At 65.4% G+C, this 110,134-nt stretch carries 112 protein-coding genes, 1 tRNA gene and 1 other RNA gene (2 of these 114 cut by a window edge); 54 read left to right on the top strand and 60 right to left on the bottom strand.

Annotation, left to right across the window (positions count from 1 at the left end; genetic code table 11):
- Positions 1 to 614: the 5' portion of a flavin reductase family protein gene (locus tag D6B98_RS28265; protein ID WP_126260308.1), read on the bottom strand. It extends 4 nt beyond the left edge of the window; only the first 614 of its 618 coding nucleotides appear in the window; its start codon is at positions 612 to 614; its stop codon lies beyond the left edge, outside the window.
- A gap of 3 nt (positions 615 to 617) precedes the next feature.
- Positions 618 to 1,583 carry a Bug family tripartite tricarboxylate transporter substrate binding protein gene (locus D6B98_RS28260; protein WP_126260307.1) on the bottom strand — a complete coding sequence of 322 codons (966 nt, stop codon included), beginning with the start codon at positions 1,581 to 1,583 and terminating at the stop codon, positions 618 to 620.
- A 121-nt stretch (positions 1,584 to 1,704) separates the two neighbouring features.
- On the opposite strand from D6B98_RS28260, the gene D6B98_RS28255 reads away from it, so the two are divergent.
- From D6B98_RS28255 to D6B98_RS28240, 4 genes are all read left to right on the top strand, one after another.
- A complete protein-coding gene (locus tag D6B98_RS28255; RefSeq protein ID WP_164718911.1) occupies positions 1,705 to 2,496 on the top strand; it encodes an IclR family transcriptional regulator in 792 nt (263 codons plus the stop codon).
- A 268-nt stretch (positions 2,497 to 2,764) separates the two neighbouring features.
- A complete protein-coding gene (locus tag D6B98_RS28250) occupies positions 2,765 to 4,060 on the top strand; it encodes an O-acetylhomoserine aminocarboxypropyltransferase (RefSeq protein WP_126260305.1) in 1,296 nt (431 codons plus the stop codon).
- A gap of 4 nt (positions 4,061 to 4,064) precedes the next feature.
- Positions 4,065 to 4,847 carry an alpha/beta fold hydrolase gene (locus D6B98_RS28245; protein WP_126260304.1) on the top strand — a complete coding sequence of 261 codons (783 nt, stop codon included), beginning with the start codon at positions 4,065 to 4,067 and terminating at the stop codon, positions 4,845 to 4,847.
- 67 nt (positions 4,848 to 4,914) lie between these two features.
- Positions 4,915 to 5,418 (top strand): DUF6496 domain-containing protein, encoded by a 504-nt coding sequence (locus D6B98_RS28240; RefSeq protein ID WP_126260303.1) that lies wholly within the window; start codon positions 4,915 to 4,917, stop codon positions 5,416 to 5,418.
- Between the two features lie 455 nt (positions 5,419 to 5,873).
- On the opposite strand, the gene D6B98_RS28235 is transcribed toward D6B98_RS28240, so the two are convergent.
- Genes D6B98_RS28235 through phnG form a run of 9 tightly spaced genes read right to left on the bottom strand, consistent with a single transcriptional unit; the run spans position 5,874 to position 12,860 of the window.
- A complete protein-coding gene (locus tag D6B98_RS28235; protein ID WP_126260302.1) occupies positions 5,874 to 6,485 on the bottom strand; it encodes a pyridoxamine 5'-phosphate oxidase family protein in 612 nt (203 codons plus the stop codon).
- Positions 6,486 to 6,509: 24 nt separating this feature from the next.
- Positions 6,510 to 7,106, bottom strand: coding sequence for a phosphonate metabolism protein/1,5-bisphosphokinase (PRPP-forming) PhnN (gene phnN / locus D6B98_RS28230; RefSeq protein WP_126260301.1), 597 nt, complete (start codon positions 7,104 to 7,106; stop codon positions 6,510 to 6,512).
- Positions 7,103 to 8,260, bottom strand: coding sequence for an alpha-D-ribose 1-methylphosphonate 5-triphosphate diphosphatase (locus D6B98_RS28225; RefSeq protein ID WP_126260300.1), 1,158 nt, complete (start codon positions 8,258 to 8,260; stop codon positions 7,103 to 7,105). The genes phnN and D6B98_RS28225 overlap by 4 nt, the downstream gene beginning before the upstream one ends.
- A gap of 11 nt (positions 8,261 to 8,271) precedes the next feature.
- Entirely contained in the window at positions 8,272 to 8,970 is a 699-nt protein-coding gene (gene phnL / locus D6B98_RS28220; protein WP_164718910.1) for a phosphonate C-P lyase system protein PhnL, read from the bottom strand.
- Between the two features lie 22 nt (positions 8,971 to 8,992).
- Positions 8,993 to 9,790, bottom strand: coding sequence for a phosphonate C-P lyase system protein PhnK (gene phnK / locus D6B98_RS28215; RefSeq protein WP_126260298.1), 798 nt, complete (start codon positions 9,788 to 9,790; stop codon positions 8,993 to 8,995).
- Positions 9,783 to 10,679: an alpha-D-ribose 1-methylphosphonate 5-phosphate C-P-lyase PhnJ gene (locus tag D6B98_RS28210; RefSeq protein WP_126260297.1), complete on the bottom strand. Its 897-nt coding sequence runs from the start codon at positions 10,677 to 10,679 to the stop codon at positions 9,783 to 9,785. Before D6B98_RS28210 ends, phnK begins: the two co-directional genes overlap by 8 nt.
- Entirely contained in the window at positions 10,676 to 11,779 is a 1,104-nt protein-coding gene (locus D6B98_RS28205; protein ID WP_126260296.1) for a carbon-phosphorus lyase complex subunit, read from the bottom strand. The genes D6B98_RS28210 and D6B98_RS28205 overlap by 4 nt, the downstream gene beginning before the upstream one ends.
- Positions 11,780 to 11,782: 3 nt before the next feature.
- Positions 11,783 to 12,391 carry a phosphonate C-P lyase system protein PhnH gene (gene phnH, locus D6B98_RS28200; RefSeq protein WP_164718909.1) on the bottom strand — a complete coding sequence of 203 codons (609 nt, stop codon included), beginning with the start codon at positions 12,389 to 12,391 and terminating at the stop codon, positions 11,783 to 11,785.
- Between the two features lie 4 nt (positions 12,392 to 12,395).
- Positions 12,396 to 12,860 (bottom strand): phosphonate C-P lyase system protein PhnG, encoded by a 465-nt coding sequence (gene phnG / locus D6B98_RS28195; protein WP_126260383.1) that lies wholly within the window; start codon positions 12,858 to 12,860, stop codon positions 12,396 to 12,398.
- Between the two features lie 121 nt (positions 12,861 to 12,981).
- Here phnG and phnF point away from each other — a divergent pair, with 121 nt between their 5' ends.
- On the top strand, positions 12,982 to 13,710 hold the full coding sequence (phnF, locus tag D6B98_RS28190; RefSeq protein ID WP_126260294.1) for a phosphonate metabolism transcriptional regulator PhnF: 729 nt from the start codon (positions 12,982 to 12,984) through the stop codon (positions 13,708 to 13,710).
- A 135-nt stretch (positions 13,711 to 13,845) separates the two neighbouring features.
- Here the strand turns inward: phnF and phnE (D6B98_RS28185) are convergent, their stop codons facing one another.
- The 4 genes from phnE (D6B98_RS28185) to phnC form a co-directional block, all read right to left on the bottom strand.
- Entirely contained in the window at positions 13,846 to 14,691 is an 846-nt protein-coding gene (gene phnE, locus D6B98_RS28185) for a phosphonate ABC transporter, permease protein PhnE (RefSeq protein ID WP_126260293.1), read from the bottom strand.
- On the bottom strand, positions 14,688 to 15,572 hold the full coding sequence (gene phnE, locus D6B98_RS28180; RefSeq protein ID WP_126260292.1) for a phosphonate ABC transporter, permease protein PhnE: 885 nt from the start codon (positions 15,570 to 15,572) through the stop codon (positions 14,688 to 14,690). The genes phnE (D6B98_RS28185) and phnE (D6B98_RS28180) overlap by 4 nt, the downstream gene beginning before the upstream one ends.
- A 73-nt stretch (positions 15,573 to 15,645) precedes the next feature.
- Positions 15,646 to 16,581 (bottom strand): phosphonate ABC transporter substrate-binding protein, encoded by a 936-nt coding sequence (phnD, locus tag D6B98_RS28175; protein ID WP_126260291.1) that lies wholly within the window; start codon positions 16,579 to 16,581, stop codon positions 15,646 to 15,648.
- 74 nt (positions 16,582 to 16,655) lie between these two features.
- On the bottom strand, positions 16,656 to 17,465 hold the full coding sequence (phnC, locus tag D6B98_RS28170) for a phosphonate ABC transporter ATP-binding protein (RefSeq protein ID WP_126260290.1): 810 nt from the start codon (positions 17,463 to 17,465) through the stop codon (positions 16,656 to 16,658).
- A 173-nt stretch (positions 17,466 to 17,638) separates the two neighbouring features.
- On the opposite strand from phnC, the gene D6B98_RS28165 reads away from it, so the two are divergent.
- The 3 genes from D6B98_RS28165 to D6B98_RS28155 are packed head-to-tail and all read left to right on the top strand — an operon-like array spanning position 17,639 to position 20,241.
- On the top strand, positions 17,639 to 18,307 hold the full coding sequence (locus D6B98_RS28165) for a transferase hexapeptide repeat family protein (RefSeq protein ID WP_164718908.1): 669 nt from the start codon (positions 17,639 to 17,641) through the stop codon (positions 18,305 to 18,307).
- Positions 18,304 to 19,497 (top strand): alpha-D-ribose 1-methylphosphonate 5-triphosphate diphosphatase, encoded by a 1,194-nt coding sequence (locus D6B98_RS28160; RefSeq protein ID WP_126260288.1) that lies wholly within the window; start codon positions 18,304 to 18,306, stop codon positions 19,495 to 19,497. The genes D6B98_RS28165 and D6B98_RS28160 overlap by 4 nt, the downstream gene beginning before the upstream one ends.
- A gap of 18 nt (positions 19,498 to 19,515) precedes the next feature.
- Positions 19,516 to 20,241, top strand: coding sequence for a DUF1045 domain-containing protein (locus D6B98_RS28155; RefSeq protein ID WP_126260287.1), 726 nt, complete (start codon positions 19,516 to 19,518; stop codon positions 20,239 to 20,241).
- Here the strand turns inward: D6B98_RS28155 and D6B98_RS28150 are convergent.
- From D6B98_RS28150 to D6B98_RS28090, 13 genes are all read right to left on the bottom strand, one after another.
- Complete coding sequence (locus D6B98_RS28150; RefSeq protein ID WP_126260286.1) at positions 20,219 to 20,812, bottom strand: hypothetical protein; 594 nt, start codon at positions 20,810 to 20,812, stop codon at positions 20,219 to 20,221. The genes D6B98_RS28155 and D6B98_RS28150 overlap by 23 nt on opposite strands.
- An 83-nt stretch (positions 20,813 to 20,895) precedes the next feature.
- Positions 20,896 to 22,296 (bottom strand): selenium-binding protein SBP56-related protein, encoded by a 1,401-nt coding sequence (locus D6B98_RS28145; protein WP_126260285.1) that lies wholly within the window; start codon positions 22,294 to 22,296, stop codon positions 20,896 to 20,898.
- A 488-nt stretch (positions 22,297 to 22,784) separates the two neighbouring features.
- A complete protein-coding gene (locus D6B98_RS28140; protein WP_126260284.1) occupies positions 22,785 to 23,723 on the bottom strand; it encodes a dihydrodipicolinate synthase family protein in 939 nt (312 codons plus the stop codon).
- A gap of 276 nt (positions 23,724 to 23,999) precedes the next feature.
- Entirely contained in the window at positions 24,000 to 26,081 is a 2,082-nt protein-coding gene (locus D6B98_RS28135; RefSeq protein ID WP_126260283.1) for a methyl-accepting chemotaxis protein, read from the bottom strand.
- Between the two features lie 123 nt (positions 26,082 to 26,204).
- The gene (locus tag D6B98_RS28130; RefSeq protein WP_126260282.1) at positions 26,205 to 26,975 is read right to left on the bottom strand and encodes an enoyl-CoA hydratase; all 771 of its coding nucleotides are present in this window, start codon (positions 26,973 to 26,975) and stop codon (positions 26,205 to 26,207) included.
- A complete protein-coding gene (locus D6B98_RS28125) occupies positions 26,972 to 27,454 on the bottom strand; it encodes a MarR family winged helix-turn-helix transcriptional regulator (protein WP_126260281.1) in 483 nt (160 codons plus the stop codon). Before D6B98_RS28125 ends, D6B98_RS28130 begins: the two co-directional genes overlap by 4 nt.
- Before the next feature lie 48 nt (positions 27,455 to 27,502).
- The gene (locus D6B98_RS28120; RefSeq protein WP_164718906.1) at positions 27,503 to 29,164 is read right to left on the bottom strand and encodes a tannase/feruloyl esterase family alpha/beta hydrolase; all 1,662 of its coding nucleotides are present in this window, start codon (positions 29,162 to 29,164) and stop codon (positions 27,503 to 27,505) included.
- Positions 29,165 to 29,329: 165 nt separating this feature from the next.
- Positions 29,330 to 30,574, bottom strand: a complete 1,245-nt coding sequence (gene serA, locus D6B98_RS28115; RefSeq protein WP_126260279.1) for a phosphoglycerate dehydrogenase — start codon at positions 30,572 to 30,574, stop codon at positions 29,330 to 29,332.
- 345 nt (positions 30,575 to 30,919) lie between these two features.
- Positions 30,920 to 32,152, bottom strand: a complete 1,233-nt coding sequence (locus D6B98_RS28110) for a rhodanese-like domain-containing protein (protein WP_126260278.1) — start codon at positions 32,150 to 32,152, stop codon at positions 30,920 to 30,922.
- An 89-nt stretch (positions 32,153 to 32,241) separates the two neighbouring features.
- Complete coding sequence (locus D6B98_RS28105; protein ID WP_126260277.1) at positions 32,242 to 33,525, bottom strand: DUF1963 domain-containing protein; 1,284 nt, start codon at positions 33,523 to 33,525, stop codon at positions 32,242 to 32,244.
- A gap of 164 nt (positions 33,526 to 33,689) precedes the next feature.
- Complete coding sequence (locus D6B98_RS28100; RefSeq protein WP_126260276.1) at positions 33,690 to 34,871, bottom strand: PepSY-associated TM helix domain-containing protein; 1,182 nt, start codon at positions 34,869 to 34,871, stop codon at positions 33,690 to 33,692.
- Between the two features lie 2 nt (positions 34,872 to 34,873).
- Complete coding sequence (locus D6B98_RS28095) at positions 34,874 to 37,201, bottom strand: TonB-dependent siderophore receptor (RefSeq protein ID WP_126260275.1); 2,328 nt, start codon at positions 37,199 to 37,201, stop codon at positions 34,874 to 34,876.
- Between the two features lie 211 nt (positions 37,202 to 37,412).
- Entirely contained in the window at positions 37,413 to 38,297 is an 885-nt protein-coding gene (locus D6B98_RS28090) for a dihydrodipicolinate synthase family protein (RefSeq protein ID WP_164718905.1), read from the bottom strand.
- 179 nt (positions 38,298 to 38,476) lie between these two features.
- Here D6B98_RS28090 and D6B98_RS28085 point away from each other — a divergent pair, with 179 nt between their 5' ends.
- The 3 genes from D6B98_RS28085 (at position 38,477) to D6B98_RS28075 (ending at position 42,942) form a co-directional block, all read left to right on the top strand.
- Positions 38,477 to 39,889, top strand: coding sequence for an FAD-binding oxidoreductase (locus D6B98_RS28085; protein ID WP_126260273.1), 1,413 nt, complete (start codon positions 38,477 to 38,479; stop codon positions 39,887 to 39,889).
- Between the two features lie 9 nt (positions 39,890 to 39,898).
- Positions 39,899 to 40,579, top strand: a complete 681-nt coding sequence (locus D6B98_RS28080; protein ID WP_126260272.1) for a GntR family transcriptional regulator — start codon at positions 39,899 to 39,901, stop codon at positions 40,577 to 40,579.
- A gap of 341 nt (positions 40,580 to 40,920) precedes the next feature.
- Complete coding sequence (locus tag D6B98_RS28075; RefSeq protein WP_126260271.1) at positions 40,921 to 42,942, top strand: YgiQ family radical SAM protein; 2,022 nt, start codon at positions 40,921 to 40,923, stop codon at positions 42,940 to 42,942.
- A 116-nt stretch (positions 42,943 to 43,058) separates the two neighbouring features.
- Here D6B98_RS28075 and D6B98_RS28070 read toward each other — a convergent pair whose 3' ends face one another.
- On the bottom strand, positions 43,059 to 43,352 hold the full coding sequence (locus tag D6B98_RS28070; RefSeq protein WP_126260270.1) for a DUF718 domain-containing protein: 294 nt from the start codon (positions 43,350 to 43,352) through the stop codon (positions 43,059 to 43,061).
- Positions 43,353 to 43,700: 348 nt separating this feature from the next.
- Between D6B98_RS28070 and D6B98_RS28065 the strand changes: the two genes are divergently transcribed.
- The 3 genes from D6B98_RS28065 (at position 43,701) to D6B98_RS28055 (ending at position 46,440) form a co-directional block, all read left to right on the top strand.
- Positions 43,701 to 44,159 (top strand): Rrf2 family transcriptional regulator, encoded by a 459-nt coding sequence (locus D6B98_RS28065; RefSeq protein ID WP_126260269.1) that lies wholly within the window; start codon positions 43,701 to 43,703, stop codon positions 44,157 to 44,159.
- Between the two features lie 28 nt (positions 44,160 to 44,187).
- On the top strand, positions 44,188 to 44,871 hold the full coding sequence (locus tag D6B98_RS28060; protein ID WP_126260268.1) for a class I SAM-dependent methyltransferase: 684 nt from the start codon (positions 44,188 to 44,190) through the stop codon (positions 44,869 to 44,871).
- 1,257 nt (positions 44,872 to 46,128) lie between these two features.
- Complete coding sequence (locus D6B98_RS28055) at positions 46,129 to 46,440, top strand: hypothetical protein (RefSeq protein WP_126260267.1); 312 nt, start codon at positions 46,129 to 46,131, stop codon at positions 46,438 to 46,440.
- A 583-nt stretch (positions 46,441 to 47,023) separates the two neighbouring features.
- Here D6B98_RS28055 and D6B98_RS28045 read toward each other — a convergent pair.
- Together D6B98_RS28045 and D6B98_RS41730 are read right to left on the bottom strand one after the other, a co-directional pair.
- Positions 47,024 to 48,208, bottom strand: coding sequence for an HWE histidine kinase domain-containing protein (locus D6B98_RS28045; protein WP_126260382.1), 1,185 nt, complete (start codon positions 48,206 to 48,208; stop codon positions 47,024 to 47,026).
- A 244-nt stretch (positions 48,209 to 48,452) separates the two neighbouring features.
- Positions 48,453 to 48,845, bottom strand: coding sequence for a hypothetical protein (locus tag D6B98_RS41730; RefSeq protein WP_349644827.1), 393 nt, complete (start codon positions 48,843 to 48,845; stop codon positions 48,453 to 48,455).
- Between D6B98_RS41730 and D6B98_RS40155 the strand changes: the two genes are divergently transcribed.
- From D6B98_RS40155 to D6B98_RS28020, 5 genes are all read left to right on the top strand, one after another.
- The gene (locus D6B98_RS40155) at positions 48,844 to 49,002 is read left to right on the top strand and encodes a hypothetical protein (protein ID WP_164718904.1); all 159 of its coding nucleotides are present in this window, start codon (positions 48,844 to 48,846) and stop codon (positions 49,000 to 49,002) included. The two genes, D6B98_RS41730 and D6B98_RS40155, sit on opposite strands and share 2 nt — an antisense overlap.
- 153 nt (positions 49,003 to 49,155) lie before the next feature.
- Positions 49,156 to 49,620: a hypothetical protein gene (locus D6B98_RS28035; protein ID WP_126260265.1), complete on the top strand. Its 465-nt coding sequence runs from the start codon at positions 49,156 to 49,158 to the stop codon at positions 49,618 to 49,620.
- 68 nt (positions 49,621 to 49,688) lie between these two features.
- Positions 49,689 to 50,711, top strand: a complete 1,023-nt coding sequence (locus D6B98_RS28030; protein ID WP_126260264.1) for an LLM class flavin-dependent oxidoreductase — start codon at positions 49,689 to 49,691, stop codon at positions 50,709 to 50,711.
- A gap of 100 nt (positions 50,712 to 50,811) precedes the next feature.
- A complete protein-coding gene (locus D6B98_RS28025) occupies positions 50,812 to 51,273 on the top strand; it encodes a DUF2846 domain-containing protein (RefSeq protein WP_126260263.1) in 462 nt (153 codons plus the stop codon).
- 188 nt (positions 51,274 to 51,461) lie between these two features.
- The gene (locus tag D6B98_RS28020) at positions 51,462 to 52,370 is read left to right on the top strand and encodes a M48 family metallopeptidase (protein WP_245481479.1); all 909 of its coding nucleotides are present in this window, start codon (positions 51,462 to 51,464) and stop codon (positions 52,368 to 52,370) included.
- A gap of 43 nt (positions 52,371 to 52,413) precedes the next feature.
- Here D6B98_RS28020 and D6B98_RS28015 read toward each other — a convergent pair whose 3' ends face one another.
- Positions 52,414 to 53,256 (bottom strand): hypothetical protein, encoded by an 843-nt coding sequence (locus D6B98_RS28015; protein WP_126260262.1) that lies wholly within the window; start codon positions 53,254 to 53,256, stop codon positions 52,414 to 52,416.
- Positions 53,257 to 53,480: 224 nt separating this feature from the next.
- Between D6B98_RS28015 and D6B98_RS28010 the strand changes: the two genes are divergently transcribed.
- Positions 53,481 to 53,879 (top strand): VOC family protein, encoded by a 399-nt coding sequence (locus D6B98_RS28010; RefSeq protein ID WP_126260261.1) that lies wholly within the window; start codon positions 53,481 to 53,483, stop codon positions 53,877 to 53,879.
- A 107-nt stretch (positions 53,880 to 53,986) separates the two neighbouring features.
- On the opposite strand, the gene D6B98_RS28005 is transcribed toward D6B98_RS28010, so the two are convergent.
- Entirely contained in the window at positions 53,987 to 54,211 is a 225-nt protein-coding gene (locus tag D6B98_RS28005; RefSeq protein ID WP_126260260.1) for a hypothetical protein, read from the bottom strand.
- Here D6B98_RS28005 and D6B98_RS28000 point away from each other — a divergent pair.
- From D6B98_RS28000 to D6B98_RS27980, 5 genes are all read left to right on the top strand, one after another.
- The gene (locus D6B98_RS28000) at positions 54,198 to 54,542 is read left to right on the top strand and encodes a DUF1236 domain-containing protein (protein WP_126260259.1); all 345 of its coding nucleotides are present in this window, start codon (positions 54,198 to 54,200) and stop codon (positions 54,540 to 54,542) included. The genes D6B98_RS28005 and D6B98_RS28000 overlap by 14 nt on opposite strands.
- 72 nt (positions 54,543 to 54,614) lie before the next feature.
- Entirely contained in the window at positions 54,615 to 55,019 is a 405-nt protein-coding gene (locus D6B98_RS27995) for a hypothetical protein (protein ID WP_126260258.1), read from the top strand.
- A 225-nt stretch (positions 55,020 to 55,244) separates the two neighbouring features.
- Positions 55,245 to 55,748: a hypothetical protein gene (locus D6B98_RS27990; protein ID WP_126260257.1), complete on the top strand. Its 504-nt coding sequence runs from the start codon at positions 55,245 to 55,247 to the stop codon at positions 55,746 to 55,748.
- A gap of 58 nt (positions 55,749 to 55,806) precedes the next feature.
- Positions 55,807 to 56,160 carry a hypothetical protein gene (locus D6B98_RS27985; protein ID WP_126260256.1) on the top strand — a complete coding sequence of 118 codons (354 nt, stop codon included), beginning with the start codon at positions 55,807 to 55,809 and terminating at the stop codon, positions 56,158 to 56,160.
- Positions 56,161 to 56,182: 22 nt separating this feature from the next.
- A complete protein-coding gene (locus D6B98_RS27980) occupies positions 56,183 to 56,611 on the top strand; it encodes a hypothetical protein (RefSeq protein WP_126260255.1) in 429 nt (142 codons plus the stop codon).
- Positions 56,612 to 56,668: 57 nt separating this feature from the next.
- On the opposite strand, the gene D6B98_RS27975 is transcribed toward D6B98_RS27980, so the two are convergent.
- The 7 genes from D6B98_RS27975 to D6B98_RS27945 all read right to left on the bottom strand — a co-directional run bounded on the left by D6B98_RS27975 (position 56,669) and on the right by D6B98_RS27945 (position 64,344).
- Positions 56,669 to 57,127, bottom strand: a complete 459-nt coding sequence (locus D6B98_RS27975; RefSeq protein ID WP_126260254.1) for a hypothetical protein — start codon at positions 57,125 to 57,127, stop codon at positions 56,669 to 56,671.
- A 10-nt stretch (positions 57,128 to 57,137) separates the two neighbouring features.
- The gene (locus D6B98_RS27970; RefSeq protein ID WP_478269493.1) at positions 57,138 to 57,308 is read right to left on the bottom strand and encodes a hypothetical protein; all 171 of its coding nucleotides are present in this window, start codon (positions 57,306 to 57,308) and stop codon (positions 57,138 to 57,140) included.
- Between the two features lie 158 nt (positions 57,309 to 57,466).
- Positions 57,467 to 59,026 carry a hypothetical protein gene (locus D6B98_RS27965; RefSeq protein ID WP_126260252.1) on the bottom strand — a complete coding sequence of 520 codons (1,560 nt, stop codon included), beginning with the start codon at positions 59,024 to 59,026 and terminating at the stop codon, positions 57,467 to 57,469.
- Between the two features lie 80 nt (positions 59,027 to 59,106).
- Positions 59,107 to 60,249: a glycoside hydrolase family 5 protein gene (locus tag D6B98_RS27960; RefSeq protein WP_126260380.1), complete on the bottom strand. Its 1,143-nt coding sequence runs from the start codon at positions 60,247 to 60,249 to the stop codon at positions 59,107 to 59,109.
- A gap of 2 nt (positions 60,250 to 60,251) precedes the next feature.
- The gene (locus D6B98_RS27955; protein WP_126260251.1) at positions 60,252 to 62,420 is read right to left on the bottom strand and encodes a GumC family protein; all 2,169 of its coding nucleotides are present in this window, start codon (positions 62,418 to 62,420) and stop codon (positions 60,252 to 60,254) included.
- 201 nt (positions 62,421 to 62,621) lie between these two features.
- Complete coding sequence (locus D6B98_RS27950; RefSeq protein WP_126260250.1) at positions 62,622 to 63,665, bottom strand: zinc-binding dehydrogenase; 1,044 nt, start codon at positions 63,663 to 63,665, stop codon at positions 62,622 to 62,624.
- 13 nt (positions 63,666 to 63,678) lie between these two features.
- Positions 63,679 to 64,344, bottom strand: a complete 666-nt coding sequence (locus D6B98_RS27945; protein ID WP_126260249.1) for a class I SAM-dependent methyltransferase — start codon at positions 64,342 to 64,344, stop codon at positions 63,679 to 63,681.
- Positions 64,345 to 64,572: 228 nt separating this feature from the next.
- Here D6B98_RS27945 and D6B98_RS27940 point away from each other — a divergent pair, with 228 nt between their 5' ends.
- Positions 64,573 to 64,899: a hypothetical protein gene (locus D6B98_RS27940; RefSeq protein ID WP_126260248.1), complete on the top strand. Its 327-nt coding sequence runs from the start codon at positions 64,573 to 64,575 to the stop codon at positions 64,897 to 64,899.
- A gap of 348 nt (positions 64,900 to 65,247) precedes the next feature.
- Positions 65,248 to 65,511: a hypothetical protein gene (locus D6B98_RS27935; RefSeq protein ID WP_126260247.1), complete on the top strand. Its 264-nt coding sequence runs from the start codon at positions 65,248 to 65,250 to the stop codon at positions 65,509 to 65,511.
- A 133-nt stretch (positions 65,512 to 65,644) separates the two neighbouring features.
- On the opposite strand, the gene D6B98_RS27930 is transcribed toward D6B98_RS27935, so the two are convergent.
- The 5 genes from D6B98_RS27930 to D6B98_RS27910 all read right to left on the bottom strand — a co-directional run bounded on the left by D6B98_RS27930 (position 65,645) and on the right by D6B98_RS27910 (position 71,139).
- Positions 65,645 to 66,547 (bottom strand): hypothetical protein, encoded by a 903-nt coding sequence (locus tag D6B98_RS27930; protein WP_126260246.1) that lies wholly within the window; start codon positions 66,545 to 66,547, stop codon positions 65,645 to 65,647.
- A gap of 66 nt (positions 66,548 to 66,613) precedes the next feature.
- Positions 66,614 to 68,479, bottom strand: a complete 1,866-nt coding sequence (locus tag D6B98_RS27925; protein ID WP_126260245.1) for an adenylate/guanylate cyclase domain-containing protein — start codon at positions 68,477 to 68,479, stop codon at positions 66,614 to 66,616.
- 360 nt (positions 68,480 to 68,839) lie between these two features.
- Positions 68,840 to 69,196 carry a 6-carboxytetrahydropterin synthase QueD gene (gene queD, locus D6B98_RS27920; RefSeq protein WP_126260244.1) on the bottom strand — a complete coding sequence of 119 codons (357 nt, stop codon included), beginning with the start codon at positions 69,194 to 69,196 and terminating at the stop codon, positions 68,840 to 68,842.
- Positions 69,197 to 69,278: 82 nt separating this feature from the next.
- Positions 69,279 to 69,355 (bottom strand) — tRNA-Arg (locus D6B98_RS27915).
- A gap of 290 nt (positions 69,356 to 69,645) precedes the next feature.
- Entirely contained in the window at positions 69,646 to 71,139 is a 1,494-nt protein-coding gene (locus D6B98_RS27910; protein ID WP_126260243.1) for a sensor histidine kinase, read from the bottom strand.
- A 363-nt stretch (positions 71,140 to 71,502) separates the two neighbouring features.
- Here D6B98_RS27910 and rpmH point away from each other — a divergent pair, with 363 nt between their 5' ends.
- From rpmH to dapE, 11 genes are all read left to right on the top strand, one after another.
- Positions 71,503 to 71,637 (top strand): 50S ribosomal protein L34, encoded by a 135-nt coding sequence (gene rpmH, locus D6B98_RS27905; RefSeq protein ID WP_008542748.1) that lies wholly within the window; start codon positions 71,503 to 71,505, stop codon positions 71,635 to 71,637.
- Between the two features lie 26 nt (positions 71,638 to 71,663).
- Complete coding sequence (rnpA, locus tag D6B98_RS27900; RefSeq protein ID WP_126260242.1) at positions 71,664 to 72,050, top strand: ribonuclease P protein component; 387 nt, start codon at positions 71,664 to 71,666, stop codon at positions 72,048 to 72,050.
- Positions 72,051 to 72,066: 16 nt separating this feature from the next.
- Positions 72,067 to 73,941, top strand: a complete 1,875-nt coding sequence (yidC, locus tag D6B98_RS27895; RefSeq protein WP_126260241.1) for a membrane protein insertase YidC — start codon at positions 72,067 to 72,069, stop codon at positions 73,939 to 73,941.
- Between the two features lie 109 nt (positions 73,942 to 74,050).
- Positions 74,051 to 74,704 carry a ribosome biogenesis GTP-binding protein YihA/YsxC gene (yihA, locus tag D6B98_RS27890; protein ID WP_126260240.1) on the top strand — a complete coding sequence of 218 codons (654 nt, stop codon included), beginning with the start codon at positions 74,051 to 74,053 and terminating at the stop codon, positions 74,702 to 74,704.
- Positions 74,704 to 75,069 carry a DUF423 domain-containing protein gene (locus D6B98_RS27885; RefSeq protein WP_126260239.1) on the top strand — a complete coding sequence of 122 codons (366 nt, stop codon included), beginning with the start codon at positions 74,704 to 74,706 and terminating at the stop codon, positions 75,067 to 75,069. Before yihA ends, D6B98_RS27885 begins: the two co-directional genes overlap by 1 nt.
- A gap of 248 nt (positions 75,070 to 75,317) precedes the next feature.
- Entirely contained in the window at positions 75,318 to 76,205 is an 888-nt protein-coding gene (gene argB, locus D6B98_RS27880) for an acetylglutamate kinase (protein ID WP_126260238.1), read from the top strand.
- 146 nt (positions 76,206 to 76,351) lie between these two features.
- A complete protein-coding gene (locus D6B98_RS27875) occupies positions 76,352 to 77,338 on the top strand; it encodes a DUF1036 domain-containing protein (RefSeq protein WP_164718926.1) in 987 nt (328 codons plus the stop codon).
- 14 nt (positions 77,339 to 77,352) lie between these two features.
- Positions 77,353 to 78,048 carry a pyrimidine 5'-nucleotidase gene (locus D6B98_RS27870; protein ID WP_126260236.1) on the top strand — a complete coding sequence of 232 codons (696 nt, stop codon included), beginning with the start codon at positions 77,353 to 77,355 and terminating at the stop codon, positions 78,046 to 78,048.
- Positions 78,049 to 78,236: 188 nt separating this feature from the next.
- Positions 78,237 to 79,082 carry a 2,3,4,5-tetrahydropyridine-2,6-dicarboxylate N-succinyltransferase gene (dapD, locus tag D6B98_RS27865; protein WP_126260235.1) on the top strand — a complete coding sequence of 282 codons (846 nt, stop codon included), beginning with the start codon at positions 78,237 to 78,239 and terminating at the stop codon, positions 79,080 to 79,082.
- A 367-nt stretch (positions 79,083 to 79,449) separates the two neighbouring features.
- Positions 79,450 to 80,076 (top strand): DUF805 domain-containing protein, encoded by a 627-nt coding sequence (locus D6B98_RS27860; RefSeq protein WP_126260234.1) that lies wholly within the window; start codon positions 79,450 to 79,452, stop codon positions 80,074 to 80,076.
- Positions 80,073 to 81,251 (top strand): succinyl-diaminopimelate desuccinylase, encoded by a 1,179-nt coding sequence (gene dapE / locus D6B98_RS27855; RefSeq protein ID WP_126260233.1) that lies wholly within the window; start codon positions 80,073 to 80,075, stop codon positions 81,249 to 81,251. The genes D6B98_RS27860 and dapE overlap by 4 nt, the downstream gene beginning before the upstream one ends.
- Before the next feature lie 132 nt (positions 81,252 to 81,383).
- On the opposite strand, the gene truA is transcribed toward dapE, so the two are convergent.
- The 3 genes from truA to def form a co-directional block, all read right to left on the bottom strand.
- The gene (gene truA / locus D6B98_RS27850) at positions 81,384 to 82,121 is read right to left on the bottom strand and encodes a tRNA pseudouridine(38-40) synthase TruA (protein WP_164718903.1); all 738 of its coding nucleotides are present in this window, start codon (positions 82,119 to 82,121) and stop codon (positions 81,384 to 81,386) included.
- A 120-nt stretch (positions 82,122 to 82,241) separates the two neighbouring features.
- Positions 82,242 to 83,165 carry a methionyl-tRNA formyltransferase gene (fmt, locus tag D6B98_RS27845; RefSeq protein ID WP_126260231.1) on the bottom strand — a complete coding sequence of 308 codons (924 nt, stop codon included), beginning with the start codon at positions 83,163 to 83,165 and terminating at the stop codon, positions 82,242 to 82,244.
- 140 nt (positions 83,166 to 83,305) lie between these two features.
- A complete protein-coding gene (gene def, locus D6B98_RS27835) occupies positions 83,306 to 83,833 on the bottom strand; it encodes a peptide deformylase (RefSeq protein WP_126260229.1) in 528 nt (175 codons plus the stop codon).
- A 171-nt stretch (positions 83,834 to 84,004) separates the two neighbouring features.
- On the opposite strand from def, the gene D6B98_RS27830 reads away from it, so the two are divergent.
- Entirely contained in the window at positions 84,005 to 85,204 is a 1,200-nt protein-coding gene (locus D6B98_RS27830) for a DNA recombination protein RmuC (RefSeq protein WP_126260228.1), read from the top strand.
- A 201-nt stretch (positions 85,205 to 85,405) separates the two neighbouring features.
- Positions 85,406 to 86,764 carry an AmpG family muropeptide MFS transporter gene (locus D6B98_RS27825; RefSeq protein ID WP_126260227.1) on the top strand — a complete coding sequence of 453 codons (1,359 nt, stop codon included), beginning with the start codon at positions 85,406 to 85,408 and terminating at the stop codon, positions 86,762 to 86,764.
- A 103-nt stretch (positions 86,765 to 86,867) separates the two neighbouring features.
- Here the strand turns inward: D6B98_RS27825 and D6B98_RS27820 are convergent, their stop codons facing one another.
- The 6 genes from D6B98_RS27820 to ffs all read right to left on the bottom strand — a co-directional run bounded on the left by D6B98_RS27820 (position 86,868) and on the right by ffs (position 90,768).
- Positions 86,868 to 87,245 (bottom strand): hypothetical protein, encoded by a 378-nt coding sequence (locus D6B98_RS27820; RefSeq protein ID WP_205680528.1) that lies wholly within the window; start codon positions 87,243 to 87,245, stop codon positions 86,868 to 86,870.
- 98 nt (positions 87,246 to 87,343) lie between these two features.
- The gene (locus D6B98_RS27815; RefSeq protein ID WP_126260226.1) at positions 87,344 to 87,778 is read right to left on the bottom strand and encodes a hypothetical protein; all 435 of its coding nucleotides are present in this window, start codon (positions 87,776 to 87,778) and stop codon (positions 87,344 to 87,346) included.
- Between the two features lie 27 nt (positions 87,779 to 87,805).
- Positions 87,806 to 88,408, bottom strand: a complete 603-nt coding sequence (recR, locus tag D6B98_RS27810; protein WP_100174939.1) for a recombination mediator RecR — start codon at positions 88,406 to 88,408, stop codon at positions 87,806 to 87,808.
- Between the two features lies 1 nt (position 88,409).
- Positions 88,410 to 88,730, bottom strand: coding sequence for a YbaB/EbfC family nucleoid-associated protein (locus D6B98_RS27805; protein WP_126260225.1), 321 nt, complete (start codon positions 88,728 to 88,730; stop codon positions 88,410 to 88,412).
- A 26-nt stretch (positions 88,731 to 88,756) separates the two neighbouring features.
- Positions 88,757 to 90,577 (bottom strand): DNA polymerase III subunit gamma/tau, encoded by a 1,821-nt coding sequence (locus D6B98_RS27800; RefSeq protein ID WP_126260224.1) that lies wholly within the window; start codon positions 90,575 to 90,577, stop codon positions 88,757 to 88,759.
- Positions 90,578 to 90,671: 94 nt separating this feature from the next.
- Positions 90,672 to 90,768, bottom strand: an RNA gene (gene ffs, locus D6B98_RS27795) — signal recognition particle sRNA small type.
- 183 nt (positions 90,769 to 90,951) lie between these two features.
- On the opposite strand from ffs, the gene D6B98_RS27790 reads away from it, so the two are divergent.
- The 9 genes from D6B98_RS27790 (at position 90,952) to D6B98_RS27750 (ending at position 98,405) form a co-directional block, all read left to right on the top strand.
- Positions 90,952 to 91,797, top strand: coding sequence for a transporter substrate-binding domain-containing protein (locus tag D6B98_RS27790; RefSeq protein ID WP_126260223.1), 846 nt, complete (start codon positions 90,952 to 90,954; stop codon positions 91,795 to 91,797).
- Positions 91,798 to 91,918: 121 nt separating this feature from the next.
- Positions 91,919 to 92,581, top strand: coding sequence for an amino acid ABC transporter permease (locus D6B98_RS27785; RefSeq protein WP_126260222.1), 663 nt, complete (start codon positions 91,919 to 91,921; stop codon positions 92,579 to 92,581).
- Positions 92,578 to 93,384, top strand: a complete 807-nt coding sequence (locus D6B98_RS27780) for an amino acid ABC transporter ATP-binding protein (protein WP_126260221.1) — start codon at positions 92,578 to 92,580, stop codon at positions 93,382 to 93,384. The genes D6B98_RS27785 and D6B98_RS27780 overlap by 4 nt, the downstream gene beginning before the upstream one ends.
- On the top strand, positions 93,384 to 94,139 hold the full coding sequence (locus D6B98_RS27775) for an SDR family NAD(P)-dependent oxidoreductase (protein ID WP_126260220.1): 756 nt from the start codon (positions 93,384 to 93,386) through the stop codon (positions 94,137 to 94,139). Before D6B98_RS27780 ends, D6B98_RS27775 begins: the two co-directional genes overlap by 1 nt.
- Entirely contained in the window at positions 94,136 to 95,263 is a 1,128-nt protein-coding gene (locus tag D6B98_RS27770; RefSeq protein WP_126260219.1) for a muconate cycloisomerase family protein, read from the top strand. Before D6B98_RS27775 ends, D6B98_RS27770 begins: the two co-directional genes overlap by 4 nt.
- Positions 95,264 to 95,499: 236 nt before the next feature.
- Complete coding sequence (locus D6B98_RS27765) at positions 95,500 to 95,919, top strand: HIT domain-containing protein (protein ID WP_126260218.1); 420 nt, start codon at positions 95,500 to 95,502, stop codon at positions 95,917 to 95,919.
- Between the two features lie 10 nt (positions 95,920 to 95,929).
- The gene (gene nudC, locus D6B98_RS27760) at positions 95,930 to 96,868 is read left to right on the top strand and encodes an NAD(+) diphosphatase (RefSeq protein ID WP_126260217.1); all 939 of its coding nucleotides are present in this window, start codon (positions 95,930 to 95,932) and stop codon (positions 96,866 to 96,868) included.
- Positions 96,869 to 96,874: 6 nt separating this feature from the next.
- The gene (locus D6B98_RS27755) at positions 96,875 to 97,792 is read left to right on the top strand and encodes a sugar kinase (RefSeq protein WP_126260216.1); all 918 of its coding nucleotides are present in this window, start codon (positions 96,875 to 96,877) and stop codon (positions 97,790 to 97,792) included.
- A gap of 103 nt (positions 97,793 to 97,895) precedes the next feature.
- Entirely contained in the window at positions 97,896 to 98,405 is a 510-nt protein-coding gene (locus D6B98_RS27750; RefSeq protein ID WP_126260215.1) for an Lrp/AsnC family transcriptional regulator, read from the top strand.
- Positions 98,406 to 98,468: 63 nt separating this feature from the next.
- Here D6B98_RS27750 and D6B98_RS27745 read toward each other — a convergent pair whose 3' ends face one another.
- Together D6B98_RS27745 and D6B98_RS27740 are read right to left on the bottom strand one after the other, a co-directional pair.
- A complete protein-coding gene (locus tag D6B98_RS27745) occupies positions 98,469 to 99,818 on the bottom strand; it encodes a sensor histidine kinase (RefSeq protein ID WP_126260214.1) in 1,350 nt (449 codons plus the stop codon).
- Positions 99,818 to 100,540, bottom strand: a complete 723-nt coding sequence (locus D6B98_RS27740; RefSeq protein WP_126260213.1) for a response regulator — start codon at positions 100,538 to 100,540, stop codon at positions 99,818 to 99,820. The genes D6B98_RS27745 and D6B98_RS27740 overlap by 1 nt, the downstream gene beginning before the upstream one ends.
- Before the next feature lie 182 nt (positions 100,541 to 100,722).
- Here D6B98_RS27740 and D6B98_RS27735 point away from each other — a divergent pair, with 182 nt between their 5' ends.
- From D6B98_RS27735 to D6B98_RS27725, 3 genes are all read left to right on the top strand, one after another.
- Positions 100,723 to 100,944 carry a hypothetical protein gene (locus D6B98_RS27735; RefSeq protein WP_126260212.1) on the top strand — a complete coding sequence of 74 codons (222 nt, stop codon included), beginning with the start codon at positions 100,723 to 100,725 and terminating at the stop codon, positions 100,942 to 100,944.
- A gap of 74 nt (positions 100,945 to 101,018) precedes the next feature.
- Complete coding sequence (locus D6B98_RS27730; RefSeq protein ID WP_126260211.1) at positions 101,019 to 101,348, top strand: cysteine rich repeat-containing protein; 330 nt, start codon at positions 101,019 to 101,021, stop codon at positions 101,346 to 101,348.
- A gap of 9 nt (positions 101,349 to 101,357) precedes the next feature.
- Positions 101,358 to 102,197: a sterol desaturase family protein gene (locus D6B98_RS27725; protein ID WP_126260210.1), complete on the top strand. Its 840-nt coding sequence runs from the start codon at positions 101,358 to 101,360 to the stop codon at positions 102,195 to 102,197.
- 14 nt (positions 102,198 to 102,211) lie between these two features.
- Here D6B98_RS27725 and D6B98_RS27720 read toward each other — a convergent pair whose 3' ends face one another.
- The 4 genes from D6B98_RS27720 to D6B98_RS27700 form a co-directional block, all read right to left on the bottom strand.
- Positions 102,212 to 103,711 (bottom strand): phosphomannomutase/phosphoglucomutase, encoded by a 1,500-nt coding sequence (locus D6B98_RS27720; protein ID WP_126260209.1) that lies wholly within the window; start codon positions 103,709 to 103,711, stop codon positions 102,212 to 102,214.
- A gap of 189 nt (positions 103,712 to 103,900) precedes the next feature.
- Positions 103,901 to 104,413, bottom strand: a complete 513-nt coding sequence (locus D6B98_RS27715) for a TIGR02281 family clan AA aspartic protease (RefSeq protein WP_126260208.1) — start codon at positions 104,411 to 104,413, stop codon at positions 103,901 to 103,903.
- Between the two features lie 255 nt (positions 104,414 to 104,668).
- Entirely contained in the window at positions 104,669 to 107,143 is a 2,475-nt protein-coding gene (gene hrpB, locus D6B98_RS27710) for an ATP-dependent helicase HrpB (protein WP_164718902.1), read from the bottom strand.
- A 128-nt stretch (positions 107,144 to 107,271) separates the two neighbouring features.
- On the bottom strand, positions 107,272 to 108,588 hold the full coding sequence (locus tag D6B98_RS27700; RefSeq protein ID WP_126260206.1) for a UDP-glucose dehydrogenase family protein: 1,317 nt from the start codon (positions 108,586 to 108,588) through the stop codon (positions 107,272 to 107,274).
- A 200-nt stretch (positions 108,589 to 108,788) separates the two neighbouring features.
- Here D6B98_RS27700 and D6B98_RS27695 point away from each other — a divergent pair, with 200 nt between their 5' ends.
- Both D6B98_RS27695 and polA read left to right on the top strand, forming a co-directional pair.
- The gene (locus tag D6B98_RS27695) at positions 108,789 to 109,856 is read left to right on the top strand and encodes an acyltransferase family protein (RefSeq protein ID WP_126260205.1); all 1,068 of its coding nucleotides are present in this window, start codon (positions 108,789 to 108,791) and stop codon (positions 109,854 to 109,856) included.
- Between the two features lie 194 nt (positions 109,857 to 110,050).
- A protein-coding gene (polA, locus tag D6B98_RS27690; protein ID WP_126260204.1) for a DNA polymerase I crosses the window boundary here: on the top strand, positions 110,051 to 110,134 show its 5' end (the start). Its footprint extends 2,997 nt past the window's final position; only the first 84 of its 3,081 coding nucleotides appear in the window; its start codon is at positions 110,051 to 110,053; its stop codon lies off the right edge, out of view.

Raw genomic sequence — 110,134 nt, 5'->3', positions numbered from 1 at the left:
TCTTTCGATTTGGGCGTCTGGAACACCGTGTTCAGCGTCACGATCTCGCCGAGGCGGGCGTAGCGGGGACCGCCGATGCGCGCGATCGGATCGAGCGCCCTGGTTTCGACCTTGCCGTCGTTCACGAGGCCGTCGCGCAGATGGAACATCACGACTTCGCCGACGATCAGCCGGCTCTTGGCATCGCCGAACTCCAGGCATTGCCGAAAGCGGCATTCCATCGCGACCGGCGCGGCAGCGAGCCGCCGCACCTTGATGCGCTCGCAGGGCAGCGTCTCCAGGCCGAGATGCTCGACCTCGCTGATCTCAGGCGGATGCTCGACCGACGAGTCGTGCACCGCCGACATCAGCGGGGTATCGGCGATGTGGATGACGTATTCCTCGGTGTCGAGGATGTTGTGCGCGGTGTCCTTGTAGTCGGCGCCCTTGCGGCCGACGCTGATGGCGAGCATCGGCGGCTTCTGCGAGACGAAGGTGAAGGCGCTGAACGGGGCGAGGTTGAGCACGCCCTTGCTCGACAGGCTCGTGACCCAGGCGATCGGGCGCGGCACCACGATGCCGGTCATCAGCCGGTAGATGCGTTCGGCGCCGAGCTCGCTGGGATCGATCCGCATCGGTCAATCCGCCCTGATGTTGGCCTTGCGCACGACCGGAATCCACTTGGCATCCTCGCGCTCGAGATAGGCCCTGAACGCATCCGGCGTCATCGGCGTGGCTTCGCCGCCGAGCTTCTCGAACTTGTCGACCACGCCAGGGTCTTTCAGGATCGCAACCAGCGTCTCGTGCAGCTTGTCGATGACGGGCGCGGGCGTGCCCGCGGGCGCGAACAGGCCGGTAAAGGTCTGGCCGTCGAAATCCTTGTAGCCGAGCTCGGCGAAGGTCGGCACGTCGGGCAGCGATTTCAGGCGATGCGGGCTGGTGACGGCCAGGGCGCGGAACAGGCCGGCCTTGATGTGCTGCAGGCTGACCGTGAGCTGGTCGAACGCGAACTGCACCTGGCCGCCGAGCAGGTCGTTGATCGCCGGTGCATTGCCGCGATAATGCGCGGTGACCCATTGCAGCTCGAGGTTCGACTGCATCAGCTCGCTGAGCAGATGGTTGGTGGTGCCGGGGCCGGGCGAGGCCATGGTCAACTTGCCGGGCTCGCGCTTGGCGAGCTCGACGAACTCCTTGAAGGTGTTGGCCTGCACCGACGGATGCACTTCGAGCACCAGCGGCGTCATCGAGATGGTCGAGATCGGCAGGAAGTCCTTCTTCCAATTATAGGCCTCGCGCTTGTTGATCTCGGTCGCGAACAGCACCGGGCCGTTGGCGCCGACGAACAGCGTGTAGCCGTCGGGCGCGGACTTGGCGAAGGCTTCGCCCGCGATCATGCCGCCGGCGCCGGCCTTGTTCTCGATGATGAAGGGCTGGCCGAGCTTTTCCTGCAGCTTGTCGGCGACGATGCGCGCGGCGCTGTCGACATTGCCGCCGGCGGGATAAGGCACGATCAGCTTGACGCTGCGTGCCGGCCATTGCTGGCCCGAGGCGGGCCCCGCCAGCATCGCGGCCGCGGCAGCTATGGCAATCCAGATTAATCTCATGTTAACCTCCCGGCAGCGCTTCAATTCCATGTCGAGTGCCCCGCAGGGCAACTCGATTCGGCGGCAATCTCCAGATGCGCGCTTTACCTGTCGAGTGAATTGTGGCGTTGTTGTCCATATTATGGACAGAACCAAGATCGCTCGCAACGCGGCAACACCGCGGCAGGGCGCGCAGGCGATCCGGCGCGCGCTCGCCGTGCTGCGCATTCTTGCCGCCGGCCGCGAGGCCGGTGTGCCATTGGCCGAGGTCGTGCAGGCGACCGGCCTCACCCGCCCGACCGTGCATCGCATCGTCCACGTGCTGATCGAGGAAGGCATCGTCGAGCGGAGCGCGCGCAGCGGCCGCTACGCGATCGGCAACCAGGTGCCGGAGCTGGCGCTGGCGCGGCCGCGCCCCTCGCGGCTGCTGGTCGCCGCCAATCCGTCGCTGCGGCGTGCCTCCGCCGAGATCGGCGACACGCTGTTCCTGACCGTGCGCACCGGCAACGACACGCTGTGCGTCGACCGCAGGATCGGCGTCTATCCGATCCAGGTGCTGTCGATCGAGGTCGGCGCGCGCCGGCCGCTCGGCGTCTCCAGCGCGGGCGTCGCCATCCTCGCCGCGATGCCGGCGCCGGAGGCGCGAAAGATCGTCGCGGCCAACGAGAAGCGGTTCGAGACTTACCGGACCGATACGGCGACGGTCCTCGGCGAGATCACCGCCGCGCGGCGGCTCGGATACGGCATGAGAGAGATCGGCCTCGTGCAGGGCACGAAGTCGATCTCGACCTGGATCAAGACCCCGGACGGCCGCCCCGCCGCGGCCATGACCGTCTCCGCGGTGCGAACGCGGCTCGGCCCCCGCCGCGAGCAGGAGGTCGCGGAGATTCTGTTGCGGGAGGCGCGGATCATCGAGCAGGCGATCGGGGGTTAGTCTCGCAGAGCACGCAGGCGGCGCTGCTTCGCCTCTCCCCGCTTGCGGGGAGAGGCCGGAATTCGAGCGAAGCTTGAATTCCGGGTGAGGGGGAGCCTCCGCGAGTCCGACTCTCACCGTCCTCGCGGAGACTCCCCCTCGCCCCAACCCTCTCCCCGCAAGCGGGGCGAGGGGGCGCACCGGCGATGCGGCGCTGTCAATGGGCTGACGCGGCGCGCCGTTTTATGGCACAAGAGCCGCCATCGCCGACCGACCAACGAGGCCATGCATGCCCGCGCCCAAACCGCCTGCCTTCGAGACCCTGAGCCTGCATGCGGGCCAGCATCCGGATCCCGTGACCGGCGCCCGCGCGGTGCCGATCTATCAGACCACGTCCTATGTGTTCCAGGATTCCGACCACGCCGCTGCACTGTTCAATCTGGAGCGCGCCGGCCACATCTATACGCGCATCTCCAATCCGACCACCGGCGTGCTGGAGGAGCGGCTCGCCGCGCTCGAAGGCGGCGTCGGTGCGATCTGCACCGCGAGCGGCATGGCCGCGCTGCATCTGGCGATCGCGACGCTGCTCAATGCCGGCGACCACATCGTGGCGTCGAGCTCGCTCTATGGCGGCACCATCAACCTGCTGGCGCATACGCTGCCGCGCTTCGGCATCACGACCACGTTCGTCAAGCCGCGCGACCTCGACGCGTTCCGCAGCGCCATCAAGCCGAACACGAAACTCGTGATCGGCGAGACCATCGGCAATCCCGGGCTGGAAGTGCTCGACATCCCCAAGGTCGCGCAGATCGCGCATGACGCGAAGATTCCGCTGCTGATCGACAACACCTTCGCCACGCCCTATCTCAGCCGGCCGATCGAGCTCGGCGCCGACATCGTCATGCATTCGGCGACCAAATGGATCGGCGGCCACGGCATCGCGATCGGCGGCGCGATCATCGACGGCGGCCGCTTCGACTGGCGCTCTTCCGGAAAGTTCGGCGTGCTGACCGAGCCCTATGGCGGCTATCACGGCATCGTTTTCGACGAGCAATTCGGCACGGCGGCCTTCATCATGCGCGCGCGCACCGAAGGCCTGCGCGATTTCGGCGCCTGCCTGTCGCCGACCAACGCATTCCAGCTGCTGCAGGGCGTCGAGACACTGGGCGTGCGCATGGACCGCCACATGCAGAACACCCACCTCGTGCTGGAAGCATTGAAGTCCAACAAGGCGGTCGACTGGGTGCTGCATCCCTCTCTGGAGACGCACACGGATTATCAGCTCGCCAAGCAGCTCCTGCCGCGCGGCGCCGGCTCGATCATCTCCTTCGGCATCAAGGGCGGACGGCCCGCCGGGCGCAAATTCATCGAGAGCCTGCGCATGATCAGCCATCTCGCCAATGTCGGCGACGCCAAGACGCTGGTGATCCACCCGGCCTCGACCACGCATCAGCAGATGGACGCCGAGCAGCTCAGGGACGCCGGCATCGGCGAGGAGCTGGTGCGGCTCTCGGTCGGCATCGAGACCGCGAGCGACATCATCGACGATCTGGCGCAGGCGCTGCGCATCTCGCAAAAGGTCTGACACCATGAAGCTCTCCATCAACGGCGCTGATGTGTTCGTCGCAACCGGCGGCCGCGACTTCGACAAGTCGCTACCTGCGGTCGTGTTCATCCATGGCGCCGGCTTCGATCATTCGACCTGGGCGCTGCATACGCGCTGGTTCGCTCATCACGGCTTTGGCGTGCTGGCGCCTGATCTGCCCGGTCACGGCCGCTCGGCTGGGCCTTCGCTGTCGAGCATCGCCGAGATGGCGGACTGGACCGCGGCGCTGCTCGATGCGGCAGGAAGCGTAAAGGCGCATCTGATCGGCCATTCCATGGGATCGCTGATCTCGCTGGAGACCGCGGCCCGGCATCCCGACAAGGTCTCGGCGCTGAGCCTGATCGGCACCGCCGCGACCATGACGGTCGGCCCGGATCTGCTGAAGGCCGCCGAGGCCAACTCGCAGGATGCCAACGACATGGTCTCGATCTGGGGCCTCGGCTTCAACGCCGAGCTCGGCGGCAGCCTGGCGCCGGGCCTGTGGATGCATGGCGGCGCGCAGGCGGTGCTGAAGGCGTGCGAGCCTGGCGTGCTGTTCAAGGATCTGTCGGCCTGCAATTCCTATACGAATGCGCTTCAGGCCGCGGCGAGCGTCAAGGTGCCGACAACGCTGATCCTGGGCGAGCGGGACATGATGACGCCGGCGAAAGCCGGCAAGGCGCTCGCCGCGGCAATCCCGCATGCAAAGACCGTGGTGGTGCCGGGCGCGGGACACATGATCATGGCAGAACGTCCGGATGAGCTGCTGGCGGCGCTGAGGAACTGACTGGATCGATCTTCTGCCTTGCGCGTTGCGGTGAGATATCCCTCTCAATCAAGAAGGGAACTCGACCATGCCAAGACAAGAGATCATTCGTAAAGCGAGGCAGGACAAGCGCGCCGGAAAGTCGCCGAGCACGCAGGCCGGCGAATTCGTCAAGGACGAGATCGACAGGATCCGCAAAGGCAAGCACGGCGCCCGCTCGACGAAACAGGCCATCGCGATCGGCCTCTCCGAGGCACGCCGCGCCGGCGTCGACCTGCCGCCACCGCGCAAGGGACGCACCAAAAAGGCGACGCGCCGCAGCGCCCAATATGCCTATGAGGTCGGTCAGGGCAAGCGCACCGCGAAGCGGCGCCCGAAGGTGTCACGCGCGGTCGCAGGCGTGTTGAAGAAGGAGCCGCGCTCAACCGCATCGCGCAGCGCGCTGTCGAAGCAGGGCAAGCGCGCCGCGAGCAGGCGATCCGCAGCATCGCGTTCCGCCGCGGCGCGCAAGGCCAGCCGGACCAAGGGCGCCAAGGTTCGCTCCACTGCGGCAAAGAAGGCGGCACGCACCAGGGCGCGCCGCCGCAGTTGATCAGCTCGGCGGTTCCGCTCCGACAATACCGCGCGTTCGTCCTCGCGCGCGGGGCGGAACCGGCGGCCTTCGAGACTGTCGAACAGACTTCGACGCTCCTGTCTTTGGGATTCTCGGTGCCGTAGGGTGGGCAAAGCGACTTGTCCGCCGTAGCTCGGAGAGCGAAGGCGGAAGCGTGCCCACCATTTGCGTGTAACCGGTGAGAGTTCGTGGGCACGGCGCAAGTGCGCCTTTGCCCACCCTACGATTCCTGAGGGCGGGATGGCGTTTAATTGGATGGGAGCGAAAGCGGCAATCTCCACTTTCCTTCTCCCTTTGTGGGAGAAGGTGGCGCGAAGCGCCGGATGAGGGGTATCTCTCCGCGCTCAGCGCTCCTCGTGAGGATGGATACCCCTCACCCGTCTCGCCGCTAGCGCGGCGAGCCACCCTCTCCCACAAGGGGAGAGGGAAAAAGATCACCACATCGTCGCTGCCGCACGCGCCGGCCACGCGTGATCGTATTCCGCGCCGCCGACCTTGTTGTCGCTCATCTCGGCGAGGATCTGGCCGGGGGTCGGCAGCATCTTGGGGTCGATGCGCTTGTCGGGATTCCAGAGATCGGAGCGGACGATGGCGCGGGCGCATTGGAAGTAGATCTCGTCGACATGCATCACCATGACGCTGCGTGGCGCCTTGCCTTCGACCTCGAACGAGGCCAGGAGCTCGGGATCGACCGAGAGATGAGCGCGGCCGTTGGCACGGACCGCGTTGCCGGAGCCGGGAATCAGGAACATCAGCGACACCCTGGGATCGCGCACGATGTTGCGCAGCGAATCGACACGGTTGTTGCCGCGACGGTCCGGCAGCATCAGCGTCCTGGGATCGTGAACACGGACGAAGCCGGGCAGGTCGCCGCGCGGCGAGCAGTCGATGCCCTCGGGGCCGATGGTGGCGAGCGCGGCGAACGGGGCCTTCTCGACGAAGACGCGATAGAGCGGCGTGACGTGGTCGGCGACTTTCACGGTCGAGGCGTCGTTGGTGACGCCGTAGATGGCCTCTAGCTGCTCGACCGTTTCGATCACCGACATTCCGTTCTCTCCGTGGTGGACCGGCTATTCTCGCCGGCCTTCGTTCCTGACGACGCGCACGAGCTCGCGGCTGTGATCCTCCGCGCTGCCGGCGTTGAGGATGGTGACATCGGCCTGCGCTGTCGCGTCGTCGATGCTGCGGGTGAGACGTTGTGCGATGTTGCCATCGCTCTGCCGCGCCCGCGCGGCAAGTCGCCGTGCCAGCACCTCCGGCGGCGCCGTGATCGCGACCACTAAGACATTTGCGTAAGCTTGGCGCAACGCGCCGATCACCGTGCGCGAGACGTTGGCGACGACCGTTCGTCCGGCGCGGATATGGTCGTTGATCTCGCGCGGCAGCGCATAGGAATGTCCGTGCGCGTCCCAGTGCACGGCGAAGTCACCATGATCCCGCGCACGGTCGAATTCGTCGGGACTTATCGCGATATTGTCTTCATCGGGCGATGACGCACGCGTCACGATACGGCGCGGAAACAAAACGCTGGGATCATCGGCGCAGGCCGCCTGCGCCAGGCGCAGCAGCGTGTCCTTGCCGGCGCCGCTGGGGCCGACCACGAGCACGAGCCGGCCGGGGCCGATCGCGCCCGCCTCGCCCTCGGCCGTGGTCGCCGTCTCGCTCATGCGACGCGGTGTCCCTCGCGCCAGACGCTGCGGACGACGGGAATGTGGCCTGCAACATGCACGCGGATCAGATCGGCGCGCTTGCCGGTCGCGACCTCGCCGCGATCGGTGAGGCCGACCGCCTCGGCGGGCGCCTTCGTCACCGTGCGGATCGCCGCCGGAAGGCTGATGCCGGGCACATGCTCGGGCAATTGCAGCGCGCCCATCAGGAGGCTCGACGGGATGTAGTCCGACGACAGGATGTCGAGCAGGCCTTCCCGGGCGAGATCGACCGCGGCGATGTTGCCGGAATGCGAGCCGCCGCGCACGACGTTCGGCGCGCCCATCAGGATGTCGATACCGGCCTGATGCAGGGCACGCGCGGCTTCCAGCGTGGTCGGGAATTCCGCGACCGAGATGCGGTCGCGCACGGCATCCGCGACGTTCTCCTCGGTGGTGTCGTCGTGGCTCGCGAGCGGGATGTTGTACCGATGCGCCAGCGCCACGATCTCGCGCATATTGGTTGCGGCGTATTGCTTCTGGTACTCGAAGCGCTTGGCGAACAGCTCGTCGAGCTCGGCATCGGTCTTGCCGCCGCCCTTGCCGCGATAATAATCGCGCAGCTTGACCTCGTCGCGGAACTGGCGCTGGCCGGGGGTGTGATCCATCAGCGACATCAGCTTGACGTCGGGGCGGTCGATCAGCTCCCTGGCCTCCTCCACCACGCTCGGCATCGGGATCTCGCAGCGCAGGTGCAGGAAGTGGTCGGCGCGCAGCAGGCTGGCATCGCGCGCGGTCGTGATCGCGGCGGCCAGCACGCCGGCGCGGCCGTCGACCTCCTCGGCGCCGTCCTCGCGCCAGACCCGGAGCGAGTCGAACACGGTGGTGATGCCTGATGTGGCGAGCTGACCGTCATAGGAGACCACGGCGGCGACCGGATTCCAGAACACCTTTGGCCGCGGCACGTAATGGGCTTCGAGATGGTCGGTGTGAAGCTCGATCAGGCCCGGCATGATGAGGTCGCCGCCGACATCCTCGGCCCCTGCGGGCGCCCGGCCCTCGCCGATCTCGGCAATGCGGCCATCGGCAAGAGCAAGCCAGCCCTGCTCGATCACCCGGTCGGCCAGCACGATCCTGGCGTTGGCGATCACAATGTCCTTCGGCTTGGCGTTCATTTCCATGTCCCTCAGGCCGCCGCGGCAAAGCTGGTGACGTCGACGATGCGGTCGGCAATCAGATGACGGATTTCGTCGTCATGGACAATGGCAACCATGGCGACGCCCCGGCGCTTCTTCTCGGCGATCAGCTCGACCACCACGGTGCGGTTGGCGGCGTCGAGCGAGGCGGTCGGCTCGTCCAGCAGCAGGATCGGCAGATCCGAGATGAAGCCGCGCGCGATGTTGACGCGCTGCTGCTCGCCGCCGGAGAAGGTCGCGGGCGGCAGCCGCCACAGCCGCTCGGGGATGTTGAGGCGATGCAGCAACTCGCCGGCGCGAGCCTGCGCGTCGGCGCGGGCCGTGCCGTTCACGATCAGCGGCTCGGCGACGACGTCGATGGTGGCAACGCGCGGCACCGCCCGCAGGAACTGGCTGACATAGCCGATGGTGGCGCGGCGGACGTTGAGCACCTGGCGCGGCTCGGCGCTGGCGAGATCGATCAGCGCGCCGCGATGGCGGATGCCGATCCGGCCGCTGTCGCAGCGGTAATTGCCGAAGATCATCTTCAGGATCGACGACTTGCCGGCGCCCGACGGACCCGACAGCACGACGCACTCGCCCGGATTGACCTTGAAGGTCACGCCGCGCACGACCGGCAGCTCGATGCCGCCCTGCAGGTGCATCGTGAAGGTCTTGTTGGCGTCGGCGATATCGATCATGGCGGTCATTGCAGAACTCATATCGAAAGGCTCATGGCGGCAGAATCGAGGAGACGAGGAGTTGTGTATAGGGCTCGCGGGGGTCGTCGAGCACCTGGTCGGTGAGACCGGTCTCGATAACCCTGCCGCCCTTCATCACCATCACCCTGTGAGACAGGAGCCGCGCGACCGCAAGATCGTGGGTGACGATGATGACGGCCAAGTGGAGCTCGGCGACGAGGCTACGCAGGAGATCAAGCAGGCGGGCCTGCACGGAGACATCGAGGCCGCCGGTCGGCTCGTCCATGAACACCAGCCGCGGCTCGGTGACGAGGTTGCGTGCGATCTGGAGGCGCTGGCGCATGCCGCCGGAATAGGTGCGCGGCGCATCGTCGATGCGTGCGACGTCGATCTCGACGCGGGTCAGCCAGTCCGACGCGGTATCGCGGATGCGGCCATAATGGTTCCAACCCACCGCCATCAGGCGCTCGCCGACATTGGCGCCGGCCGAGACCGCCATGCGCAGGCCCTGCGCGGGATCCTGGTGCACGAAGCCCCAATCGGTGCGGAACAGGAAGCGGCGCTCGGCCTCGCCCAGCGTGGCGAGATCGCGCGTGACACCGTCGCGCATGCGGTAGGAGACGTGGCCGCCGCTGGCCGCGAGCTGGCCCGACAGGAGCTGAAGCAGCGTCGACTTGCCCGAGCCGGATTCGCCGACGATCGCCAGCACCTCGCCGGGATAGAGCGCGAACGAGACGTCGCGGCACGCGGCGATGCGGCCGAAGGACTTGCTGAGGGACGTCGCGACCAGCAGCGGCTCGTCGTTCTCGTGCAGGTCTGGATCAGCCATTCGCGCCTCCTTGCGCCTTGTCCTTGTACGGCGCGGCGCTGAGGCTGCCGTGGTGGCCCGCGGCCTGCCGGCCCTCGCAATAATCGGTGTCCGAGCAGACGAACATGCGGCTGCCCTTGTCGTCGGTGACGATCTCGTCGAGATAGGAATTCTCTGCGCCGCACAGCGCGCAGGGCGCGTTGAAGCGATAGGGCTCGAACGGGTGATCCTCGAAATCGAGCGACACCACCTGCGTATAAGGCGGAATCGCATAGATGCGCTTCTCGCGGCCGGCCCCGAACAATTGCAGCGCCGGGCAATTGTCCATCTTGGGATTGTCGAATTTCGGCGTCGGCGACGGGTCCATTACGTAGCGCGCGTTCACCTTCACCGGATAGGCATAGGCGGTCGCGATGTGGCCGAAGCGGGCGATGTCCTCATAGAGCTTCACATGCATCAGGCCGTATTCGGCCAGCGCGTGCATGCGCCGCGTCTCGGTCTCGCGCGGCTCGAGGAAGCGCAGCGGCTCCGGAATCGGCACCTGATAGACCAGCACCTGGTTCTCGCTCAGCGCCGCCTCCGGGATGCGGTGACGGGTCTGGATCACGGTCGCCTCCTCCGTCGCGGTCGTGGTGGCGACGCCCGCGGTCTTGGCGAAGAATTTGCGGATCGAGATCGCGTTGGTGGTGTCGTCGGAACCCTGGTCGATCACCTTCAGCACGTCGGCAGGACCGAGGATCGCGGCGGTGACCTGCACGCCGCCGGTGCCCCAGCCATAGGGCATCGGCATTTCGCGGCTGGCGAACGGCACCTGATAGCCGGGGATCGCGATCGCCTTGAGGATGGCGCGGCGGATCATCCGCTTGGTCTGCTCGTCGAGATAGGCGAAATTGTAGGCCGGCGCGTTCATTCCGCGGCCTCCTTCATGGCTTCGGGCGCTTGGGCATCCGCGAACTCCCGACGCAGCTTGCGCAGCAGGCCGAGCTCGGACTGGAAGTCGACATAATGCGGCAGCTTGAGGTGCTCGACGAAGCCCGTCGCCTGGACGTTGTCCGAATGCGACATCACGAACTCCTCGTCCTGCGCCGGGGCACGCACCTCCTCACCGAGCTCGCGGGCGCGCAATGCGCGATCGACCAGGGCCATCGACATGGTCTTGCGCTCGCTCTGGCCGAAGGCGAGGCCATAGCCGCGGGTGAAGCACGGCGCTTCGGTCGCGGAGCCCTTGAACTGGTTGACCATCTGGCATTCGGTGAGCTCGATCGCGCCCAGCGGCACGGCGAAGCCGGCGTCCTCCGCGAAGAACTCCACCTCGACCTCGCCGAAGCGGATTTCGCCGGCGAACGGATGGTTGCGGCCATAGCCGCGCTGGGTGGAATAGCCCATCGCCAACAGAAACCCTTCGTCGCCGCGCGCCAGATTCTGCAGCCGCAGGTCGCGGTTCGCCGGAAAATTCAGCGGCTCGCGGGTGAGATCGCCGACGCTGGCGCCGTCCTCGGCCTGGGGCGAGGATTCGATCAAGCCGTCGCGGCCGAGAATGTCCGTCACGCGCGGCGTCGGCGCCGTGGAGGCATCGGCCGTGGCCGGCGCCTCCGGCGCAAAGCCTTGCGCGAGCGAGGGATCGAGCAGGCGGTGGGTATAGTCGAAGGTCGGCCCGAGAATTTGGCCACCGGGAATGTCCTTGAAGGTCGAGGACACCCGCCGCTGCACCCGCATGGCGCCGGTGTCGACCGGCTCGCTGGCGCCGAAACGCGGCAGCGTGGCGCGGAAGGCGCGGACCAGGAAGATCGCCTCGATCAGATCGCCGCGCGCCTGCTTGATCGCAAGCGCCGCGAGCTCGCGATCGTACAGCGAGCCTTCGCTCATGACGCGGTCCACGGCGAGGCCGAGCTGTTCCGAGATCTGGTCGAGCGTGACCTCCGGAACGCCGTGGTCGCCGCGCCGCTTGTGGGCGAGCAGGCGATGGGCGTTCTCGATGGCGCGTTCGCCGCCCTTGACTGCGACATACATGCTTCAGCTTCCCTTGCTCACGACACGCGTGGTGCGGGGGATCGCGACCACGGCGTCATCGGCGACCAGCACGACATCGATGCCGCGCGGAAACAGCGGCTCGTTGAACCGCAGGCGCTCGAACAGGTCGAACGGCTTGATCGACGCCTGGAGCGTCGCGGCACCGTCGATGCCGGGCCCGCGCAGCTCGAAGCTGCGACCCGCGTCGAGGCTCTCCACCTGGAGGATGATAGTGGTGGAGCGATCCGGATATTCGCTGGTGCCGAGCGCGAAGCGTTCGAGCGGCGGAAGCGCGGCGCCGTCGCCAATCAGCGCAAAGCTCGCGATCGAGCTATCCTGCACCACCGGCGCGCCGGTGTGGAATTTCAGCCATTTGACCACGTCCGGGCTCGCCGCCATCCGCGCATCGAGCCAGAGCGGCGTGTCGTGGTCGAACAGCGTCAGCGCGATCGCGGCGGTGCCGCGCATCATCGGACCGGGCGCCCCCGCGCCCGGCACGATGGGCCGGACCGAGCCCGGCCGCGCCATCGCGTCCATCACCGAGCGAAAGGTCGATTGCGCCGACAGCACCTTGTCGGCGAACCCCGGCGGCAATTCCGCAATCGTGGTCATGATCTCACCCCTCACCGCGCACCATGGTGTAGAAATCAACCTTAGTCGCGGCGGTCTCGGCCGCGGCCTGCTGGCGGCGAATCATAAGCTGCTCGCGCAACGGCGCGATTACATCCCGCTCCACCGCGCCGCCGAAATCACGGGACTGCACCAGCGCATCGCACAGCGCGATCAGCCGCGCCTTCTCACTGTTCCGCCCGAGCGTATAGCCGAACCCGACCTCGCCGCTCGCAAGCCGCACGGCCGCGCGCGACACCGTGGCCTCGCCGAGATTGAACGGCGCACCGTCGCCGCCGACCCGGCCGCGCAGCATGACGAGGCCGTTCTCCGGCGCGCGCAGATCCTGATGCTCCGGAAGAGCGAAGTCGCGGAGGCGGGCGGCGATCTCGCCCGCCTCCGCGTGCGCCAGCACGGCCATGGCGGCCTTGCGCTGGGCTTGCTGGTTGTCGTGCTGGGTCACCCGATTCACCGAACCTTTGGACAGAACTTGCCCGCGCCGAAGTTGTCTATGATAATAGACAACTTCATACGGGAGCGCCATGACTGTTTCGTGACAAAGCCGTGATTTCTGGGCTAGGCTGACCGGCGATATGAGCATGCAAGACACTGCATCGTCCGGCGTCGCGCTGTGGCGCCTCGTTGCCGACGGCATCGAGCGCGGCATCGCCGACGGCCGCTTCGCGGCCGGCGACAAATTGCCGGGCGAGATGGAGATCGCCGAAACCTATCGCGTCAACCGCCACACCGTGCGGCGCGCGCTGGCAGCCCTCGCCGAGCGCGGCCTGGTGCGCGCCGAGCGCGGCAGCGGCACCTATGTCGAAGCGCAGAAGCTCGCCTACCCCCTACGCTCGCGCACCCGTTTCTCGGAGATCGTCGGGGCCGGCGGCCGCGAGCCGCGCGGCCAGTTGATCGAGGCTTCCGAGGATGTCGCCACCCGCGAGCTGGCGCGCGAGCTGGGCTTGAAAGCCGGCGCGCCCCTGGTGCGGATCGAGGCGATCCGCCTTGCCGACCGCACCCCGATCTGCGTCTCCACCACCTGGCTGTCGGCCGAGCTGTTTCCGGATGCGGGCGCCGTGTTCGCGGCGACGCGCTCGATGACGAAGCTGCTCGCGCATTACGGCGTGCGCGACTATCGCCGCGGCGCGACCCGGATCACCGCCGGCATCGTGGACGCAACCGACGCGGCACGGCTGGATCTCGCGCTGGGACGCCCGATCCTGGTGGTGGACGCCACCGACCACGATCTCCAGGGCCAGCCGCTGATGACCAAGCACTCGCGCTTCGCGGCGGAGCGGGTGGAGTTTCTGGTGGAGTCGTAGGGGCCCTCTCCGAGAAACGGGACTCGTAGGGTGGGCAAAGCGCAGCGTGCCCACGACTTTGATCATGTCGGAGAAAGTTCGTGGGCACGGCGCTGACGCGCCTTTGCCCACCAGACGGCGCTACGGCACCGACGGTCAGGCGACAGCTCGCTTGCCAATGATCGCAAAGCGCAGCTTGCCCGAGATGAAATCGATCGCGGCGACCGCGACCAGGATCATCAGGATCAGGAACGACACTCTCTGCCATTCCAGCACGCGGATCTGCTCGGCGAGCTGGAGGCCGATGCCGCCGGCGCCGACGATGCCGATGATGGTGGCCGAACGCGTGTTGGATTCGATGAAATAGAGCACCTGGCCGGCGATGACGGGCAGCACCTGCGGCAACAGGCCGAAGCGGATCTCGTGCAGCGCGCTGCCGCCGGAGGCGCGGATGCCCTCGACCTGCTTCTGGTCAGCGCCTTCGATCGCTTCCGAGAACAGCTTGCCGAAGGCGCCGAAATCCGACACCGCGATGGCGAGCACGCCGGCGAACGGGCCGAGCCCGACCACGTTGATCCACACCAGCGCCCAGATCAGGGTGTCGACGCCGCGGATCGAATCCAGCACGCGGCGAATGGGAAAACGCAGGATGCTCGACGGCACCACGTTGCGCGCGGCGAGCAGGCTGACCGGAAGCGCGAACAGTGCGGCGAGGGTCGTGCCCAGCAGCGCGATCGACAGCGTCTCGCCGAGCGCCTTGAGATAGACCGGCAGCGAGGAGCCGGGATCGGGCGGGATCATCATCAATGTGATCCAGCCCAGCTGGCTGAGGCCGGCCAAGAACCGCGACGGCGAGAAGTCGAGATCGACGAGGCCGTAGATCAGGATCGCGAACGCTGCGACGATCATCGCCGGCATCGCGAGCCGCGCTGAGGCCGGCCGGTCGAACACGTCGGGGTAGCGCGCGCGAAGCTCTCGCGGATCGACCTCGTGCGGCGTCACGTCCGCGCCTCCTTGCCGAACAGGCGGCCGCGCAGCCAGCCCGTGGTGATGTCGATGATGAAGACGGTGATTATGATGGTGAGCAGGATGGCGCTGACGTCCGAATAGTAGAATTTGCGAATGGCGACGACGAGCTCCTGGCCGATGCCGCCGGCGCCGACGAATCCCATCACCGAGGCTTCGCGCACATTGATCTCGAAGCGCAGCAGCGCGTAGCTGGCATAGCCCGCGGTCACCTGCGGCACGACGGCGAAGCGCATGCAGGCGAGCCAGCTTGCGCCGGTCGATCGGATGCCCTCGACCGGCTTCATGTCGGCGTTCTCGACGATCTCCGAGAACAGCTTGCCGAGCGCGCCGGTGGAATGGATCGCGATCGCGAGCACGCCGGCCATCGGACCCAGCCCGAACGCGATCACGAACACCAGCGCGAACACGATGCCGGGAACGGTGCGTGCGAATTCAAGCAGGCGCCGGACGACGAAGCGCAGCCAGGGTGCGGGCGAGGTATTCTCGGCGGCGAAGAAGTTCAGGCCAAATGCGAGCGTCGCGCCGATCAGCGTGCCGACGTAGCTGATTAGCAGGGTCTCTCCCAGCATCTTCAGCCATTTGCGCCAGCCCCACATCCACTCGCCGACATCGGTCCAGACCCGCTGGCCGCTGTCGAGCGTGAAAATGCGGTCGAAATAGCTGACGAAATTGCCGAAATAGCTGAACAGCGTGCGCAGATTCACTTCGGCGCCGATCGCGGCGAGAACCAGCGCCGCGGCGAAGACCGCGGCTCCGAACAGGAGGCGGAGCCGCCTGCGGGCCACCGCCTGGCGATAGGCGGCGTTGAGCACGGCGAGCTGCTGCTCGGGAAGGATCGAAACCGCTGTTGTCATGGGCTCGAGATCAGGTCCCGTCAAAGAAAGAGCCGGGTCGTTCGACCCGGCTCCAGTGGCATTGTCCTGATACTCAGGACGCCTTCTTCTTACGCAGGGCGTCGACGAACTTGATCAGCTCGATCGTGCCATCCCAATCCTTGGTGGTGGCGGGATGAAAGCCCTTCTTCTGGCCGTCGGAGAGGCGATCGAACGCGGCCTTGTCCTTGGCCGGCGCGTCGAAGAAAGCTTTCACAATGGCGGCCTTGGCGTCTTCCGGCAGGTCGGAGTTGAAAGCATAAGGGCCGTTGATGATCGGCGCCGATTTGTGGACGATGCGGAAGTCGTCCTTCTTCATCGCCGAGCCGTCGGCATTCTTCAGCATGCCCTTCGTCAGCATCTGCGCCAGCGTGGAATCGTCGTCGCTGGTCCACTGGTTGGCGGCGACGTCGACCGTGCCCTGCGACAACGCCAGCATCGCGTTCTCGTGGCTGCCGGTGAAGACGACCTTGCTGAAATAGGTGTCGGCATCGTGGATGCCCATCTTGTCGAGCTCGAAGCGCGGCACGTTGTTGCCGGAGGTCGAGTTCGGATCGACCAGGCCAAGGTTCTTGCCCTTGAGCTGATCGAGGGTCTTGTAGGGGCTGCTCGCCTTGACGAAGAACACCGAATAATAGCCGGTCGAGCCGTCGGCGTTGACGTCGTTGGCGAAGGCCTCGGACTTGACGCCGGTCAGGCGGGCGCGGGCGAACGCAGCCGAGCCGTAGCTGGCAATGTGGATGTTGCCGGCGCGCTGGCCTTCGATCACGGCGGCGTAGTCATTGGCGATGCGCAGCGTCACCTTCACGCCCAGCTCCTTGGAGAGATAGCTCATGAACGGCGCCCAGCGCTCGGTGACGCCGGAGGCGTTCTCGGCCGGCACGACCGCGAAGGTCAGCTCGGGATATTTCGCTTTCCAGTCGGCGGCCAGGGCTGAAGTCGTGAACGCGAGCGCGGCGGCGCCGGCAAGGACCAGTCTGCGAGTAATCATGATACCCTCTTCATCGGTTGGGGTCGGTTGACGCAAAGACTTGCAACGAAGACTTGCAACGAAACAGATTTCGCTCAGGCGGCCGCGGCCGTTCCGAGCGCGGGGACGCCCGCGGGCGCCGGCACAGGCATGGCACCCATGACATCGGCGGCTTCGAGATCGTAGAGCTCGCGTGCGACGTGATCTGTCAGCGCGGCCGGCGCGCCGTCGAACACCACGCGGCCCTGCGCCATGCCGATCAGGCGATCGCAATAGCTGCGGGCGAGATCGAGCGAATGCAGGTTACAGAGCACGGTGATGCCGAAATGCTTGTTGATGCGCAAAAGCGCATCCATCACGATCTTGGTGTTGCGCGGGTCGAGCGAAGCGATCGGCTCGTCGGCGAGGATGATGTCGGGCTGCTGCACCAATGCGCGCGCGATCGCGACGCGCTGCTGCTGACCGCCGGAGAGCTGGTCGGCGCGCTGCGCGGCGAGCGAAGCGATGTCGAACTGTTCGAGCGCCGACATCGCCAGCGCCTTGTCCTGCTCCGGCCACACTTGCGACAGCGAACGCCAGGCCGGCATCGTCGCAAGCCGTCCCATCAGGACGTTGGTGAGGACATCGAGCCGGCCGACCAGGTTGAACTGCTGGAAGATCATCGCCGAGCGCGCCCGCCATTGCCGCAGCTCCTTGCCGCGCAGCGCGGTGACGTCGATCCCGCCGAACAGGATGCGTCCCTCGGTCGGGGTCACCAGGCGGTTGATGCTCCGCAGCAGGGTCGATTTGCCGGCGCCGGACCGTCCGATCACACCGACGAAGCCGCCGGGGGAAATTTGAAACGAGGCACCGTCCACCGCGGCTTTCGCGCCGAAGCGACACGTCAGACCTTCCACAACCAGCATGCAGGGCTCCAGATTAACTGGAGCCAATCGCTAACGCCGGCGCTTAACACTTGTGTGACAGGGACGTTGCGGTGCGGCGATCCTGCACAGCTCATCCCCTGTCATCATGGTGTCATGACATCGTCATCAAGCCGCTCGAAGAGATACGCCCGTCCCCAGACTTCGGATTCGACATGGCCGCCAAAGCTCTTTCAGTTCAGCCGACCATCGATCCCTCGGCCAAGCTGCATGAGGTCAGGCTCGGCGCCTATACCGAGGTCGGCGCGCGCACCATCCTGCACGAAGTGGCGATGGGCGATTACTCCTATGTCGTGAACGATTCGCAGATCACCTACAGTACGATCGGAAAATTCTGCTCGATCGCGGCGATGACGCGCATCAATCCCGGCAACCATCCGATGCACCGCGCGACGCAGGCGCATTTCACCTATCGCTCCAGCGCTTACTTCGAAGGCGAGAGCGACGATACCGAGTTCTTCGACTGGCGGCGCCAGCATCACGTCCATATCGGCCACGACGTCTGGATCGGCCACGGCGCGATCGTGCTGCCGGGCCGCAACATCGGCACCGGCGCGGTGATCGCGGCCGGCGCCATCGTCACCAGGGACGTGCCGGCCTACACCATCGTCGCCGGCAATCCGGCCCGAATCGTGCGGCGACGGTTCTCCGAGGAGATTGCCGGGCGGCTTGCGCGGCTGGCCTGGTGGGACTGGGATCACGACAAATTGCGCGAGGCCCTGCCCGATTTCCGCAAGCTCGGGATTGAAGATTTTCTTGCGGCATATGAAGCACGAGCGAGATCTCTCGCCAATCCTCCCAGTGAACGAAGCGCGGTCGCGTGACAGACATCTTCCTTGAAGGCGGCCGGACCCTGATCGGCGCCGAACTCGTCGAAACGTCATTGGCGGTGTCCGGGCAGGACATCACTGCGATGGACGCTGCGCGCGGCCGGGCGCGGCTGGCGATCGACGCGCGGGGCCTGCTGGTGCTGCCCGGCATCGTCGATCTGCATGGCGATGCGTTCGAGCGGCAGATGATGCCGCGTGCCGGTGTCGACTTCCCGATCGACGTCGCGCTCGCCGACAGCGACCGCCAGGCCATCAGCAACGGCATCACCACGGTGTTCCACGCCACCACCTGCTCCTGGGAGCCGGGCTTGCGCAGCGCCGACAATGCGCGCGGCCTGATGGAGGCGATCGAACGGCAGCGTCCGCAATTCGCCGCCGACACCCGCTTCCATCTGCGGCACGAGACCTACAATCTCGAGGCCGAAGCCGAGATCGCGCAATGGCTCATGGAAGGCCGCGTCGACCTGTTCGCCTTCAACGACCACATGGACGGCACGGTCGCCGACATGGCCAAGCCGCGCAAGCGCAACCGCATGGTGGAGCGCACCGGACTGTCGGGCGAGGAATTCGATCGCCTGGTTGAACGCGTGACGTCGCGCGCCGACGAGGTGCCGGCTTCCGTTGCGCGTCTGGCCGCCGCGGCCCGCGCCGCCGAGGTGCGGATGCTCTCGCACGACGACGCGACGCCGGCGATGCGCCGAGAGTTTCGCGAGCTCGGCGCTGACATCGCGGAGTTTCCGATCAACGAGGAGACGGCGCGGGCGGCGGCAAGCCACGGCGACGCCATCGTCTATGGCGCGCCGAACGTCGTGCGCGGCGGCAGCCACACCGGCTGGACCAAGGCCTCCGACATGATCGCCAAGGGGCTCTGCTCGGTGCTGGCCTCGGATTATTATTATCCCGCGCAGCTGCTCGCCGCGTTCCGGCTCGCCGCCGATGGCGTGCTGCCGCTGACGGAGGCCTGGAATCTGGTCTCCGCCGGCCCTGCGCGCGCGACCGGCCTCACCGATCGCGGCGTGCTCGCGCAAGGCCGCCGCGCCGACATTCTGCTGGTCGACGACACTGCACCGCTGCGGCCGCGGCTGATCGCGGTGATATCAGGCGGCAAGCTCGTCCATCTCACCGATGCCACACGGCTGCTCGCCGCGGCAGCGATGCCGCGCGAAGCTGTCGTCGCGGCCTAAACCGGCTATGCTCGGGCGATGACAGATCTTCCCCGCTACGCGATCTATTTTGCCGCCGGCAGCGACAGCCCCCTCTCCCGCTTCGGCGCCGAGCTGCTCGGCTACGATGCCTATACCGGCAACGAACTGCCGTTTCCGCGCGAGGCGCTGGAGGTCGCGCCCGATTGGCGCGACCTTAGCGCCGATCCCCGCAAATACGGCTTTCATGCCACGCTGAAGGCGCCGATGGCGCTGGCATCGGGCAAGACCGAAGCCGGGCTGATGGAAGCCTGCGCGACCTTCGCCGGCAAGACGCGGCCGCATCCCGTGATCCGGCCTGTCGTCGATGCCATCAGCGGTTTCATCGCCGTCATTCCAGCCGAGCCGGTCGATACGCTTCAAGAGCTCGCCGCCGATTGCGTCCGCGATTTCGATCTGTTTCGCCCCGCCCTGACCGCGGAAGATCGCGCGCGGCGTAAGCCGGAGAAGCTGAGCGAACGGCAGCGCGACTATCTCGACCGCTGGGGCTATCCTTACGTGATGGAAGAATTCCGCTTCCACATGACGCTGACCGGACGGCTGGATGCGGAGCGGCGCGGGCCGATCCTGGAGATGCTGCGCGCGCGGTTTGCGACGCTGAGGATCGAGACACTCGAGATCGACCGCATCGCGCTGTTCAGGCAGGATGACGCAAGGGCCCGGTTTCGCATCATCGGCGAGTGGGGATTGGCGCGGGTGGACTTCAGCGCCAGCTCAAGAGATTGAAGGCGAGCGCCACCGCGCCAACCAGGACGAGGCTGGTCGCCCAGACTGCGTCAAGATTGAACCAGCTTCGCGAGACGAACTTCAACCCCAGATAACGGTAGACCAGCCACGCCAGACACCCGCCGGCGCTGACCATGGCGGCAACGTGCACCACGGACACCAGCACCGCCATCCCGAGACTTGCCTTCATCAGCTCGCCCGCCGCCTCGTGGCCGGCATCGAGCTCGAAAGCCCGGCAGAGCCCGAGATAGATCGGCACGAGCATCAGGGCGGCGCCGTGGGCAATGGCGACGGCAAATGACCAGAGCGCCAATTGCGTCGGCGGAATTCGTGCCAGCGCGCGCGGATGGCGCCGGTCGATCAGCCGATAGACGCCGAAGCCGATGACGAGAAGGCTCGCACCGATCTGGATCGGACGCTGCCACTCGGCCAGCACGAGCAGGAACGCGAATGGCAGCAGCACGAGAAATGTTGCCAGGAGATGCCCGGCCGCCAAGGCCCACAATGCACGGAAGAGCGCGCGCGGGCTCTTGTCCATGAGCCCGGCAGACACGGCGAGCGGCCATCCCATTCCCGGATTGATCCCGTGGTAGAGACCGCTCGCGGCAAGCGCGAGCCACAGCCAGCCGAGCGCCGGGTTCGCATGGGTCCCATCTAGACCGACGGGTAGCAAAAGGAGTCCGTCGAACAGTCGCCGCCCTCGAGCCTGATCTGGTGCGCACGATATCCGTCGGGGAAGCTCACGAAATAATCCTTGTCGAGCTCGAGGCCGCCGTTGCGACCGACATTGGCCATGACTTCCACGCCCGGAACCCCGTCGGGATAGAACTGGTCGTCCCAGGTGGAATAGAGCGAATTGGTCCAATACACGCGCCTGCCGTCACGGCTGATCTCGACCATTTGCGGGCCCGCCGCAAAGGCCTTGCCATTCGGATGGGGGGTGCGGCGCGCGATACCGCCGATATGGACGGAGCCCGCAAGCTTCGGTTTGCGCGGATCACTGACGTCGTACTGGCGCATTTCGCCCGTACCCCAGCACGAGACATAGAGAAACCGGTCGTCCATCGACAGATCGATGTCGGTCACCAGCGGCGGCACAGCACCAAACCCCTGAAGCAGCGGCGGGAGCTGCTCCTTTGGCGCGGGCTCGGGTGGGATCGTCGCCGTCTTCTCCGCATGGAATTTCCCGCCTTCTCGCCACCAGGTCCAGATCGATGCTTCGAGATTCGTGGTGTCGACCACGACGCCGACGAAGCCGTACTCGCGAACCGGATCGTGCGCCGGCCGCACCTCCAGGGCCATCTGATGATTGGCACCGAGGTCGATGGTCTGGACGTTGCGACGGGCGCGAAGATCCCAGAAGTGCAGACGATGGCCATATTTGTTCGCAAGCAGATCTTCCGGAACGATCCCGTTCTCGAACTGCGGCGGCAAGGCCCATTCGCTCGTCACCATGTAGTCGCGCGGCAGATTCCACCAGAAATCATAGTGCAGCGTCTGCGGACCGCGGTCGATCTCCCATCGTCCCAGGACCTCGAAGGTCTCGCAATCCATGATGAAGACACCGGGAGGACCGTTGGTGCCGTCCTTGCCGCCGCCGCCCAGCGTGCTGACGTAAATGCCGTCCGGTCCGCAATGGATCGTGTGTGGCCGCGAGTAGCCGGTCTTCTTGAAGACTTCCTCTGGCTCGATGATCTTGTGGATCTTGGCTTGGGTCGGATCTGGCTTGGTATCGATGACGTAGATGCGCGACGAGCGCAGCCCGGGGATGATGAGATAGCGCCGCTCGATGAAGGCGTGTCCCGCGAGCGGCGACAAGGCGGAGGAGCAGGCATTCCAGCCGAAGTGGTGAAACTCATCGCCCTTGTTGGGCATCGTCACGGTGTGGACGATCCGGCTATAGGTCGGCGATCCCGGCTTGACGTCGATGACCGCGAGAGCATCCGGCTTCGAGAAGTCCGGACTGAGCAGCAACGTGTAGGCAAAGTTCTCCGCAGGTGCTTCCATCGCAAGCTTGGGCGATGCGTGAAAGGTGGGATCGGGCCTCATCGTCATGGCACTGCCTCCCTATTCTGTCGGTTCGCTCCAACCTGGCTCGGGATAACGGCATAATGAAGAGGTGTTACGCGATGTCTTGAGATGCTCCAGACCAGTTGGCGAACGTACAATATGTCATCGCCGTGCCGGGGGAAACTGGTCGAGCCGCGCTAATTCGACGCCCTCGGGTCGAATGCATGCCGGTGGGATCGGGCGGAACGCACGCGTCCTATTCAGTGTCGTCCCGGCGCAGGGACCCATAACCAGAGGGACGAGTGTGCGGCAAAGCCCCACTCCGAGTCGTCGTCAAACCGCTCCCTGGGGGTATGGATCCCGGATCTGCGCGCGCTTTCGGCGCGCTTGTCCGGGACGACAGCGGACAATGTCCCATGAGCTTTCGTAGGGTGGGCAAAGCGGAGCGTGCCCACCGCCTGTCGCTATAGATAACGGTGGTGGGCACGGCGCTTCGCGCCTTTGCCCACCCTACGGCAGCGGAACGTTGCGCACTACTTCCCCCAGCGCAAGGCCAGCGCATCGCGCTCTTTCGCCAGCTCCAGCAATCCCGCCCGCGTCGCCGGATGGAGCGGCTGGAGCGGGTGCCGCACGGCGTCCGACTTGATGACGCCGCCGGCCTGCATCATGACCTTGCACGCGATCAGGCCGCATTGACGGTTCTCGTAGTTGATCAGCGGCAGCCAGCGTTCGTATGCCGCCTTCGCCTTTTCGCGGTCACCGGCGAAATAGGGATCGACGATCTGGCGGATGCCGTCGGGATAGCCGCCGCCGGTCATCGCGCCGGTGGCACCGGCATCGAGATCGGCGAGCAGCGTGATCGCCTCCTCGCCATCCCAGGGGCCTTCAATGTCCTTGCCGCCCGCCTCGATCAGGCCGCGCAGCTTTGAGGCCGCACCCGCGACCTCGATCTTGAAATAGCGGATGTTCGAGAATTCGCGCGCCAGCCGCGCCAGCAGCTCGACCGAGAGCGGCGTGCCGGCCACCGGCGCGTCCTGGATCATGATCGGAATGTCGATCGCGCCCGAGAGCACCTTGAAGAATTCGACGATGCCCTTCTCGGGAACCCGGAAGGTCGCGCCGTGATAGGGCGGCATCACCATCACCATGGCCGCGCCCGCCGCCTCGGCCTGCTTGCTGCGCGCCGCGCAGACGGCCGAGCTGAAATGGGTGGTGGTGACGATCACGGGAACCCGTCCCGCGACTTGTTCCAGCACCGCATGCATCACCGTCTCGCGCTCGGCATCGGTGAGCACGAACTGCTCGGAGAAATTGGCGAGGATGCAGATGCCGTGCGAGCCGGCATCGATCATGAAATCGATGCAGCGGCGCTGTCCCTCGAGGTCGAGCTCACCGCGCTCGTCGAAGATGGTGGGCGCGACCGGGAACACGCCGCGATAGGGGCGCTGGGCCTTGTGTGGGGTGACCGGCATCGAACTCTCCATCCCTGATGTGTCTTGCGTCTGGCGCTGCGCTCAAGGCGCGCGGCGGCACAGATGTAGCCGCCGCGCGGACCGGCGGCAATGGCCGCTCGACATCAGACGGAGAGAACTGAGAGAGAGTTCGCCTGCGGCCGTCCTTCGCGATGCCCGCCTCCGGCGGCCCTCAGAATGAGGTCTCGGTCCGCGGCAAGATATCGGACCCTCATGGCGAGGAGCCCGCCAAAGCGGGCGTCTCGAACCATGCAGGCCGACGATTGCCTCAGGGGATTACGCGGTCTTCACCGCTCCCAAGAAGCCCTCGACCGCGACGCGGAGCCGATCGGCGTCGGCGGACATTTTCTTGACGGATTCCGACAGCACCGTGCCGGCATTGCCGGTCTGCTGGTTGAGCCTGGCGACGCTGCCGATCGTGTCGGTGACCTCGCGGGTGCCTTGCGCCGCCTGCTGGAAGTTGCGGGAGATCTCGGTGGTGGCGGCGCGCTGCTGCTCGACGGCGGCGGCAATCGCCGTCATCTTCTCGTCGATGCCGCTGATGGCGCCGCCGATCGAGCGGATGGCGGCAACCGCCTGGCCCGTCGCGGCCTGGATCTCCTCGACCTGGCGCGAGATCTCTTCGGTCGCGGTCGCCGTCTGGGAGGCGAGACTCTTGACCTCACCGGCGACCACGGCGAAGCCGCGGCCGGCCTCGCCCGCGCGCGCGGCTTCGATGGTGGCGTTCAGCGCCAGAAGGTTGGTCTGGCCGGCGATGGCGTTGATCATCTTGACCACTTCGCCGATGCGGCTTGCGGTCTGGTCGAGGATCTCGACCGTCGCATTGGTCTGCTCGGCCTGCGAGACGGCTTCGCGGGCCTCGCGGGCGCTGGACTGCACCTGCGCCGATATCTCGCCGACGGATGCGGAGAGCTCTTCGGTCGCGGCCGCGATGGTCTCGAGATTGTTGGTGGCCTGTTCGGCGGCGGAAGAGACCGCCGCGGTCTGGCTGCTCGACTGCGACACCAGCGAGCGCACGCCGGTCGCGGTGGCATCGAGCTCACGCGTCGAGGCCGCAACACTCTGGATGACGGCCTGCACGGTGTCGTCAAAGCTGCGGCATGCAGAATCGACAGTGCCGGAGCGCGCGAGCTGGAGCGCCTGCTGCGATTCGCGCTCCTGGCCCAGCCGTTCCGCGGTTGCCGCGCTCTCGCGCAAGCTTTCCAGTGTGGCGGCCATGGTGCCGAACTCGTCGGGATGCCGGGATTGCGGCACCGGCGTCGCATAGTCGCGGGCGCTGATGCGGGCGATGGCATCGAGGATGGCGCGTACCGGCCGCATCAGCCGATTGCGCACCACGAACACGCCGGCCAGCGTCACGGCCAGCGCGAGCAGGAAGGCGAGCGACTGCACGATGAGGTTGGTGAGGGCTTTGGCCTGGACGGCTTCCGCACGCGCGATCGACTGGTCGAGAGCCTTGTTGGCGACCGCGACGATCGGCGCGAAGGGCGACTGACACAGCGCATTCCATTCCGAGGCGGGCATTGCCGGCTTGCCGCTGCCGTCGAGATTCCTGGTGAGATCGCCGATCTGCTTGAGCACACCGTCCGTCTTGGCCCGCGCCTCCTTCGCGGCATTGACAAGGTCCGCCGTCACGTCGGGCGCGGCCAGCAATTCCTCCATGCCGGTCCAGCCGGCGGTGACGATGCCGTTCCATCCGGCCACGGTCTGCTTCTGGGTCTCGTCGAGCGGCTTTGAGGTGTTGACGTTGGGACGGAGGGTCGAGCACTGGATGCCGTAACGGTCGCGCACCTGCCAGGCCAAGCGGCGGGCCTGGATCATGCGCGCGATGAAGGGATCGTTGGTCCAGGCGCGGTTGGACACCGCGGTGGACGCCAGATTCGCGGTCTCGATCACCTTGGTGACGCCATCGTACCAGGGCGCGGTGCGCTCGATCTTGCGCTCGGCACGCGGCAGCTTGGCCTCGTCGTAGAACAGCTGGAACTTCGGAGCAGCCTCGCTCCAGCGCTGCTTCAGCGTGCTGGCGAGCTCGTCGCGGCGGGCGAACTCGACGGAGGAGAGCGCCGCGGCGATGGCATCATAGCCGGCCTGCTCGGCCTTCTCGGCGACGCCGAGCTTGGCGCGCGGATCGTCCTCGCCGAGCAGCGCGCTCTGCGCATCGCCGCGATTGCTGCGCAAGGCCAGCACGCCGTGGAAGATCGCCTTGTCGGCAGCCGCAAGCCGCTCGGTCTCCAGACTTTCGCTGTAGCGGCCGAATGCCCCGAGCATCTGGAACGCGGTGCTGGCCAGCGCGCCGGCGGCGAGCAGCGCCATCAGCGTCAGGAGAAGCGAGCTTACCGATTTGTTAAACATCGTCATGGGTTCGGGGGCCTACTCTTCACGAGAGGCCACCTTGCGTGGCGACATGCCAAGGTTTGGTTAAGACTTTAATCGAATACCTGCGGTTGTGCCCGCCGTTTCCTCCCGCCAGGCCGCGTCCGATCACGCCACCTTGTTGAAGTCAGGCGGCCGGCGCTCGGCGAAAGCAGTGAATGCTTCGCGCGCTTCGGCGGTGCGCAGGCGCTGGGCGAACTGCTCGCCTTCGGCCTGCATCTGCGCGACCAGCGCCTCGCCGTTGCGCATCAAGCGCTTGGTGGCGGTGAGGGCGCCGGCCGGTTGCCGGGCAAGGCGCTGCGCGAGCGCGAGCGCCTCGGCGTCGAGCTTGTCGAGCGGCACCACACGGTTGGCGATGCCCCATTGCAGCGCGGCCTGCGCCGGCACCGTCTCGCCCAGCGCGAACATCTCGTAGGCGCGGGCATGGCCGATGCGCGCCGGCATCAGCAGGCTGGAGGCCGCTTCCGGCACCAGCGCGAGGCTGACGAAGGGCGTCGACAATTGCGCGTTGTCCGCGAGCACCACGAGGTCGCAATGCAGCAGCATCGTGGTGCCGACGCCGACGGCACGGCCCTGCACCGCCGCGACCAGCGGCCGGGTGCAGCGGGCCAGCGACTGGATGAAGCGGATGACATTGCGGCTGCCTTCGGACTTGCCGGCTGCGACCGCGGCGAATTCGCCGACGTCGTTGCCGGCGGTGAACATGTCGCCCTCGCCGCGGATCAGGATCACGCGGACGGACGCATCGTGCTCGGCGGATTCGATGGCGTCGGCAAGCTTGCCGTACATCGCATCGGTGAGCGCGTTCTTCTTGTCGGGACGTGCCAGCGTGAGGGTGAGAATGCCGCCGTTGGTCTCGATGCGGACGTGCTCGGTCATGGGTTCGCTCCTTCTATTCGTCTGAATGCCTTATCGTCCGAAGGCCTTGGAAACTTGTCCTGAATGCTGGTCAGCCAGCGCGCGACGATGTCGATTTCCGCGGCCGTGAATCCGTCCGTCAACGCCGCGTTGATCTCGGCCGCGCCAGCCTTCGCTTGCGCCAGCGCGGTGCGTCCCTTCGGCGTCAGAAAGATGCGCCAGGCACGTCCGTCCTCGCGGTCGGCCCGTCGCTCGATCAACTTCGCAGCCTCGGTGCGGTCGACGAGGCCGGAAATGCCGGCCGGCCCCATGTCGAGAGCCGCGCCCGCCTCGCCCATCAGCACGCCGTCCTGCTTGCCGAGGATGAACAACAACCCCGCCTGCGCCGGCGTCACCTCGCTCTCCGGCCGCGCCGCCATCCAGCGCTGCAAGCGGCGCTGCGCGACGCTGAGCAGGTAGATCAGCCGGTGATGCCGCGCGTCAGCGCCATTATTTCGCATGCGAAATAAATAGCTGAGTGCGGACTCGTTGTCAAACGAGCCGTTTGGCTACGGCGCGCAGGTGAAGCTCGCCGCTTCCGTCACGGGTCCCGATTTGTAATGCGGCCAGGACGGCCAGCGGCACAGCGGCAGGGCGCGCAGCGTCGCGAACGACGGCGCCTCGACTTTCTGCTCGGCCACTTCGAGGTCGCCGGGCGCCTTGCCCTTCTCGACCCAGTCGACCAGCACGCTGAGCATGTCGACATTGGCCGGCGCGCCGGAACCGACATGGTCGACGCCCGGCGCGGTGTAGAGCCGCGCGAACTCGGCCGTTTCAGCCTTGCCGAGCTTGCGCTCGACGCTCTCGAAATAGCGGATGCCGGCATAGGGACTCTGGGCGTAATCGGCCATGTGCTCGAGCATGACGAGACGGCCGCCGCGCGCACGGAAGCGGCTGAGATCGGGATCGGTCGAATCCATCAGCTTCGACACTTCGAGCAGCCGCGCCTTGTGCTCCTCCACCTTGTAGGTGGTGACGTCGAGCTTGGGATCGCGCGCGAACACATATTGAATGCCGCCGGCCCCGTAGATCCAGGCGATGCCGTTGTTCGGCGCAGGCGGCTGCGCAGGCGGCGCGGTGCCGAGCCACCACGAGACCCAGCCGCCGGTCGGGCCAACCGCGGGGATGTCCTCGCCGGAGACGCCCCAACCCGGATAATCGTCGAGACCGTTGGCGAGCGCGAAGGGGAATTTGTAGGTGGCGTGCAGCGTCTCGATCGCCTTGACCTGCGCATCGGTGAGACACTGATCGCCGCTTTGGCCGGCCGCGCAACGCAGCGTGTCGACCTTGAAGGCCGCCTTGCAGGCAACGGGGTTCTGCACCAGCGCATCGTCGGAGCCGTCGGCCTTGTCGCAGGCCGCCCGCACCGCCTCGCCGACGAGCTTCACCTGCGCCGGATTGATCCAGCCCGCCCCCATTGTAACGAGACCCGAACGCGTGCCGGCGTGCTGCAGGCCGACCCAGTTGATGACAGGCACGCGGGCAAAGATTCCGTCGAAATCATCGGGGTAACGCTGCGCCATGGTGAGGCCTTCGCGGCCGCCCTCGGACGAGCCCATGAAGTACATCCTGTCGGGCTTCTTGCCGTAGGCGCGCTCCATCAGCGCAACCGCAACGTCGCGCACTCTCTTGTAGGAGCGGTGGGCGAAATTCTCGAAGGCTTCATCGTTCAGCGCAAAGACCTGCGGCGGCTCGCCCGGCCTGGTCTCGTGGCCGGAATCGGTGCCGTAGGTGACGAAGCCGCGCGCCAGCGGCGACGGCTTGTCGAAGGGATAGGCCGGCGGCAGCGCAAGGCCGGTGATCAGCACGCCGTTGAAACCGCCGCCGCCATATTGCAGCGAGCGCCCGTTCCATTCGACCGGAAGGTTGACCTGGAACCTGATCGGCGGCGCCTTGGGATCGGTGGGGTCGATATGGCCGAGTACCTTGCAGAAAGCCGGGTTGGCCGGCGTGATGCGCCCGGACGGCGTCGGCCCGCGTTCGGCGACAGTGAGCTGTGAGGGCGACTGCAGCGTTGCGGAATCGATCTTCACGGCGTCGGCGCCGCCAATGAGGCCCTTGCAGACCGTCTCTGCATCCGCTGTCAGGGTCGCGGCCAACGCAACGTTCGCGCTCAGGGCCGCCGCCGTACCCACGAGCCACGCGCACAGCTTCGCTCTTGTCAGCGTCATCGTTTCCACCCGGTTTGTGTTCTCGTTCAATCCACCAGAGGCCGCATTGAATGCGACCTTCTGCCGGCCGTCAACCGAGCGCTGCAGCCTGTTTCGATGGAATCGGAACAGGCTGCAATTTGTTGTTCTTTACGCCGACCGGGGTCCACTTCGCTGGAAAACGCTTTAGTGCTCGAACACCAGCCGCGCGCCGATCGTGCCGTCGAGGCTGCGGATCTGCTGCAGCAGCGCGGCGGAATCTTGCCCCGCGAGATCGGCGTCGAGCACGACATAGCCGAGATCGCCGGCGGTCTCCAGATATTGCGCGGCGATGTTGATGTCGCGCTGCAGGAAGACCTCGTTGAGCCGCCGCAGCATGCCGGGCACGTTGCGATGGACGTGGCTGAAGCGCGCGCCGGAGGGACGCAAATGCAGCTGCACTTCCGGAAAATTCACCGCGCCCATGGTCGAGCCCGTGATGAAATAGTCGACCAGCTTGCGCGCGACCTCGCCGCCGATGCGCTCCTGCGCCTCCTCGGTCGAGCCGCCGATATGCGGGGTGAGAATGACGTTCTCGAGGCCCTGCACCGGGCTCTTGAAGCGATCCGCGTTCGACGACGGCTCGACCGGAAACACGTCGATGGCGGCGCCGGCGAGGTGACCGTCGCGCAAGGCGCGCGCCAGCGCATCGAGATCGACCACGGTGCCGCGGCTGTTGTTGATCAGGAACGAGCCCGGCTTCATCGCCCGCAGCTCCTTCTCGCCGATCATGCCTGACGTCTCCGGCGTCTCCGGCACGTGCAGGCTGACGACGTCGCTCTGCGCCAGCAGCTCGTCCAGTCGCTCGACCGGCTCGGTGTTGCCGTGGCGGAGCTTGTCGGTGCGATCGAAATAGATCACGCGCATGCCCATGGCTTCGGCGAGCGTCGAGAGCTGCGAGCCGATATTGCCGTAGCCGACGATGCCGAGCGTGCGGCCGCGCACCTCGCGGCTGCCGGTCGCCGACTTGTCCCAGCCGCCGCCATGGGCCGATACCGAGCGCGGGAAGATCCGCCGCAGCAGCATCACGATCTCGCCGATCACGAGCTCGGCGACGCTGCGCGTGTTGGAGAACGGGGCGTTGAAGACGGGAATGCCGCGCTTGCGCGCCGCCGCGAGATCGACCTGATTGGTGCCGACGCTGAAGCAGCCGACCGCGAGCAGCTGGTCGGTCGCCCCGAGCACCTCATCGGTGATCTGGGTGCGCGAGCGGATGCCGAGCAACGACACGCCGTCGAGCGCCCGGCGCAGATCCCCGCCGTCGAGCGCCTTGGTCAGCCGCTCGACATTGGTGAAGCCCGCGCCCCTGAAAAGGTCGACAGCGCTATCATTGACGCCTTCGAGCAGCAGCGCCTTGGCGCTCCGCTCCGGGCCTTGGCCTGGGGCTGACATGGTGTCTCCGTAGATGATGAGCTTTGCCTGAGCACATAGACCGTGGAGGATGCGCAGCACAATAGGGGGCGGATACGGGAAGAAGATGGCGCTGCCGTGAGATGCGCTTGGCATCCCACAGCGTGCTCACAATAGCAGTCCCGTCATCCTGAGGTGCGAGACGTGGGACGCAACGCGTCCCACGGGGAGCCTCGAAGGATGAACGGCCCCGATGCCGCTAGCAGCCGGGCCGTCGCCCTTCGAGGGCCGCTAAGAAGCGGCCGCCTCCAGCGACAACGGCTTCGCCGTTGCGCAGGGGTGACGGTGATAAAGGAGCGCCAAGTAGGACGTACACCTGTCCATCTCTCAAATCACGTAAAACCCGTGTGTGCCGTCGCGGCGGAGCTGCTCGACGAGGCCGTATTCCCAATCGAGATAGGCCTGCATCGCGGCTTGCGCGACGTCAGTGCCTTCATAGGGCCGGCGGTAGCGGTGTGCCGGATCCGGCTTCGGCAGGATCTGCGGCGGGCCGACCTCGAGCGCACCGTCATAGCCGCCTTCGAGCACATAGACTTCCCAGCCCATCTGCGCCAGCCAGGACGCCGTCATGTCGGCACGAACGCTCCTGTCGTCGGTCAGAAGAATGCGCGCCCCGCGCACCGGCGCGGCCATGTCGGTTTCCTGCACGAGCTGGCCGCCCGGATAATGCCGGAAGCCCGGGAGGTGGCCGGCTGCATATTCCTCGGCATCGCGCACGTCGAAGCGATACAGCGTGCGATCCGTCTGCGCGATAAGCGCCGCCATCTCGCGCGCCCCGATGTGGCGAACGCCGGCGCGATAGGCGACATCGCGCGCATTGGCAGGACCGCCCGCGAACGGCCCGACCTCCCCGCGCCTGTCAGCACCGTGGTCGAGCCTGTGCCGCGCCAGCGTCCAGCCGATGGTGCCGTTGCGCAGCGCGCGCACCTTGTTGGGCACGCCGGCATTGATCAGCGACTGGGTGCCGATGATGGAGCGGGTGCGGCCGGCGCAATTGACGATGATGGTGGTGTCAGGATCGGGCGCGGCCTGCCCTGCGCGCAGCACCAGCTCGGCGCCGGGCACGCTAACCGAGCCCGGAATGTTCATGGTCGCATATTCGTCGAAGCGGCGGACGTCGAGGATGGCAATGTCGGCCTTGTCGGCGATCAGCTTGGCCACCTCGTCGGCGCTGAGCGATGGCGTATGCCTGCGCGATTCGACCAGTTCGCCGAACGCTTTCGAATAGGAATTGACGTCCTCGAACACCTCATAGCCCGCCGCGCGCCACGCCTTCAGCCCGCCATCGAGCGCGCTGATGTTGGTGTAGCCGAGCGCGGCAAGCCGCTCGGCGCCGGTCGGGACCAAGCCGTCGCCGTCATCATAGAGCACGATCGGCACGTCCCTGCGCGGCAGCCGGGTCTCGGCCTCTATCGCAATCCGGTCGACGGCCATGTTGGCCGCGAACAGCGGATGCCCGGTCGCAAAGCCCGCCTCGTACCGGAGATCGAGCAGCGCGATCTCCTCGCGCAGCAGCAGCGCGCGGCGGATGTCGGCGGGGGTGACGGTGGGAAGCTTCATTGTGCGGCCTTGCAAAGTGAACAGGGACCTTTTGAACCATTGCGGTAGCGTTGGCCAGCAATAAGCCAGAAGCACATGCGGAGATCAGTCTAGTCGCATTGGTATGTTGCGACGACCTGCGAGAAATCGCCTTGAGCAAGCGCATCGGGATCGATCCAGAAATGAAGCACGCCGCCGATATCCGAGTGCCAATTGAAAAAGGCAAGATCGCCCTCGATCTGAAGCAGCAAGATATCCTCCAGATGCTCCTCGGTCGCATCCTGCCATGAGCTGCCATACCCCAGCATCTGATGAATCGCCGTGTGGAAATGGCGGCGTTGCCCCTCCTTTGCCGTCGGCGCCATCCAACGATTTTGCCGCACGAGATTTGCAACGTAACTCAATGGAGCGTCATCGACAGTGTCGACATCGTGCGTCGCCATACAACGGATGGTATGGTTGATGGCGTTGCCAAGGTCTTCCGTGATTTGGCCGACACTAGTGGTTACCTGCCCGTCCAAGTTCTCGTAGCCCTGCACGATGTCGAACCACCAAGACCTGAACGCTGCCTTCGCGCCGGCATCGACATCATCCAGTGGAGTCAGATCCCGACACCGTTCGAGCCACCCTATGGCCCCGGTACGAAAACGCTTCAGCTCCACGATTGCTTCTTCGGTGGCCGGCTTGCCGTAATATCCGTCCGTCAGGTCGCGCTGAATATTTGATAAGACCGACCGAACCACGCAAGCGATCAGCAGCCAATTGAACGGCCAATCGTCGTCCTTCCGATAGTTGTCCACGCGTCGGAACTGAAGCAGATCATTCTGTTGCGGCTCGCCTGGACCTAGCGCTTTACATAATTCCTTGATCATGAGTTCGCCTCCGACGGCATCTTCCAGGAAGTAGAAGTCACGGAACTGCCGGAAGGAAACCGGGTATTTGAATTCGACCTTGGAATGGAAATCGACGTCGGGATCGAGCCATCTGACTTGGTAGTCACCGTCGCTGCCAGCCAACGGCATCAGATCCGGCGGTGGCTGGCGGTCGGGATACGCATTGCCGTCGGTTGGGCTGTAGAGGACGCGACAGGGTGGGTGTCCCTCGCCAACGAACACAGAGCTACAGAAGAAATAAAGCGTACCCCGCGTCGGAAGCGGCGACCAACCTCCCCCTGGCACTTCGGCCAAGTCGATCTGGGCCACGAATGTCAGTGCAACGGTCTCTGGTGATTTGTAGGCCGTGACGTCTGCGATCGGCCAATCGAAACGCGGAGGCAATTTGGGAAGCCCCCCGAAGAAACTTCGTGCCGGGTGCGCCAATGGCACGGGCAGATCGCTGCGCCTGACCAGCATGGCAGGCAGGGCCGTCTCCTCAAGTTCGTCTCGTTCAGACATTGCTGAAGGGCTCCAGTACACGACCTCAACGTGTGGAGGGAACCATTCTCTAATGCCCGAGACAAGAATTTCCTTGCTTGGCTGTGATGACGACGCTTGGAGTAACTGGCCTCGGCCCAAGAGACCAAGTTGTCATCAGGCCTCTCGGCGACCGCCTCGTCCGCTCACTCGCCGGGAACGAGCCGCCCGAGCGGCGTCTGTGCCGCGCGCCGCAGCTTGCGGCGTGACAGATAGAGCAGGATGCCGGTGACCGAAAAAAGAGGCATCAGGATTGCCGCCATCATGAAGGCGAGCTTGCCCGGCCATCCCAGGATGGCGCCGCGATGGATGTCGTAGATGGCCGCGATGATCTTCTCGCCGAACGTCTTATCGGTAAAGCGCTCCGCGGAAGCCAGCTGGCCGGTGACGGCATCGATGCGGAATTCATCGCGCGTGGTTTCGAGCAACGAGGCCTTCCCCCACGACCGGATGCGGATCGTCGTACCCGGTCCGCCCGGCAGCGTCAGCAAGGCTCTGGAGAAGCGGCCGCCTTCCTCGCGCTGGAACGTGGTCCATGCCGGATCGAAGCCGATTGACGGCACCGGCCCGGAGTTGGCCAAGCGCGGCGGCTTTGCAGGCATCTTCGCTGCGGTGACGTGAGGACGCGCCAACAGCCAGGTCACGCCGTCCTTGTACCATTCGAAGGAGAAGTACAGCCCGGTGAGCGTCATCGTCAGATAGACCGGAAGCACCCAGGTGCCGATCACAGTGTGCAGCGAGCGATGCAATCCGCGGCCGCTGAGCCCGAGATTGGGCTTCAGCCACATCTTCACGCTGCCTGCCCGACGCGGCCAGCGCAGCACCAGTCCCGACACCAGCATGACGATCAGGCCGAGCGCGATGGTGCCGGTAATGGGGCGTCCCCAGCCCTTGCCGTCGTCGGGGATGAGGAGCCAGCGATGCAGCCGGCGCACCGTCGCGAAGAACGCCTCGCCGCGCGGCGAGCCCAGCACGCGCGCGTCATAGGGGTCGACATAGAGCGAGGTCGGCCGGTCGCCCCGTTCGTCACGCGCAAAGCGGACATGGACCGCCGCCGACGGATCGCTCGACAACGTGACCGCCGAGACCTTGCCGAGATCCTGCGCCGCCTTCAGCCGCGCCACCAGCTCGTCCGGCATCAGCGCCGGCGCCTGACGCGGCGCGACCTGCATGATGCCGGCATTGAGATGATCGACGATCTCGTCCTCGAAGCTCATGATCGCGCCGGTCAGCGCGACCAGAGACAGCAGCAGCGCGAGGACCAGGCCCGCGATGGAATGGACCTGGAACAGGACCGCCTTGATCGTGCGTCCCAGCCGCGCCGCCATGGCTAGAACTTCACCGTCGCCGACAGCGAGAACCGCCGGGCATCGCCGATGGCGACGTTCAAGGCGCTCCCGGTGCTGGACGTATAGTAGAGCTTGTCGAACAGGTTCTTGACGTTGAACTGATAAGTCACGGGCAGATGATCGATCTTCGTGTCGTACGTGGCAAAAATGTCCGCCACGGTATAGGCCGGCATAAAGAACGTGTTGATAGAGTCGCCCGCCCGATCGCCGACATAGTGCGCGCCGCCGCCCAGCCGCAGGCGTCCGGGGAGCCTGTCGCCGAAATCGTAGACGAGATAGAGCGAAGCCGTGTTCATTGGAACATTGAACAGCTTGGCATTGCCGACAACGGGGTCGTCGATCAGGCGTGCGTCGGTATAGCCGTAACTTGCGATCATGCTCCATTCGTCGGTCAGCCTGCCGGTCACGTCCAGTTCGACGCCGCGTGACCTGGCCGCACCGGACGTGCGCGCCGCCGACTTGCCGCCGCCGATGTCGTCCAGCACCAGCACGTTCTTCTTCTGGATGTCGTAGACCGCCAGAGTGCCCGACAGCCGCTTGTTGACGTCGAATTTTAGACCGGTCTCCCACTGCGTTCCCTCTTCGGGCGCAATGGTGGAATCGACGACGAAGCCGGCCGTGAACGGCGGGATGACCGAGGTCGGCTTCAGCGACTGCGTATAGCTCACGTAATAAGAGAGCTGGTCGTTCAGCTTGACGATGACGCCGCCGAGCGGCAGCACCTTGTCGCCCGAAAGATTGGTGGCAGTGACAAAGAGGGGCCGGCCCTTTCCGGCGAGCTGCTCGTATTCCATCCAGCGCACACCGCCGACCAAGGACAGCCAGTTGGTCAGGTGAAACGTGTCCTGGGCGAAGAAGCTGCGGGTGCCGAGCTTGTCGGTCTGCTCGCTGTCGGTTGCCGAAACGGTCGTGCCCGGCGTGATCCGTCCGTAGACGGGGTTATAGAAATTGAAGCTCGGGGTCGCCTGGCGAATCAAATCGTGGCGATCGATCGTGCGATACAGCGCCTCGCCGCCGAACAGGATCTCGTTGCGGAAGGCGCCTACCCAGACGTCGCCTTGCAGATAGGAGGTGCCGTAGCTGGCGTTGCTCAGCGAGTTGCGCGTACCGTCGTTGCTGCGGGTTTCAACGCCGGTCGTGGCGTTGACGCTGGTGATACGAAGCTGGTTCGCGCTGAAAGTCTCGGTGTTGTAGCTGTAGGCCGCCGTGACCTTCCAATTGTCGTCGAGCTTCTGCTCGACGGAAGCCTGCACCAGGTCGGACGTACCCCACATGTTGTTGAAGGGCTCGTCGAGCCGGCGCGTCTTCGGGATCGCCAGCGGAGCGCCTTTGACGAAAGCCGTACCGCGGTCGAACGGAGTGATGAACTCGCGGTGCTCATAGGTGAGCTGCACCGTCGTTGTGTCGCCGTACCAGGCCAGCGACGGATTCACCAGCATTTCGCGGTGGCGGCCGAAGTTGCGCCAATAGTCCTCGCTGACGCCATAACCGATGAAGCGATAGGCGAGACCGCCGTCGCCGATCGGACCGGTGATGTCGAGCGTGCCGTCGGCGCCGCTGCGGTTGTTCGCATAGGTCGAGCCGAGCAGCGTGACCGAACCGTGCTGATAGAGCTCCGGCCGCTTGCTGATGGTGTTGACGATGCCGCCGGGATCCATGATGCCGTAGAGCAGCGAGGCCGGCCCCTTCAGCACCTCGACGCTCTCGACCGCGGCATTGAGGCTGCGGCCCTGCACCAGCGGCATGCCGTTGCGCATGATCGAGCCGTCGCGGTTGTCGCCGAAGCCGCGGCGGATCACGGCGTCCTGAGTGCCTGCAAGCGTGTTGGTCTGCGTGATCCCGCTGATGTTGACCAGCGCATCGTCGATGTTTCGCGGCAACTGGTCTTTCAGCACCTGCGCGGGCACGACGTTGACGGTCTGCGAGGTATCGAGCGGCGAGGCGCCGCTGCGCAGCGTGGTGGCGCTCGGCATCGCACGGTAGCCGAGCTTGGCGGCCTGTTGCGCGGCAGCTTCCGCGGCGGCGCGCTCCGAGGGCGTCGGCGCTGCGGGCGCAGAATTGCGATTCGACTGGCGCCGCGCCGCAGTTTGCGCGCGGCGTGAGGATTGATCCGCGGCGCGCGCCGGCTTCGACCGCGCTGTTGGAGCCTCCACCGTCACAGGCGGCAGGGCCGATTGCGCCTGCGCGGTCGTCGTGTTGGAGTGGCATTCGACGAGCAGCACGGCTGCTCCAATGAGAAGACCTGCACGGCGCTTGCCGGCACGGTGACGATGGCTGCTGACGCGTTGGCCATCCAGATGAGCACGCACGTTCGATTCACTTCCAAGTCAGACACGGCATTGAAGCTCGCGCGTCTAACAGCCACCGTGCGCGAAGAGAACCGTAGCCGGAGTTGAATCGCTCTAGTGTTGAATCATTCTAAGAAGAGAGCGACCGTGAACGGCAATCTCCAATTGCCATCGTGCCACCCACGACACGTCGCACGCGAACTCGCGGCGACGTATCAAGTTTCGTGCGGTCTCACGCGATGGCAGGCGCGGTCAGCTCGTCGAGCTTTCGCTTCAACGCAGCGCCGTCGGACGCGGCGCGGAGCGGCGGGCGCACGCGCAGCCAGGCTGCATCGCCGGTCTGCGCCGCAAGGATCGCCTTCAGCGTCGCGGTGAACGACGGCGTCTTCAGCACGATATCGATCGCGGCCTGCATGCGCGCTTCGACGTCCTTGCCGTCGACCATGCCCTTGACCAGCTCGGGCACGACATTGGCCATGCCGCAGATGGTGCCGGCGCCGCCCGCCGTCATCGCGCGGGCGATATCGGCTTCGTTGCCGACGGTGATGGCGAGTTCGGGAGCTGCGGCACGGAAGGCCTGGAACTGCTTGAAGTCACCGCTGGAGTCCTTCAGGCCCGCCACCACCCTGCCGTAGCGCTTGCGCAAGCTCGCAGCCACGGTGGTGGGGATCGCAACGCCCGAGGTCTGCGGGATATGATAGAGATAGGCGCGCAACCGATCATGGGCGACGCCGTCGACAATCGCGGCAAAGGCATCCTCGATGCCTTCGCTCGTGACGCTGCGATCGAAATAGGGCGGCAGCAACAGCACGTGACGCAGGCCGAGGCCGAGCACGGCGCGCGTGAGCGCGATGCTGTCGGTGATGGCGGGGAAGCCGCCGCCGATGCCGATGCGCTCCGGCGCAATGCCGGCCTTGAGCACGGCTTCGATGGTCGCGACGCGCTCGGCGACATTGAAGGAGGTGCCCTCTCCGGTGGTGCCGAACAACACGACCCCATCGACGCCCTTGCTGAACAGCTGCCTGGCGTGAGCCGTAAGCTTTGCCGAATCCACGCTACCGTCGGCCGCCAGCGGCGTCGCCGATGCCACCCAGAACCCGCGAATTGCCTCGGTCATCACACTGCCCTTTGCTTCAACCCCGAACTAAGCCTCTGATCTTCAACGATCTTCCGCGGCTTCCTCAGGCCTTGTTTTTGCTTTACTTTTCGTCTTGTACCTTACATACAAGACATACGCAAACCCTTTCCACCGCGAAGGCGCGCATGAGGCGCGGCCAGCTTCCGAGGAGGTCTCGCATGAACATGGTGACCCCCATCGGGCGACCCGAGCAATTGCTCGGTGCGCTGCGCGACAAGCTCGGCGCGGCTGCCGTGTTGATCGGCACCGACGTGCCGGCGCGCAATTGCAACGACTGGAGCGCGAGCCTGCCGCAGACGCCGCTCGCGGTGATCCGCCCCGTCGATGCGCAAGGCGTGGCCGACGCGGTTGCCACCTGCCGGCAGGCACATCTGCCGTTCGTGCCGCAGGGCGGACTGACCGGACTGTGCCGCGGCGCCTCGCCCGAAGCCGGCTGGGTCGCGATCTCGCTGGAGCGCATGACCGGCATCGAGGAGATCGATGCGGCCTCCGCAACGATGACGGTGAAAGCGGGAACGCCGCTGGAGACGATCCAGAGGGCCGCGGACGAGGCCGGCTTCTTCTTTCCGCTCGACCTCGGCTCGCGCGGCTCCTGCGCGATCGGCGGCAATCTCTCCACCAATGCCGGCGGCAACCGCGTGATCCGCTACGGCATGACGCGCGAGCTGGTGCTCGGGCTCGAAGTCGTGCTGCCCGACGGCAGCATCATCACCGGCCTCAACAAGCTGATGAAGAACAACGCCGGCTATGACCTCAAGCACCTCTTCATCGGCTCCGAAGGCACGCTCGGCATCATCACCCGCGTGGTGCTAAAACTGTTCCCGAAGCCGCGCTCGACCATGGCCGCGCTCTGCGCTCTGAACGACTATGCCGCGGTGGTCGCGCTGCTCGGCGCGGCGCGCAGCGGGCTCGGCCCGCTGCTGTCGGCTTTCGAGGTGATGTGGCCGAACTATTGGGACGTGATCACAAATCGCGCCGGGGTAAAGCCGCCCGTCACCGCCGGCCACGGTCTCTACGTGCTGGTGGAGGCGCAGGGCACCGACGAGAGCCTGGATGCTCCGCGCTTCCAGGCCTGGCTCGAAGAGCTGATGGAGCGCGGGCTGCTGGCCGATGCCGCCGTGGCGCAGTCGTTGGCGCAGACGCAGGCGTTCTGGCGCGTGCGCGACATCTGCGCCGAGTTCGGCCAGGTGCTGGGGCCGCACATCTCCTACGATATCGGCCTTGCGGTGGCGCGGATGGACGAGTTCGTCACGCGCTGCAAGGCCGCGCTCGCTGACGGTATCAAGGGCTGCGAGAGCGTCTATTACGGCCATATCGGCGACGGCAATCTGCATCTGGTCTCATGGGTCGCCGGCCTTGCCGTCGAGCAGCAGCCGAAGGAAGAGATGGACACGATCATCTATGGTCTCGTCCGCGAGCTCGGCGGCAGCGTCTCCGCAGAGCACGGCATCGGCACGTTGAAGAAGAAATGGCTGGGCCATGCCCGCAGCGAAGCCGAGATCGCGCTGATGCGGACGCTGAAAGCGGCGCTCGATCCCGATCGGCTGCTCAATCCCGGCAAGGTGATCTGAGACACGCAAATGCGCTCGCTCAAGCTCGATACGCCGAAATCGCTGTCGCAGCGGGTGATGCAGCGGCTGCGCCAGGCGATCATCGACGGCGAGTTCGCGCTCGGCGCCGCCATCTCCGAGGAGATGGTGGCCAATTCCTTCGGCGTCAGCCGCACGCCGGTGCGCGAGGCCATGGGCCAGCTGCAGGCGCAAGGCCTCGTGGTAATCCGCCCGCAGGTCGGCAGCTTCGTGTTCACCCCGAGTGCGGACGACATCAACGCGCTCTGCACTTTCCGCATCGCGCTCGAGCCCAAGGCGGCCGAGCTCGCCTATCGTCACGATCGCGACGGTGCAATCGCCTCGATGAGCGAGGCGATCGCGGCGATGGAGCCGGCGGTGACGGCGAAGGACAACATCGCCTATGGGCGCGCCGATGCCGCCTTTCACGAGGCACTGTTTGCCCATTGCGGCAACCGCTATCTCGCCGAATCCTATCAGCTGGTCTCCGGCCGCGTCGCCGCGCTCCGCACCAATCTGACCTCCCCGATCGACGTCAGGACCCGCACCTCGTTCGACGAGCATCGCAGGCTGCTCGATCTGTTCGGGCGCGGCGAGCTCGCCGCCTTCGAGGAATTGATGACCACGCACATCACCAATTCTGGCGTGGTCTATGCCAAGGCCTTGAGGGTCGAGACGCTGAAAGCGGATTGAGCGCGACTATTTCGCGTCCCTCGAGCCCGGCCTGTCCAGGAAATCCAGCGCGGTGTTGATCTGTTCGAGCTGGTGCTCGATCTTGTCGCGATCCTCGACCGACGGCGCCTTTTCGAGCTGTTCCACGAGCTTCTGCTTCCGCAACAGCAAGTTCTCTATGACTGTGCTCACAGCTCCCCCATCGCCACAAACGGACGTCGCGAGCGCGCGCGAGCCGGGCTCGCCGCAACCCTCTCCAGAATGTCCACGAAGACGGATGGTTCCTGGCGGCTCGGGAACCTTCGATCTTTCACGCCTCCGTCGGTTGTATTCGGGAGCCCGGAGTCCTATGCGTATCCGCCATGGACACCCAGATCGCCACCGCCGCAAAGCCCCTGATGGCCCAGGCCCAACCGCGCAAGCCGGCGCCGTTCCTCCCCATGAGCCGCGCCGAGATGGATGCGCTCGGCTGGGACGCCTGCGATATCGTGCTGGTGACGGGCGATGCTTACGTCGACCATCCGAGCTTCGGCATGGCGATCATCGGCCGCCTGCTGGAGGCGCAAGGCTTTCGGGTCGGCATCATCTCGCAGCCCGATTGGCACTCGGCCGAGCCGTTCAAGGCGTTGGGCAAGCCAAAGGTGTTCTTCGGCGTCACCGGCGGCAACATGGATTCCATGGTCAACCGCTACACCGCGGATCGGCGCCTGCGCCATGACGACGCCTATACGGCCGGCGGCGAAGGCGGCAAGCGGCCGGACCGCTGCACCGTCGTCTACGCCCAGCGCTGCCGCGAGGCGTTCAAGGACGTAGCCGTAGTGCTCGGCGGCATCGAGGCTTCGCTGCGCCGGATCGCGCATTACGACTATTGGTCCGACAAGGTGCGCCGCTCGGTGCTGGCCGACGCCAAGGCCGATCTGTTGCTCTACGGCAATGCCGAGCGCGCCGTGGTCGAAGTCGCGCAGCGGCTCGCCGCCGGCGAAGCGCCGCGCGCGCTCGACGACATCAGGGGCGTCGCGCTGTTCCGCAAGGTGCCGGAGGATTACACCGAGCTGCACGCCGACGATCTCGATTCCGCCGACGAGGGCGCGACGCGCCAGAAGGGCGCGACCGTGATCCGGCTGCCGGCGCTGGAGCAGGTCGAGCAGGACCGCGAGGCCTATGCGCGGGCCTCACGCGTGCTGCATCGGGAGAGCAATCCCGGCAATGCGCGGCCGCTGGTGCAGCGTCACGGCGACCGCGATCTCTGGCTCAACCCGCCGCCGATCCCGCTGACCAGCGACGAGATGGATGCGGTCTACGACCTGCCCTACGCGCGCGCGCCGCATCCCTCCTATGGCGATGCCAAGATTCCCGCCTGGGAGATGATCAAGTTCTCGGTCACGATCATGCGTGGCTGCTTCGGCGGCTGCACCTTCTGCTCGATCACCGAGCACGAGGGCCGCATCATCCAGAACCGCTCCGAGGGTTCTATTCTTCGCGAGATCGAGAAGATCCGCGACAAGACGCCCGGCTTCACCGGCGTGATCTCCGACATCGGCGGCCCCACCGCCAACATGTACCGGATGGCGTGCAAGGACCCCAAGGTCGAGGCGGCGTGCCGGCGACCGTCCTGCGTCTTCCCCGAGATCTGCCCGAACCTCAATACCTCGCATGACGACCTCATCCGGCTTTATCGCAAGGTGCGCGAGACCAAGGGCATCAAGAAGGTGATGGTCGCTTCCGGCGTGCGCTACGACCTCGCGGTCGAGAGCCCGGAATACATCAAGGAGCTCGTCACCCATCACGTCGGCGGCTATTTGAAGATCGCGCCTGAGCATACCGAGCGCGGCCCGCTCGACAAGATGATGAAGCCGGGCATCGGTGCCTACAACAAGTTCAAGCGGATGTTCGACGAGGCGGCGGAGCGGGCCGGCAAGAAATATTACCTGATCCCCTATTTCATCGCGGCGCATCCGGGCACGACCGACGAGGACATGATGAACCTCGCGCTCTGGCTCAAGAAGAACCGTTATCGCGCCGATCAGGTGCAGACCTTCCTGCCCTCGCCGATGGCGACGGCGACCGCGATGTACCACACCGGCGTCAATCCCCTGCGTGGCGTGCGCCACGGCGGCAGCGACAAGGTCGAGGCCATCAAGGGCCTGCGCCAGCGCCGCCTGCACAAGGCCTTCCTGCGCTACCACGACCCCGACAATTGGCCGGTGCTGCGCGAGGCCCTGATCGAGATGGGCCGCCGCGATCTGATCGGCTCGCAGCCCCACCAGCTCGTGCCGGCACACCAGCCACCCGGCACCGGCAAGGCCGCCGGCACGCGGCGGCCAGTGCGCCCCGGCGACAAGACGCAGAAGTTCACGACCAAGGGCGTGCGGGTGATGAAGTAGCGGTTGGCTCGCCTCCTAAAGCGCGATGCGATGAGGATGAATCGTCATCGCGCTTTAGGTTATTGTCCAAGCATGATCTTTTCGGAAAACCGCTGCGCACTTTTCCGGATCATGCTTTAAAGAGCCAGCACGACCTCGCCCGACACGGCGTCGGTTACGCCGCGTCCGTTGCCCTGGTCTTCGAGCACCGACCTGAAGCTGTCGAGGGTCTTGATCATCGCGGGACGCGCCGCGGCCATCGCATCCTGACTGGCCCAGGTGCCGATCAGACAGTAGGTCTGCTCGCCGGTCTTGACGATGACGCCATGCTCGAGGCCGGGCCATCTGGCCTTGCCGTTGCGATGCGCGTCGAGGAAGGCGGCCTCCTCGCCCTGCTTCACCTTGAACTTCACCACGTTGTAAACCTGCATGACGCGCCTCCGAAAAATGGACTGATGAAAACGGGCGCCGTGTGAGGGACAGGACGAAAAGTCCATGCCTCGCCCCGACCGAATGTTGCCTCTCGCGCATGGGGCCGTCACCGTGACAAATCAGCATGCCAGGCCGCCGCCGATGCTTGAGGCCCGCCAAGACAACAAATTGCGAAAACAACCCCATGCACTGTAGGCCGAGCCAGCAGGATCAATGACTTAGGGCTCGCCCAACGCGACTGATGTGCCGAACAAGAGCCTGTTGCTTCGTCGGGCAAAACACGGCGCACCGCGCTGCCGCCCCGAGCCTGGTTGACTTCCCCACCATCATGTAACATATGAAGTTACATGAAACGAGACAGCCGATTATCCGGCGTGCTGCATGTCCTCTTGCACATGGCGCAGCAGCCTGGGCCGTTCACGTCCGAGACCCTGGCGAAAGCCATGGACACCAACCCCGTGGTGATCCGACGTATCATGGCGGGCCTGAGGGAGCTTGGTTACGTGCGCTCGGAGAAGGGCCACGGCGGCGGCTGGACGCTTGCCTGCGATCTTTCGAAGGTGACGCTGCGCGACGTCTATGCCGCGCTCGGCAGTCCCTCGCTGCTGGCGATGGGCAACCGGACCGAGGCGCCCGGCTGCCTGGTCGAGCAGGCCGTCAATGCCGCGCTCGATCAGGCCTTTGGCGCTGCCGAGGCGTTGCTGCTGGCGCGCCTCGGCGAGGTGACGCTGAAAATGCTGGGCGAGGATCTGCGCAAGCGCCTCGGCTCCCGCAAGCCTCACGGCATGAGCGCGCATCACGCCTAGCGCGCACGATCCGGCAAGGACACACACCATGACCGACATTCAAGCCATGTTCTCCGATCCGCAAGCCGTGGCGAACTACACCGAAGGGCCGCCGCGCTTCGTGCCCGGCTACAACGCCATGCTGTCGATGGCGGCGATCCTGCTGGCCGAGCGCGCACGTGAGGATGCGCGCATCCTCGTGCTCGGCGCCGGCGGGGGTCTCGAATTGAGAATGTTTGCGCAGGCGCAGCCGCGCTGGAGCTTCGACGGCGTAGACCCCTCCGCTGCGATGTTGGCGCTCGCCGGGCAAACCCTGGGACCGCTCGCATCGCGCGCGCGCCTGCATCAAGGTTACATCGACGATGCGCCGGAAGGACCATTTGACGGCGCCACCTGCCTGCTCACCCTGCACTTCGTCGATATCGCGGAGCGGCGCCGCATTGCTTCGGAAATCCGCCGCCGCCTCAAACCGCGCGCGCCCTTCGTGGTCGCGCATTTGAGCGCGCCCGATGGCGACGAGGAACGCGCGCGATGGCTGTCGCGCTATTCCGCGTTCCTGGCCTTCTCCGGCGTCGAGCCCGACAAGGCGGCAGCCGCGCGAGACGCCGTCACCCATCATCTGGAGATCCTCACGCCGGCCGAGGACGAGGCCATCCTGCGCGAGGCCGGCTTTGCCGAGCCCGCCCTGTTCTATACCGGCTTCACCTTCCGCGGCTGGGTCGCCTACGCGTGAGGCGGCACGGCTTCGTTAACCCGGCCGGGCATCATGAAACTGGTTGCGTCAGGGGCTCGGCCATGACGAAGGGAGACGGACGTTCGTGATGCCAGGGATGTGACCAATCGTGAGACCGCCATGTGTTGGAACGCCGGGGCTGGGCGCCAAGTAACCAAGCGAAGAACTTGGAGAAATAGCCATGCGATTCATTCTGGCCTTGAGTCTTCTGATCACCTTGGGCGGCGTTGCCGACGCGGCACAGCCGCATCACGGGCACCGGCGGAACACCATTGTTCATTCCCATCAGAGCGTGATCGCGCTGGGTCCCACTTCAGGTTTCGCCTACGCAGCACCTCGGCCGACGCACCAAGGCGCCCCGGTCTACCCTGGCGCGACTGAGCCGTATTATGGTGCTTCTCAGGGTTACGCGCCTGGCGAAAAGGAGCGGTTTCTCCGCAGTCTGTTCAGCCCATGATGAGCGGCCGGGAGGCTCATTGCCGCCCGCGTCTGGCGACACCTCGTTGGGAAGCTGCTGAGATGAACCCGCAGCTTCCCCTTCTTCAAATCACAGGGCGAGGATCTTGGTTACCGTCGGGTCGGATCGTTGGACCCGCCAGGACGGATGGTCTGAGGGCCGCCCTGCCCGGCACTACCCGCGCTATTCCCGCTGGTACCCGCGCTGGATCCTGCGGCTGCGCCGCCCGTTGCACCACCGCCCGCCCCCGTTCCGGCCGCGCCGCTCGTTCCGCTACCCGAACCGTCGCCGGTTCCTCCGGCTCCCGCGCTCGCACCCCCGCCGGCCGCTCCTCCTGCGCCCCCTGCACCGCCGGCCTGCGCATGGGCGAAACCGATCGACGCGCCGGCAAGCAACGCACACATGGCCACTGAGAAGATTGTCTTTCGCATGGTTCAAACTCCGGTTGACGATGACATGCCAATCAAAGCCGCGTGCAAACGTTCCTGTGAGATTCGTCGCAGGATTCCGCAAGACATGAGCGCCTTTCTCGCAGCGTAAACAGGCCGGAGCGAGAACGCTTAGGCGATGAATGCAATGCAGGATGCATTGCGCGATCCGATGCACCTGGTGAAGCGAAGCGGCGAGAGCTTGCGTCGGGGCATGAACCGATTGCGAGCGCCTTCTGCGGCGAGAGGCCGCCGAGCGTAGCGAGCACATCCATTCCGCGGAGGAGTTTCTTCCTGCGCTCGCGGAACCATCGTTCCGCGAGTCTATTGGCTCACTGACACAAGCTTCTTTCTTCTTTTGGGAGATACATCATGAGAATTCTCACAGTTCTAGCAGCCGCAGCCAGTACGCTTATCGTGACCGCGGCATCGGCAGCCCCGCTTTCCCTCGGCACACCGCCCACGCCGGAAAACAGCCTTCAGAATGTTCGCATGGTCTGCAACGAGGACGGTCGGTGCTGGCGCCAACGTAGCGAAAGGCGCGTCATCATCCGCGAAGGGCGCGATGCCTACGGATATGCACCACGTGAGCGCTACATCGAGCGGCGTGGCTATGGCTATGAAGACCGCGGCGGCGTCGGCATCCGCGCTCCCGGCGTGAGCGTCGGGATCGGCACCTACTGAGAGACGAAGTGAGCCGATGCACGAGGTCGCGGAGCAATCCGCGGCCTTTTTTGTGGATTCTCGGGCGATCGGCCAGCGATAACGCGCCGAAAAGCCGATGCATGGACAGCATCGCGCACCTAAATCGTCGCGCTGCTCTGGCTATTCCGGGCATGGAACGCCATATCAACGATATCACCGCACGCCCCTCGGCTATTATCGGTGACTGAGAGCGTCAGGCTCCCGCCGCGACCAAGAGGCGGTCAACATGTCACGAATCTCCCCGTCCATCATCAACGAGTGGCTCGTTCCGCCCGTGCTGCGACCGATCTATTTCGTGCTGCCGATCGCCTTTGCGATGCTGCTTCAATGGTAGATCACCTGGACGGACCCGCACCATCTGCTCAGGCCGACAAACGGCGCCGCCGGGCGGCGCCGGCTCAGCCGTCCCTGGCGTGCAAGCTGGACGTCAAGGCATCGGACGCTCGCGACAGAGCCCGGAACATGCCGCTCGGCGAGGAGCGTGCAGAGGCGACGCAACAGGCTATGATCCTCGAGAACGCCGCCTACATGCTCAGGCAATTCGGCACGCGGGCCAGCTGACTCACGCGACCGCGGCGATCGAGCCGAGCGGCACGTCCAGGGCGTAAACGAATCCGCCCCGCTCATATGCAAGGCTCACCTGCCCGGTCAGTTGCTGGCCCAGAGACCCCATCATCCGGGTGCCGAAGCTCCGCCGTGTGGGCGGCTCGACCGGGGGACCGCCCCTTTCAGTCCAGACCAGGCGAAGCCTCTGCTTCGACTCATCGATCGCCCACGAAATCTCGACGCGGCCTGTCGGGACGGACAGCGCGCCGAACTTGGTGGTGTTGGTGCAGAGTTCGTTGAACGTCATCGCAAGCGCAATGACGGCGACGGAGGTAATCCTGATATCCGGTCCATTGAAGTGGAAGCGTCTGCCGCCCTGACTGTCGTAGGGCTCCGTTGCGCTGCTCAGCGTGTGGGTCAGGCTCGCATCGGCCCAACTTACCTGCATCAGCAGATCATGGGCTCGCCCCAATGCGAGCAGCCTGCCCTCCATGGCCTTCTGTCCGTGCTCGATGCTCGGCGCTCCGCGAAAACTCTGGGATGCGATCGCACTCACCATGGCAAGCGTATTCTTGACGCGATGATGAAGCTCGCCGAGGATCAGCTTCTGCAATTTGTCGGCGGCACTTCGCTGCTCGGCATCGATGCCGGCCTGAATGATCAGGGCCCGCGCATCGATCTCGGCCTGTTCGAGCAGCAAGCGAAGGCTGTCGTTCTCGGCAGACAGGGAAGCCTCCTGCTCCGACCGGGAGGGGGAGGCGCGCGCCGCGTCGGACGCGCCATCGAGCGTCCAGTCGCCTGCCGTCGGAACGATCTGCAAAGCACCCGCGCCCACCATGGTCTTGAGCTCGGTGATCATTTGCTCGACACTGAGCGGTTTACCGAAAAATCTGCTGTTCGCCGGCCGTTCCGCCTCGGACGGCTTGACCTGGCCGGACACCAGAATGATCTTGATCGAGGGCCAGCGCTCGTGCACCGCATGGGCGAGCTTGAGGCCATCGATACTTCCCGGCATTTGAATGTCGGTCAGCAGCAGTGAGATGTCCGATCGGGACTCCAGAACCGAGATTGCCTCGTCGGCATTGATCGCCTCGATGGGACAGAGCCCGGCATCCTCCACGATGTCGACCGCACGCATCCGCAGGATCATCTCGTCCTCGACGATGAGAACGTTCGGCACCTGGATTGGCTCTATCGACATGGGGATCTCGCTCTCACTCGGTGGGCCGAGGGAGTCTCGGCACCCGCGAATGCTCGTAAACCGATTGCCCCGGACCGACGCCGCGCCCATTGCTGCGCTTTTCGAGCGAAGAAGGCCAGCCAATTCGCCGCGTCTGCGGTGCCTCGTCTCAGTGCGATTGTCCGATGCCGACCAGGCTGGTTTGGACGGGAAGAGCTGGGGCCTGGGCTGATCCCGCAGGCGAGCGGATTGAACGAGGACCGAACTATCGCCGGGCAGTCACGAGGCGAGCTTCCTGAATCTTCGTTCCAGAGCCGGCGTGTCGCAAACAGGACGTGGAAAAGTCCGGCCAGACCTGTGCCGAGCAATCCGGGAAAGCTGCTCGGATTTCGAGTCGGTCGCCTTTGGCCAGCGCCACGAGCTCGTCCGCCTGCACTTTTGGAGCAAAAGGCGGCAAAGCGATCACCGCCGCTCCGAGAAGCATGAAGATCGCGAGGGATGACAGGGATCTCACCATTTTGCTCTGCTGACTTCTGTCTTCAATCCCGCCACGGTCGAGGATCCGCCAGGACAACAACCATAACGAGATATCGTTCCACGCAATAGATTTGAACCATTGGCCCTGCCAATCGTCTTCCTCCCTGGAGGAAGAACACATGATGGAAGACCAACTCGCCCGCCAAGAGCAGGTCGCTTTTCGTTTGGAGCAATCCAGGCGCCTGCTGCGAGGCGCGAAAGATCCCACGACCACGCAGCGCATTGGCAGGCTGATCGGTGACCTGGAGCGAGAGCAAGCGGAAGAAAACGAAAAGTAAGCCGCCGGCCGCGAACGCGCCCCCAACCGACATCTGATCACCGCCGTTAACCCTGTCGGCAAATGATTCGCCGCAGGGCCGCCAGCCGCCGGCAAAGCTGCCTTATTGGCGCGGAGAATGTTCAGCGGCGCTAACTGAGGTTAGAGGCGCGTTATGCTGAGAATGGCGTTGTTGGGCCTCGTCATCCTGTTGAGCGTGGGAATGCTCTCGGCAATGGAACTGAGCGCCCCACCGCGTCGCGCGGTCGCGATCGTTCAGCCGCCTGCCGAGCAGAGCGCGCGCATCTCTGCTTCGCATGATGCGCTGGCGAAGGCCGATCGCCTCGAAATTGCAGCTACGGGCGGCGCGATGCCGGCGGAGGCAGCTTCGGGCGAAAGCCCCGTTGCTCCCCAAGACGTCCGTGTCGGTTCATCCGCGCCGGCACCGATTGTCCGTCCTCGGCACGATGTTAAGTCGAAGGCGACCGTCGAACGTCCCAAGCCGAAGCCAAAGGTGACCGTCGTCAAGCGAACAGCCAATGTTCAGCGTGCAAGAGCCGCCGGCGATACCGAGCCCTGTCGGCTCAAGGCGTTCGGCGGCTTGCTCAAGGCGCTGAATTTGACCGGGTGCGAGATCTGACGGCTCCACAGGCATTTTCCCTATTCTGGCGTCTCGCAAACTCTTCCGATCATCCCTAAATTGCCCGCATGAAAAAGATCGGATTCCTCTCCTTCGGGCACTGGACGCCCTCGCCGCAATCGCAAACCCGCTCCGCCAGCGACACGCTGCTGCAATCGATCGAGCTTGCCGTCGCGGCCGAGCAGTTAGGGGCCGACGGCGCCTATTTCCGCGTGCATCATTTCGCCCGGCAGCTCGCGTCGCCCTTTCCATTGCTCGCGGCGGTCGGCGCCAAGACGAGCCGCATCGAGATCGGCACGGCCGTGATCGACATGCGCTACGAGAACCCGCTCTACATGGTGGAGGACGCCGGAAGCGCCGACCTCATCGCCGGCGGCCGGCTGCAACTCGGCATCAGCCGCGGCTCACCCGAGCAGGTGATCGACGGTTGGCGCTACTTCGGTTATCGCCCGGCCGAAGGCCAGAGCGATGCCGATATGGGGCGGCGCCATGCCGAGGTGTTCCTCGACCTCTTGCGCGGCGAAGGATTTGCCGAGCCCAATCCGCGGCCGATGTTTCCGAACCCGCCGGGCCTGTTGCGCCTGGAGCCGCATGCGCAGGGCCTGCGCGAGCGGATCTGGTGGGGCGCCGGCTCGAACGCGACGGCGATGTGGGCGGCCAAGCTCGGCATGAACCTGCAGAGCTCGACGCTGAAGAACGACGAGACCGGCGAAGCCTTCCACGTGCAGCAGGCGGCGCAAATCCGCAGCTTTCGCGCGGCGTGGAAGGAAGCCGGCCACGCCCGCGAGCCCCGCGTCTCCGTCAGCCGCAGCATCTTCGCGCTGATGAACGATCGCGACCGCGCCTATTTCGGCGCCGAGCGCGGCGGCGAGGACCAGATCGGCTTCATCGATCCGCAGACCCGCGCGATCTTCGGCCGGAGCTATGCGGCGGAGCCGGACGTGCTGGTCGAGCAGTTGCGGCAGGACGAAGCGATCGCGGAGGCGGACACGCTGCTGTTGACGATCCCGAACCAGCTCGGCGTCGATTACTGCGCGCATGCGATCGAGGCTATCCTGAAGCACGTCGCGCCGGCGCTGGGGTGGCGGTGACATGAGCTGGCGCGGCACGACCAGAAGTCGCGATTGACTTCGCGCACCACCCCCGCCAATGATCCCCCCGGGGACTGTTGGACTGAATCAGGGGGTTGGAATGGGCTTGCGTCCGGGGATCTTCGTTGCGGCTTTCTTGCTTGCGGGGTGTGCGTCAGGGCCGATGGGCAGCACGGCTCTGACAGATAACGTCAAGGCAAATAATGCGCGGCTGGTGGTCTATCGCTCATCCGCCCTGGGTTTCGCGATCCAGCCAAGCTATTCGGTCGACGGACGCTCCGTTGGAGGCAGTCAGGCTGCGGGTTTCCTGGCCTGCGACCTGCCTCCGGGCCGCCACGAGGTTGCGGTCAATAATCTTCCGCTGAGCAGCAATCTGTTCGGGCAGGGAAGCGAGAAGGTGAGCGTCGATCTGCGCGCCGGCAGCACCACCTATCTCTCCGCCCAGCCGCAGATGGGAATCATCACGCCCGGTGCAATCACGTTGATTCAGGTCACGGAAAGCCAGGGCCGTGCCGACGTCGCCAGCTTGCATCAGAGCAACAGCTCGTGCGGCAAGGCATGATCTGAGGCGCTGCGCTGCCGACACGCGGATGAAACGCCTCGTCCTGCAAATCATCCTCCGCCTTGGCCGCTATGCGGTCCTTCCCGTCGTCGCGCTGGCCTGCACGATCCTCGCCAGCTGGCTTATGATCATGGACCGGTACACGATTGCGGCGCTGGCCACGGCACCGATCGTGTTCACAATCCTTCATGGCCGCGATGGCTCTCGCCATCGGGCTCCTGTTCCTGCCTTCGCGCAAGCATCGCAGCTTCGAGGCCGACGAGGAGACTGCCCCGGGGCTATGGGCGGTATGGAAGGAGCTCGATCGCAGCTTTGTCCGATCGAACCGCACTCTGCTGGTCGACACCGATTTCAACGCTTCGATCTCGGAAACGAGCCGGTATGCCGGATTGTTCGGGCAGCACGTCACGATGACCGTTGGTCTGCCATTGTTGATGATCCTGGATCAGCGGGCGGTTCGTGCCGTTATCGCTCATGAAGTGGCGCACGCCCGGCTTCGGCACACTTCGGGAGGCACCAACCTCGCGGATTTCATGACGGCAGCGGAGAACGTTTTCTTCTACGCCGATCCGGAGCAGACCGTTACCGGATATATTGTCCGCATCCTCCTCCATTCCCTGCTCGAAAGGCTCGAGAAGGAATACCGCGCGTTGTCGCGGGAGAACGAGCTTGCCGCCGATCTCGAAGCGGCCGAGCAGGTTGGACGCGGGGAGATGGCACGCGCGCTGGTGATGGTGGAGGTTTTTGGAACACGTCTGACCGATCTCATATTCGCCCCGCTGCAGAAGGAGGTGCTCGGCGCAATCAAGGCGCCATCACCGCCGTTCGCGCGAATCTCGGATCAGATCGCAACCATAAGAGCGCCCGGCCCCATGACCGCCGCCAGTCTGGGCCGCGAGCACGATCCCGACTCCACGCATCCGCCTTTGGGCCAGCGACTGGCGAGCCTCGAATACACCGACATATCCGACGTCGGCGAGGTGCAAGCGTCCGCAATTGACCAGCTTCTCTCACCAAACGCTGCCAACGAACTCGCCTTGCGATTCGATGAGGAATGGCGGAAGAAGGTCCAGGATTGGGTCAGCGTCGGCAGATGAACGTGCGGGCCGGGGGATGCGGCCCGTCGTGATTTCCAGTTGCTCAGACCATAGCTGCAACTTTCGGAAAGAGGTGGCTGAGCACACCGATGTCGATGCCATCCGCGCCGCGCCACCAGATGACCGGATAGGCCCAGTCATTGGTGTGATCGGCAGGCCGGTCCCGAAGCGCGTCCGGCGTAAAGGCCTGCAGAAAGCCGCTGCGGCCCGCCGGTTTGAGGACGCCGCAATAGCCGAGAATCTGGATGAGGACGCATCGCTCGGCGCGGTTCGACTTGATCACCTTGCCGATACGCTTTTCCAGCTCATTCGGCCTCGCGTCCGGAGTGAGGCCGGAGGCAATGTCGATGATCTCTGCCAGAATCGAACAATCCTGCTCTGTCGGCTCGACCAAATCAGCCTTTTCGAACTGTGTCAGGTCGAACCAGCAGTACAGGGGATCGACGTGACGAATGCCGCCCCATTTCCATCTCTCGAAGCTCAGCATGTTGAGATCCTCTTGCTCGGGGTTCGCATAACCGTAGCGGCCGCAGATGCGGCAGTGCAGCCGACCGCTGGGCACTCGACGAGCTGTCTGTTCGAGAAGGCCATGAAGAGGAAACTGCGCGGCACAGGAGAAGCTGCCCAGCGCCGAGCGCAACTCGAGCCGGCGGGTGCTGAGGCTGGCCAGGAAGGCGTCGGCGACTTTTTCCAGATTCATGCGGGCACGAACGGAAACGAGCTGCGCAACGATGTCGTCATGCGTCACGGTGACGGAATCGAACATGAAACCGGCTTGACGGGCATGTTCGAAATCCGCCCGACCGACCGCCTCGTCCCGCTTCCAGCCCCGTGGCGACCAATAGGCATCGAGAAGTATCTGAAGGGCTTTCTTGTCGTAAGGCACGAGCCATCTCCTACCCATGCCGTCGCGGTTCAGGCGCAAATCGGCGACCGTTGGATTGCCTGCTCTTTTAACTCAGTAAGAGCCTAGTCAGAACACAATTGCGACCTCGTGCTTGGGAGGGCCCGGCCGATTGGCGCGACCTTCGGCGATCGCGCGACTGAACTCATGTCGTGCTATCCTGGTCTTCCAGACGGCGAGATTGCCGCCATTCGCAGGGCCGCGCGATGAATCAGCATCTATCCCTCGTCAGTCTCGTGGTCGCGGACTATGACGAAGCGATTGCCTTCTTCACGCATGCTCTGAATTTCGAGCTTTGCGAGGACACGCCGCTCGGTGGCGGCAAGCGCTGGGTGGTCGTGCGGCCGCGGGGCCAACTTGGTTCTGGCCTGCTCCTGGCGCGGGCGGACGGTCCGGCGCAGAAGTCGCGCATCGGCGACCAGACCGGCGGGCGCGTCTTCCTGTTTCTGGAAACGGATGATTTCGAGCGCGACCATGCGCGCATGATCGCCGCCGGCGTGCGTTTCGTCGCGGCGCCACGGCATGAGGCCTATAGCATCGTGGCAGTTTTCGAGGATCTCTGCGGCAACCGCTGGGACCTGATCCAATCAATCAAACGCAGTTGATTGACGAGCGGCCGCTGCCTGCCTCGCCGCTTCGCGCCGGCGCCGCGCACCGACCCATCTTGCAGCCGCCGCGGCTTCCTTCCTCACCGAAGCCGGGGCCTTCGCATTCAGTGCAGGTGGCCGATGAGATAAATGCCGCCGCCGACGATCAGGATGGCGGGCACGGCCCAGAGAATCAATATCGGCATTTTCCTCTCTCCAATCAGCTGCTCCCGAAACGCAACGGGATAAAACGGCAAACGTTCCGCCGCGAACGGAACTGGCTGGCTGATGGCGAGTTCATCGCAGCGCCGCATACAGCGGCGAGGGAGAATGCGTATGAAAAGATTCATGCTGATATCGGCCGCTGCTCTGCTCGTGTCGACCAGCGCGATGGCGCAGACCACAGTGACCACGACGACCGGCGCCGGGCATGGCGCAACCGTGCAGATCGAACCGGAATATCGCACCAAGATCCGGTCCTACATCACCGAACGCAAGATCCGCCCGGTCGAAACGCGCGAGAAGATCGTGGTTGGCTCGCCGGTGCCGCGCGACGTCGAACTCGCGGCCGTTCCGAGCGACTGGGGCCCGTCGCTCACCAAATATCGTTACGTCTATTCGGGCAGCCACGTGATGCTGGTCGATCCCGAGACCCGCATGGTCGTCCAGCAGGTGGACTAACGCCGCCGCGGCGGGCCGTGGAGGAGCGGCCCGCCGTGCATTTCCAATTGCTTCATTGCCCGGTGGCGCCCGATGCCGATCGTTCGATATGTCATGTTTGCGAGCTGCTTCATCCTGGCTTTGCTGTTCGCACTCGATCGCTCTCTGCCACCGCTCGTCGAGCTTTCTACAGGGCCCGATGTCGATCGCAGCATCATTCGCATCCACTCAGCGCGCGCCTTGCCCGAGAAGATCGTCTTCGACACGTCCACTCAGATCGCGACCGCCGTCTCCTCCCCCTTGCTCGCGACCGAGCGGCAAGCCGATCATGCCAGCCAAGCGTTCGCGATGGCGACGCCGGAGAAGCCGGACATGAAAATCATGGCCGTATCTCAGCCCAACGCTGTTCGCGCAACCAGCCTTCGCTCGAAGCGGACAGCGCGTACGGAGTCTTCACACCGGTTCAACGATCGTCAGGTGATGGTCGGGGCGTTCTGACAGAAGCAGGACTCGGTAGAGGGCGCACAACGCGCACACTCGCAGTCACGCACATGAACAATGAATGAATGAAAGCGATGCCTGGCCCTCGCGCCGAGGAACTTCGCATGGCTGCTGATTCATTGCGTCAGCATGTCCGACATGAGGAACGTTTGCGCGATTGCCAATTTATCCCGAGCCTGATTTGGCAATCTGTTTTTGGAAAACACCCTGGAGGAGACAGAGATGAGGATCCTGAAACTTTCTGCGGCTGCGGCCGCGCTGCTCGCCGGAACGGCGCTCGCCGTGGCGCAATCGAGCTCGACGATCGGCACCGGCGGTTCGTCGGCCGGCGGCGGCACCAGCAGCTCGACGGTCGGTACCGGCGGCTCTTCCGCCGGCGGCAGCGGGTCGGGATCTGCCTCGACGCTCGGCACCGGCGGCTCGTCGGCCGGCGGCGGCACCAGCAGCTCGACCGTGGGCACCGGCGGCTCGGCGGCCGGCAGCGGCTCGGGCAGCGGCTCGGCCTCGACGCTCGGCACCGGTGGCTCATCGGCCGGCGGCGGCAAGAGCTCGTCCAGCGTCGGCACCGGCGGCTCGGCCGCAGGCAGTGGCTCGACCGTTGGTCAATCGGGCGCGTCGAAGTCGCCCGGCATGGGCGACGGCAAGTCCGGCAGCCATGCCAGCGACATGGGCATGGAAAAGGGCAAGGGCCACAACAAGGACGAGTGGAAGAAGGACAAGAACTAGTCCGATCCCGGGAGCGGCCACGTGCCGCTCCCTTTGTCCATGTTGAGGAGGAGCCGCAATGAACAAGTCAATCGTTGCGATCATGGCGCTGACCTTGATGGGTAGCGCTGCATTGGCAGAAACTATGGAAAAGACCGGCAAGACGGCATCGGGCGAGACCTGCAAGGTCACGGTGGTGAAGCACGCGGACGGCAGCATCAGCGCGGCCGGCTCGTCGGGTTCGAGCACGACCGGATCGACGGCGTCGAGCGGTTCGCTGTCGAGCTCGAGCTCGGCCGGCGGATCGTCCGTGCATGTGCAGGCGGGCGGCGGCAGCGTCTCGAGCTCCTCGTCGACGTCGGGCGGTCCTGGCACCACCAGCGCCAGCACCATCACCGTCAACGGCTGCACGATCTCGACCTCGTCACCTTAAGATACATCGAGAGGATTGAAACATGAGGACTTTGCTTACGACCTCGGCGGTCGCAGTGCTGCTTGCCGCCGCTTCACCGGCACTCGCCCAGAAAAGTATCACCGGCGGAAGCGCCGGCTCGGCCGCGGCGGACGGCACCTCGGCCTCGACGGTTGGCACCGGTGGTACGTCCACCTCGGCGACGGGCAGCACCGGCTCGTCGATCGCGGCCGGCGGTAGCGCCGCAGCCGTGAACGGCAAGACGCGGACCGGCGTCAGCATGAACAAGGGCAACGGGCCGGTGATGAATTCCAACGCCCGCGCGCAGGCCCATGAGGGCGGCACGTTCAGCCGCTCGCACACGCGGACCAAGGTCAAGGCCGGCGAACAGGTCGGTTCGACCACCAAGACGATGTCGCACGTGCCCGGCTCGAAGCCGACCATGTCGACCACGTCGACGACCGCACGGTAGAACAACCTCACCACCTGCCGCCCGAGCCTGCCCGGGCGGCGCTGGTCCTGCATCCGCTTAGTCGGCGCGCAGGCTGTGGCTGATCCGTGTGACGATGCGATCCCATTGCCGCTTCTCGGCCGCGGGATAATTGATCAGCACGCAGTGCACGTAGCCGCGAGAAAAGTTGCAACGGTTGTACCAGATCTTGTCGCGCTTGATGCTGGAGACCACGAAGAATCTCGGCGTGATCCGCTTGTAGATGATCCCGGACGGCGGATCCTTCCTGGCGAGGAACTCAGCGGGCGGAAGACCCTCCCGGTTGGAAACGGCCTGGACGGTGAGATCGGCCCTGCCGTCGGAAGTGCGAAATTGCTGGCCGTAACCATCGGGCTTGCCGGCTATCTCCGTGAAAACCGAGACGGGAACGTCGACCGAGGTTCTTGTCTCGGGAATCCGATAGCTCGTCCAGCTGTCTGCATTCGCGTCAGAAAGCATCACAGACAGCGCAATGGCGGCAACAGGGATCGTCTTCATGTCGGCCTCGTCATTTGCGCGGCGCCAGTTGCAGCTCCATCAGAGCGATCCGCTGCAAATTCCCGACGTTGCGCTCGCCCGCGCCAGCCGTGCGCAGAATGGATTCCGCGAGCGCGTTGACGTGCGAGGCGTGCACGGGCTCGGGCAGTGTGGCAACCGCGGCTTCCAGGGCGGTCGTCATGATCTCGATCACCTCGGGAGAAAATTCGGCGTTGGAAAAGTTCTTCATCGCGCATCGGCCCTTGCTGCGGGCCGTCGGTCAACGCCGGGAAAAAATGGAAGTTCCTGGATGGGCGCGCGCCCAACAGCCAAGTCGAGCAGGCCGGCCGGCGTGCCGCGCTACGTCGCGGGCTGGTAGCGCGTGAGATGCTCGAATTCCGCGTCCTCGCGCGCGACGCTCTGCATTCTCACATGGCTGCCGATGACGAGACCGGCGAGCGAGAGCATGAGTCCGAGCGCGAGCGGCGCGAACAAGGCCTCTTCCTGGAACAATCCGTTGAGCAGCACGACCATGACGCCGAAGCCGGCGAGACCTTGCGTCAGATAGCCTGACGAGGCGTAGAGACGCCAGGCCTTGAGCGCCACCGCGAAATAGAAGCCTAGCGGCACGAAGGCGGCGATACCCATCTGGTACAGCAGCACCCCGATCGCGCTTTCGACCGCGCCATCGATCGTTCCGGCCGCCTGCGCCGCGCCCCAGTCGATGGAGAAATAGCTGTCCGACAAATTGCCGCCGACGCCGAGGCCGCGGCCGAACGGTTTCTCCAGGAATCCGTTGAGGCCGCCCATCAGGCCAATGACGTGATAGTCGCCGATCTGCAGGCCGACGCGGATCGCCAGAATCGCAAAGGCGATCAGGCCCAGGAAGCCGAGCAGGAGCGTCACCACGGCGCCGAGCAGCCGGGTCGAGATCCATGCCGCGGCCACGAAGACCATCACAATGAGCGCACCCTTCACGCTGCAAAGGACCAGCAGCGGCAACGCCGCGAGCGCCAGCAGCGGCCGTCCCACCGAGAACAGGAACAGGGCCAGAAAGCCGATCCCGTAGGCGAAGCTGATCGGGTGCATGTTCGGGCCGTGGATGCGCAACATCTTCGACAGCCCGAACCCTTCGAGCAGGGGCGTGTTCAGGAAGTCGAACCTGAAGCGATCCTTGAGGTCCACAGGCACGTTTCCGGTGGCCCGCATCTCGGCCTCCCAGACGCCCGAATGGGTCGCCTTGAGCTCGTCGAAACCCCAGAACGTATAGCCGTTGGTGATGGCCAGCCAGAAATCCCGGAATGCGAATTCGACATAGCCGCACGAGATGAGAACGACCGCGACCGTCACCAGGAACGGCGTGATGCGCACCTCGTAGGTCGCGGCCGTCAGCAGCGACAGCTGGAACAGGAACAGCGGAAGCACGATGTTGCGCAGATAGACCGCGGCCGGCTGCCCGTTCTGGCTGAAGCCGACAGCGAAATACAGCGACACCACGGCGAGGGTGATGACACCCCAGCGCATGATCTGGTTCACCTCGGCCGATTGATTCCTCTGACCCAGCACGTAGAGCCCGAACGTCGCCAGCCACATCACGGAGCAGACGAGGAAATTGTAGCCCTTGATGAAGTCGAGATCGGACGGCAGCGGCACCAGCGGCGACAGGATCGAGACGAACAGGTTCTGGAAGAACAGGACGAAGATCGCGACGGCCGGCGCATAGGTCGGGACCACGACGACGATGGCGATGCCGACGAGCACCTCGACGGCAATGGCGAGGATCGGATCGGCGAGGTGCAGGATCGGAGCAGAGCCGATCGTTGCCACGGCCAGGCAGAAAATCAGGACGAGCTCGCGCCAGGCCGGCGGCGATGGGCCGGCCTGCACGGTCTCAACCTGCGGTGAATCCCCGGCGCTCATCGATCGTCCCTTGGCATCGCGCGGCGAGCACGATAGCGGGGCGATGTGTAAGGATTCGTTAACGATAGCGGACCGCGCTTTCAGCGGCGGCCAGGCCGGGTCGCGCCGAGCAATGCCCGCATCACGTCGGGATCGGGCCTGCCGGTGTTGCGGTCGACGAGGCCAAAGCCCTGCGCCAGCTCCCAATGCGTCCAGCCCCAGCAATGGTCGCGGGCGTAAGCGGTGACTTCTGCCAGCCAGCGCAACCGGCTCGCTCTGGGCGCGCCGGCCTTCAGCACGCCGAATTCGTTGATGATGATCGACCGCGCGAATTGCTGCTGCCATTGCAGCGCGGGCGCAAGCCAGCGATCGGCGCCCGGCTTGTCCTTGGCGGCGGCAATGGCGACGTCGAGCATGCCGAGCGCCTTGGTCGCGCCCCTCAGCTGCAGATCCTGGCGCAGGGCCTGAACCTTGGGATCGCCGGCATTGATCGGATAAGGCAGATCGATGATGTCGTGCAGCGGATCCTGCGCGTCCCAATGGGCCTGATGGGTGAACACCATCGGATCATAGAAGTGGATGGCGTAGACGACGTCAGGGTCGGGCAGCGGACGGAATCGCGGCAGCGAATCCGCGCGCTGCCAATTGACCGGACCGACGATGAGGGTGGTGGCGGGAAGCAAGTTGCGGACGAAGGCGGCGAGCGCCTCGACCTCGGTCTGCCATTTGTCGGCGTCGATATCGGGCTCGTTGAGCAGCTCGGCGAAAACGCGATCGGCCGGATAGGATCGAATGACCTCGGCAAGGCCGCGCCAGGCCTCCTGCATCTGACGCAGCGCCGCGTCCTGATCTTCCTTGTGCAGGCGGTTGAAGCGATCGCCGGGATGAAGATCGACGGAGATGGCGTAGCCCAGCGCGGTGAGCTGCTTCAGCGCCTGGTCGAGCACGCGCAGCGTCGCCTCGCGCTCGTCCTTCGCGGCGAAACCAGGCATCACGCGCTCGGCCGGCACCGGCAGCCGGACATGGCTCATTCCCGCCCTGCGCAGCTGCTGCAACAACTCGCGGCTCGGGGCCGCACCGTTGATCCAGCCGTCGGCATTGAAGCCGCGAGACAATGCGGCGAGCCTGAGAGGTGCGACCGTCTGCGGCACCGGAACGCAATCGCTGGCGAAGACCGGGGGGCCGAATGAGATCGACAGCAGCAGCATCGCTCCGGCCAGCAGCCGACGGCGCGAGCCTGCCATCGTCAAACCGCAAGTCCCAATGCGCCGCCCTCGGGGTGCGGCGCCTGCGAGCCGGCAGGCGCATGATTGACGACGAGCCCCGTCGGCACGGTCTCGTACCGCGCCAGCGCCCCGGTCACCCGGCGCATCGCCGCCGAACCGAGCTCGCCGGCGCGCGCCACCAGGACGATCAGGTCGGCATGCGCCGCCAGCGCGATGGCATCGGGCTGCAAGGCGAGATTGCCGGCATGGACGATGATCAGATCGAACTCCGAACGAATATCGTCCTCAGGCCTCGCATCGGCCTTGCGGCCGGCGCTCAGGAGCTCGTCGATCGACTGCAATCCCGCCGTGGTCGAACCGTCGTTCCATTCCGTCACCGGCGGCTGGTGACCTGCGAATTCCGCCTGCAGCCGGATCAAGACGCTCATCATGCCGCGTGTCACCGCGGCCCGATTCAGCGAGCGCGCAACGGTGTTGCCGCCGGCGCTCTTGCCGACCGACAACACCAGGGCGACCTTGCAGCCGCGCACCGGCACGCGATCGATCCGCTCGAGCAGCGGCCGCAGATAGGCACCGAGATCAAGCTCGGGGGAAGCAATCGGTTTTTGCCAGACGGTGCTGGTCGCGGTCGCGGACGAAAGATCGGGGATGCGGGCCCAGACTGGAAGCCGCGGCATCGCTTCGGGCCGGGCAGCAGCCGGAGGCTGAGCTTGCGGCGGGGCTTGTGGCTGGAGCTGAGATTGGACTTGCCGAGCCTGCGTGTCCGCCACGACTGCCTGCATGGGAGCCTCGCTCGGCGCGGACTGATCGGACATGCTCGCCGTCACCGCAACGGCAGCGGTCGACGTCAGCAGCGAGCCGATCGCCAGCGCCGCAAGCAGCAGTGCGAGCGGCGGGCGCGTCGGGCGCAGCGGCGGAATGGCCGCCGAAGCGATCTTGGTCTGCGAGGCCTGCAGCTGACGCTGCTCGTTGGTGGTCTTGAACCGCGACAGGAACTGCTCGTAGATGTTCCGGTTGGCGTCGGCGTCGCGCTGCAGCTCCTGCAGCTTCACCAGCGCCTGCCCGTCGACCAGCATCTGGGTCTCGACCGCCTTGAGCTGCTTTTCCAGCGCTTTCTGCTGCTCCAGCTGGGCCTCATATTCGGACTTCGCCGTTTCGATGTTCTTCTTCCGCTCGGACTCGATCTGCCGGTTGATATCGGCGAGCTGGCTGTACGAGATCGCGAGATCGGGATGGCGCTCGCCATACACCGCCTTCTTCTGCGCGATTTGGTCATTCAAGGTCGAACGCTGCGCCCGCAGCATGCTCAGGAGGTCCTGCTTCACCGGCCCTTCGACATTGGCCTTGAGATCGCGCTGCACCTGATCGTAGCGCGCCTTGGCTTCCTCGGTGCGAAGACGCGCGGCCGAGACCTGCTGATTGAGATCGGTCACCCGCAATTGCTGCGTGGTGGAATCCTTGCCGGCATTGAGGATCTTGTGCTCGAGCCGGAAGGCGGCGACGGCGTCTTCCGACGCGCGCAGGCGCTCGTTCAACGCCTTCAGCCGGTCCTTGAGCCAGTCGGCGGCCTCGTCCGTGGCCGCGGTGCGGACGCGGCCCTGGCTGGCGACGAACGCTTCGGCGATGGCGTTGGCGTAGGAGGCGGCGCGTTCCGGGCGGTTCGAGGTGAAGGAAATCGCAATGACGTAGGTGAGCCCGCGGCGGGTGATCTCGAGGCGGCTGCGGAATTTTTCGAGCAGTCGCGTCATGTCGGTATGGCCGCCCGCGATGTCATCGTCGTCGGCGATCTTGAGCTGCTCGATCAGGGGGCGGAGAAAGCCGTCCGATTTGGCGATCTCGATCTGGCTCTGAAGCGCCGCGGCGTCCTGGCCGATGCCCGGCAGGACGTCCTGCTCCGTGGTGATGCGCAGCTCGCGGGGATCGAGCACGACCAGGGCCGTCGCGGCATAGCGGACCGGCAGGATCATGAGAACGATGACGCCGAGGGCGAACAGTGCCAGCGCCAGCGTCAGAATGCGCCGGCCGTTCGCGCGCAGGAAAGAGAGTGCTCCGGAGACGGTCAGCGATCCCTTGATCAGCGCCGGCGCGGTGCTGTCGGGCCTCGTCCGCGCAGCCTGCGGCGCTTCCCACGAAGCCGCTGGCTCCGTCGGGGCGATGCTTCGCGGAGATGCGCGGCTACCGAACGCCATGGGATTGGACTCGAAATCAACTGACTGTCACAGCTCAGAGGCTTGCTACACCGTAAATATCCATGGTTAACCGGCGGTTACGGCCGGCGGGCCAAAGCGGGCACGGCTACGCCGGCGACCAGTGCCGCCTGCCGTGGAGGAGGCCGCATTTGCGGGGGCATTCGGTGAGCCGGAACCCCTCACCCGGATCGCATCTTGCGCTCAGCTGATGTTCAGCAGGATTCGGCCCGACGTGCCGCTGCGCATCAAATCCAGCGCGTCGTTGACGTCGTCGAGCGCGAACTGATGGGTCACGATGCCGCGGTAGTTCACCTTGCCGGCGTCGCTGAGGCGAACGAGGCGCGGGATGTCGCGCGCTGGCTGGCATTGCCCGCCTTCCGAGCCCTTCAGCACTTTCTCGAAGTGGAGCGGCAGCGTGTAGATCTCGGCCTTCTCGCGGGGCACGCCGACCAGGATGCAGCGGCCCTTCTTGGCGGTGATCTCGTAGGCGAGCTCGATCAGATTCTTGACGCCGGTGGTCTCGACGACCTTGTCGGGTCCATCGGTGCCGGTGATGGACCGAATTTCGGCGGCGACATCCTTGACCGCTTCGGAATTGATGGTGTGGGTGGCGCCGAACTGCTTCGCCATTTCGAGCTTGTTGTCGAGGCGGTCGATCGCAATGACGGGATAGGCGCCCACCATCGCGGCAAATTGCACGATGTTCAATCCGACGCCGCCGACGCCGAACACGACCACGGCTTCGCCGATGGCGATCTGCGCATCGTTGTTGACGACGCCGAGCGCGGTCGTCACGGCGCAGCCGAGCAGCGGCGCGCTGGTGCGGTCGATCGAGGCCGGAACCGGCGTGACGCGATTCTCCGACACGACGGCATATTCGTTGAAGGTGGTGACCCAGCCGGCATTGAGACGCTTGCCGCGCCAGGAATAGACCGGCGTGTTGGACTGGATGCCCTTGCCCGGCCGCCAATGCATGACGACGGTGTCGCCCTGATTGCAGGAGACCACGCCCGGTCCGGTCTCGACGATCGTTGCCAGCGCCTCGTGCCCCAACAGGTGGGGCAGGAATTTGTCGACGCCCTTGACCGCGTCGATCTCGTTGATCTGCGCGCCGCAGATGCTCGACGTGTGCACGTGCGCGAGCACCTGGCCGTGTTCGAGCCTGTCCGGCAAATTGAACTCGTCGACGATCAGCGGCTTGCCCGATTCGACGAGGATGGCCGCCTTGGCAGTCTTGATGTCCATGAGGAGCGCCCGATCACTCGAAATAGATGAATTCGTAATCGCCGGTGTAGCCGAGCTTGCCGTACAGCCAGATCCATTCCGAGGTGTGCAGGATGGACTCCGCCGTCAGCGCCCAGCATTCGAGGTTGTGCAATTCGGCGACGGTCCGGTAGCCCTCGACCATGACGTATTTGTTCTTGCCGACCCGCTCGATCTCCTTGAGCGCCGCCTCGAGCTCGTAGAGCCGCAGATTGTGCAGGGTGCCGAGCGAGATGACGAGGTCGAAACTGTCGTCGCCATAGGGATAGATGTCCTGGGCGCGATAATTGAAGAGGTAGGGCTTCACCTGCTCGTGCGCATTGGCAAGACCGTGCTTGGAGATGTCGAAGCCGGCGACTTTCAAGCCCGGCAGGATCTTCTGCATCTCGTAGAGCAGAAAGCCCTTGCCGCAGCCGACGTCGAGCACGCTGGATCCGTCCTTCAGACCATAGGTCTCGATCAGCGCCTTGGCGACCGGCGCCCAGCGCCCCTCGATGAAGCGGTAACCGCCATAGCCGAAGCGGCGATCGCCGTCCCAATAATCGGCCTCGTATTCCCGCGCCTTCAGCGAGCAGCCGATCTTGTCGTCGTTCATGCGGGCCATGTAGTCGCGCTTGGTCGCCGTATGCAGTGGCGTCACGATATTCAGGAGTCGTCCCATTGAGTCCTCTGATTCCAGGCGCGTTGCGATTGTCGCGACTGGCCGGGAAGGCTCGGGTCGCAACTTGCGAATCCCTTTAGCATCTGCGGACGCGATCATCATTGCTGCAGATCAATGACGTGGAGATCCGGCGACTGCGCAGCCGGCATCGGTTGCTGCCGCCGGCAGCGACACGAAGACGCATGGAACGAGAATGCGGGGCGCGGCGTTCGCCGCAAGGAGCCCATCATGCCGACCAAGCCGACCATCGCTCGCATCTGGCGCGGCCGTACCCGCCGCGATCTCGCCGACGCCTACCAGGCCTATCTGCAGGCCGAGGGCATTCCGCCGCTGCGCAAGACCGCGCTCGGCGTCCAGCAATTGCGCGAGGACCGCGACGAGGAGACGTGGTTCACGACCATTTCCTATTGGGCGGACATCGCGGCCATGACGGCTTTCACCAAGGGCGAGCCCACCAAGGTCCACCATCTCGCGCGCGACGCGGAATTCCTGATCGAACTGCCGCAGCGTATCGAGATCCACCGCATCCTGATCGACGAACAGGGCCTACGGTGAAAGGCTGAGCCACGGAAGCCGAAGCTCGCATCGCCGCCAAATTGCAGCTTGTCGCAAAGATCCGATCGCTCGCGGCAAGTTGCTGCAGCACAACAAGTTCCCTTCCAGGCCAGGCTAAAGCATGACGGGATGAAGCTTGATTGCCGCGATGACGGAGGTGCACTCCCTCGCCCGCTTGCGGGAGAGGTGAACGACCCTGCGGCAATCGGTTCAACCTTAAGTCACGCCGCTCTAGCGTGTCCCGGCAGGCGAACTCACAGGAGCAGCTCGGAGGCCGGCGTCATTCACGGGAACGCCTCGTCGCCCTTCGCAATTGACTCTTCGTCAGGCACGACAACGGAAACAGCCATGAAGAACATCAGTGCCGGCCAGATCGCCCTGCTGGTTGCCCTCGGAGCCATGTTGATCCTCACCGGCGTTTGGGGATTTTCAGTCTGGGAATCCAGCAGCGGCGTCGAGATGGGCAAGCACGGCTGGATCGCGCTTGGCCTCGGCGCTTTCTTCTCGCTCTTGATCGGCTGTGGGCTGATGGCGCTGATGTTCTTCAGCAGCCGCAGCGGTCATGACGATGTCGCCGATCCCTTCCGCCGGCGGGACGGGGAGGACAGCTAGCTGCATCGTCTCGCCTCGCCTTTGTCATTGACGCCGTCGATGACCTTTGCGTCGGACCGCTGCGCAGGCGTCCCATAACGGATACCATTGCGGCTCCCGGGCGTGCGCAGCGAGCCTGCACCCGGACAGCCCCTTACAGCTTTCCGTAGACTCGCCCGGCGACCGCCTTCAGGCGTTCGACCGAGCCGGACTCCGGATGCGGCTTGACCGGTGCGAACAGGATCGAAGCCTGCCTGCCGTTCTTCCAGACGAAGATGTTGACGGCGTTGCCGTTGCCCTTGGTGCAGGAATGCTCCCCGAACGCTTCACCGCCGAGCTCGGGTATCGCCACGTGCTTGCAGGGACCGGCGCGCTTCATCATGCCGATGGCAGTGTCGCGCGAGGTCGCGATCACCGCGACGGTCATGGTGTTGGCCTCGCGATCGAACATCATGCAGCTGCCCGCGCCGGTCCGCTGCACCGTCAGCGTGCTGCTGTCGAGAAAGCCGTCGGCGTCGGCGGCCGTGAGCCACTCGCAATTGCCGAAGCGCTCGCTGCTCTTGCCTACGCTTCCGATGGCAATGCGCGCGGCTTCGCTGAGCGGTCCGAGCAGCGCATCGTCGGCCCGCCGGCCGATCGGATAGACGGTGAGCTGGAGAATGTAATCGCCGGACAGGGCGACGACCGAGGCCTCCTGGCGCTCCGCGCCGGCGGCGCTCGTTCCGCCCTGGCCTTCGTCGCCCATTCCGGACACCGCGCTCAGCGGCATGCGCTCGCCCAGCGCCTTGACGAAGGTCGCGTACAATTCCCTGGCGCGGTCCTTGTCGGGATTGCGGAACACGGACAGCATCATCGTGTCGCCGCGCCCGGCCTGGTAGATGCAGCCGCGGCCGTCCTGATTGGAGATCAGCGACCATTTCAGCGCCGGCATCGCGCGGGCGAGCTCCTGGGCGCTGATGAACGGGCAGGTTTCCGCCGCGCGCGCGGGGAGCAGCGGGGCGGCTACGATTCCAAGGAACAAGACGAGGCGGGAGAACAGATAATCGGTAGTGCGCATCGGACGAACTTACTATCGAATCGGCGCGCCCGACGAGATGAAACTGAGAAGCTACACAAAATCCTATTACGCAGCCCCCGGTGCCTTCGCCACCGTCAGGTCCTTTAGGAACTGCTCCATGAGCGGCTTGTTGCCAAACCGGCGATAAGAACGCTCTGCCTCCAACGAAAATGTCGGTTGGGCCGCTACCAGGTTTGCCATCGTCAGCTGCGCCACTTCTATGTCGCCGCGCCGCCCTTGTAGCGCAGCCTGGATTAGCAGGCAGTTGGCATCGCGCGGCGCCCTTACAAGGCATTCGGAGATCACGGCAGCCGACTCGTCGCGACGATCAGCGGCGTAAAGAGCCTGTCCATGCACATAGGCGTAATATTCCGGCGCCATGGGATGAAGGCGACGTGCCCGCTCGGCATTGGCAACGGCGTCCGCGTAGTCCCCGAAACGGACTTGCGCTTTTGCCAATGCCATCATGCTATCCGGGTCATTGGGATTCAGTTCGACGGCGCGCTTGGCGGCCTGCAAGCCGCCCGCATAGTCGCCCTGCACCGCCAGCCCGAAGCTGATCACCTGATAGCCGAGCGAGAGATTGGGATCGAGGCGCACAGCCTGGCGCGCTTCGCTAAGACCTAGTTCCAGCTCATGCGCTGTCGCCCGGCCATTCGACCTCCTGGCCACATCCGCGATGTAAGTGAGAGCCAAGCCCGCACGGGCGGCGGCATAGGCCGGGTCCATTTCCAGCGCGCGCTGATACATGCCGCGTGCCTCCATAAGTGCTTCCGCATCCTGGACGCCATGCCGGTATCGATGACGAGCCCGCAGGAGAAGATCGTAAGCCTGAAGGTTGTCGGTCGGACGTTGCGCGGCAGCAATGGCTTCACTTCGGCCGATATACGGCGCGAGCTGGGCGACGATTTCCGTGGTCAGCTCGCTTTGTACCGTGAAGACGTCGGCAACCTGCCTGTCGAAGCTGCGCGACCAAAGGTGCGCGCCCGATTTCACGTCGATCAGCTGCGCAGAGACGCGAAGCCGGTCCCCCTCGCGGCGCGCGCTGCCTTCTACCACGTAGGAAACGCCCAGCTTTGCCCCGAGCTTGCGCATATCGCTTTCTTGCCCGCGCACGGCATATGTGGAATCGCGCGCGATAATCTGAAGCTCGGAATTCCTTGCAAGCGCCGTGGTCACATCCTCGGTCAGCCCGTCTGCAAAGTACGACTGGTCGCCGCCCATGGCCGCAAAGGGCATGACCGCAACTGACGGCCGCGGGTCGGCGCGGGTCTGGTCGAACAACAGCGCGGCCGGGAGCCGGCTGACCATCGCCGCCAGGGAAAGCGGTTGGATTTGGGTGCCGATGAGGACAAGGGCTACGGCGGCGACGCCATACGACCAGCGCGCAGCGGTACCGTATAGAACGCGCGGGATTTTTCGCCAGCGAGACCACGAGGATTGCGCGCGCCGTACCCGGTAGACATTAAGACGCTCGGGAATGTTTTTGGCGCGCCTGCGGCCCACACGCGCGAACACCTCGCCGCGATTGCGGTCTGCGGCCATGACGACAGCGCCGCTAACAAAGATGCTACCGGGATCGGCCATCGCCTCAAGCCGTGTGGCGACATTAACGCCGTCGCCGTACATATCGCCATTATCCTCGATGACATCACCGAGGTTGATGCCTATGCGCAGCTCAAACGGGGCGTTGTCGAACCCTTGCTGGATAGCAGTGCCCGCATCAACGGCTTCGTTGACGCTGGGAAACATCGCCAGAAAGCCGTCCCCGGTCATCTTGAAGATGCGTCCGCCATGCTGCGCGACCGTGGGCTCGATCAAATTGTCGAAGACCGTGCGCAGCTCTTTATAGGTGGAGGCCTCGTTTTCGGCCATCATCAGGCTGTAGCTGACGATGTCGGCAGCCATGATCGCGGCGAGCTTGCGTTCCATCAACGGTTTCCCTGTACAGGGGCCAGGCACAAACTGGCATTGCGGACATTCGACGCCAGCTTGAAACTAAACCTTCCAACCCGCATGCGGGTATCAACACAGCTCATATGTACGTGAGTAATGAGCCCCCTCCGGCGGCGTGCAGGCAGCGGCACTCCGCCATACGGCTGATCCTGAGTTTCCCTGCGGGTTCCCAGGGGGTAGAAACGGCGGCTGCTGGCGTTCGCAGTTCCATACCGACGCGGCGCAGGGAACGCTTCGAACTCCCCCCGACGATTCGCAGGCTGATGCTCCATCCACACGATGAGCGGCTGCAGCTCATGGTGGTGAGGCCGGCGCCGGGTCAGCGCCGGGCCGACGTCACTGCCCCTGATATTCGGCCCAGCAATCCGCCGTCTCATAGACGCGAACGGCCGACAGCTGCCGAAGGCTCGGCTTCAACCGGTCCCAGATCCAGATCGCGATATTCTCGGCGGTCGGGTTCTCAAGGCCTTTGACCTCGTTCAGGCAGCGATGGTCCAGCGCCTCCAGGATGTCGGCGAAGCATTTTTCGATATCGAAGAAGTCTGCGACGAAGCCGGTGTGCGGATCGACCGGCCCGTCCAGCTGGACCTCGACCCGGTAGGAATGTCCATGCAGCCGGCGGCATCGATGGGTCTCGGGCACGTTCGGCAGCCGATGCGCCGCCTCGAACTTGAACGCCTGCGATATCTTCATTCCGCTCCTCACACGGCGAAGCCATCCGGTCTCGGCCCGTCTGGCGACCAGATGCTGCTTTGTCCTGACCTTCGTCGAAGAATGGCGCGCCCGGAACGATTCGAACGTCCGACCCTCAGATTCGTAGTCTGATGCTCTATCCAGCTGAGCTACGGGCGCGTGTTTCGCAAACAGCGCGGGCATAGCCCGCGACGCAGCCCCCGGCGGAGCCGGAGGGGGTGCGAAAGAGCGCTCTGACTAACCGCTCTCGTCCCGATTGGCAAGATCCGGAATGGGGGTATTTTCGCGCATTTCCGCATCTCAGCTCGTCATTCCGGGGCGCGACGAAGTCGCGAGCCCGGAATCCATAACCACCAGCTGGGATTATGGATTCCGGGCCTGGCCCTTCGGGCCATCCCGGAATGACGGACATCATGGGAATCGCCCCGTCACACTCGGCCGCTGGCTGACTAGGCCCTCGCCCGCTCGTTGCGGATGGAGAGCAGCTCCACCGGGCGGTCGGGGATGACGATGCGGAAGGTGGCGCCGATGGTGCCTTCGACCAGGTGGATATCGCCGCCATGGGCGCGGACCAGCTCGGCGGCGATGGCGAGGCCCAGCCCGCTGCCGCCGGGACGCCCGGAGGTCTGGAACGCCTCGAACAGGTGCTCCCTAGTCTTCTGGGGCACGCCGGGACCGGTGTCGGAGACCTCGATGATCGCGACGGCGCCTTCGCGCTTTCCGGTGATCCGGATCTGCTGCGGGCCGCCGTCGCCGGAGGCATGACTCTCCAGCGCCTGGGCGGCGTTGCGAACGAGGTTGAGCAGCACCCGGAACAGCTGATCGGGATCCGCATCGACCGCCAGCCCGCGCTCGATCGCGGCGACCCAGGCTATCGAGGCATCGGAGGCAAGGCCTGCGGTCTCGCGCACCTCCAGCACGACCGGCTCGATCAGGATCATGCGGCGGTCGGGCGCAGCCTCCTGGGCGCGGCCGTAGGACAGCGTGGACTGGCAGAAGGCGATGGCGCGTTCGAGCGAGCGCACCAGCTTGGGCGCAAAGCGCTGCACCCGCGGATCCGGCACGCTGGCGAGCTGGTCCGACAGCAGCTGGGCCGAAGCCAGCAGATTGCGCAGATCGTGGTTGATCTTGGACACGGCGAGACCGAGAGCGGCGAGCCGGCTCTTCTGATGCAGCATCGACATCAGATCGCGCTGCATATCCGACAATTCCCGCTCGGCGACCCCGATCTCGTCGCTGCGTTGGCTCGGCACGATGATTCCCGCCGAGCTTTCGGGATTCTCGTGGAAGCCGACCAGGCTCGCGGTCAGCCGCCGCATCGGGCGCACGAAGAGATAGTGAAGCGCGAGATAGACGAGGCCGGCGGTCAGCGCCGCGATGATCAGCGCGACCACCACGAGGTTGCGGGAGAAACGGTACATCTGTTGCCGCAGCGGCAGCTCGTCGGTGACGATCTCCATGAACTGGGCCGTGCCGACGCCGGGCCCGACGATCCGGATGGCCTGGTTGCCGGTCTCCAGCATCATCCGGAACGAGCCGGTGATCGCCTCCCACGCCGTCATGTCGCGCAGGTCGATGTCATGCTCGATGGTGGCTGGAATGTTGTCGCTGGCGAGCAGCCGGCGCTGCTGGCCCATCTTGATGGCAACCGCGCGGGCATTGATGCTCTTCAGAATCTGGCGCGACAGCGAATCGGGAACCATGCCGAGCGGCGCCGCATCCAGCACCAGCGCCGCCGTGTTCGCCGCCGCGACACGGTCGTTCAGCCGGTTGACCCAGAAGTTGGCAATGGCGGGCACATAGAGCAGGACGGCCGCGATCATCACCAATGGCACGGTCAGCAGCAGCAGCTTGCCCGATAGCCCGAGCCCGCCGCGGGAGCGCATCACCGGCTGCTCCGGCTGATCCTGATCCTGGATCGGCTGGCGGTCTGTCGCTGCCACGAAATTCGCCCTCGCTGCCTGGCGGGTGAAGGATTGGCGGAATGAAGATGCGACCCGGCCCCGGTCCGGTCAAATTACAGATCGCTAATCTGCCGAGGTGGGATGTAAGCGCTGATATCGCGAGTCGCCACCTCAAGGGTTAAAAACCCCGCACAAACAGCGATATTCACCAGAATCGCGCGCTTGTGCGGCGTTGACGAAAACAAGGCGCTCGCTTATAAGCCGCGCAAATTGTCCGCGATGACCCGGTGCGACGCCGGGAGCGGCTCTCTTGGGGCCGGAAAAGGGCCCGTTTTGGGCCGCATCTTCCGGACTTTACCATCAATTCTACAGGCAAATTGCCCGGTCAGCGGAGAAAAACCCGTGAAGCGGACTTATCAACCCAGCAAACTGGTGCGCAAGCGCCGTCACGGCTTCCGTGCCCGTCTCGCCACTGCCGGCGGCCGCAAGGTTCTCGCCGCCCGCCGCGCGCGCGGTCGCAAGCGTCTGAGCGCCTGAGCCAGACCCCCTTTTGGGATTTCATCATGGATCGGCTGAGGCAGCGGGCGGATTTCCTCGCCGTTGCCAATGGCGCGCGGGTGAACAGTCCTGCGTTCGTCCTGCAAAGCCGTCCCCGCGATGACGGCGGCCCGATCCGGATCGGCTTCACCGTCACCAAAAAGAACGGCAACGCCCCCGAGCGCAATCGCATCCGGCGCCGGCTTCGCGAATTGGTGAAGCGGCTCGATCCGGTATCGATCCCGCCCCATCATGATTATGTGCTGGTTGGCCGAAAGGACGCGCTCTCGCGCCCCTTCGCCACCATGCTCGACGATCTGCGCATAGCGTTCACGAAGCCCGCGCGGCATACGGCCAAGGCGCGCGGCCACAGGCCTGGTCCCGCCGCAGCGACCAGCCGCAAACCAGATTGATGACGAGACAATCGAGATGACCGACAATCGTAATACCATCCTCGCCGTCATTCTGTCCGGCCTGGTGCTGATCGCGTGGCAATATTTCTACAACGTGCCGCAGATGGAGAAGCAGCGCGCCCAGCAGCAGACGCAGGCCGAGCTGCAGAAGGGCAGCACGCCCCAGCCGAGCGCGTCCGCGACGCCAGGCGGCGCGCCGGCGACGCCAGGCAGCGCGCCGCAGCCCGGCGCGGCCCAGCCGTCGACGCCGGCGGTGAACCAGGTCCAGCCGGTCGTCGCCCGCGAGACCGCCATTGCAGCCAGCCCGCGCGTGAAGATCGAGACGCCGCGGATCGTCGGCAGCATCTCGCTGAAGGGCGGCCGCATCGACGACATCGCGCTGGTGCAATATCGCGAGACGGTCGATCCCAGATCGCCGCCGATCGTCCTCTATTCGCCCTCGGGCACGGCGGAGCCCTATTACGCCGAATTCGGCTGGGTTGCGGCGACGGGCGTGACGGCAAAGATGCCGGATGCCCAGACCGTCTGGCAGCAGGAGGGCAGCGGCAGCCTGACGCCGTCGACGCCCGTGATCCTGAAATGGGACAATGGCGACGGCCTCACCTTCCGCCGCACCATCGCCGTCGACGACCATTATCTTTTCACGGTCAAGGACGAGGTGAGCAACGTCGGCAATGCGCCTGTCACGCTCTATCCGTTCGCGCTGATCTCGCGCCATGGCGCGCCGCAAGTTTCCGGCTATTACATCCTGCATGAAGGCCTGATCGGCTATCTCGGCGACGAGAAGCTGAAGGAATATGCCTACAAGCAGGTCGACGAAGCCAAGCAGGTGAATTTCAACAACGTCACCAATGGCTGGCTCGGCATCACCGACAAGTATTGGGCCTCGGCGCTGCTGCCCGACACCAATGCGCGGCTGCAGGCGCGGTTCTCGTCGAACCCCGTCGGCAAGGTTCACACCTATCAGACCGATTATCTGCTCGACCCCGTCACGGTCGCGATCGGCGGCACCGCGACGGCGAACGCGCGGCTGTTCGCGGGCGCCAAGGAAGCCGGCGTGGTCGGCATCAACTTCCCGCTCGCCGGCCATGGCGGCTACAACAAGGAGCTCGGCCTCAACCATTTCGATCTGCTGATCGACTGGGGCTGGTTCCACTTCCTCACCAAGCCGATGTTCCTCGGCCTCGACTTCTTCTTCCGCTTCTTCGGCAATTTCGGCATCTCGATCCTGCTCGTGACCGTGATCGTGAAGCTGTTGTTCTTCCCGCTGGCGAACAAGTCCTACGCCTCGATGGCGAAGATGAAGTCGGTCCAGCCGCAGCTCCAGGCGCTGAAAGAACGCTTCCCCGACGACAAGGTGAAGCAGCAGCAGGAGATGATGGAGATCTACCGCAAGGAGAAGATCAATCCGGTCGCCGGCTGTCTTCCCGTGCTGATCCAGATCCCGGTATTCTTCGCGCTCTACAAGGTGCTGTTCGTCACCATCGAGATGCGGCACGCGCCGTTCTACGGCTGGATCAAGGACCTCTCGGCGCCGGACCCGACCAACCTGTTCAACCTGTTCGGGCTGATCCCGTTCGATCCGACCACGATTCCGGTGTTCGGCTATTACCTCGCGCTCGGCATCTGGCCGATCATCATGGGCATCACGATGTGGTTCCAGATGAAGCTGAACCCGACGCCGCCGGATCCGACGCAGCAGATCATCTTCAACTGGATGCCGCTGATCTTCACCTTCATGCTGGCGGGCTTCCCCGCGGGCCTCGTGATCTACTGGGCCTGGAACAATTTGCTCTCGGTGATCCAGCAGAGCTACATCATGCGCCGCAACGGCGTGAAGGTGGAGCTGTTCGACAATCTCAAGGCGACGTTCGCGCGGAAGGCGACGTAATCGTCATTGCGAGGAGCGAAGCGACGAAGCAATCCAGACTGTTTCCGCTGAGAAAGTCTGGATTGCTTCGCTTCGCTCGCAATGACGCGGGGAAGCAGCGAGGCTTCGCATGACCGACGACAAAGATGCGAAGCTGATCGAGGCCGGGCGCAAGCTATTCGCCCGCGACTGGCAGTTCATCTGGGCCTCGCCCTCGATCCAGACGCTGCCGCCGATGGCGGGGCTGGAGGTCGCCTTTGCCGGCCGCTCCAATGTCGGCAAGTCGAGCCTGATCAACGCGCTCACGGGGCGCAACGCGCTGGCGCGCACCTCGCACACGCCGGGCCGCACCCAGGAGCTGATCTTCTTCGAGGTCCCGGGGAAGTCCGACCTGCGTCTCGTCGACATGCCCGGCTACGGCTATGCCAAGGCGCCGAAGAGCCAGGTCGCGTCCTGGACCGAGCTGATCCACAAATTCCTGCTCGGACGCGCCTCGCTCGCCCGCGTCTACGTGCTGATCGACGCACGCCATGGACTCAAGGACGTCGATCTCGAAGTCCTGGGCACGCTCGACCGCTCCGCCGTCAGCTACCAGGTCGTGCTGACCAAGGCCGATCAGGTGAAGGCGTCCGAGTTGCAGGCGCGCATCGCCGAGACCGAGGCCGCGCTGGCCAAACATCCGGCCGCGTTCCCGAACGTGCTCGCGACATCGTCGCGCAGCTCGACCGGCATGGCGAGCCTGCGCGCCGCGATGGCGAAGCTGCTGGAAGAGCGGAGCAAGTAATGGCGGCCCATCGCCTCCTGATCGGGCTTGCCGGATTGATGGGCGCCGCCGGCGTCGCGCTGGCCGCGGCCTCCGCCCACGGCGCGGATGCGAGCCGGCTTGCCACGGCGAGCACCATGCTGCTGTTTCATGCAACCGCCATACTCGCCGTGATCGCCGTGCTCGCGCGCGGCCTTCTGCATGGCGGAATTGGCCTCGTCGCCGCGTTCGGCTTGGCGGGCGGCGCCGCGCTGTTCGCGGGCGACCTCACCTTGCGGCAATATGCCGGACACGCGCTGTTTCCGATGGCGGCGCCGACAGGCGGAACGGTGATGATCGCGGGCTGGCTGGCGGTGACGCTGGCCGCGGTGATGGCGAGGAAGTGACGCTCTCTTACCCTCCCCTGGAGGGGGAGGGTCGGCGCACATTGAGCGTAGCGAAATGTGCGCCGGGGTGGGGTGATCTCTCCACTCGGGCACTGCTCATCGCCGAGAGGCCGTCACCCCACCCCGCTCGCGCTGCGCGCGATCGACCCTCCCCCTCCAGGGGAGGGTAAGAGCGAACACCACACTTTGCGCCGCGCCCGCCAATCGGATAGAACGCGCACCGACCGTTCCGCCAGCGAGACCGCGACATGACCGACATCTCCCCGCTCGACCAGGCCCGCATCCTGTCCGAAGCGCTGCCGCACATGCAGCAATATGACGAGGAAACCATCGTCATCAAATATGGCGGCCATGCCATGGGCGACGAGGAGACCGCCAAGAACTTTGCCCGCGACATCGTGCTGCTCGAGCAGACTGCGATCAATCCCGTCGTGGTGCATGGCGGCGGACCGCAGATCGCGACCATGCTCAAGCGCCTCGGCATTCAGTCGGAATTCGCGGCCGGCCTGCGCATCACGGATGCCGCGACCATCGAGATCGTCGAGATGGTGCTCGCCGGCTCGGTCAACAAGCAGATCGTCGGCTACATCAACGAGGCCGGCGGCAAGGCCGTCGGGCTGTCGGGCAAGGACGGCAACATGGTGAAGGCGTCGAAGACGACACGCACCATCGTCGATCCGGGCTCGAACATCGAGAAGGCGATCGATCTCGGCTTCGTCGGCGACCCCGAGAAGGTCGATCTCACGCTGCTCAACCAGCTGATCGGCTACGAGTTGATCCCGGTGCTGGCGCCGCTCGCGACCTCCAAGGAAGGCCAGACGCTGAACGTCAACGCCGATACCTTTGCCGGTGCGGTCGCCGGCGCGCTGAAGGCCAAGCGCCTGTTGCTGCTCACCGACGTGCCGGGCGTACTCGACAAGTCGAAGAAGCTGATCCCGCAATTGTCGGTCAAGGACGCGCGCAAGCTGATCGCCGACGGCACCATTTCCGGCGGCATGATCCCGAAGGTCGAGACCTGCATCTACGCGCTGGAGCAGGGCGTCGAGGGCGTCGTCATCATCGACGGCAAGATGCAGCACGCAGTGCTGCTCGAGCTCTTCACCAACCAGGGCACGGGAACGCTGATCCACAAGTGAAGCGGGAGCGGACACAGACGGGCGTCATGGCCGGGCTCGTCCCGGCCATCCACGATCTTTCGTCCGGAGCCAAGAACGTGGATGCCCGGCACAAGGCCGGGCATGACGGATCGAGGGCTCGCCGCTCCCGCCTCACCCGCTTCCTGATGACGCTGCCGGCCGCGGCCGTCTCGTTCGTCGTTTCCTCCGCCCCCGCCTTCGCCGACCTCAAGATCTGCAACCGCATGTCCTATGTGGTCGAGGCCGCGATCGGCATCGACGACAAGGCGGCGACCGCAACGCGCGGCTGGTTCAGGATCGACCCCGCCACCTGCCGCGTGGTGGTGCAGGGTACGCTGACCGCCGACCGCATCTTGCTCAACGCCCGCGCCCTCGGCGTCTATGGCGCCTCCCCGATCCCGCAGAGCGGCAGCGACATGCTCTGTGTCGCCCAGGACAATTTCGTCATTGCGGCGGCCCGGCAATGCCGCACCGGCCAGGCCCAGGCCTCATTCACGCAAGTGACGCCGACGCAAGGCGCGGACGGCAACCTCGTTGCCTACCTCGCCGAGGATTCCGAATATGACGACGAGCAGGCGCGGCTTGCCGGCATCCAGCGGCTGCTGGTGATCGCAGGCTATGACGCCGCGCCGATCGACGGCGTCGACGGGCCGAAGACGCAGGCCGCGCTGGCCGCGTTCCTGAAGAGCCGCGGCCTGTCGTCGGACGTCGTGGGCTCGCCAGGCTTCTTCAAGACCATGGTCGATGCGTTGCAGACGCCGTCTGCGACCGGCCTCACCTGGTGCAACGACACGCCGCACAAGGTGATGGCGGCGATCGCGACCGACGACGGCAAGTCCGTGACCAGCCGCGGCTGGTATCGCATCGATCCCAAGACCTGCCTGCATCCCGACGTGACCGGCCAGCCGAAACAGATCTTCAGCTTCGCGGAGGCGGTCGACGCCGACAACCGCACCGTCAAGCTGAAGGACAGACCGCTGAACTGGGGCGGCGACAGGCAGCTGTGCACGCGCGAGACCAAGTTCGAGACCAATGAGCAGACCGATTGCGGCGCGCGCGGATTTTCGGCGACGGGCTTTAGCGCGGTCGACATGTCCAGCAGCGGCAAGACGCTGCGGTTTGCCGCGCCGTGAGCGAGAGAGTTGCAATGACCCTGCCCCGCACCTTCGCGCATGTCGACACCTGGGTGTTCGACCTCGACAACACGCTCTATCCGCATCACGTCAACCTGTGGCAGCAGGTCGATGCGCGGATCGGGGAGTTCGTCTGCAACTGGCTGAATGTCGGCCCGGACGAAGCACGCAACATCCAGAAGGACTATTACCGTCGCTTCGGCACCACCATGCGCGGCATGATGACCCTGCATGGCGTTTCCGCCGACGACTATCTCGCCTACGTCCACAAGATCGACCACTCGCCGCTGGAGCCGAACCCGGCACTCGGCGAAGCCATCGCAAAATTGTCGGGGCGCAAGCTGATCCTGACCAACGGCTCGGTCGACCATGTCGATGCGGTGCTGGCGCGACTCGGCTTCGCCTCGCATTTCGACGGCGTGTTCGACATCATTGCCGCCGAATTCGAGCCGAAGCCGGCGGCACAGACGTATCGGAAATTCCTCTCCGACCATTCGGTCGATCCCACCCGGGCCGCCATGTTCGAGGACCTCGCCCGCAACCTCACCGTCCCGCACGCGCTGGGCATGACCACGGTGCTGGTGGTGCCGGACGGCACGAAGGAGGTGGTGCGCGAGGACTGGGAACTGGAGGGGCGGGACGCCGCTCATGTCGACTACGTCACGGATGATCTGGCGGGGTTTTTGGCTGGGTTGTCCCACCCAACGTAGCCGTCATACCCCGCGAAGGCGGGGTATCCAGTAATCACCAGCATCTCGATTCATCACGACGGCTGCGGCGTACTGGATCACCCGCTTTCGCGGGTGATGACACCGAACCAAGCTTGACTCTCCCGGCCCAAATCCCGAAAAAGCGCTCCAATTCACGCGAAACCACGCCTTCCCCAGAGGAAATCCCGATGTCCCTTGCAGCCCTCGAATCCACCATCAACAGCGCCTTCGACGCGCGCGAGACCATCTCGACCTCGACCAAGGGCGAGGTGCGCGAGGCCGTGGACCAGGCGCTGGAGACCCTGGACAAGGGTGAGGCGCGCGTTGCCGAGCGCGGCGCTGACGGCAAGTGGAAGGTCAATCAATGGCTGAAGAAGGCGGTGCTGCTCTCGTTCCGCCTCAACGACATGGGCGTCATCAATGGCGGCCCGGGCAAGGCGACCTGGTGGGACAAGGTGCCCTCGAAGTTCGAGGGTTGGGGCGAGAACCGTTTCCGCGATGCCGGTTTTCGCGCGGTGCCCGGCGCCGTGGTGCGCCGCTCGGCCTTCATCGCCAAGAACGTCGTGCTGATGCCGTCCTTCGTCAATCTCGGCGCCTATGTCGATGAGAGCACCATGGTCGACACCTGGGCCACCGTCGGCTCCTGCGCGCAGATCGGTAAGCGCGTGCACATCTCCGGCGGCGCCGGCATTGGCGGCGTGCTCGAGCCGCTGCAGGCCGAGCCCGTGATCATCGAGGACGATTGCTTCATCGGTGCGCGCAGCGAGGTCGCCGAAGGCGTGATCGTGCGCAAGGGCGCGGTGCTGGCGATGGGCGTGTTCCTGGGCGCCTCGACCAAGGTCGTCGACCGCGAGACCGGCGAGGTCTTCATGGGCGAAGTGCCCGAATATTCGGTGGTGGTGCCCGGCGCCCTGCCCGGCAAGCCGATGAAGAACGGCCAGATCGGCCCCAGCACCGCCTGCGCCGTCATCGTCAAGCGCGTCGACGAGCGCACGCGGTCGAAGACCAGCATCAACGAGCTGCTGCGGGATTGATGGGCGCCACGCACCACATCTATCCCCGTCACCCTGAGGTGGCCGCCTCTTCGGCGGCCCTCGAAGGGCGACGGGCCGGCTGCCGCAACACCTAGAGCATGATCCGGAAAAGTGCGCAGCGGTTTTCCGAAAAGATCATGCTTAAACAACAACCTAAAGCGCGATGACGATTCATCCCAATCGCATCGCGCTTTAGACCGTTCATCCTTCGAGGCTCCCGGCGCGATGCTTCGCATCGCGCCACTCGCACTTCCAGCGACAACGGCTTCGCCGTTGCGCGGGGATGACGGGTTTGTACTGTATCGAACCCACCCTCCCTGCATCGCGACCAATCTTCGGGCGGCCCGTCCCGCCTGGAGCCCCTCGGATGCGCTGGACCTGGTATCTCTTCCGCTTCGACGGCCGCATGCGCCGCACCGGGTTCTGGTGCAGCCTGATCTCTGTCCTGTTCGGCATGATCCTGCTGGTCTCGCTCTACGTAGGAATCATCTCCGTGCTCGGCGGCGAGGTCGGATCCTTCGATCTGAATGCCGACGACGTCTTCAAGATCGTCGATCCCAGAGCCTACCGATGGTCGCTGCTGGACAATCTGCCGCTGCTGCTGCTCAAGTTGGCCGCAACCGCGTTGATGCTCTGGACCTATCTCGCGATCGTCGTGAAGCGCCTGCATGACCGCGACAAGAGCGCATGGTGGCTGCTCGCCTATTTCGTGCTTCCGGGCCTCTACAATCAGTTCGAGGACCGCCTTCCGGACACCTACTGGATGCTGCCGCTCGCGCTGGGAGGCGTGATCCTCTCCGTCGCCGCTTTTGTCGAGACCGGATTCTTGCGCGGCACCCAGGGGCCCAACCGGTTCGGTCCCGATCCGAAAGCCGAGGACGATTCCACGCCCGCGGCGACCTCCGCAAGAGGCTGGGACCAGAGCCGCGAGATTGAAATTGTCCCGCCTCATGCTAGCCCACCCGGCGGCATGCATGTTAAGCGGGGCGCATGACCGATGCTCTCTCCATTGCCCGCGACCTCATCCGATGCCCCTCAGTAACCCCGGTCGATGCCGGTGCACTCGGGGTGCTCGAAAAAGTCCTCGGCGCTGCCGGATTCACCTGTCACCGCGTGACATTCAGCGAGCCGGGCACGGCCGACGTCGACAATCTCTACGCGCGGATCGGCAGCGAAGGGCCGCACATCACCTTTGCCGGCCACACCGACGTGGTGCCGCCGGGCGAGGAGAGCGCCTGGAGCGTCGGTGCGTTCTCCGGCGAAGTGAAGGACGGGATCCTGCACGGCCGCGGCGCGGTCGACATGAAGGGCGGCATTGCCTGCTCGGTCGCAGCGGTGCTGGAGCATCTCGCCGCCAACGGCGGCAAGCCGCGTGCCGACGGCCAAAAATCAGGCTCGGGCTCGATCTCGTTCCTGATCACCGGCGATGAAGAAGACGTCTCGATCAACGGCACCATCAAGCTGTTGAAATGGGCCGCCGCGCGCGGCGAGAAGTTCGATCATTGCGTGCTTGGCGAGCCCTCCAATGTCGAGACGCTCGGCGACACCATCAAGGTCGGCCGCCGCGGCTCGCAATCCGGCACGCTCGTCGTCGACGGCGTGCAGGGTCACGTCGCCTACCCGCATCGCGCCTCCAATCCGGTGCCGGACATTTCGCGGCTGATTGTGGCGATCTCCGACGAGCCGCTCGACCATGGCAGTGCGCAGTTCCAGGCGTCCAATCTCGAATTCGTCTCGGTCGACGTCGGCAACAAGGCCTTCAACGTCATCCCCGGCGAAGCCCGCGCCAAGTTCAACATCCGCTATAACGACAATCACACCCAGGCGAGCTTGCGCGAGCTGGTGGAGACGCGCCTCGCCAAAGCCTGCGGCAACCGCATCAAGGCCCGCATCGTCTGGGAGCCCTCGAACTCGAACGTGTTCGTGACCAAGCCAGGGCCGTTCACCGATCTCGCCGTCGCCGCGATCGAGGAGGTGACCGGGCGCAAGCCGGAGCTGTCGACGTCGGGTGGCACGTCGGATGCGCGCTTCATTGCGAGCTATTGCCCGGTGATCGAGTTCGGGCTGGTCGGGCAGACCATGCACCAGATCGACGAGCGGGTGCCGGTTGCCGATCTGGAGAAACTGACGAAGGTGTATCGCGGGATACTGACGCGGTATTTCGGGTAGTCGCGAACCGCCGGCCTTCCGCCGTCATGCCCGGGCTTGTCCCGGGCATCCACGTTCTTCGGCGCCTCTGGAAAGAAAGAGCGTGGATGGCCGGGACAAGCCCGGCCATGACGACAGTGGCGGCTTCAGCGGCTAATAATCCACCTTCATCAGATACAGGCCCTCGGGCGGCGCGACGATGCCGCAGGCGGCGCGGTTGCGGGCGGCGAGCGCTGCGGAGAGATCGTCGGCGGTCCAGCGGCCCTCGCCGACCCAGACCAGCGATCCCACCATCGAGCGGACCTGGCTGTGCAGGAACGAGCGCGCCGAGGTGACGATTATGATCTCGCGGCCGTCGCGCATCACGTCGAGCTGGTCGAGCGTCTTCTCCGGCGACTTGGCCTGACACTCGGTATCGCGGAAGGTGGTGAAATCGTGCCTGCCGAGCAGGCGCTGGGCTGCCGCATGCATCGCCTCGGCATCGAGCTTGCGCGGCACGCGCCAGGCGTGGCCGGCATCGAGCGCGAGATTGGCGCGGGTGTTGATGACGCGATAGCGGTAGTGCCGCTTCACCGCCGAGAAGCGCGCCTCGAAGCTGTCGGGCACGATCTCGGCCTCTAACACCGCGATCGGATGCGGGCGCAGATGCGCGTTGAGCCCGTCGCGAAAACGCCCCGGCGGGAATTGCTTGTCGACGTCGACATGCGCGACCTGACCGCGCGCGTGCACGCCGGCATCGGTGCGGCCGGCGCCATGCACCCGCAGGTCCGCCCCCGTCATCGCCTTCACGGCCGCTTCCAGCGCGCCCTGAACCGAGGGCAGCGTGTCCTGCACCTGCCAGCCGAAAAACGGCGCGCCGTCATATTCGATGGTGAGCTTGTAGCGGGGCATCGGTTTCCAGTTTGCTGTCATCGCCCGGCTTGACCGGGCGATCCAGTACGCGGCGGCCTATCGGTTCGACCGAGAAGCCTCGGCTTACTGGATACCCCGCCTGCGCGGGGTATGACAGTGTCAGGTGAATTTGGCTCCCGCCTTCAACGGCACGCCGCGCAGGAAGTCGGCAGCCTGCATCCGGCCCTTGCCCTCGCGCTGGAGCTCGATGATGCGGATCGCGCCCTCGCCGCAGGCGATGGTGAGTTGATCGTCGAGCACCGCGCCCGGCTCGCCGGCGCCTTGCGCCAGCTCACAGCGCAGGATCTTGACGCGCGCGTTCTCAAGCTCGGCCCAGGCGCCGGGGAACGGCGACAGGCCGTGGATGTGGCGCAGCACCTCGCGCGCCGGCTTGCGCCAGTCGATCCGCGCCTCGGCCTTGTCGATCTTGGCGGCGTAGCTGACGCCGTCCGCGCTCTGCTTCTTGAGCTGGAGCCCGCCGCGGTCGAGCGCGGCCATCGCCCGTACCATCAGATCGGCACCGAGACGCGAGAGCCGGTCGTGCAGATCGAGCGCTGTCATACTGTCGGTGATGGCAAGACGCTCGGCCATCGCGACGTCGCCGGTATCGAGGCCGACATCCATCTTCATCACCATCACGCCGCTCTCGGCATCGCCGGCCATGATCGCGCGGTTGATCGGGGCGGCGCCACGCCAGCGCGGCAGCAGCGAAGCGTGCAGATTGTAGCAGCCGAGCTTGGGCGCATCGAGGATCGCCTGCGGCAGGATCATGCCGTAAGCGACCACGACGGCGGCATCGGCCTCGAAGGCACGAAATTCGTCGAGCGCTTCCTGGGTCTTCAGCGTCTTCGGCGTCAGCACGGGCACGCCGAGCTTTCGCGCGGCTTCCTCGACCGGGGTCGGCTGCAATTGCAGCCCGCGCCGCCCGCCCGGCTTCGGCGCACGGGTGTAGACGGCGACGATCTCGTGGCCATGCGCGACCAGCTCGAGCAGCGTCGGCACGGAGAAATCGGGCGTGCCCATGAAGATCAGGCGGAGGGGCATGTGACGAGACAATCCTCGAACAACGAGCAAGGTACTCGTCATGGCCGGGCTTGTCCCGGCCATCCACGTTCTTCCTGCTCGGGGCGGCAAAGAACGTGGATGCCCGGCACAAGGCCGGGCATGACGGCGGAGGACGTGGCCTACTCCGCCGCGCGCTTGGCGGCTTTCTCGAACTTCTTCATCACGCGGTCGCGCTTGAGCTTGGAGAGGTAATCGACGAACAGCACGCCGTTGAGATGGTCGATCTCGTGCTGGATGCAGGTGGCAAAGAGGCCTTCGGCGTCCTCCTCGTGCACCTTGCCGTCGAGATCGGTGAAGCGCACGCGCACCCTCGCAGGGCGCTCGACCTCCTCGTAATATTCAGGAATCGAGAGGCAGCCTTCCTCGTAAATGGACAGTTCCTCGGAGGAGGCGATGATCTCGGGGTTGATGAAGACGCGCGGCAGCGGCTTGGTCTCGCCGTTCTCGTCGCGCTTGGCGAGGTCCATGGTGATCAGCCGCAGCGGCTGCGCGACCTGGATCGCAGCGAGGCCGATGCCGGGCGCGTCGTACATGGTCTCGAACATGTCGTCGGCAAGCTTGCGGATCTCCGAGGTGACCTTCTCGATCGGCTTGGAGACCAGACGCAGCTGCTTGTCGGGCAGGATGATGATTTCTCTGAGGGCCATGGCCGCGATTTAAGCCCCATGCCGGATACGGTCAATGCGGCCCGGAACCCTGTTAACCCCTCGCTAACCATAAAAATTCGCTTTCCGTTAACCATAGAAATAAGCGGGCGATTAACCCTGAACGTTCGCTATTCGTTCGCCAGCACCGGCGAATCGGCTAGAACGGTCGCCATGAACGAGATCATTTTCATGCTGGACGACTGGCCGGTGCGCACCTTCCACGCGCTGATCGGCTTTGGTGCGCTTGTCCTCGTCCTGCTGGTGGTGATCGCCATCGTCATCGCGCGGTCCGGGCGGCGCGGCGCGGAACTCGCAATGGCGCACGCGATCCGGGCCGACGAGCTCGAGGAACGCCTGAGTGAGGTGCTGCGGGCCCAGAGCGAATCCTCCGGCCGGGTCGACGCCATGACCCAGGCGCTGGCCGGCCGCCAGGCCGAGATGGCGCGGGCGGTCAACGAACGGCTGGATTCGGTGACCCATCGCGTCGGCCAGTCCATGGAACATTCGACCCGCAACACCATGGAGAGCCTGCGCGCGCTGCATGAGCGGCTCGGCATCATCGACAGCGCGCACAAGAACCTCACCGACCTCACCACCCAGGTGACCACCTTGCGCGACGTGCTCTCCAACAAGCAGTCGCGCGGCGCCTTCGGTCAGGCGCGGATGGAGGCGATCGTCCAGGACGGCCTCCCCAAGGGGGCCTACGAGTTCCAGTTCACGCTCTCGACCGGCAAGCGGCCGGATTGCGTCGTGTTCCTGCCCGACCAGCGCCCACTCTGCATCGACGCGAAATTTCCGCTGGAGGCGATGACGGCGCTGCACGACGCCCGCACCGACGAGGAGCGGCGAATCGCCACGCAGCGGCTGCGCGGCGACGTGATGAAGCATGTCAGCGACATCGCCGAAAAGTATCTCGTCGCCGGCGAGACCCAGGAGATGGCGCTGATGTTCGTGCCGTCGGAATCGGTCTACGCCGAGATCCACGACGGTTTCGACGACGTGATCCAGAAGGCCTATCGCGCCCGCGTCGTGCTGGTGTCGCCGTCGCTGCTGATGCTCGCGATCCAGGTGATGCAGCAGATCATGAAGGACGCGCGCATGCGCGATGCCGCCGACCAGATCCGCACCGAGGTGATCAAGCTCGGCGACGATCTCGGCCGCCTGCGCGACCGCGTGCTCAAGCTGCAGAAGCATTTCGCCGACGTGAACGAGGACGTCCGCCAGGTGCTGATCTCCGCCGACAAGATCGAAAAGCGCGCGGGACGCATCGAGGAGCTGGATTTCAGCAAGAGCGACGCCCCGGAGGGACCGCGGCTGGTGGCCACGGATGCGGGCGAGCTGTTTCCGCGGAAGCTCCAGGCGGGGGAGTGACGTCTTCACCTCTCCCCGCTTGCGGGGAGAGGTCGGATCGCCCCGGCGATGCGGAGCATCGTCCGGCGCGATCCGGGTGAGGGGGTACAGGTCCATCGTCGACCTCCCGTGCGGAGAGATGCCCCTCACCCCAACCCTCTCCCCGTAAGAACGGGGAGAGGGAGACGAGGCATCACCGCCAGAATCTGCTAACACCACCCCATGACCGCACCCGACGCGACTTCCTCCGCTGGCGCTCCCGCTGCCTCCTGGCGCGACAGCCTTGCCGTTTACCTGCAGCCGCGGGTGCTGATCGTGCTGTTTCTCGGCTTCTCCTCGGGGCTGCCGCTGGCGCTGTCGGGATCGACGCTGCTGGTATGGATGGCCGAGGCGGGGGTCGATCTCGGAACGATCGGGCTCTTTGCACTGGTTGGAACGCCGTACACGCTCAAGTTCCTGTGGGCGCCTCTGGTCGATGCGCTGCATGTGCCGTTCTTCACGCGCACTTTTGGCCGTCGGCGTGGGTGGCTGGTGTTTTCGCAACTGCTGCTGATCGGCGCGATCCTGCTGTTGGCGCTGACCGATCCGGCGCGCTCGCCGCTGTTCGTCGCGCTTGGCGCGCTCCTGGTCGCGACGATGTCCTCGACGCAGGACATCGTCGTCGATGCATTCCGCGTCGAGAGCCTGCCCGAAAGCGAGCAGGCGGCCGGCATGGCCGCCTATGTCGCGGCCTATCGCATCGGCATGCTGATATCGACCGCGGGCGCCTTGTTCATCGTCACCGGCTTCGAGACGATCGTCCCTCGTGGCGCCGCCTGGATGTGGGGCTATGTGGTGATGGCGGCTCTGGTGCTGATTGGCACGGTGACGGCGCTGGCCGCCACCGAGCCGGCACAATCCAAGCGCGCAGAGGCTGCCACGCAGAACGAGGACGCGCTCATGCGGGTATTGCATGCCGCATTGGGCGCATTCTCGGAATTCTTGCAGCGAAAGGAAGCGTGGGCGGCGCTTGCCTTCGTCGTGCTGTTCAAATTCACCGACGCGTTCTCCGGCAACATGACCGTGCCGTTCGTGATCGACATCGGCTTCACGCGGAACGACTACGCGGTGATCGTGAAGGGCGTCGGCATCGCAGCGACCTTGGCCGGCGGCTTTGCCGGCGGCTTCGTGGCACGGCGCTATTCGCTCGCAACGAGCCTGTGGATCGGCGGCATCGTGCAGGCAATCTCCAACCTGTCGTTCTCGTGGCTGGCACTGGTCGGCGTCAATGAATGGGCGCTGACCCTCGCGATCACCTCCGACAATTTCTGCAACGCCATCGGCACCGTGATCTTCGTCGCCTATCTGTCGGCGCTGTGCCAGAACCCGCTGCACACCGCGACCCAGTATGCGCTGCTGACGGCGCTCGCCGCCGTGGGGCGCACCTATTTGTCATCGGGCGCGGGCTATCTGGCGAAGGCGACGGGCTGGCCGATGTTCTTCGCGATCTCCGTCCTCGTCGCCATTCCGAGCCTGATGCTGTTGGCGTGGCTGCAAAAGCGTGGCCATTTCGAAACGTTGGAGCAGCAGGTGCGAGTGTAAGCTTAAGGCGCGATGCGATCAGGATGAAGCGTCATCGCGCTTTAGGTTGTTGTTCAAGCATGATCTTTTCGGAAAACCGCTGCGCACTTTTCCGGATCATGCTTTAGCGCTGCATCTCTTTCCGAACGCGTCCGTTGAGCCCCTCGAAATCGGCGACCAGCGCATCGCAAGCGGCCTTGGAGGCTTCGCACAGGACGTTCATTCGGATGACGACTTCGCTTCCGTCCTGCACGACGCGGCGCTGAATGGCTGCCGGATAGGCCGGATGTCCCTTCGGCGGAAACGACCACAGGCTCAGAGCGGCCGCGTCCTCGATCACGGTCCAGCCGGATTGAATGGACGTCTTCACCCCCGGCTTGGCGCGCAGCGACTCGAGCGCAGCTGCGGCCGTCGGATAAGACGCGGTGTCCTGGGCGGCCGAGACCGGCCAGGGAGCAGCGCCGGCGAAGACCAGCAGGACGGCAAGGGCTATTCCACGCACGGCTGAGCGACCTCTCCGCGGTTCGATCGCTTGCACTATGCTCGACGCACAACCGGAGATCAAGGCGCGGTCCTCGTCACCGGCCCGGCGATATCGCCCTACTGCTTCTTGATGATGCTCCACTTCGTGATCACGGCTTCGCTCATCTGGCCGGCATCGCTGGCGCAGGCGATTTCGTCGACCTTGACCGAGATTTCCTTGCCGACGAACGATTTCAGCTGCGTGGCCTGCGCGTCGCTGGAGGTGACGAGCTGGAAGGTCTCGGGGCCGGTCTCGAGATTGCACAGGCCGTTCGGCGCCGGCAGGCGACGCGGCTCGGAGGTGATCTGATACATCGGAACCCGCTTGCCGTTCTTGACGTCGCGCACCTTCATGGCGTTCAGCTCGCCCGACAGCACGTCGCCATTGTTGATCGGCTTGCCGGGCTTCGACGGCGGCGGGGCCTCGTCACCCGGCTGCGCGGAGATGGCCGGGGTCACCAGCATCGCCATCGTCGCGACCAAAGCCAATCGTGTGGCGAAAAGTTTCGTCATGTCGTCCGTTCCGTGATCTGTGAATGGCTAGAACAGGGTGCGCTGCCGCATCGCTGCCGATAGCGTACCTTCGTCGAGATAATCAAGCTCGCCGCCGACGGGAACGCCATGGGCGAGCCGCGTCACCTTCACATTGGCGTCCTGAAGCAGGTCGGTGATGTAGTGCGCCGTGGTCTGGCCGTCGACCGTCGCATTCAGCGCCAGGATGATCTCGTGCACCTCGGCAGCATGGGCGCGGGCTACCAGTGCGTCGATGGTCAGATCCTGCGGCCCGACGCCGTCGAGCGGAGACAATGTCGCGCCCAGCACATGATAGCGCCCTTGAGTCGCATTGGCCCGCTCCAACGCCCAGAGATCGGCGACGTCGGCGACGACGACGATGATGGCGGGATCGCGCTTCGGATCGGTGCAGACGGTGCAGGGATTTTGCGTGTCGATGTTGCCGCAGGTCTTGCAGACCTGGACCTTGTCCAGCGCCACCTGCATGGCCGAGGCCAGCGGCATCATCAACGCTTCGCGCTTCTTGATCAGGTGCAGCGCCGCGCGCCGCGCCGAGCGCGGACCGAGGCCCGGCAGCCGTGCGAGCAGCTGGACCAGCCGTTCGATTTCGGGACCTGCAACAGCGCCCATATTACTGGCCGAACAACCCCGGCGGCAGGCCGAGCCCACCGGTGAGAGCCTGCATCTTCTCCTGCATGGCGGCCTCCGCCTTGCGGCGGGCATCACTGAGCGCGGTGACGAGCAAATCTTCCAGCACCTCGCGCTCTTCCGCCTTCATCAGCGACGGATCGATCTTGATGCCCTTCACGTCCATCTTCGCGGTCATGCGCACGGCGACGAGGCCGCCGCCGGAGATGCCCTCGACTTCCACGTTGGCGAGCTGCTCCTGCATCTCCTGCATCTTGGACTGCAGCTGCGCCGCCTGCTTCATCATGCCGAGAAAGTCAGCCATCGGTGTCTGTCCTTGAAAAGGTCGGCTCAGAGATCGTCGCCGTCGGAACCGTCGGGCGGATCGTCACTGCCATAGTCGGTGTTTATATTGGATTCCGGCGTCTCGGGGGCAAGCCTGCGGACCTCGACGACCTTGGCGCCGGGGAAGCGCGACAGCACCTCCTGCACGCGCGGATCGGCCTCGGCGGTACGCGCATGCTCCTGCTTGGCGGCCTGGTTCACCGAGCGCAGCGTCGGCTGGCCCTGCTCGTTGGAGACGACGATCGTCCAGCGCCGGCCGGTCCACAGCTCGAACTTCTTCGCAAGCTCCGAGATCATGGTCTTGGAGGCGTTCGGCTCGAGCGCGACTTCCAGCCGGCCCTCCTCGAAACGGACGAGGCGCATATCGCCTTCGAGCGCGCCCTTGGTCATGAGATCGCGCTTCTGCCCGGCCAGCGCAACGAGCTGGGTGAAGCTCGTGATGCGCAGTTGCGGCGCCGCCCCTTGCGGATCGGGCGCGGGCGCCGCCATCTGCGGCCGCGCTCCACCGCCCCCGAACGAAGGCGGCGACGATGTTGGCATGCGAACTGGCGCCGCCGACGACATCGGCGCGGCCGGCGCGCTGCTCCGCGCAGCTCCGCCGCTCACGACCGACGAGCCGCCGCCGTTCTGCTCCAGCATCTTGATGGCTTCATCGGGCGTCGGCAGGTCGGCGACATAGGCGATACGCACCAGCACCATCTCGGCGGCCGCCGCGGGCCGCGTCGCGGCCTGCACCTCGGTGATGCCCTTGAGCAGCATCTGCCACATCCGCGACAGCACGCGCATCGAGATCTTCGAGGCGAAATCCTTCGCGCGCACGCGCTCGGTCTCGCCATAGGCGACGTTGTCGGCGGTCGCCGGCACGATCTTCACGCGGGTGACGAAATTGACGAATTCGGCGAGATCCGAGAGCACGACGATCGGATCGGCGCCGACGTCGTACTGGTCGCGGAACTCTTTGAAGGCGGCCGCGATGTCGCCGCGCGCCAGCGAATCGAACAGGTCGATGACGCGGGTCCGGTCGGCGAGCCCCAGCATCTGCCTGACCGCATCGGCCTTCACGGTGCCTGCCGCATGCGCGATCGCCTGGTCGAGCAGCGACAGCGAATCGCGCACCGAACCTTCCGCGGCGCGGGCGATGATGCCGAGCGCCTCCGGCTCGATCTCGACGTTTTCCTTCGCGGCAATGTTGGCGAGGTGCTTCATCAGCACGTCGGCGTCGACGCGGCGCAGGTCGAAACGCTGGCAGCGCGACAGCACCGTGACCGGAACCTTGCGGATCTCCGTCGTCGCGAACACGAATTTGGCGTGCTCCGGCGGCTCCTCCAGCGTCTTCAGGAAGGCGTTGAACGCCGCCGTCGACAGCATGTGGACTTCGTCGATGATGTAGACCTTGTAGCGGGCGCTGGCCGGTGCATAGCGCACGCTGTCATTGATCTGGCGGACGTCGTCGACGCCGGTGTGCGAGGCCGCGTCCATCTCCAGCACGTCCATGTGCCGGCTTTCCATGATCGCCTGGCAATGCACGCCCAGGGTCGGCATGTGGATGGTCGGGCCCTTCACCGAGCCGTCCGGCATCTCGTAGTTGAGCGCACGGGCCAGGATGCGCGCGGTGGTGGTCTTGCCGACACCGCGGACGCCGGTGAGGATCCAGGCCTGCGGAATGCGCCCGGTCTCGAACGCATTGGAGACGGTGCGGACCACGGCCTCCTGGCCGATCAGATCGTCGAACGAGGAAGGACGGTATTTGCGCGCCAGCACCCGGTACGGCGCGTTGCCGGCCGGACCGGCGCTGTCGGGATTGGGAGGGGCGCCAGCGTCGGTCATCGGTCGATCCGCAATGAAATGTCTCTTGGCCGGCTTTTGCGGAAAGGAGCGCGCTGGCGGCTGTGCCGCCGGCGCTGGTTCGCTCGAAAAACAGGTAGGAGACTGACGAGCGACCCGATCCGGACCTCGTTAGGGCTGCTTCCTTCCGGACCTGACCCGGTTGGCGAGTGGCTCGTCCACCGCCAATCTCCCGGTCCCTATTTGGGGCCAAAAGGGCCGGAAAGCAAGCGGCTATCGGCTCGAACGACTTGATCCTGCCCAGCATCCGGGCAATTACCGGTCTGCCCAGCCGATAGGCTGTGCTTTCGTCGGTGGGACCGCCTTGCTAAAAACGCATGCGGAACTCCACCCAACCAGAAAAGCGATTGATCCCAATGGTTACACGTCGTGATGTTGCATCGATTGTCGGACTTGGCGCGGTAACCGCGGCCGCACTGGCGACCCCAGCCGTGGCGCAGACCGCCGATCCGAACGAATCGACCTTCGCCCGCATCCGCCGCACCAAGAAGATGCGGATCGGCGCGGTCGGCGGCGGCGCGCCGTATTACATGAAGGATCTGTCCAGCGGCCAGTGGAAGGGCTTCTACGTCGACATCGCCAAGGGGCTCGCCGACGACATGGAGGCCGAGCTCGAGATCACCGAGACCACCTGGGGCAATTCGGTGCTGGATCTGCAGGCCAACAAGATCGACATCTTCTTCGGCCTCAACCCGACCCCGAAGCGCGCGCTCGTGATCGACTTCTCGGTGCCGGTCTTCAACAACGCCTTCGCCATCCTCTGCAAGAAGGACTTCAAGCCGAAGAGCTGGGCCGAGTTGAACTCGCCCGACATCAAGATCGCGGTCGACCAGGGCTCCTCGCACGACCAGGTCATCAGCCGCCTGACGCCGAAGGCGCAGATCACGCGGCTGAAGACCGCCGACGACGCGACAGCCGCGCTGCAAACCGGCCGCGTCGATGCGCAGTGCCTGATCACCATGCTGTCGCTGACCGTGCTGAAGAAGAACCCCTCGCTCGGCCAGCTCGTGCTGCCCACGCCGATCTTCGCCACCACGTCGAATGCCGGCTTCCGCCGCGAGGCCGACAAGACCTGGCGCGATTACGTCAACACCTGGATCGACTTCAACAAGGGCCTCGGCTTCATCCGCAACGCGATCATCACCAACATGGAGCTGGTGGGCGTGACCGAGGCGGACATTCCGCCGGGCGTTTCGTTGTAATTCTCCACTGTCATTCCGGGGCTCGCGCAGCGAGAACCCGGAATCTCGAGATTCCGGGTTCGCCCTTCGGGCGCCCCGGAATGACGGTGCCAACGGCACCCACGACGAGTAAGACACACGCATGTATCAGTGGGACTTCGGCATCCTCTGGAGCTATCGCTGGCTCTTTCTCAACGGGCTCGGCGTCACCGTCGGCTTTACTATCGTCATCGTCGTATGCGGGTTGCTGTTCGGCCTGTTGGGGGCGATCGGCAGCCTGTCGCGCTTCAAGGCGTTGCGCCTTCTCGCCCTCACCTTCATCGAGGCGTTCCGCTGCACGCCGATCCTGGTGCAGCTGATCTGGTTCTATTACGCGCTGCCGATCCTCGCCGGCGTCGAGATGACGCCGATCACGGCCTCGGCGCTGGCGCTCTCGCTCTATGGCGGCTCGTTCTATTCGGAGATCATCCGCGGCGGCATCATCTCGATCGACAAGGGCCAGTCGGAGGCCGGCGCCGCCCTCGGCATGACGCCGGGACAGAGCATGCGGCGCATCGTGCTGCCGCAGGCGATCAAGCGCATGATCCCGGCGCTGATGAACCAGTCCATCATCCAGTTCAAGAACACCTCGCTGGTCTCGGTGCTGGCGGTGCCCGACCTCGTCTACCAGAGCCAGGTCGCGGCGCATGACAGCTACCGGCCGCTGGAGACCTATACCGCGGTCGCGGTCGCCTATGCCGCGATCCTGATCCCGCTCACCATCATCGTCCGCCGCGGCGAGAAGCGACTGGCGGTGAGCGAATGAGCGAGTCATCCAATAGCACTTCGAAAATCGAGATCCGGGCCTTGCGCAAGAGCTTTGGCAGCAACGAGGTCCTCAAGAACATCAATCTCGACGTCGCCAAGGGCGGCGTCGTGGCACTGATCGGCCCGTCGGGGTCGGGCAAATCGACCCTGCTCCGCTGCATCAATCTGCTGGTAGTGCCGGACGGCGGCAGCGTCCGCGTCGGCGACACCCGCTTCGCGTTCGGTGATGGTACGAGGCTTCCTGACACGAAGACTCTGGCAAAATTCCGCGCCACCACGGGCATGGTGTTCCAGCACTTCAACCTGTTCCCGCACATGACGACGCTGCAGAACGTCATGGAGGGGCCGATCACGGTGCGTCGCATGGCCAGGGCCGATGCCGACAAGCTCGCGCGGGCGCAGCTGGCCAAGGTCGGCCTCGCCGAAAAGGCAGACCAATATCCGGCGACGCTGTCCGGCGGCCAGAAGCAGCGCGTCGCCATCGCGCGGGCGCTCGCCATGGAGCCTGACGTCATGCTGTTCGACGAGGCGACCTCGGCGCTCGACCCCGAATTGGTCGGCGAGGTGCTGAACGTGATCCAGCAACTGGCGTCCGAAGGCATGACCATGGTGATCGTGACCCACGAGATCGCCTTCGCCCGAGAGGTCGCCGATCGCTTGATCTTCATGCGCGACGGCGTCGTGGTCGAAGAGGGCCCGGCGCGGCAGCTGATCGACAATCCAAGGGAAGCCGCCACGCGCGCCTTCCTCAGCCATTTCCACCGCACCGGCGCGCTGCCGCCGGCCAACGCGACATCGTGATGCCTGATATCAACCGCGTCTATCTCGTCACCGGTGCCGCCAGCGGCATCGGCCGTGCCACCGCAAAACTTCTCGCCGCGCCCGGCACCGGGCTTGTGCTGCACACGCGTTCCAACGCAGAAGGCCTGGACGCCACCGCGGCGGAAGCCGGAGCGAACGGCGCTGTGGTCGCCAAATGTCTCGGCGATCTCGCCGAGGAAGCGGCCGTCACCGACGCCATCGCCGCCGCGCAAACAGCCTTCGGCCGCCTCGACGGATTGGTCCTCGTCGGTGGCCATGCCCGCCGCGGCAGCGCGATCGGCACGCCGGCGGACCAGTTTCGCCAAGCAATGGATGAATCGGCGCTGGCGTTCACGCGGATGGTCGAGGCCGCGCTGCCGCTGCTGCGTGCGGGCCACGAAGCGCGCATCGTCGCGGTGTCGTCGTTCGTCGCACATGCGATCCGGCCCGAATTCGCGCCGTTCGCCGCGACCGCCGCGAGCCGAGCCGCGCTGGAAGCGCTGGTGCGCCTCACAGCGATCGAGCTCGCGAGCGACGGCATCACCGTCAACGCGGTCGCGCCGGGCCTGATCGTCAAGGACAAGCCCAGCGAGAGCCGGCTCTCGCCCGAGCAGATCGCTGCCACCGAGGCGTTGATTCCAATGCGCCGCCGCGGGCGGCCGGAGGAAGTTGCCGAAATCATCGCCTTCCTGGCGTCACCGAAGGCGTCCTACGTCACCGGCCAGGTCTGGCACGTCAATGGAGGCCTGACATGACCGAAGCAACCGTCGAACGCATCAGGCTGTTCCTGATCGAAAGCCCGATCAAGATGGCGCGCCTGCAGGGCGTCGGCAACGTCAAGGGCACCGTCAAGCGCGTGCTGATCGAGCTGACGTCCAGCGACGGCGTGGTCGGCTGGGGCGAGGCCGCGCCGTGGGAGGTCTTTACGGGAACGCCGGAAGCGGCCTTCTCGGCGCTTGATATCTATCTGCGCCCGGTCGTGCTCGGCAAGCCGGTCCGCCGCATCCGCGCGCTGATGGCCGAGCTCGACCGCGCGCTCGTGGGGCATGCCGAGGCCAAGGTCGCAATCGAGATGGCGTTGCTCGACATCGTCGGCAAGTCGTCGGGGCTGTCGGTCGCCGACCTGCTCGGCGGCCGGGTGCGCGACACGGTCCCGCTCTCCTTCTCGATCGCCGATCCGGATTTTGCCGCCGATCTCGACCGCATGCGGAAAATGGTTCCGGACGGCAATGTCATCTACAAGGTCAAGACCGGCGTGAAGCCGCATCGTGAAGACCTCGATCATCTCGATGCGATCCGCAAGGAGTTCGGCGACAAGGTCGACCTGCGCGTCGACTACAACCAGGCGCTGGCGCCGTTCGGCGCGATCAAGATCCTGCGCGATGTCGAGGAATTTGCGCCGACCTTCATCGAGCAGCCGGTGCCGCGCAAATATCTGGACGTGATGGCGCAGCTCACCGCGGCGCTGGAAACGCCCGTGCTCGCCGACGAAAGCTGCTTCGACCGCCGCGACGTGATGGAGGTGGTGCGGCGCGAGGCGGCGGACGCGGTCTCGATCAAGCTGATGAAGGCCGGCGGCCTGTTCGAGGCGCAGGCGATCATGGCGATTGCCGACATCGCCGGCCTGCCCGGCTATGGCGGCACGCTGTGGGAAGGCGGCATTGGCCTTGCCGCCGGCACGCAGCTGATCGCGGCCACACCCGGCATCTCGCTCGGCTGCGAGTTCTACATGCCGCATCACGTGCTGACCGAGGACGTGCTGGAAGAGCGAGTTGCGAATCGCAACGGCCATGTCGTGGTGCCGGATGAACCGGGCCTCGGCATTCGTGTCAGTGAAGCCTCGGTCCGCGCCAATGCAAGGGTGCTGGCGGAGGCGTAATTTTCTGTCATTCCGGGGCGCGCGTAGCGCGAGCCCGGAATCTATAACCACAGGATCGAATTTGGCGAGGACTCGGAGCCGCCGACTCGCGCAACAGCTATTCCCTGTGGTTATAGGTCCCCGCCTTCGCGGGGACGACGACCGTGTATGCAGTTGCCAACCTTCCCCTTGCTAATTCCCTATCGTATGCTCGCGACCAACAAGCCCGTTCCCCGCCGGGCAATCCGGAAACGCATATGCCCGAACCCGCCTGGTCGCTGCACTCCCGCCTGAAAGATGACACCATCGACATCGGCGATCTGCCGCTGTCCAAGGTGCTGGTCATCAAGGACGCGCATTATCCCTGGTTGCTGCTGGTGCCACGGCGCCCCGATGCGGTCGAGATCATCGATCTCGACGAGGTGCAGCAGGCGCAGCTGATGACGGAGATCTCCCGCGTCTCGCGCGCGCTGAAGGAGATCACCAAATGCGACAAGCTCAATATCGCCGCGCTCGGCAACCTCGTGCCGCAGCTTCACGTCCACATCATCGCGCGCCGCACCAGTGACGCCGCCTGGCCGCGGCCGGTCTGGGGCGTGATGCCGCCATTGGCGCACGACGCCGCAGAGGTTCAGAATTTCATCAGCGCGCTTCGCCGCAAGATCTGGTTGGGTTGAAAGAACGATAATGTCAGCATTCGACGCGTTTCCGCTGGGGCAGCCGGCCTTCGTCACCAACATCCTCGACCGCGCCGCGCATCTGCGGCGCGACGAGGAGAAGCTGTTCGCGATGGAGCAGAAGCCGACCTCGCGCGCCTATGTCGTCCACCGCGACTCGCTGCTGGTGAGGCGCGAGGGCGATAAGATCCGCGCGCTGCTCACGATCGACGAGGCGCTGAAGTGCGGCGCCAATCCCGGCACGATCTTCCTTGGGCTTCGCGACGGCGCCGCGATGTTCGGCATGGGCCTATCGCAGGCCGGCGCCGAGAAGCTGGTGGGACGCGAGGACTACACATTGACCGAGCTGCGCGGCTTGGCGATGCAAGGCGCGATCCCCCCCGACGAGCTTTCGGCGATCGCGATGGCGAAGTCGATGGTGAGCTGGCACCAGCGCCACGGCTATTGCGCCAATTGCGGCACGCGCAGCGCGATGAAGGAAGGCGGCTGGAAGCGCGACTGTCCGGCGTGCAAGGCCGAGCACTTTCCGCGCACCGACCCGGTCGTGATCATGCTAGTGGCGTCCGGCGACAAGTGCCTGCTCGGGCGCCAGAAGCAGTTTCCGCCCGGCATGTATTCGTGCCTCGCCGGCTTCGTCGAGGCCGCCGAGACCATCGAGGACGCGGTGCGCCGCGAGATCCTGGAAGAATCCGGCATTCGCTGCACCGACGTGCAATATTACATGACCCAGCCCTGGCCCTATCCGTCGTCGCTGATGATCGGCTGCAGCGCGCGGGCCGTGAGCGAGGACATCGTCGTCGATCGCATGGAGCTGGAAGACGCGCGCTGGTTCACGCGCGAGGAGGCCGCCCTGATGCTTACCCGGACGCATCCGGACGGACTCGCCGGCCCGCATCCCTTCGCCATTGCCCACCACCTGCTCGGCCGCTGGGTCCACGACAAGAGCTGACCGCCGATGGCGCAATCCGACGCCGCGCCGCGCATCCTCTGCATCGGCATTCCCGTGCGCGACCTCACCTTTCGGGTCGCGGCCGTGCCTGCGCGCGGCAGCAAGGCCAACGCCACGCATCTCGCCGAGATCTGCGGGGGCAATGCGCTCAATGCCGCCATCGCCGTTGCGCGACTTGGCGGCCGCGTCGCGTTCGCGGGACCGATGGGTGACGTTCGCGAGACCTCGAGCGGCTTTATTCTCGCGCAGATGGCGCAGGAGAGCATCGACACCACGCACATCGTGCGCATGCCCGATGTGACCACGCCGGTTTCCGCGATCATGATCGAGCCCTCGGGCGAGCGGACGCTCACGATCTATCGCGATCCCCGTCTGTGGACCGTGGAGCTGCCCGACGCCGACATATTGCTCGCCGATTGCCGGGCACTGCTGGTCGAAAGCCGCTGCGCCGCGTTCGCGATCTCCCTCTGCACCGAGGCACGGCGGCGCGGCATTCCCGTCATCGTCGGCGTCGACCGCGCGATGTCATTGCAGGACGGCCTGCTCACGACCGCCTCGCATCTGTTGTTCGCCAGCGAGCAGGTGCAGGAGACCGCCGGCATCGCCGACGACGGCGCGGCCTTGAGGCGCCTGGCCGGGTTGACGCCCGCCTTCCTCGCAGCCACCCGCGGTCCGAATGGCACGATCTGGCTGAACGAGACAGGCGCGCTCGAGGAGACGCCGGCCTTCCCGGTCGAGGCGGTCGATACGCTTGGCGCCGGCGACGTCTTCCATGGCGCTTTCGCGCTTCGCTTGGCCGAGGGCGCGGAGGTACGGGAGGCACTGCGATTCGCCGCGGTCGCTGCAGCGCTGAAATGCATCCGCCATGGCGGCGGCCAAGCCGCCCCACAACGCATTGAAGTTGAACAACTTTTGCGCAGCTAACCCTGGAGCAATTCCAGGGATAGGCCGAGATTATAGGCTTGCCGTGGAAGGATTTTCTCTATATCAGGAAAATCGGCCCCTGAAATGGAACAAAGTTCTTCAAATGACTGATGTCGCCGTGCAGATCCCCGAGACCAGCCGCCGCCTCGATGCCATCGACCGCAAGATCCTGATGGTGCTTCAGGAGGATGCCTCGCTGTCCGTCGCCGAGATCGGCGACCGCGTCGGCCTGTCCTCGACCCCCTGCTGGAAGCGAATCCAGCGGCTGGAGGCCGACGGGGTCATCATCAAGCGCGTCGCCCTCGTCGACCAGAACAAGATCGGCCTCGGCATCTCCGTGTTCGTGTCGGTCGAGAGCTCCGACCATTCCGACGCCTGGCTGAAGAAATTCGCCGAAGCCGTCAGCGCCATGCCCGAGGTGATGGAGTTCTATCGCATGGCCGGCGACGTCGATTACATGCTGCGCGTCGTGGTGGCGGACATGCAGGCTTATGACGTGTTCTACAAGAAGCTGATCAGCGCCGTGCCGCTAAAGAACGTCACCTCGCGCTTCGCCATGGAGAAGATCAAGTCCGTCACCGCATTGCCGATTCCCGCGGTGGTGGCGGCCTGACGCCGATCCTCATTTGACGCGTTTTCTTCGCGCGAACCGGTATCCACTTCGCTCGAAAACGGTTCAAGCCGGCTGAAACAGCGGCAGGGTGACGCTGACGCGCGTGCCTCCGCCCGGTGACGCGCCGATCTCGATCGTTCCGCCATGGGCCTCGACCAGGTTGCGGACGACCGCGAGGCCGAGGCCGGCACCGCCGGTCGCGCGATTGCGCGACTTCTCCATCCGGTGGAACGGCTCCAGCACGGTCTGGCGTTGATCGGCGGGGATGCCCGGGCCCTCATCGTCGATCGACACGACGACGGCACCGTCCTTCAGGGCCGTGCGCACATGCGCGGCATGGCCATAGGCGAGCGCGTTGTCGATGATGTTGGCGAAGACCCGCCGCAGGGCGAGCCGGTCGCCGAGCACGACGACGTTGCGCGCACGCTCGTCCGCGACCAGATCGACGACTGCGCCCTGGACGCGGCGGTCGTGAACGTCGCCCCCCACCAGCGCGGCGAGCTCGATCATTTCTTGCGACAATCCGCCGGCGCCCGCCCGCGTCGACAGTAGCGCGTCGTCGAGCAGCCGGATCATGTCGTCGATATCGGCCACGGCCCGCTGCCGCTCGGCATCATCAGGGATATGCTCGACGCGCAGCCGCAGCCGTGTCGCAAACGTCCTGACGTCGTGGGCGATGCCGCCAACCAGCGTCATGCGTGCACGCAGCATCTCGGCAAGCCGTCCCTGCAGGCGGTTGAATGCGGCGATGACGGCGCGGATCTCCGGCGCGCTGCGTCGCGCATCCGGCAATGGCGGCGGATCGGCCGACAGGTCGACGCGATCGACCGCGGCGGCGAGTTGCGCCAGCGGCCGCGTCTCGCGCTGCATGACGAGCAGCGCCAGCAGCGCCACGACCGACCCGAACAGGCCTGCCCCGAAGCCGACGGGCAGGCCGAACGGGGTGACCGGCAGGCGGGTATAGGCATCGATGATCAGCAACTCGCCGCTGCGCAGACCGATGCGGAATTCGACCGCGTTGGCCATCAACCGCGCGAGGCGGGGAAACCATCGACTGGCGCGATGGTTCGGCGGCGACACGATCTCGACCGGACGGCCCGCAAGGCCGGCCGCATAGGTGTCGCGCAGTTCCTGCTGCTGCGGCGGGGTCTCCCCGCCGACCGGCGCGCCCGACGGCGCGATGCGCACCGCAAACTGCGGCGAAGACACCGCATCAAGCACGGCCTGCCGTGAACCGGCGTCCGTTCGCTCCAGGAGCGTGGCCAGCGCGTCGAGGCGCGCCGGCGAAGGCCGTGTCAGCTCGTTTTCGCGGAGGGTCGTCCGATAGAAGATCGCGACGACAACGGTACTCACCAGGATGAATCCCACCAGCCCGATGAGGGCGAGCCGCGCCGCGAGTGTCACGCGCAGCATCACGACACCTGCTTGACGGACGCGGTGAACAGATAGCCGCCATTGCGCACCGTCGTGATCAGGTTGGAGCCGGGGCTGGCGCCATCGAGCTTGCGGCGCAGCCGCGAGATCAGCATGTCGACAGTGCGATCAAACGGCTCGGCCGAACGTCCCCGCGTCCAGTCGAGGATCTGGTCGCGCGTGAGCACCCGGCGGGGCCGCTGCACGAAGCAACCGAGCAGGTCGAACTCGGCGCTGGTCAATTGCAGTTCCGGCGACTCGGCCTCGAGCGTCTCGACACTGCGCGCATCGAGATCGATCACGAAGCGGTCGAAGGCGAAACGCCGGACCAGCGGCTTTGCCGGAGTCCCGTTGGCACGGCGCAGGATGGCGCGAACCCGCGCCAGCAGCTCGCGCGGACCGAACGGCTTGGTGAGATAGTCGTCCGCGCCCATCTCGAGGCCGACCACGCGATCGATCTCGTCGCTCTTGGCGGTGAGCATCAGGATCGGAAGGGAATCGTCGGCGCGCAAGCGGCGGCAGATCGAAAGCCCGTCCTCGCCCGGGAGCATCAGGTCGAGAATGACGAGGTCGGGCCGCAGGCGCTGGAGCATCGAATCCATCGCCTTGCCGTCGGCGACGCAGGCGACCTCGAACCCCTCGCGCCGCATGAAGTCGGCGACGAGGCGGCTGATCTCGGGATCGTCCTCCACCATGAGGATCGTGGCCGAATGCGCGTTCATCACCCGCATTTTGGACGACCACGCGTTCCGCGCAAGGGCATCGGCGGCGCTGTTACATAGTGTTACATGGTGCCGACAAAGCCCTAACAATCGTTTCGTCCGGGCAATGCGGCGCAGACGCCGCGGCTCCAGTCTCCCCGTACGGCTCCCGCTCACGGCAGCCCCCACAAGGAGACGACGACATGACCAAGCTCTTCCTCACCTCCCTCGTCATCGGCACCCTGTCGGTCGCCGCGGCGGCCGACGCCAACGCCTGGACGAGGTCGGCGACGGCAACCGGACCGCGCGGCACCTCCCACGTCACCGCGACGGGAAGCTGCGCCTACGGAAGCTGCACGCGCAGCGTGACGCGCACCGGTCCTGCCGGCAACAGCTACACCCGCACCGGCACGATCTCGCGCTGACGCAGCGCCGCCGTCGCCGCGTCAGCCCCGCGCGGCGACGGCGAGACTTGCCCCGATCAGAAAGGACCATCGCCGTGTCATCGATCTTCCATCCCATCGCGCTGTCGCGACTTGCAGCCATCGTCGCCCTCGGCGTCGCGACCGCGACCGCGACCTTCGCGCTTGCCCAGACCCAGCTGCAAACCCAGATCACGCCGCAGATGCGCAGCGAAGCGAGGCGTCTGATGCAGGCCTGCCGCACCGACTTCGACAAGCTTTGCAGCAACGTCACGCCGGGCGGCGGACGCGTCCTCGCCTGCCTGCAATCCCAAGCCGGCCAGCTCTCCTCCTCCTGCGCCCAAACGTTGCCCCGTGCCCAGGCGCTGCGCGACGGTGCCGTCGGTGCCGGCGTGGCGCCGAAGTAGGAGGATGCCGTGGGCTACGCTTCACTCCTGCTCGATCCGGCGCTCAGGCGCATGATCCTCGCAACCGCGCTGGGCCTGATGCTGCTCGAGTACGGCATCGGCCGCCTCGCGCATCGCGATACCCACGACTGGCGCGAGAGCGTTGCCTCCTTCGGCGTGGCCCTCGGACAGAACCTGCTGCGCGCGATCGAGGCAGGCATTCTCGCGATGCCGTTCGCGTTCCTGTACGAGCACCGCCTGTTCGACTTCGCGCAGACCGGTCCGCTTGCACTCGCAGGGTTATTCGTGGGCAGCGAGTTCCTGTATTATTGGCAGCATCGCGCCTCGCATCGCATTCGCTGGATGTGGGCGACGCATTCGGTACATCACTCGACGACGCGGCTGAATTTGACCGCGGCGATCCGGCTCGGCTGGACCGGAAACGTCTCGGGCAATTTCCTGTTCTTCCTGCCACTGGCGCTGATCGGATTTCATCCGTTCGCGATCGTGGCAATGCTCGGCACCAACCTGCTTTATCAGTTCTTCATCCACAGCCAGTTCGGGCCGAAGCTCGGGGTCCTGGAATGGGTGCTCAACACGCCGAGCCACCATCGCGTGCATCATGCCTGCAACGAGCCGTGCCTCGACAAGAACTATGGCGGCATCCTGATCGTGTTCGACCGCCTGTTCGGGACCTTCGCCGAACGGCCCTCCGACCAGCCGCTCCGCTTCGGTCTCGTCGGCGGCACACCATCCTTCAACCCGATCCGGATCGCGCTCGGCGAATGGATTGCGATGCTGGGCGACGCCCGGAAGGCACGGGGCGCGGCCGCGAAGCTCCGCACCCTGTTCGGCCCGCCCGGAGGCTGAGCGCGCGCAGGCGCTCAAATCTTCTGATTGTACTCGCCGACCTCGGGATGCGTGCGCAGCACGCTGTTCACCATCTCGAACATGTCGTGCATGCGCTGCTCGGAGACCGGGCTCTCGACCACGACGACGAGTTCGGGCTTGTTGGAGGAGGCGCGTACCAGGCCCCAGCTGCCGTCCTCGACCGTGACGCGCACGCCGTTGACGGTGACGAGATCGCGGATCGCCTGGCCGCCGATCTTGGCGCCCTTTGCCTGCAGGCCTTCGAAGTGCTTCACGACCTTGTCGATGACGCCGTATTTGGTCTCGTCGGCGCAATGCGGCGACATGGTCGGCGACGACCAGGTCTTCGGCAGCGCGTCCTTCAGGTCCGCCATCGACTTGCCCGGCGCGCGGTCGAGCATGTCGCAGATCGCGATCGCCGAGACCAGGCCGTCGTCATAGCCGCGGCCGAACGGCTTGTTGAAGAAGAAGTGGCCTGACTTCTCGAAGCCCGCGAGCGCGCCCATCTCGTTGGTGCGGCGCTTCATGTAGGAATGGCCGGTCTTCCAATAGGCGACCTTCGCGCCCTGCTTCTGCAGCACCGGATCGGTGACGAACAGGCCGGTCGATTTCACGTCGACGACGAACTGCGCGTCCTTGTGGATCGCCGACATGTCGCGCGCCAGCATCACGCCGACCTTGTCGGCGAAGATCTCCTCGCCGGTATTGTCGACGACGCCGCAGCGGTCGCCGTCGCCGTCGAAGCCGAGGCCGACATCGGCCTTGTGCTGCAGCACCGCATCGCGGATCGCGTGCAGCATCTCCATGTCTTCCGGATTCGGATTGTATTTCGGGAAGGTGTGGTCGAGCTCGGTGTCGAGCGGGATCACCTCGCAGCCGATCGCCTCCAGCACCTGCGGCGCGAAGGCGCCGGCGGTGCCGTTGCCACAGGCCGCGACCACCTTCAGCTTGCGCGTCAGCTTCGGACGAGAGGTGAGGTCGGCGATGTAGCGCGCCGGGTAGTTCTCGTGGAATTGGTAGGAGCCGCCCGCCTTGTTCTTGAACTCGGCATTGAGCACGATCTCCTTCAGCCGCGTCATCTCGTCGGGGCCGAAGGTCAGCGGACGGTTGGCGCCCATCTTCACGCCGGTCCAGCCGTTGTCGTTGTGCGAGGCCGTGACCATGGCAACAGCGGGCACGTCGAGATCGAACTGCGCGAAATAGGCCATCGGCGTCACCGCCAGGCCAATGTCGTGAACCTTGCAGCCCGCCGCCATCAGGCCGGAAATCAGCGCATATTTGATCGAGGCCGAATAGCCGCGGAAATCGTGGCCGGTGACGATCTCCTGGCGGACGCCGAGCTCGGCGATCAGCGCGCCCAGCCCCATGCCGAGCGCCTGCACACCCATCAGGTTGATTTCCTTCTGGAACAACCAGCGCGCATCGTATTCGCGAAACCCCGTCGGCTTCACCATCGGCTCGGATTCGAAGGCGTAGGTGTTGGGCAACAATACGGATTTCGGCTTCGGGAACATTGAGACGGTCTCGCGAAAGGGCAGGAAATGAGGCAGCCTTAGCGAATGCCAGGCCGCGGCGGAAGGCGGGAATACAGGCTTATGGCGGATAATTGCGGCAGTTTGGTAACGAAGAAACGTTACCGCCGGGGCGGCCGAGGCAAGAAATCTCTTTTGAAATGAACTGCGGCTGATCGCAACCGGCTCTGCCTATTGCTCCAGCACCATCTGGCCGTTGGAATACTCGAACCGCTTCAGGCGGGACAGGAAGGAGAGGCCGAGCAGGTTCTCCGACAGCGCCGCGTCGGGCAGCACCATGGCGTCGACGTCGCGCACAATGAGGCCGCCGACATCGAGCATGGCGATGCGGGCGCGCGCGGCCTTGATGGTGCCGTTGGCGGTGGAGACGGTGGCGTTGTACTCGCTGCGCGAGGGACGCAGGCCAAAGCGAGCCGCCGAGGTCTCATTGAGCGCGACCACGGAGGCGCCGGTATCGACCATGAAGCCGATGCGCTGGCCATCGATCCGGCCCTCGGTCTGGAAATGACCGCGGCCGTCGCGGGAAATGGCGAGGCTGCGGCCGCTGGTCGGCGCGGCCGACGCAACCGCGACCGTCGTGCGCGGGGCTGACGTGGCGGAAGCCGAGCTCATCTTGTCCGCCATCTGCGCCATGAAGGTGCCGAGGCCGATCATGACGGCCGCGAAGATCATAATGTTACGCATTACACCACTTCCGAGCCGAAAGCCCGATTTCACCACGCGGCACGCCCGACCGCGAGCGACGCTGCGGCCGGAGCGCTGTCATTTTGGCGAAAAGGATGAGCGGACGGTTAACGCGGCGGCTCGCAATCATTCCAGGTCCTCATCCTGAGGAGCCCGCTGAAAGCGGGCGTCTCGAAGGATGGCCCCACGTGAGATCCGGGCCTGCATGGTTCGAGACGCGCGTTCCGCGCTCCTCACCATGAGGGTCTGCTTCTGTCACGTCCCGCGCGGTTTCGCCCGCCGGGTCGGCGGCGCATTGGCCGGATCGTCGGGCCAGGGGTGGCGCGGGTAGCGGCCGCGCAGGTCGGAGCGCACCGCGCTGTAGCTGCCGCGCCAGAAGCCTGGGAGATCACGCGTCACCTGCACCGGGCGCTGTGCCGGCGATAGCAGCTCCAGCACCAGCGGCACCTTGCCGGCCGCGATCGAGGGATGGGTGTTGAGGCCGAACAATTCCTGCAGCCGCACCGCGATGGTCGGCCCCTGCTCGGCCTCGTAGTCGATCGCGAGCACGCTCCCTGTGGGCGTCTCGAAATGCGTCGGCGCCTCGCGGTCGAGCCGCGCGCGCATCTCCCAGGGCAGCAGCGCCATCAGCGCGTCGGAGAGATCGCCGGGGGAAATGTCCTTGAGCGCGATCTTGTCGTAGAGCGCCGGGACCAGCCAGTCGTCGCGCCGCGCGATCAATCCGTCATCGGACAGATCGGGCCAGCTGTCGCCCTCGGCCTTGCGCAAGAACATCACGCGGTCGCGCCATTGCTTGGCGGCCTTCGACCACGGCAGGCGGTCGAGACCGGCGGCGATCAATCCATCGGCGAGAATGCGCGCGGTGTCCTCGGAGGGCGACAGTGCGAGGGTGGCTTCCGACAGCGTGATCGCATGCAGCACGCGCTTGCGCCGCGCCCGCAGCGCCATCGCGCCACGGTCGAACGAAATCTCGTCGGCGGTCTCGATGTGCTCGGCAAAATGCCGCTCGATCTCGTCCTCGGTGATTGGCGCGGCGAGCAGGATCCGCCCGCTCGCCGCCGTGCCGGTCATCTCGCCGATCGCGATATAGGGAGCGCGGGCGAGCGAGGAGGTCTGCTCGACGGCGGCGCCGCGGCCATTGGCAAGCACGAAGCTGCCGTTGCCGCGATTGCGCGCGACGCGGTCCGGGAACGCATAAGCGAGCATCAAACCGGTCGAGAGATCTTCCTGCGGCCCGGCCTTCTCGGATGCCGCCACCTGCGCGGCCCAGCGCCGCGCGAGGTCGCGCGCGCTTGACGCGCGCGGCGAGCGATCGCGGCGGAACTGATCCCGCCGGTGCTCGAGATCGACGCTGTCGCCGCCAAGCCCGCGCTCGGTGATGATGGCGGCGATCTCGGCTGCGGCCTCGCCTTCGCCCGCACGATGCGAATCCACGATCATGCGCGCCAGCCGCGGCGGCAGCGCCAGTGCGCGCAGGCTCTTGCCCTCCGCGGTGATACGGCCGTCGCCGTCGAGCGCGTTGAGCTCGGTCAGCAGGCTCTTCGCTTCCTTCCAGGCCGGCCCGGGCGGCGGATCGAGGAACGACAGCGTGGCGGGATCGCTGACGCCCCATTGCGCGAGATCGAGCACCAACGAGGATAGATCCGCGCTGAGGATTTCCGGCTGGGTGTAGGGCGCAAGCGAAGCCGTTTGCGGCTCGTCCCAGAGCCGGTAGCAGACACCGGGCTCGGTGCGGCCGGCGCGACCGCGGCGCTGGTCCACCGCCGCGCGGGAGGCGCGCACGGTCTCGAGCCGCGTCAGGCCGATGTCGGGCTCGTAGCGCGGCACGCGGGCGAGCCCGGAATCGACCACGATGCGCACGCCCTCGATCGTCAGCGAGGTCTCCGCGATCGAGGTCGCCAGCACCACCTTGCGCGTGCCCTTGGGCGCCGGCGCGATGGCACGGTCCTGCACGGCGGCGTCGAGCGCGCCGAACAGCGGCACGATCTCGATCGAAGCGTCCTGCACGCGCTCGGAAAGGAAATTCTGGGTGCGGCGGATTTCGGCGGCGCCCGGCAGGAAGGCCAGCACCGAGCCGCTGTCGGCCCGCAGCGCGGTTGCGATCGCGTCCGCCATCTGCCGCTCGATCGGCGCATCCGCCTTGCGGCCGAGATAGCGCGTCTCGACGGGGAAGGCGCGGCCCTCGCTCTCGACGACGGGCGCATCGCCCAGAAGCCTTGCCACGCGCGCACCGTCGAGCGTTGCCGACATCACGAGGATGCGCAGATCTTCGCGCAGGCCGGTTTGCGCGTCGCGGGCCAGCGCAAGGCCCATGTCGGCATCGAGCGAGCGCTCGTGGAATTCATCGAACAGCACGGCGGCAACGCCTGACAGTTCGGGATCGTCGAGGATCTGGCGGGTGAAGATGCCCTCGGTCACCACCTCGATGCGCGTCGTGCGCGAGATCTTCGAACCGAAGCGGACGCGGTAGCCGACGGTCTCGCCAGGGCGCTCGCCCAGCGACTTGGCCATGCGGTCGGCGCTGGCACGCGCCGCGATACGGCGCGGCTCCAGCACGATGATCTTCCTGCCCCTGGCCCAGGGCGCATCGAGCAAGGCCAGCGGCACGCGCGTGGTCTTGCCGGCCCCGGGCGGCGCCACCAGCACGGCGGCACTATTGGCCTCCAGCGTGCGCGAGAGCTCGTCGAGCACGGCATCGATCGGGAGGGGCGTGTCGAAACTGCGGGGCAAGATCTATCAACCCGTCATGCCCGGCCTCGTGCCGGGCATCCACGTTCTTTCATCTGGCAGTGAACAAGACGTGGATGGCCGGGACAAGCCCGGCCATGACGGTTTCGTTCAAAGAGAATGTGCAGCAATCAGCCCTGCACCGGCGGGCGGCCGACGCTTTCATAGACGAAGCCGGCCGCTTCCATGTCCTCGGGGCGGTAGATGTTGCGCAGGTCAACGACGACGGGCTGCGCCATGACGCTCTTCAGCCGGTCGAGATCGAGCGCGCGGAACTGCACCCATTCGGTGACGATGACGAGCGCATCGGCGCCTTGCGCGCAGGAATAGGCGTCCTCGCAATAGGTGATGTCAGGCAGCTCACCCTTGGCCTGCTCCATGCCAACGGGATCGAACGCCTTGACCTTCGCGCCCATGTCGATCAGGCCTGTGACCAGCGGGATCGACGGTGCATCACGCATGTCGTCGGTATCGGGCTTGAAGGTGAGGCCGAGCACGGCGACGGTCTTGCCGCGCAAATTGCCGCCAAGCACCTGGCTCACCTTGCGCGCCATCGCGCGCTTGCGGTTTTCGTTCACGGCCAGCACGGATTCGACGATGCGCAAGGAGACGTCGTAATCCTGCGCGATCTTGATCAGCGCCTTGGTGTCCTTGGGGAAGCACGAGCCGCCGAAGCCGGGACCGGCATGCAGGAACTTGGTGCCGATGCGGTTGTCGAGGCCGATGCCGCGCGCGACCTCCTGCACGTTGGCGCCGGCCTTTTCGGACAGGTCCGCGATCTCGTTGATGAAGGTGATCTTGGTCGCCAGGAACGCGTTGGCGGCGTATTTGATCATCTCGGCGGTGCGGCGCGCGGTGAACATCAGCGGCGCCTGGTTCAGCGACAGCGGCCGATAGATGTCGCCCATCACCTTGCGGCCGCGCTCGTCGGAGGTGCCGACGACGACGCGATCGGGAAACTTGAAGTCACGGATCGCCGCGCCCTCGCGCAGGAACTCGGGGTTCGAGGCGACCACGACGTCGGCGTTGGGATTGGCCTCGCGGATGATGCGCTCGACCTCGTCGCCAGTGCCGACCGGCACGGTCGACTTCGTCACCACGACAGTGAAGCCGGAAAGCGACTGCGCGATCTCCTTCGCGGCCGCATAGACGTAGGACAGATCGGCATGGCCGTCGCCGCGGCGCGAGGGCGTGCCGACCGCGATAAACACGGCATCGGCGTCCGCGACCGGCTTCTTCAGGTCGGTGGTGAAGTCGAGCCGCTTGGCCTTGACGTTGGTCGCAACCAGCTCGTCGAGGCCGGGCTCGTAGATCGGGATCTCGCCGCGGTGGAGCGCCGCGATCTTCTTCTCGTCCTTGTCGACGCAGGTGACGTCGTGACCGAAATCAGCAAAGCAGGCTCCGGACACCAGTCCCACATAGCCCGTGCCGATCATCGCGATACGCATGAAAATCCCTGTTCTAGTTTGGTTAATGAAAACGAAACCCCGGCGCGGTGCGGTTTAGCATTTTCCCGCGGGGAAGGAACAGTCCGCATGCAAAAAAGCGGCATGGGAATTGAACCGGTAAAGAAGTCCGAAACCGCTGGGGCCCACACTGCCCCACACCCGGACAGGACGGGCGAAAAGGCGCCTCGAAAAGGGACACCATGGCACCATCAGGCGCAATCGCAGGGAGCGGGGGCACCAAGGCCCCTTCCACCGCGCGGGTCGACTGGGTCGACTATGCCAAAGGCATCTGCATCATCATGGTCGTGATGATGCATTCGGTGCTGGGGGTCGAGCTCGCCGCCGGCGAGACCGGTTTCATGCACGTGCTCGTAGCCTTCGCAAAGCCGTTCCGGATGCCGGATTTCTTCCTGATCTCGGGCCTGTTCCTGGCGCTTGTGATCGACCGCGACTGGCGGACCTATCTCGACCGCAAGGTGGTGCATTTCGCCTATTTCTATGTCGTCTGGGTGACGATCCAGTTCGGCTTCAAGGCGCCCGCTTTCGCGGCCGACACAAGCTGGCACAACGTTGGCCTCTTGTATCTCGAAGCCTTCATCGAGCCGTTCGGCACGCTGTGGTTCATCTATCTGCTGCCGATCTTCTTCGTCGTCACAAAACTGACACGCAAGCTCCCGCCGCTCGCGATCTGGCTCGTCGCCGCCGCGCTCGAGACGGCCCGCATCACGACCGGCTGGACCGTCATCGACGAGTTCTGCGCGCGCTTCGTCTATTTCTATTCGGGTTATCTGTTCGCGCCTTACGTGTTCGCGCTGTCGGATCGCGCGCGCAAGCATCCGGCGCTTGCGCTCGTGGCGCTCGCCACCTGGGCGCTGGTCAATGCCGGCCTCGTCGTATCGGGGGCCAGCGAATGGAAGCTCGTCTCGCTGCTGCTCGGCTTTGCCGGTGCCTGCGCGATCATCACGATGGGCACGCTGCTCGCACGCGCCCAGTGGATGAACGTCCTGCGCTTCTGCGGCGAGCATTCGATCGTGATCTATCTCGCCTTCTTCCTGCCGATGGCGGCGACCCGGACGCTGCTGCTGCGCAGCGGGATCATCCCTGACATCGGCACGGTGTCGCTGATCGTCACCGTCGCCGGGGTGATCGGCGCGCTCGCGATCTGGCAGGCTGCGCTGCGGCTCAATGCGCGCTTCCTGTTCGAGCGGCCCGACGCGTTCTGGATCGCGCCGAAGAAGGCGGCGCCGGCGTTGCAGGCGGCGGAGTAGCCGCATTCCCGCTGTCGTCGCCCGCTTGACCGGGCGACCCAGTATTCCAGAGACAGCCGTGATCGACCGATAAGCCGCGGCGTACTGGATTCCCCGGTCAAGCCGGGGAATGACAGTGGGGATAGCTGCGCCGACGCCTTAAAAACTCGCTGTCTGAGGCTGTCAAAGCCCGCAAAAATTCATACATTGCGGCCATGCCCAAAACCTCTCCGAAGACCACCGCCAAAGCTGACACCAAGGCCGCGCCCAAAGCCGCCGCCGATACCAAGCCCGCTTCT

This window comes from Bradyrhizobium sp. LVM 105, from assembly GCF_003957705.1.
Lineage (GTDB): Bacteria > Pseudomonadota > Alphaproteobacteria > Rhizobiales > Xanthobacteraceae > Bradyrhizobium > Bradyrhizobium frederickii.
Note: the sequence above shows the minus strand (reverse complement) of the source record. Positions and strands in the feature narration are given on the sequence as shown.

Excerpts from the sequence above, each read along its gene's own strand:
- phnK (WP_126260298.1), bottom strand. The coding sequence starts at position 9,790 with ATGGCTGATCCAGACCTGCACGAGAACGACGAGCCGCTGCTGGTCGCG.
- D6B98_RS27805 (WP_126260225.1), bottom strand. The coding sequence starts at position 88,730 with ATGGCTGACTTTCTCGGCATGATGAAGCAGGCGGCGCAGCTGCAGTCC.
- phnH (WP_164718909.1), bottom strand. The coding sequence starts at position 12,391 with ATGACCACGATTGCGGAATTGCCGCCGGGGTTCGCCGACAAGGTGCTG.
- D6B98_RS28135 (WP_126260283.1), bottom strand. The coding sequence starts at position 26,081 with ATGACGATGTTTAACAAATCGGTAAGCTCGCTTCTCCTGACGCTGATG.
- D6B98_RS28165 (WP_164718908.1), top strand. The coding sequence starts at position 17,639 with ATGGCCGCCAAAGCTCTTTCAGTTCAGCCGACCATCGATCCCTCGGCC.
- D6B98_RS27695 (WP_126260205.1), top strand. The coding sequence starts at position 108,789 with ATGGCACCATCAGGCGCAATCGCAGGGAGCGGGGGCACCAAGGCCCCT.
- D6B98_RS28240 (WP_126260303.1), top strand. The coding sequence starts at position 4,915 with ATGCCAAGACAAGAGATCATTCGTAAAGCGAGGCAGGACAAGCGCGCC.
- phnD (WP_126260291.1), bottom strand. The coding sequence starts at position 16,581 with ATGATTACTCGCAGACTGGTCCTTGCCGGCGCCGCCGCGCTCGCGTTC.
- D6B98_RS28255 (WP_164718911.1), top strand. The coding sequence starts at position 1,705 with ATGGACAGAACCAAGATCGCTCGCAACGCGGCAACACCGCGGCAGGGC.
- D6B98_RS27745 (WP_126260214.1), bottom strand. The coding sequence starts at position 99,818 with ATGCTGCGCGTGACACTCGCGGCGCGGCTCGCCCTCATCGGGCTGGTG.
- argB (WP_126260238.1), top strand. The coding sequence starts at position 75,318 with ATGACCGACATCTCCCCGCTCGACCAGGCCCGCATCCTGTCCGAAGCG.
- D6B98_RS28110 (WP_126260278.1), bottom strand. The coding sequence starts at position 32,152 with ATGAAGCTTCCCACCGTCACCCCCGCCGACATCCGCCGCGCGCTGCTG.
- D6B98_RS27740 (WP_126260213.1), bottom strand. The coding sequence starts at position 100,540 with ATGAACGCGCATTCGGCCACGATCCTCATGGTGGAGGACGATCCCGAG.
- serA (WP_126260279.1), bottom strand. The coding sequence starts at position 30,574 with ATGTCAGCCCCAGGCCAAGGCCCGGAGCGGAGCGCCAAGGCGCTGCTG.
- D6B98_RS28090 (WP_164718905.1), bottom strand. The coding sequence starts at position 38,297 with ATGACCGAGGCAATTCGCGGGTTCTGGGTGGCATCGGCGACGCCGCTG.
- D6B98_RS28235 (WP_126260302.1), bottom strand. The coding sequence starts at position 6,485 with ATGTCGGTGATCGAAACGGTCGAGCAGCTAGAGGCCATCTACGGCGTC.
- phnN (WP_126260301.1), bottom strand. The coding sequence starts at position 7,106 with ATGAGCGAGACGGCGACCACGGCCGAGGGCGAGGCGGGCGCGATCGGC.
- D6B98_RS27995 (WP_126260258.1), top strand. The coding sequence starts at position 54,615 with ATGCCGATCGTTCGATATGTCATGTTTGCGAGCTGCTTCATCCTGGCT.
- queD (WP_126260244.1), bottom strand. The coding sequence starts at position 69,196 with ATGAAGATATCGCAGGCGTTCAAGTTCGAGGCGGCGCATCGGCTGCCG.
- dapE (WP_126260233.1), top strand. The coding sequence starts at position 80,073 with ATGACCGATGCTCTCTCCATTGCCCGCGACCTCATCCGATGCCCCTCA.
- D6B98_RS27930 (WP_126260246.1), bottom strand. The coding sequence starts at position 66,547 with ATGCGCACTACCGATTATCTGTTCTCCCGCCTCGTCTTGTTCCTTGGA.
- def (WP_126260229.1), bottom strand. The coding sequence starts at position 83,833 with ATGGCCCTCAGAGAAATCATCATCCTGCCCGACAAGCAGCTGCGTCTG.
- D6B98_RS27780 (WP_126260221.1), top strand. The coding sequence starts at position 92,578 with ATGAGCGAGTCATCCAATAGCACTTCGAAAATCGAGATCCGGGCCTTG.
- truA (WP_164718903.1), bottom strand. The coding sequence starts at position 82,121 with ATGCCCCGCTACAAGCTCACCATCGAATATGACGGCGCGCCGTTTTTC.
- D6B98_RS40155 (WP_164718904.1), top strand. The coding sequence starts at position 48,844 with ATGATGGAAGACCAACTCGCCCGCCAAGAGCAGGTCGCTTTTCGTTTG.
- D6B98_RS28125 (WP_126260281.1), bottom strand. The coding sequence starts at position 27,454 with ATGCGAAATAATGGCGCTGACGCGCGGCATCACCGGCTGATCTACCTG.
- D6B98_RS28225 (WP_126260300.1), bottom strand. The coding sequence starts at position 8,260 with ATGAACGCCAAGCCGAAGGACATTGTGATCGCCAACGCCAGGATCGTG.
- D6B98_RS27765 (WP_126260218.1), top strand. The coding sequence starts at position 95,500 with ATGCCCGAACCCGCCTGGTCGCTGCACTCCCGCCTGAAAGATGACACC.
- D6B98_RS28025 (WP_126260263.1), top strand. The coding sequence starts at position 50,812 with ATGGGCTTGCGTCCGGGGATCTTCGTTGCGGCTTTCTTGCTTGCGGGG.
- D6B98_RS28045 (WP_126260382.1), bottom strand. The coding sequence starts at position 48,208 with ATGTCGATAGAGCCAATCCAGGTGCCGAACGTTCTCATCGTCGAGGAC.
- D6B98_RS28020 (WP_245481479.1), top strand. The coding sequence starts at position 51,462 with ATGGCCGCGATGGCTCTCGCCATCGGGCTCCTGTTCCTGCCTTCGCGC.
- D6B98_RS27735 (WP_126260212.1), top strand. The coding sequence starts at position 100,723 with ATGACCAAGCTCTTCCTCACCTCCCTCGTCATCGGCACCCTGTCGGTC.
- D6B98_RS27790 (WP_126260223.1), top strand. The coding sequence starts at position 90,952 with ATGGTTACACGTCGTGATGTTGCATCGATTGTCGGACTTGGCGCGGTA.
- fmt (WP_126260231.1), bottom strand. The coding sequence starts at position 83,165 with ATGCCCCTCCGCCTGATCTTCATGGGCACGCCCGATTTCTCCGTGCCG.
- D6B98_RS27860 (WP_126260234.1), top strand. The coding sequence starts at position 79,450 with ATGCGCTGGACCTGGTATCTCTTCCGCTTCGACGGCCGCATGCGCCGC.
- D6B98_RS27720 (WP_126260209.1), bottom strand. The coding sequence starts at position 103,711 with ATGTTCCCGAAGCCGAAATCCGTATTGTTGCCCAACACCTACGCCTTC.
- D6B98_RS28060 (WP_126260268.1), top strand. The coding sequence starts at position 44,188 with ATGACCGACATTCAAGCCATGTTCTCCGATCCGCAAGCCGTGGCGAAC.
- D6B98_RS27770 (WP_126260219.1), top strand. The coding sequence starts at position 94,136 with ATGACCGAAGCAACCGTCGAACGCATCAGGCTGTTCCTGATCGAAAGC.
- rnpA (WP_126260242.1), top strand. The coding sequence starts at position 71,664 with ATGGATCGGCTGAGGCAGCGGGCGGATTTCCTCGCCGTTGCCAATGGC.
- D6B98_RS28245 (WP_126260304.1), top strand. The coding sequence starts at position 4,065 with ATGAAGCTCTCCATCAACGGCGCTGATGTGTTCGTCGCAACCGGCGGC.
- phnC (WP_126260290.1), bottom strand. The coding sequence starts at position 17,465 with ATGCTGGTTGTGGAAGGTCTGACGTGTCGCTTCGGCGCGAAAGCCGCG.
- D6B98_RS27775 (WP_126260220.1), top strand. The coding sequence starts at position 93,384 with ATGCCTGATATCAACCGCGTCTATCTCGTCACCGGTGCCGCCAGCGGC.
- D6B98_RS41730 (WP_349644827.1), bottom strand. The coding sequence starts at position 48,845 with ATGTGTTCTTCCTCCAGGGAGGAAGACGATTGGCAGGGCCAATGGTTC.
- D6B98_RS27965 (WP_126260252.1), bottom strand. The coding sequence starts at position 59,026 with ATGAGCGCCGGGGATTCACCGCAGGTTGAGACCGTGCAGGCCGGCCCA.
- recR (WP_100174939.1), bottom strand. The coding sequence starts at position 88,408 with ATGGGCGCTGTTGCAGGTCCCGAAATCGAACGGCTGGTCCAGCTGCTC.
- D6B98_RS28140 (WP_126260284.1), bottom strand. The coding sequence starts at position 23,723 with ATGCCGGTCACCCCACACAAGGCCCAGCGCCCCTATCGCGGCGTGTTC.
- D6B98_RS28120 (WP_164718906.1), bottom strand. The coding sequence starts at position 29,164 with ATGACGCTGACAAGAGCGAAGCTGTGCGCGTGGCTCGTGGGTACGGCG.
- D6B98_RS28205 (WP_126260296.1), bottom strand. The coding sequence starts at position 11,779 with ATGTATGTCGCAGTCAAGGGCGGCGAACGCGCCATCGAGAACGCCCAT.
- D6B98_RS28065 (WP_126260269.1), top strand. The coding sequence starts at position 43,701 with ATGAAACGAGACAGCCGATTATCCGGCGTGCTGCATGTCCTCTTGCAC.
- yidC (WP_126260241.1), top strand. The coding sequence starts at position 72,067 with ATGACCGACAATCGTAATACCATCCTCGCCGTCATTCTGTCCGGCCTG.
- D6B98_RS27700 (WP_126260206.1), bottom strand. The coding sequence starts at position 108,588 with ATGCGTATCGCGATGATCGGCACGGGCTATGTGGGACTGGTGTCCGGA.
- D6B98_RS28035 (WP_126260265.1), top strand. The coding sequence starts at position 49,156 with ATGCTGAGAATGGCGTTGTTGGGCCTCGTCATCCTGTTGAGCGTGGGA.
- D6B98_RS28080 (WP_126260272.1), top strand. The coding sequence starts at position 39,899 with ATGCGCTCGCTCAAGCTCGATACGCCGAAATCGCTGTCGCAGCGGGTG.
- D6B98_RS27825 (WP_126260227.1), top strand. The coding sequence starts at position 85,406 with ATGACCGCACCCGACGCGACTTCCTCCGCTGGCGCTCCCGCTGCCTCC.
- D6B98_RS27815 (WP_126260226.1), bottom strand. The coding sequence starts at position 87,778 with ATGACGAAACTTTTCGCCACACGATTGGCTTTGGTCGCGACGATGGCG.
- D6B98_RS27955 (WP_126260251.1), bottom strand. The coding sequence starts at position 62,420 with ATGGCGTTCGGTAGCCGCGCATCTCCGCGAAGCATCGCCCCGACGGAG.
- D6B98_RS28085 (WP_126260273.1), top strand. The coding sequence starts at position 38,477 with ATGAACATGGTGACCCCCATCGGGCGACCCGAGCAATTGCTCGGTGCG.
- D6B98_RS27985 (WP_126260256.1), top strand. The coding sequence starts at position 55,807 with ATGAACAAGTCAATCGTTGCGATCATGGCGCTGACCTTGATGGGTAGC.
- D6B98_RS27990 (WP_126260257.1), top strand. The coding sequence starts at position 55,245 with ATGAGGATCCTGAAACTTTCTGCGGCTGCGGCCGCGCTGCTCGCCGGA.
- phnL (WP_164718910.1), bottom strand. The coding sequence starts at position 8,970 with ATGACCGCCATGATCGATATCGCCGACGCCAACAAGACCTTCACGATG.
- D6B98_RS27945 (WP_126260249.1), bottom strand. The coding sequence starts at position 64,344 with ATGGGACGACTCCTGAATATCGTGACGCCACTGCATACGGCGACCAAG.
- D6B98_RS27755 (WP_126260216.1), top strand. The coding sequence starts at position 96,875 with ATGGCGCAATCCGACGCCGCGCCGCGCATCCTCTGCATCGGCATTCCC.
- D6B98_RS27715 (WP_126260208.1), bottom strand. The coding sequence starts at position 104,413 with ATGCGTAACATTATGATCTTCGCGGCCGTCATGATCGGCCTCGGCACC.
- phnE (WP_126260292.1), bottom strand. The coding sequence starts at position 15,572 with ATGACAACAGCGGTTTCGATCCTTCCCGAGCAGCAGCTCGCCGTGCTC.
- D6B98_RS27960 (WP_126260380.1), bottom strand. The coding sequence starts at position 60,249 with ATGGCAGGCTCGCGCCGTCGGCTGCTGGCCGGAGCGATGCTGCTGCTG.
- D6B98_RS27830 (WP_126260228.1), top strand. The coding sequence starts at position 84,005 with ATGAACGAGATCATTTTCATGCTGGACGACTGGCCGGTGCGCACCTTC.
- D6B98_RS28145 (WP_126260285.1), bottom strand. The coding sequence starts at position 22,296 with ATGACGATGAGGCCCGATCCCACCTTTCACGCATCGCCCAAGCTTGCG.
- D6B98_RS27970 (WP_478269493.1), bottom strand. The coding sequence starts at position 57,308 with ATGACGACCGCCCTGGAAGCCGCGGTTGCCACACTGCCCGAGCCCGTG.
- D6B98_RS28100 (WP_126260276.1), bottom strand. The coding sequence starts at position 34,871 with ATGGCGGCGCGGCTGGGACGCACGATCAAGGCGGTCCTGTTCCAGGTC.
- D6B98_RS27980 (WP_126260255.1), top strand. The coding sequence starts at position 56,183 with ATGAGGACTTTGCTTACGACCTCGGCGGTCGCAGTGCTGCTTGCCGCC.
- D6B98_RS27925 (WP_126260245.1), bottom strand. The coding sequence starts at position 68,479 with ATGGAACGCAAGCTCGCCGCGATCATGGCTGCCGACATCGTCAGCTAC.
- D6B98_RS28155 (WP_126260287.1), top strand. The coding sequence starts at position 19,516 with ATGACAGATCTTCCCCGCTACGCGATCTATTTTGCCGCCGGCAGCGAC.
- D6B98_RS28150 (WP_126260286.1), bottom strand. The coding sequence starts at position 20,812 with ATGGGATGGCCGCTCGCCGTGTCTGCCGGGCTCATGGACAAGAGCCCG.
- D6B98_RS28105 (WP_126260277.1), bottom strand. The coding sequence starts at position 33,525 with ATGTCTGAACGAGACGAACTTGAGGAGACGGCCCTGCCTGCCATGCTG.
- D6B98_RS28075 (WP_126260271.1), top strand. The coding sequence starts at position 40,921 with ATGGACACCCAGATCGCCACCGCCGCAAAGCCCCTGATGGCCCAGGCC.
- D6B98_RS27975 (WP_126260254.1), bottom strand. The coding sequence starts at position 57,127 with ATGAAGACGATCCCTGTTGCCGCCATTGCGCTGTCTGTGATGCTTTCT.
- yihA (WP_126260240.1), top strand. The coding sequence starts at position 74,051 with ATGACCGACGACAAAGATGCGAAGCTGATCGAGGCCGGGCGCAAGCTA.
- D6B98_RS27870 (WP_126260236.1), top strand. The coding sequence starts at position 77,353 with ATGACCCTGCCCCGCACCTTCGCGCATGTCGACACCTGGGTGTTCGAC.
- D6B98_RS28055 (WP_126260267.1), top strand. The coding sequence starts at position 46,129 with ATGAGAATTCTCACAGTTCTAGCAGCCGCAGCCAGTACGCTTATCGTG.
- phnF (WP_126260294.1), top strand. The coding sequence starts at position 12,982 with ATGAGCATGCAAGACACTGCATCGTCCGGCGTCGCGCTGTGGCGCCTC.
- D6B98_RS27950 (WP_126260250.1), bottom strand. The coding sequence starts at position 63,665 with ATGGACATCAAGACTGCCAAGGCGGCCATCCTCGTCGAATCGGGCAAG.
- D6B98_RS28070 (WP_126260270.1), bottom strand. The coding sequence starts at position 43,352 with ATGCAGGTTTACAACGTGGTGAAGTTCAAGGTGAAGCAGGGCGAGGAG.
- D6B98_RS27885 (WP_126260239.1), top strand. The coding sequence starts at position 74,704 with ATGGCGGCCCATCGCCTCCTGATCGGGCTTGCCGGATTGATGGGCGCC.
- D6B98_RS28130 (WP_126260282.1), bottom strand. The coding sequence starts at position 26,975 with ATGACCGAGCACGTCCGCATCGAGACCAACGGCGGCATTCTCACCCTC.
- D6B98_RS27750 (WP_126260215.1), top strand. The coding sequence starts at position 97,896 with ATGACTGATGTCGCCGTGCAGATCCCCGAGACCAGCCGCCGCCTCGAT.
- nudC (WP_126260217.1), top strand. The coding sequence starts at position 95,930 with ATGTCAGCATTCGACGCGTTTCCGCTGGGGCAGCCGGCCTTCGTCACC.
- D6B98_RS28010 (WP_126260261.1), top strand. The coding sequence starts at position 53,481 with ATGAATCAGCATCTATCCCTCGTCAGTCTCGTGGTCGCGGACTATGAC.
- D6B98_RS27800 (WP_126260224.1), bottom strand. The coding sequence starts at position 90,577 with ATGACCGACGCTGGCGCCCCTCCCAATCCCGACAGCGCCGGTCCGGCC.
- D6B98_RS28250 (WP_126260305.1), top strand. The coding sequence starts at position 2,765 with ATGCCCGCGCCCAAACCGCCTGCCTTCGAGACCCTGAGCCTGCATGCG.
- D6B98_RS27935 (WP_126260247.1), top strand. The coding sequence starts at position 65,248 with ATGAAGAACATCAGTGCCGGCCAGATCGCCCTGCTGGTTGCCCTCGGA.
- D6B98_RS28260 (WP_126260307.1), bottom strand. The coding sequence starts at position 1,583 with ATGAGATTAATCTGGATTGCCATAGCTGCCGCGGCCGCGATGCTGGCG.
- D6B98_RS27785 (WP_126260222.1), top strand. The coding sequence starts at position 91,919 with ATGTATCAGTGGGACTTCGGCATCCTCTGGAGCTATCGCTGGCTCTTT.
- D6B98_RS27940 (WP_126260248.1), top strand. The coding sequence starts at position 64,573 with ATGCCGACCAAGCCGACCATCGCTCGCATCTGGCGCGGCCGTACCCGC.
- D6B98_RS28000 (WP_126260259.1), top strand. The coding sequence starts at position 54,198 with ATGAAAAGATTCATGCTGATATCGGCCGCTGCTCTGCTCGTGTCGACC.
- D6B98_RS28210 (WP_126260297.1), bottom strand. The coding sequence starts at position 10,679 with ATGAACGCGCCGGCCTACAATTTCGCCTATCTCGACGAGCAGACCAAG.
- D6B98_RS28030 (WP_126260264.1), top strand. The coding sequence starts at position 49,689 with ATGAAAAAGATCGGATTCCTCTCCTTCGGGCACTGGACGCCCTCGCCG.
- D6B98_RS27875 (WP_164718926.1), top strand. The coding sequence starts at position 76,352 with ATGACGCTGCCGGCCGCGGCCGTCTCGTTCGTCGTTTCCTCCGCCCCC.
- D6B98_RS28005 (WP_126260260.1), bottom strand. The coding sequence starts at position 54,211 with ATGAATCTTTTCATACGCATTCTCCCTCGCCGCTGTATGCGGCGCTGC.
- dapD (WP_126260235.1), top strand. The coding sequence starts at position 78,237 with ATGTCCCTTGCAGCCCTCGAATCCACCATCAACAGCGCCTTCGACGCG.